The 115,343-nt window shown below is 67.4% G+C and carries 100 protein-coding genes, 1 tRNA gene, 1 pseudogene and 3 riboswitches (1 of these 105 running past the window's edge); of the genes and pseudogenes, 77 read left to right on the top strand and 25 right to left on the bottom strand.

Annotated features, from left to right (window positions below; all coding sequences use genetic code 11):
• Window positions 1–53, top strand: a riboswitch (cobalamin riboswitch) (it extends 19 nt beyond the left edge of the window).
• A gap of 76 nt (window positions 54–129) precedes the next feature.
• From EV192_RS50560 to EV192_RS50540, 5 genes are read left to right on the top strand one after another with little or no spacing between them, the layout of a single operon-like run.
• Entirely contained in the window at window positions 130–2,052 is a 1,923-nt protein-coding gene (locus EV192_RS50560) for a putative cobaltochelatase (RefSeq protein WP_132125972.1), read from the top strand.
• Window positions 2,053–2,062: 10 nt separating this feature from the next.
• Window positions 2,063–2,677, top strand: coding sequence for a cob(I)yrinic acid a,c-diamide adenosyltransferase (gene cobO, locus EV192_RS50555; protein WP_132125971.1), 615 nt, complete (start codon window positions 2,063–2,065; stop codon window positions 2,675–2,677).
• On the top strand, window positions 2,671–4,098 hold the full coding sequence (locus EV192_RS50550) for a cobyrinic acid a,c-diamide synthase CobB (RefSeq protein ID WP_132125970.1): 1,428 nt from the start codon (window positions 2,671–2,673) through the stop codon (window positions 4,096–4,098). The genes cobO and EV192_RS50550 overlap by 7 nt, the downstream gene beginning before the upstream one ends.
• Window positions 4,099–4,108: 10 nt before the next feature.
• Window positions 4,109–5,257, top strand: coding sequence for a bifunctional cobalt-precorrin-7 (C(5))-methyltransferase/cobalt-precorrin-6B (C(15))-methyltransferase (locus tag EV192_RS50545; protein WP_424923453.1), 1,149 nt, complete (start codon window positions 4,109–4,111; stop codon window positions 5,255–5,257).
• Complete coding sequence (locus EV192_RS50540) at window positions 5,254–6,288, top strand: cobalamin biosynthesis protein (RefSeq protein ID WP_165961019.1); 1,035 nt, start codon at window positions 5,254–5,256, stop codon at window positions 6,286–6,288. The genes EV192_RS50545 and EV192_RS50540 overlap by 4 nt, the downstream gene beginning before the upstream one ends.
• On the opposite strand, the gene prcB is transcribed toward EV192_RS50540, so the two are convergent.
• The 4 genes from prcB to EV192_RS50520 all read right to left on the bottom strand — a co-directional run bounded on the left by prcB (window position 6,244) and on the right by EV192_RS50520 (window position 10,295).
• Window positions 6,244–7,032, bottom strand: coding sequence for a proteasome subunit beta (gene prcB, locus EV192_RS50535; protein WP_132125967.1), 789 nt, complete (start codon window positions 7,030–7,032; stop codon window positions 6,244–6,246). The genes EV192_RS50540 and prcB overlap by 45 nt on opposite strands.
• 247 nt (window positions 7,033–7,279) lie before the next feature.
• Window positions 7,280–8,098, bottom strand: a complete 819-nt coding sequence (locus EV192_RS50530) for an enoyl-CoA hydratase family protein (protein ID WP_132125966.1) — start codon at window positions 8,096–8,098, stop codon at window positions 7,280–7,282.
• The gene (locus EV192_RS50525) at window positions 8,095–9,570 is read right to left on the bottom strand and encodes a benzoate-CoA ligase family protein (RefSeq protein WP_132126022.1); all 1,476 of its coding nucleotides are present in this window, start codon (window positions 9,568–9,570) and stop codon (window positions 8,095–8,097) included. The genes EV192_RS50530 and EV192_RS50525 overlap by 4 nt, the downstream gene beginning before the upstream one ends.
• Window positions 9,570–10,295 carry a creatininase family protein gene (locus EV192_RS50520; RefSeq protein WP_132125965.1) on the bottom strand — a complete coding sequence of 242 codons (726 nt, stop codon included), beginning with the start codon at window positions 10,293–10,295 and terminating at the stop codon, window positions 9,570–9,572. The genes EV192_RS50525 and EV192_RS50520 overlap by 1 nt, the downstream gene beginning before the upstream one ends.
• A gap of 50 nt (window positions 10,296–10,345) precedes the next feature.
• Here EV192_RS50520 and EV192_RS50515 point away from each other — a divergent pair, with 50 nt between their 5' ends.
• The 5 genes from EV192_RS50515 to EV192_RS50495 all read left to right on the top strand — a co-directional run bounded on the left by EV192_RS50515 (window position 10,346) and on the right by EV192_RS50495 (window position 15,625).
• Window positions 10,346–11,143 (top strand): PaaX family transcriptional regulator, encoded by a 798-nt coding sequence (locus tag EV192_RS50515; protein ID WP_243727599.1) that lies wholly within the window; start codon window positions 10,346–10,348, stop codon window positions 11,141–11,143.
• Window positions 11,140–11,925, top strand: a complete 786-nt coding sequence (locus tag EV192_RS50510; protein WP_243727598.1) for a tryptophan 2,3-dioxygenase — start codon at window positions 11,140–11,142, stop codon at window positions 11,923–11,925. Before EV192_RS50515 ends, EV192_RS50510 begins: the two co-directional genes overlap by 4 nt.
• Window positions 11,922–13,082, top strand: coding sequence for a PLP-dependent aminotransferase family protein (locus EV192_RS50505; RefSeq protein WP_132125964.1), 1,161 nt, complete (start codon window positions 11,922–11,924; stop codon window positions 13,080–13,082). Before EV192_RS50510 ends, EV192_RS50505 begins: the two co-directional genes overlap by 4 nt.
• A gap of 116 nt (window positions 13,083–13,198) precedes the next feature.
• Entirely contained in the window at window positions 13,199–14,377 is a 1,179-nt protein-coding gene (locus EV192_RS50500) for a DUF6801 domain-containing protein (protein WP_341771004.1), read from the top strand.
• Between the two features lie 249 nt (window positions 14,378–14,626).
• Complete coding sequence (locus EV192_RS50495; RefSeq protein ID WP_132125962.1) at window positions 14,627–15,625, top strand: hypothetical protein; 999 nt, start codon at window positions 14,627–14,629, stop codon at window positions 15,623–15,625.
• A gap of 50 nt (window positions 15,626–15,675) precedes the next feature.
• Here the strand turns inward: EV192_RS50495 and EV192_RS50490 are convergent, their stop codons facing one another.
• Window positions 15,676–16,944 (bottom strand): PucR-like N-terminal domain-containing protein, encoded by a 1,269-nt coding sequence (locus EV192_RS50490; protein ID WP_341771003.1) that lies wholly within the window; start codon window positions 16,942–16,944, stop codon window positions 15,676–15,678.
• Window positions 16,945–17,407: 463 nt separating this feature from the next.
• Between EV192_RS50490 and EV192_RS50485 the strand changes: the two genes are divergently transcribed.
• The 16 genes from EV192_RS50485 to EV192_RS50410 all read left to right on the top strand — a co-directional run bounded on the left by EV192_RS50485 (window position 17,408) and on the right by EV192_RS50410 (window position 34,487).
• Complete coding sequence (locus tag EV192_RS50485) at window positions 17,408–18,580, top strand: DUF6801 domain-containing protein (RefSeq protein ID WP_341771002.1); 1,173 nt, start codon at window positions 17,408–17,410, stop codon at window positions 18,578–18,580.
• A 101-nt stretch (window positions 18,581–18,681) separates the two neighbouring features.
• A complete protein-coding gene (locus tag EV192_RS50480; protein WP_132125960.1) occupies window positions 18,682–19,872 on the top strand; it encodes a DUF6801 domain-containing protein in 1,191 nt (396 codons plus the stop codon).
• Window positions 19,873–19,898: 26 nt separating this feature from the next.
• Window positions 19,899–21,071: a DUF6801 domain-containing protein gene (locus tag EV192_RS50475; RefSeq protein WP_132125959.1), complete on the top strand. Its 1,173-nt coding sequence runs from the start codon at window positions 19,899–19,901 to the stop codon at window positions 21,069–21,071.
• A gap of 29 nt (window positions 21,072–21,100) precedes the next feature.
• A complete protein-coding gene (locus tag EV192_RS50470) occupies window positions 21,101–22,258 on the top strand; it encodes a DUF6801 domain-containing protein (RefSeq protein ID WP_132125958.1) in 1,158 nt (385 codons plus the stop codon).
• 50 nt (window positions 22,259–22,308) lie between these two features.
• The gene (locus EV192_RS50465; RefSeq protein WP_132125957.1) at window positions 22,309–23,835 is read left to right on the top strand and encodes a DUF6801 domain-containing protein; all 1,527 of its coding nucleotides are present in this window, start codon (window positions 22,309–22,311) and stop codon (window positions 23,833–23,835) included.
• Complete coding sequence (locus tag EV192_RS50460) at window positions 23,832–24,971, top strand: DUF6801 domain-containing protein (protein ID WP_132125956.1); 1,140 nt, start codon at window positions 23,832–23,834, stop codon at window positions 24,969–24,971. Before EV192_RS50465 ends, EV192_RS50460 begins: the two co-directional genes overlap by 4 nt.
• A 73-nt stretch (window positions 24,972–25,044) precedes the next feature.
• The gene (locus EV192_RS50455; protein WP_132126018.1) at window positions 25,045–25,803 is read left to right on the top strand and encodes an MlaE family ABC transporter permease; all 759 of its coding nucleotides are present in this window, start codon (window positions 25,045–25,047) and stop codon (window positions 25,801–25,803) included.
• Window positions 25,804–25,806: 3 nt separating this feature from the next.
• Complete coding sequence (locus tag EV192_RS50450) at window positions 25,807–26,619, top strand: MlaE family ABC transporter permease (protein WP_132125955.1); 813 nt, start codon at window positions 25,807–25,809, stop codon at window positions 26,617–26,619.
• Entirely contained in the window at window positions 26,616–27,878 is a 1,263-nt protein-coding gene (locus EV192_RS50445; protein ID WP_132125954.1) for an MCE family protein, read from the top strand. The genes EV192_RS50450 and EV192_RS50445 overlap by 4 nt, the downstream gene beginning before the upstream one ends.
• On the top strand, window positions 27,875–28,900 hold the full coding sequence (locus EV192_RS50440) for an MCE family protein (protein ID WP_132125953.1): 1,026 nt from the start codon (window positions 27,875–27,877) through the stop codon (window positions 28,898–28,900). Before EV192_RS50445 ends, EV192_RS50440 begins: the two co-directional genes overlap by 4 nt.
• Window positions 28,897–29,958, top strand: a complete 1,062-nt coding sequence (locus EV192_RS50435; protein ID WP_132125952.1) for an MCE family protein — start codon at window positions 28,897–28,899, stop codon at window positions 29,956–29,958. Before EV192_RS50440 ends, EV192_RS50435 begins: the two co-directional genes overlap by 4 nt.
• On the top strand, window positions 29,955–31,085 hold the full coding sequence (locus EV192_RS50430) for an MCE family protein (protein ID WP_132125951.1): 1,131 nt from the start codon (window positions 29,955–29,957) through the stop codon (window positions 31,083–31,085). Before EV192_RS50435 ends, EV192_RS50430 begins: the two co-directional genes overlap by 4 nt.
• Window positions 31,082–32,134, top strand: a complete 1,053-nt coding sequence (locus tag EV192_RS50425; protein WP_132125950.1) for an MCE family protein — start codon at window positions 31,082–31,084, stop codon at window positions 32,132–32,134. Before EV192_RS50430 ends, EV192_RS50425 begins: the two co-directional genes overlap by 4 nt.
• Window positions 32,135–32,137: 3 nt before the next feature.
• On the top strand, window positions 32,138–33,337 hold the full coding sequence (locus tag EV192_RS50420) for an MCE family protein (RefSeq protein WP_243727597.1): 1,200 nt from the start codon (window positions 32,138–32,140) through the stop codon (window positions 33,335–33,337).
• Window positions 33,334–33,828, top strand: coding sequence for a hypothetical protein (locus tag EV192_RS50415; protein WP_132125949.1), 495 nt, complete (start codon window positions 33,334–33,336; stop codon window positions 33,826–33,828). Before EV192_RS50420 ends, EV192_RS50415 begins: the two co-directional genes overlap by 4 nt.
• Entirely contained in the window at window positions 33,825–34,487 is a 663-nt protein-coding gene (locus EV192_RS50410; protein WP_132125948.1) for a hypothetical protein, read from the top strand. Before EV192_RS50415 ends, EV192_RS50410 begins: the two co-directional genes overlap by 4 nt.
• A 58-nt stretch (window positions 34,488–34,545) precedes the next feature.
• Here the strand turns inward: EV192_RS50410 and EV192_RS50405 are convergent, their stop codons facing one another.
• On the bottom strand, window positions 34,546–35,139 hold the full coding sequence (locus EV192_RS50405) for a hypothetical protein (RefSeq protein ID WP_132125947.1): 594 nt from the start codon (window positions 35,137–35,139) through the stop codon (window positions 34,546–34,548).
• 246 nt (window positions 35,140–35,385) lie between these two features.
• Entirely contained in the window at window positions 35,386–35,664 is a 279-nt protein-coding gene (locus EV192_RS50400) for a hypothetical protein (protein WP_207926925.1), read from the bottom strand.
• Window positions 35,665–35,707: 43 nt separating this feature from the next.
• On the opposite strand from EV192_RS50400, the gene EV192_RS50395 reads away from it, so the two are divergent.
• Window positions 35,708–36,898, top strand: coding sequence for an ROK family transcriptional regulator (locus tag EV192_RS50395; protein ID WP_243727596.1), 1,191 nt, complete (start codon window positions 35,708–35,710; stop codon window positions 36,896–36,898).
• Here EV192_RS50395 and EV192_RS50390 read toward each other — a convergent pair whose 3' ends face one another.
• Entirely contained in the window at window positions 36,899–37,384 is a 486-nt protein-coding gene (locus EV192_RS50390) for an SRPBCC domain-containing protein (RefSeq protein ID WP_132125946.1), read from the bottom strand.
• Window positions 37,385–37,467: 83 nt separating this feature from the next.
• Window positions 37,468–37,968: a YbaK/EbsC family protein gene (locus tag EV192_RS50385; RefSeq protein ID WP_207926923.1), complete on the bottom strand. Its 501-nt coding sequence runs from the start codon at window positions 37,966–37,968 to the stop codon at window positions 37,468–37,470.
• 183 nt (window positions 37,969–38,151) lie between these two features.
• Here EV192_RS50385 and EV192_RS50380 point away from each other — a divergent pair, with 183 nt between their 5' ends.
• From EV192_RS50380 to EV192_RS50320, 13 genes are all read left to right on the top strand, one after another.
• Window positions 38,152–39,387, top strand: coding sequence for an ROK family transcriptional regulator (locus EV192_RS50380; protein WP_243727595.1), 1,236 nt, complete (start codon window positions 38,152–38,154; stop codon window positions 39,385–39,387).
• 14 nt (window positions 39,388–39,401) lie between these two features.
• On the top strand, window positions 39,402–40,889 hold the full coding sequence (locus EV192_RS50375) for a sugar ABC transporter ATP-binding protein (RefSeq protein WP_165961022.1): 1,488 nt from the start codon (window positions 39,402–39,404) through the stop codon (window positions 40,887–40,889).
• Window positions 40,886–41,899, top strand: a complete 1,014-nt coding sequence (locus EV192_RS50370; RefSeq protein WP_132125943.1) for an ABC transporter permease — start codon at window positions 40,886–40,888, stop codon at window positions 41,897–41,899. Before EV192_RS50375 ends, EV192_RS50370 begins: the two co-directional genes overlap by 4 nt.
• A 20-nt stretch (window positions 41,900–41,919) precedes the next feature.
• Window positions 41,920–42,987: a substrate-binding domain-containing protein gene (locus tag EV192_RS50365; protein WP_132125942.1), complete on the top strand. Its 1,068-nt coding sequence runs from the start codon at window positions 41,920–41,922 to the stop codon at window positions 42,985–42,987.
• Window positions 42,988–43,036: 49 nt separating this feature from the next.
• Window positions 43,037–44,194 carry a Gfo/Idh/MocA family protein gene (locus EV192_RS50360; RefSeq protein WP_132125941.1) on the top strand — a complete coding sequence of 386 codons (1,158 nt, stop codon included), beginning with the start codon at window positions 43,037–43,039 and terminating at the stop codon, window positions 44,192–44,194.
• A gap of 207 nt (window positions 44,195–44,401) precedes the next feature.
• Window positions 44,402–45,565, top strand: coding sequence for an inositol-3-phosphate synthase (locus EV192_RS50355; protein ID WP_132125940.1), 1,164 nt, complete (start codon window positions 44,402–44,404; stop codon window positions 45,563–45,565).
• Window positions 45,562–46,401 (top strand): SCO3242 family prenyltransferase, encoded by an 840-nt coding sequence (locus tag EV192_RS50350; RefSeq protein ID WP_132125939.1) that lies wholly within the window; start codon window positions 45,562–45,564, stop codon window positions 46,399–46,401. The genes EV192_RS50355 and EV192_RS50350 overlap by 4 nt, the downstream gene beginning before the upstream one ends.
• On the top strand, window positions 46,398–47,819 hold the full coding sequence (locus tag EV192_RS50345; protein ID WP_132125938.1) for an EboA domain-containing protein: 1,422 nt from the start codon (window positions 46,398–46,400) through the stop codon (window positions 47,817–47,819). Before EV192_RS50350 ends, EV192_RS50345 begins: the two co-directional genes overlap by 4 nt.
• Window positions 47,819–48,682 (top strand): TatD family hydrolase, encoded by an 864-nt coding sequence (locus tag EV192_RS50340; RefSeq protein ID WP_132125937.1) that lies wholly within the window; start codon window positions 47,819–47,821, stop codon window positions 48,680–48,682. Before EV192_RS50345 ends, EV192_RS50340 begins: the two co-directional genes overlap by 1 nt.
• Window positions 48,679–49,743, top strand: a complete 1,065-nt coding sequence (gene eboE / locus EV192_RS50335; protein ID WP_132125936.1) for a metabolite traffic protein EboE — start codon at window positions 48,679–48,681, stop codon at window positions 49,741–49,743. Before EV192_RS50340 ends, eboE begins: the two co-directional genes overlap by 4 nt.
• A complete protein-coding gene (locus EV192_RS50330) occupies window positions 49,740–51,128 on the top strand; it encodes an alkaline phosphatase family protein (RefSeq protein ID WP_132125935.1) in 1,389 nt (462 codons plus the stop codon). Before eboE ends, EV192_RS50330 begins: the two co-directional genes overlap by 4 nt.
• 6 nt (window positions 51,129–51,134) lie before the next feature.
• On the top strand, window positions 51,135–52,142 hold the full coding sequence (locus tag EV192_RS50325; RefSeq protein WP_132125934.1) for a sugar phosphate isomerase/epimerase family protein: 1,008 nt from the start codon (window positions 51,135–51,137) through the stop codon (window positions 52,140–52,142).
• Window positions 52,143–52,154: 12 nt separating this feature from the next.
• The gene (locus tag EV192_RS50320; RefSeq protein WP_132125933.1) at window positions 52,155–52,994 is read left to right on the top strand and encodes a sugar phosphate isomerase/epimerase family protein; all 840 of its coding nucleotides are present in this window, start codon (window positions 52,155–52,157) and stop codon (window positions 52,992–52,994) included.
• Between the two features lie 95 nt (window positions 52,995–53,089).
• On the opposite strand, the gene EV192_RS50315 is transcribed toward EV192_RS50320, so the two are convergent.
• Window positions 53,090–53,863 carry a MerR family transcriptional regulator gene (locus tag EV192_RS50315; RefSeq protein ID WP_132125932.1) on the bottom strand — a complete coding sequence of 258 codons (774 nt, stop codon included), beginning with the start codon at window positions 53,861–53,863 and terminating at the stop codon, window positions 53,090–53,092.
• Between the two features lie 123 nt (window positions 53,864–53,986).
• Between EV192_RS50315 and EV192_RS50310 the strand changes: the two genes are divergently transcribed.
• The 5 genes from EV192_RS50310 (at window position 53,987) to EV192_RS50290 (ending at window position 60,220) form a co-directional block, all read left to right on the top strand.
• Window positions 53,987–54,916, top strand: coding sequence for a hypothetical protein (locus tag EV192_RS50310; RefSeq protein ID WP_207926921.1), 930 nt, complete (start codon window positions 53,987–53,989; stop codon window positions 54,914–54,916).
• Window positions 54,917–54,943: 27 nt separating this feature from the next.
• Entirely contained in the window at window positions 54,944–55,174 is a 231-nt protein-coding gene (locus EV192_RS50305; protein ID WP_132125930.1) for a hypothetical protein, read from the top strand.
• Window positions 55,175–55,187: 13 nt separating this feature from the next.
• Window positions 55,188–55,928: an SDR family oxidoreductase gene (locus EV192_RS50300; RefSeq protein WP_132125929.1), complete on the top strand. Its 741-nt coding sequence runs from the start codon at window positions 55,188–55,190 to the stop codon at window positions 55,926–55,928.
• A 63-nt stretch (window positions 55,929–55,991) separates the two neighbouring features.
• Window positions 55,992–56,324: a YciI family protein gene (locus tag EV192_RS50295; protein ID WP_132125928.1), complete on the top strand. Its 333-nt coding sequence runs from the start codon at window positions 55,992–55,994 to the stop codon at window positions 56,322–56,324.
• Window positions 56,325–56,452: 128 nt separating this feature from the next.
• Window positions 56,453–60,220 carry a patatin-like protein gene (locus EV192_RS50290; RefSeq protein ID WP_165961018.1) on the top strand — a complete coding sequence of 1,256 codons (3,768 nt, stop codon included), beginning with the start codon at window positions 56,453–56,455 and terminating at the stop codon, window positions 60,218–60,220.
• Here the strand turns inward: EV192_RS50290 and EV192_RS50285 are convergent.
• The 3 genes from EV192_RS50285 to EV192_RS54455 are packed head-to-tail and all read right to left on the bottom strand — an operon-like array spanning window position 60,198 to window position 61,729.
• Window positions 60,198–61,109, bottom strand: coding sequence for a ferric iron reductase (locus EV192_RS50285; protein ID WP_132125926.1), 912 nt, complete (start codon window positions 61,107–61,109; stop codon window positions 60,198–60,200). The genes EV192_RS50290 and EV192_RS50285 overlap by 23 nt on opposite strands.
• Before the next feature lie 49 nt (window positions 61,110–61,158).
• A complete protein-coding gene (locus tag EV192_RS50280) occupies window positions 61,159–61,521 on the bottom strand; it encodes a hypothetical protein (protein WP_132125925.1) in 363 nt (120 codons plus the stop codon).
• Between the two features lie 31 nt (window positions 61,522–61,552).
• Window positions 61,553–61,729 (bottom strand): hypothetical protein, encoded by a 177-nt coding sequence (locus EV192_RS54455; protein WP_165961017.1) that lies wholly within the window; start codon window positions 61,727–61,729, stop codon window positions 61,553–61,555.
• A 367-nt stretch (window positions 61,730–62,096) separates the two neighbouring features.
• Between EV192_RS54455 and EV192_RS50275 the strand changes: the two genes are divergently transcribed.
• The 3 genes from EV192_RS50275 to EV192_RS50265 all read left to right on the top strand — a co-directional run bounded on the left by EV192_RS50275 (window position 62,097) and on the right by EV192_RS50265 (window position 65,390).
• Window positions 62,097–62,921 (top strand): crotonase/enoyl-CoA hydratase family protein, encoded by an 825-nt coding sequence (locus EV192_RS50275; protein ID WP_132125924.1) that lies wholly within the window; start codon window positions 62,097–62,099, stop codon window positions 62,919–62,921.
• Window positions 62,922–62,958: 37 nt separating this feature from the next.
• Window positions 62,959–64,638 (top strand): AMP-binding protein, encoded by a 1,680-nt coding sequence (locus EV192_RS50270; RefSeq protein WP_132125923.1) that lies wholly within the window; start codon window positions 62,959–62,961, stop codon window positions 64,636–64,638.
• A gap of 131 nt (window positions 64,639–64,769) precedes the next feature.
• A complete protein-coding gene (locus tag EV192_RS50265) occupies window positions 64,770–65,390 on the top strand; it encodes a hypothetical protein (protein ID WP_132125922.1) in 621 nt (206 codons plus the stop codon).
• A 47-nt stretch (window positions 65,391–65,437) separates the two neighbouring features.
• Here the strand turns inward: EV192_RS50265 and EV192_RS50260 are convergent, their stop codons facing one another.
• Window positions 65,438–66,379 carry a GlxA family transcriptional regulator gene (locus EV192_RS50260; protein ID WP_132125921.1) on the bottom strand — a complete coding sequence of 314 codons (942 nt, stop codon included), beginning with the start codon at window positions 66,377–66,379 and terminating at the stop codon, window positions 65,438–65,440.
• 85 nt (window positions 66,380–66,464) lie between these two features.
• Between EV192_RS50260 and EV192_RS50255 the strand changes: the two genes are divergently transcribed.
• The 13 genes from EV192_RS50255 (at window position 66,465) to EV192_RS50195 (ending at window position 77,778) form a co-directional block, all read left to right on the top strand.
• A complete protein-coding gene (locus EV192_RS50255; RefSeq protein WP_132125920.1) occupies window positions 66,465–67,046 on the top strand; it encodes a DJ-1/PfpI family protein in 582 nt (193 codons plus the stop codon).
• Window positions 67,043–67,459: a hypothetical protein gene (locus EV192_RS50250; RefSeq protein ID WP_132125919.1), complete on the top strand. Its 417-nt coding sequence runs from the start codon at window positions 67,043–67,045 to the stop codon at window positions 67,457–67,459. The genes EV192_RS50255 and EV192_RS50250 overlap by 4 nt, the downstream gene beginning before the upstream one ends.
• A complete protein-coding gene (locus EV192_RS50245; RefSeq protein WP_207926919.1) occupies window positions 67,456–68,256 on the top strand; it encodes an alpha/beta fold hydrolase in 801 nt (266 codons plus the stop codon). The genes EV192_RS50250 and EV192_RS50245 overlap by 4 nt, the downstream gene beginning before the upstream one ends.
• Before the next feature lie 71 nt (window positions 68,257–68,327).
• Complete coding sequence (locus EV192_RS50240) at window positions 68,328–70,136, top strand: MFS transporter (RefSeq protein ID WP_132125918.1); 1,809 nt, start codon at window positions 68,328–68,330, stop codon at window positions 70,134–70,136.
• Window positions 70,137–70,312: 176 nt separating this feature from the next.
• Complete coding sequence (locus tag EV192_RS50235; protein ID WP_132125917.1) at window positions 70,313–70,528, top strand: hypothetical protein; 216 nt, start codon at window positions 70,313–70,315, stop codon at window positions 70,526–70,528.
• A gap of 55 nt (window positions 70,529–70,583) precedes the next feature.
• Complete coding sequence (clsA, locus tag EV192_RS50230) at window positions 70,584–71,156, top strand: cardiolipin synthase ClsA (RefSeq protein ID WP_132125916.1); 573 nt, start codon at window positions 70,584–70,586, stop codon at window positions 71,154–71,156.
• A gap of 49 nt (window positions 71,157–71,205) precedes the next feature.
• Window positions 71,206–71,589, top strand: coding sequence for a glycine cleavage system protein GcvH (gene gcvH / locus EV192_RS50225; protein ID WP_132125915.1), 384 nt, complete (start codon window positions 71,206–71,208; stop codon window positions 71,587–71,589).
• A 110-nt stretch (window positions 71,590–71,699) separates the two neighbouring features.
• Entirely contained in the window at window positions 71,700–72,146 is a 447-nt protein-coding gene (gene garA, locus EV192_RS50220; protein ID WP_132125914.1) for a glycogen accumulation regulator GarA, read from the top strand.
• A 6-nt stretch (window positions 72,147–72,152) separates the two neighbouring features.
• The gene (gene ftsR / locus EV192_RS50215; protein ID WP_481730876.1) at window positions 72,153–72,869 is read left to right on the top strand and encodes a transcriptional regulator FtsR; all 717 of its coding nucleotides are present in this window, start codon (window positions 72,153–72,155) and stop codon (window positions 72,867–72,869) included.
• A gap of 153 nt (window positions 72,870–73,022) precedes the next feature.
• A complete protein-coding gene (locus tag EV192_RS50210) occupies window positions 73,023–73,496 on the top strand; it encodes a bifunctional nuclease family protein (RefSeq protein WP_132125913.1) in 474 nt (157 codons plus the stop codon).
• Window positions 73,497–73,710: 214 nt separating this feature from the next.
• Entirely contained in the window at window positions 73,711–74,286 is a 576-nt protein-coding gene (locus tag EV192_RS50205; RefSeq protein ID WP_132125912.1) for a MerR family transcriptional regulator, read from the top strand.
• 55 nt (window positions 74,287–74,341) lie between these two features.
• Window positions 74,342–74,429: riboswitch (glycine riboswitch) on the top strand.
• Window positions 74,430–74,534: riboswitch (glycine riboswitch) on the top strand.
• Complete coding sequence (gcvP, locus tag EV192_RS50200) at window positions 74,517–77,444, top strand: aminomethyl-transferring glycine dehydrogenase (RefSeq protein ID WP_132125911.1); 2,928 nt, start codon at window positions 74,517–74,519, stop codon at window positions 77,442–77,444. (Overlaps the previous riboswitch by 18 nt.)
• 16 nt (window positions 77,445–77,460) lie before the next feature.
• Window positions 77,461–77,778 (top strand): PASTA domain-containing protein, encoded by a 318-nt coding sequence (locus EV192_RS50195; protein ID WP_207926917.1) that lies wholly within the window; start codon window positions 77,461–77,463, stop codon window positions 77,776–77,778.
• Here EV192_RS50195 and EV192_RS50190 read toward each other — a convergent pair.
• Window positions 77,775–78,440 carry an aldo/keto reductase gene (locus tag EV192_RS50190; protein WP_132125910.1) on the bottom strand — a complete coding sequence of 222 codons (666 nt, stop codon included), beginning with the start codon at window positions 78,438–78,440 and terminating at the stop codon, window positions 77,775–77,777. The two genes, EV192_RS50195 and EV192_RS50190, sit on opposite strands and share 4 nt — an antisense overlap.
• A 310-nt stretch (window positions 78,441–78,750) precedes the next feature.
• Here EV192_RS50190 and EV192_RS50185 point away from each other — a divergent pair, with 310 nt between their 5' ends.
• Entirely contained in the window at window positions 78,751–79,920 is a 1,170-nt protein-coding gene (locus tag EV192_RS50185; protein WP_243727592.1) for a serine hydrolase domain-containing protein, read from the top strand.
• A gap of 34 nt (window positions 79,921–79,954) precedes the next feature.
• On the opposite strand, the gene EV192_RS50180 is transcribed toward EV192_RS50185, so the two are convergent.
• Window positions 79,955–80,026, bottom strand: a tRNA-Gln gene (locus EV192_RS50180).
• Between the two features lie 197 nt (window positions 80,027–80,223).
• Between EV192_RS50180 and EV192_RS50175 the strand changes: the two genes are divergently transcribed.
• Window positions 80,224–80,865: a DUF2637 domain-containing protein gene (locus EV192_RS50175; protein ID WP_243727591.1), complete on the top strand. Its 642-nt coding sequence runs from the start codon at window positions 80,224–80,226 to the stop codon at window positions 80,863–80,865.
• Entirely contained in the window at window positions 80,862–81,536 is a 675-nt protein-coding gene (locus tag EV192_RS50170) for a hypothetical protein (protein WP_132125909.1), read from the top strand. Before EV192_RS50175 ends, EV192_RS50170 begins: the two co-directional genes overlap by 4 nt.
• 174 nt (window positions 81,537–81,710) lie before the next feature.
• Here EV192_RS50170 and EV192_RS50165 read toward each other — a convergent pair whose 3' ends face one another.
• Complete coding sequence (locus tag EV192_RS50165) at window positions 81,711–82,217, bottom strand: hypothetical protein (protein ID WP_132125908.1); 507 nt, start codon at window positions 82,215–82,217, stop codon at window positions 81,711–81,713.
• A gap of 562 nt (window positions 82,218–82,779) precedes the next feature.
• Here EV192_RS50165 and EV192_RS50160 point away from each other — a divergent pair.
• Window positions 82,780–85,866 carry an NACHT domain-containing protein gene (locus EV192_RS50160; protein ID WP_132125907.1) on the top strand — a complete coding sequence of 1,029 codons (3,087 nt, stop codon included), beginning with the start codon at window positions 82,780–82,782 and terminating at the stop codon, window positions 85,864–85,866.
• An 82-nt stretch (window positions 85,867–85,948) separates the two neighbouring features.
• On the opposite strand, the gene EV192_RS50155 is transcribed toward EV192_RS50160, so the two are convergent.
• On the bottom strand, window positions 85,949–86,548 hold the full coding sequence (locus tag EV192_RS50155; protein ID WP_132125906.1) for a YdcF family protein: 600 nt from the start codon (window positions 86,546–86,548) through the stop codon (window positions 85,949–85,951).
• Window positions 86,545–88,002, bottom strand: coding sequence for a helix-turn-helix transcriptional regulator (locus EV192_RS50150; RefSeq protein WP_165961016.1), 1,458 nt, complete (start codon window positions 88,000–88,002; stop codon window positions 86,545–86,547). The genes EV192_RS50155 and EV192_RS50150 overlap by 4 nt, the downstream gene beginning before the upstream one ends.
• A gap of 135 nt (window positions 88,003–88,137) precedes the next feature.
• Here EV192_RS50150 and EV192_RS50145 point away from each other — a divergent pair, with 135 nt between their 5' ends.
• From EV192_RS50145 to EV192_RS50100, 10 genes are all read left to right on the top strand, one after another.
• On the top strand, window positions 88,138–89,349 hold the full coding sequence (locus tag EV192_RS50145; RefSeq protein ID WP_243727590.1) for a radical SAM protein: 1,212 nt from the start codon (window positions 88,138–88,140) through the stop codon (window positions 89,347–89,349).
• Window positions 89,346–89,945, top strand: coding sequence for a 3'-5' exonuclease (locus tag EV192_RS50140; RefSeq protein ID WP_165961015.1), 600 nt, complete (start codon window positions 89,346–89,348; stop codon window positions 89,943–89,945). The genes EV192_RS50145 and EV192_RS50140 overlap by 4 nt, the downstream gene beginning before the upstream one ends.
• A 20-nt stretch (window positions 89,946–89,965) precedes the next feature.
• Complete coding sequence (locus EV192_RS50135; protein ID WP_132125903.1) at window positions 89,966–90,574, top strand: AAA family ATPase; 609 nt, start codon at window positions 89,966–89,968, stop codon at window positions 90,572–90,574.
• 238 nt (window positions 90,575–90,812) lie between these two features.
• Window positions 90,813–91,340, top strand: a complete 528-nt coding sequence (locus tag EV192_RS50130) for an ATP-binding protein (protein ID WP_132125902.1) — start codon at window positions 90,813–90,815, stop codon at window positions 91,338–91,340.
• Window positions 91,341–91,398: 58 nt separating this feature from the next.
• A complete protein-coding gene (locus tag EV192_RS50125) occupies window positions 91,399–92,286 on the top strand; it encodes an aldo/keto reductase (RefSeq protein WP_132125901.1) in 888 nt (295 codons plus the stop codon).
• 192 nt (window positions 92,287–92,478) lie between these two features.
• Window positions 92,479–93,726 carry a methyltransferase, FxLD system gene (gene fxlM / locus EV192_RS50120; protein ID WP_132125900.1) on the top strand — a complete coding sequence of 416 codons (1,248 nt, stop codon included), beginning with the start codon at window positions 92,479–92,481 and terminating at the stop codon, window positions 93,724–93,726.
• Between the two features lie 60 nt (window positions 93,727–93,786).
• Entirely contained in the window at window positions 93,787–93,954 is a 168-nt protein-coding gene (locus EV192_RS50115; RefSeq protein WP_132125899.1) for an FxLD family lanthipeptide, read from the top strand.
• A 94-nt stretch (window positions 93,955–94,048) separates the two neighbouring features.
• Window positions 94,049–97,024, top strand: coding sequence for a lantibiotic dehydratase (locus EV192_RS50110; RefSeq protein WP_207926915.1), 2,976 nt, complete (start codon window positions 94,049–94,051; stop codon window positions 97,022–97,024).
• Window positions 97,021–98,256, top strand: coding sequence for a lanthionine synthetase C family protein (locus EV192_RS50105; protein ID WP_132125898.1), 1,236 nt, complete (start codon window positions 97,021–97,023; stop codon window positions 98,254–98,256). The genes EV192_RS50110 and EV192_RS50105 overlap by 4 nt, the downstream gene beginning before the upstream one ends.
• Window positions 98,257–98,277: 21 nt before the next feature.
• Window positions 98,278–99,096, top strand: coding sequence for a thiopeptide-type bacteriocin biosynthesis protein (locus EV192_RS50100; RefSeq protein WP_132125897.1), 819 nt, complete (start codon window positions 98,278–98,280; stop codon window positions 99,094–99,096).
• 91 nt (window positions 99,097–99,187) lie between these two features.
• Here the strand turns inward: EV192_RS50100 and EV192_RS50095 are convergent, their stop codons facing one another.
• The 6 genes from EV192_RS50095 to EV192_RS50070 all read right to left on the bottom strand — a co-directional run bounded on the left by EV192_RS50095 (window position 99,188) and on the right by EV192_RS50070 (window position 109,003).
• Window positions 99,188–99,685 (bottom strand): DUF6933 domain-containing protein, encoded by a 498-nt coding sequence (locus EV192_RS50095; RefSeq protein ID WP_132125896.1) that lies wholly within the window; start codon window positions 99,683–99,685, stop codon window positions 99,188–99,190.
• A gap of 135 nt (window positions 99,686–99,820) precedes the next feature.
• On the bottom strand, window positions 99,821–100,549 hold the full coding sequence (locus tag EV192_RS50090) for a M48 family metallopeptidase (RefSeq protein ID WP_132125895.1): 729 nt from the start codon (window positions 100,547–100,549) through the stop codon (window positions 99,821–99,823).
• Window positions 100,536–103,628, bottom strand: coding sequence for a type I restriction endonuclease subunit R (locus tag EV192_RS50085; RefSeq protein WP_132125894.1), 3,093 nt, complete (start codon window positions 103,626–103,628; stop codon window positions 100,536–100,538). Before EV192_RS50085 ends, EV192_RS50090 begins: the two co-directional genes overlap by 14 nt.
• Window positions 103,625–104,827 (bottom strand): restriction endonuclease subunit S, encoded by a 1,203-nt coding sequence (locus tag EV192_RS50080; protein WP_165961014.1) that lies wholly within the window; start codon window positions 104,825–104,827, stop codon window positions 103,625–103,627. The genes EV192_RS50085 and EV192_RS50080 overlap by 4 nt, the downstream gene beginning before the upstream one ends.
• Window positions 104,828–104,856: 29 nt before the next feature.
• Window positions 104,857–107,289, bottom strand: coding sequence for a type I restriction-modification system subunit M (locus EV192_RS50075; protein ID WP_132125892.1), 2,433 nt, complete (start codon window positions 107,287–107,289; stop codon window positions 104,857–104,859).
• 868 nt (window positions 107,290–108,157) lie between these two features.
• Window positions 108,158–109,003 (bottom strand): hypothetical protein, encoded by an 846-nt coding sequence (locus tag EV192_RS50070; protein ID WP_132125891.1) that lies wholly within the window; start codon window positions 109,001–109,003, stop codon window positions 108,158–108,160.
• Window positions 109,004–109,310: 307 nt separating this feature from the next.
• Here EV192_RS50070 and mobF point away from each other — a divergent pair.
• Together mobF and EV192_RS50060 are read left to right on the top strand one after the other, a co-directional pair.
• Window positions 109,311–111,719: pseudogene (mobF, locus tag EV192_RS57615) on the top strand (MobF family relaxase); the annotation flags it as partial.
• Window positions 111,720–114,300: 2,581 nt separating this feature from the next.
• Entirely contained in the window at window positions 114,301–115,275 is a 975-nt protein-coding gene (locus EV192_RS50060) for a recombinase family protein (RefSeq protein ID WP_243727589.1), read from the top strand.
• Window positions 115,276–115,343 lie beyond the last annotated feature (68 nt).

Genomic DNA, 115,343 nt, shown 5'->3' with positions numbered 1-115,343 from the left:
CGGTGCGGTCCCGCCACTGTGACCGGCCCTTCGGGGCCGGGAGCCAGATACTCCGCTCCTCGCTCGGGTGCGCTGCCGTGTGCCCGCCCTTCGACTTCGGGCGCGGACACCCGAGGAAGGACCTGGCCCGTGGGGTTCCCCTTCTCCGCCGTCGTCGGGCACGACGACCTCCGGATGGCTCTGCTGTTGAACGCCGTTCACCCCGGTATCGGGGGCGTGCTGGTCAGAGGGGAGAAGGGCACCGCCAAGTCGACCATCGTGCGCGCACTGGCCGCTCTGCTGCCGTCGGTCGACGTCGTCCCCGGGTGCCGGTTCGCGTGTGACCCGGGCAACCCCGATCCCGCCTGCCCCGACGCCCCGCACGAAGGCGCCGACCGGCGCGCGGCGCGGCTGGTGGAGCTGCCGGTGGGGGCCACCGAGGACCGGCTGGTCGGGTCGCTCGACCTGGAACGGGCGCTGACCGAGGGGGTCCGGGCGTACCAGCCGGGGCTGCTGGCCGCCGCGCACCGGGGCGTGCTGTACGTCGACGAGGTGAACCTGCTGCACGACCACCTGGTCGACCTGCTGCTGGACGCGGCGGCGATGGGCCGGGCGCACGTCGAGCGCGAAGGTGTCTCGGTGTCGCACGCCGCGAGCTTCCTGTTGGTGGGGACGATGAACCCGGAGGAGGGGGAGCTGCGGCCGCAGCTGCTCGACCGGTTCGGGCTGACCGTGCACGTGCTTTCCTCCCGGGACGTGGCCGTCCGGACCGAGGTGATCCGGCGGCGGCTGGCGTTCGAGGCCGACCCGGTCGGGTTCGCCGCGCGGTGGGAGTCGGCGGACGCCGAACTGGCCGCACGGATCGTGGCGGCGCGGGCCCAGCTGCCGTCTGTGGCGTTGCCCGACACCGAGCTGCGGCGGATCGCCTCGGTGTGTGCGGCCTTCGAGGTGGACGGGATGCGCGCGGACCTCGTGGTCGCGCGTACGGCCATCGCGCATGCCGCGTGGCGTGGCGCTGACGCGGTCGAAGAGGCCGACGTCGAGATGGCCGTGCGGTTGGCGTTGCCGCATCGACGCAGGCGGGACCCGTTCGACGAGCCCGGGATGGACGAGCAGCAGCTGCAGGACGCCATGCGGGACGCGGCGAACGAGGCCGAATCCGAACCCGAGCCGGACCCCGACCCGGACGGCGGCGGGCAGCTGCCGTCCGACGCGCCATCGCAGGTCCAGGGCGACGGCGGCGGTGACCGGCCACCCGTACCGCCCGCGCCGGCCTTCCGGGCCCGGCTGCTCCAGGTGCCCGGCGTGGGCTCCGGCGCGCCAGGCAAACGTTCGCGGGCCGAAGCCAGCAACGGGTTCACGGTTCGTCCGTCTACTGTGGAGGGCAACGGGCTGCATCTGGTGGGGACGTTGTCGGCGGCCGCTCCGCATCAGGAGGCCAGGGGACGCGTCGGAGCCGGGTTGCTGCTTCGGGCGGGCGACCTTCGGTTGGCTGTGCGCGAGGGCAAAGAGAGCAACCTCGTGCTGTTCTGTGTGGACGCGTCCGGGTCGATGGCGGCGCGCAAACGTATGTCCGCGGTGACGGGCGCGGTGCTTTCGCTGCTGCGGGACGCGTACCAGCGGCGGGACAAGGTCGGTGTGGTCACGTTCCGCGGGACTCACGCCGAGGTGACATTGCCGCCGACGTCCTCTGTGGACGCCGCCGCCGCGCGGTTGAAACGTTTGCGCACGGGTGGGCGCACGCCACTGGCCGACGGGTTGTTGCGGACTCGTAGACTGCTTGCCGCGGAACGGATTCGGGACCCTCGTCGCCGGCCGTTGCTGGTGGTGTTGACGGACGGACGGGCCACTCAGGGTGCTGGCGGGAGCGATCCCTTCGACGACGCCATGCGTGCCGCCGGAATGCTCGCCGCCGACGGGGTCGCCACGGTGGTCGTGGACTGTGAGCAGGGGCCGGTCCGGCTCGGACTGGTCCCGAAGCTGGCCGCCGCACTCGGCGGCACGTGCCTGCGGCTCGCCGAACTGTCCGCCGACCAGGTCACCGGAGTCGTCCGCGCCGCCCGCGCCGCCTGAGGAGAGTCAAGTGCCCCAAGGAAAACCGGCCGTCACCCCGGAGGACGGCCTGACCACCCGGCAACGCCGGACCCGGCCGCTGCTGATGCTGCACACCGGCGAGATGAAGGGGAAATCCACCGCCGCGTTCGGATTGGCCCTGCGGGCGTGGAACCAAGGCTGGCCGATCGGCGTTTTCCAGTTCGTCAAGTCCGCGAAGTGGAAAGTAGGTGAGGAGAACGCCTTCCGCGCCCTTGACCGGCTGCACCAGGACACAGGGGAGGGTGCGCCGGTGGAGTGGCACAAGATGGGCGAAGGCTGGTCCTGGTCCCGCAAGCAGGGCACAACTGAAGATCATGCCGCCGCCGCGCTGGAGGGCTGGCGCGAGATAGCCCGCCGGCTGGCCGCCGAGCAGCACCGGCTGTACGTGCTGGACGAGTTCACGTACCCGCTGCACTGGGGCTGGATCGACGTGGCCGAGGTGGTGTCCACCCTGGCCGACCGGCCCGGCAACCAGCATGTCGTGATCACCGGCCGGAACGCGCCGCAGGCGTTGGTGGACGCGGCCGACCTGGTCGTCACCATGACCAAGGTGAAGCACCCGATGGACGCCGGCCAGAAGGGCCAGCGGGGCATCGAATGGTGATCCCCCGGGTCGTCATCGCCGCCCCGGCGTCCGGCACAGGCAAGACCACGGTGGCCACCGGGCTGATGGCCGCGTTGAGACGGCGTGGCACGAAAGTGGCGCCGTTCAAAGTCGGGCCGGACTACATCGACCCGGGCTACCACACGCTGGCCGCCGGCCGGCCGGGCCGCAACCTGGACCCGGTCCTGGTCGGCGAGTCACTGGTGGCGCCGCTGTTCGCACACGGCGCGCTGGGCACGGACATCGCGGTCATCGAGGGCGTGATGGGGATGTTCGACGGCCGGCACCCCACCGCGGACTTCGGCTCGACCGCGCACCTGGCCAAGCTGCTGCGCGCCCCGGTGCTGCTCGTCGTGGACGCGTGGGGGCAGGCCCGGAGCATGGCCGCGCTCGTGCACGGCTTCCGCGCGTTCGACCCGGACGTGACGTTGGCCGGCGTGATCGCCAACCGGGTCGGGTCGACGTACCACGCGGAGATCCTGGCCGGCGCGTGTGCCGAGGTGGGGCTGCCGCTGCTGGGCGCGTTGCGCCGGGAGGACGCGATGGCGGTGCCGTCCCGGCACCTCGGCCTGGTCACGGCGGCCGAGCACGGCCCGGAGGCGGTCCGGGTGATCGACATCATGGCCCGGCTCGTGGCCGGCGGCGTCGACCTGGACGCGGTGGTCAAGGTGGCCGCCACGGCGGCGCCGCTGGACACCGAGCCGTGGCGCCCCGAGGTCGCTGCCGGCGAAGGACGGCCGACGATCGAGGTGGGCGGGTCAAGTACGGCTGTCGCGCTGGAGGGCGGCAGGTCAGGCACGGCCGTCGCGGTGGATCGTGGCGGGTCACGTCCGGTCGTCGCGGTCGCTGGTGGGGCCGCTTTCACGTTCGGTTACGCCGAGCATGTCGAGATCCTGCGCGCGGCCGGCGCCGACGTGGCTGTCTTCGACCCGTTGCGGGATCCTGAGCTGCCCGCGGGCACGCGTGGGGTTGTGTTGCCCGGCGGGTTTCCCGAGCAACACGCGGAGGCACTGTCCGCGAACAGTTCGCTGCGGCAGGCGCTCAAGGCGTTCGACGGGCCCGTGCACGCCGAGTGCGGCGGGCTGTTGTTCCTGGTCAAGAGCCTGGACGGGCACCCGATGTGTGGGGTGCTCGACGCCACGGCCGAGATGACGCCCAGCCTGTCCCTGGGTTATCGGGACGCGGTCGCCCCCGGCACGTCGGTGCTGTGCGCTGAGGGCACGCGGTGGACCGGCCACGAGTTCCACCGGACGGTCGTGCGCCCGCCGCGCGCGGACCAGGCCGCGTGGGTGTGGCGTGACCGCGAGGGTGTTGTCGTCCGGGAGGGCTTTGTATGCGGTCGCATACACGCCTCCTACCTGCACACTCATCCCGCCGGCAACCCCGGGGCGATAGCCCGGTTCGTGCGCGCGTGCACATGAGTGGCAGGGTATGGCTGTGACCGTGACTGTGATCGGGGTCGACGGCAAGACCCTCCCACCTGGCGGTGCCGACACCGTGAATGCAGCGGACCTGGTCGTAGGAGCCCAACGGCACCTCGCTGACCACGCTCCCGACGGTGTGCGCACGCTCGATGTGGACGGTGTGGCAGCGGCAGACCTGCAGGCGGCGACGCGTGCCGTGGTGTTGGCGGACGGCGACCCCGGGTTCTTCGGGGTGGTTCGGACCTTGCGGGAGAAAGGTGTCCGGTTGACCGTCCTGCCCGCGGTGTCCGCGTTGCAGCGGCTGGTCGCGGCGATCGGGCGGCCGTCGGACGACGTCACGGTGGTGGACGGCACGGATCTCAAACGGGCGCTGAACGTGTGCCGGGCCCAGTCCGCCGTCGCGGTGCTCGGGGTCAACCCGGCCGAACTGGCGGTGGGGCTCGGCGGATGGCGCCGGTCGCTCGTGGTGCTGACCGACGACGGCGCGTCCACTATGGACACTGTGGCGGCGGCCGGCCGGAAGTGGCCCGAACCGACCCTGGTGCTGTGCCTGGCGGAGGCGGACGTGGTTCCGTCGAGCGGGTGGATCGCCGGTGCGCGACCACTGTCCGGCGGCTGGGCGTTCAGCGAGGACGACTTCTCGCATCGCGACGGCCTGGTGACGACCGCCGAGGTTCGGGCGCTCGCGTTGCCTCGGCTGGCACCCGGACCGGGCACCCTGGTGTGGGATGTCGGCGCTGGGTCGGGCGCGGTCGCGGTCGAGTGCGCGCGGCTGGGGTCGGCGGTGCTCGCGGTGGAACGGGATCCCATGCAGTGCTTGCGGATCATGGCCAACGCCAGTCAGTACAATGTGGACGTTCGGGTGGTGGAAGCCGAGTTGCTGGCCGCGATCAGCACCTTGCCGAAACCCGACGCGGTGTTCGTCGGTGGCGGCGGTGAAGCCGTCCTCAGGGCCTGTGTGTCGGTCGAAGCCTCGCGAATCGTGGTCGCCCTGCCGTCCATCGACCGGGTCGCCGCGACCCGGTCGGCGCTCGCGTCGGCGGGCTACACGGTGTCGGGCTGCCAGTTGTCGGCGGCGCGGCTGGCGGAACTGCCGGACGGCGGTACCCGGTTGGCGGCGGTGGATCCGGTGACCGTGGTGTGGGGCGAGCGGTGATCGGGCTGTTCGCGGCGACGGCCGCGGCCGAACGGGTCGCGGGCGAGGTCGCCGTCGGGCTGGGCACCGACGCCGTGGTGGTGGGCCGGCCACTGCGGCCCACGCTGGTCCGGATGTGGCCGGAGCTGGGCACCGCGGTGTTCTTCATGGGAGCGGGGGCGGCGATCCGGTTGGTCGCGCCCCTGATCGAAGGCCGGTACACCGACCCCGGTGTGGTGTGCGTGCACGACGGGTACGCGGTGGCCTTGACGGCCGCGGGGAACCCGGTCGCGTACCAGATCGCCGACGTGCTGCCGGACTGCGTCGCGGTGTCCACTTCGGACTTCATCGGAGCGTCCCCTGTGGACGAACTGGTGGAGGCCCTTGAGGCCGCGGTCGACGGCGACCTCACGGCGTGCGGAGCGGCCGTGGTCAGCGGCGACCCGGTGCGCCTGCTGAACCCGTTGGGCCTGCCCTTGCCCGACCTGCCCGGAAACCTCCAGCCGGACAACTACGAGACCGAGTGGACGGTCGTGATCGACGACAGGGTGCCCACTGTGCGCCCGCGCGGGAACGTGCTGCGACTCATCCCGCGAACACTGGTCGTCGGAGTCGGCGCCAGCCGCGGTGTGCCGGCGTCAGCGGTCACCGAAGCGTTGGGACTGCTGGAATCCGAGCACTCCCTGGATCCGCGTGCGGTCCGGTCGTTCGCCACCGTGGACGCGAAGGCCGGCGAGCAGGGCATCCAGTCGGCGTTGGAGGACTGGTCCTTCTGGCACAGCGAACGAGACGGCTGCGTACCCCCGCTCGCCCTTCGGACCGCGGCGGAACTGGCTGCCGTGGCGGTGCCGAACCCGTCGGTGACGGTGGCGGAAGAGGTCGGGACGCCGAGCGTCGCCGAGGCCGCCGCGCTGCTGACCGCCCGGGAACTGGGCGGCCGGGCCGAACTGGCCGCCCCGAAAACCAGCATCGGCAACGTGACCGTGGCCGCCGCCCGAATCCTGCCCTCAGCGGGACCGGTCGGCGATGACCGCTTCGGCGATCGCGCCTGATTCCTCGTTGGTGAACTGGCGGTAGCCGTCGGCGGTCACCGTGGCCAGCAGCGGGAAGAGGCGGCGGACCAGGTCCGGGCCGCCGGTGGCGCTGTCGTCGTCGGCCGCGTCGTACAGGGCTTCCACGCAGATCCGGGCGGCTCCGGCCTCGGTCAGGCCGGGACGCCAGAGCTTCTTCAACGCGCCTTTGGCGAAGTAGGAGCCCGAGCCGACCGATTCGTAGTCCTTGTCCTCGGTGACGTGGCCGGTGATGTCCGTGCTGAAGATCCGGCCGGTGTTCCGCCGCTGGTCCCAGCCGGCGAACAGCGGGATCACGGCCATGCCCTGCTCGGCCGCGGCCAGGTTGGCGCGGATCATGGCGCCGAGCCTGTTCACCTTGCCCTCGATGGACAGTTGAACACCTTCGATCCGGTCGTACTGCTCCAGTTCGACCTGGAACAGCTTCACCATCTCGACCGCCAGGCCGACGGTCCCGGCGAAGGCGATCCCGGAGTGGTCGTCCGCCGGGTAGACCTTGTCCAGGTCCCGCTGGGCGATCAGGTTGCCCGCGGTGGCCCGCCGGTCGCCGGCCAACAGCACGCCGTCCGCGTGCGCCACGGCGAGCACGGTCGTGCCGTGTGGGACGTTGTCCAGGGGGTGCTCGATACGCCTGTTCCAGGGCAGCAGCTCGGGGGCGTGCGCCTGCAGGTGGCTGAAGAACGAGGAGTTGGTCACGTCCATGGAGAATGTGGGCTCCGCAGTCATCCCTCGCTCTTTCCGCTCGCCGAAAGCACCGTCCACACCAGCTTAGTGGTCACGACCGGAAGTTCGTCGGGGGTCTCGACGGCCCAGCTTCCCGCTGGCCGCACCGGCCAAAGGCACTGGTACAACCCGGTACAAGCCCCTTCGTCCGGCACGGCTGTGCTGATCAACCTCGGCTGGAAACCTGGATCCGCCGAATACCCCCAACGAACCTCCGGTCGCAACCACTAGTGGGGCGGGATCGGCAGAGTCAGCGCCCGGTCCAGAGGGGGGCGCGGCCGGCCGCCCAGGCCGCGTAGAACTCGGCGTGGTCGTCGCTCTTCATCAGCAACGCCTGCGTGATCGCCTCCAGTTCGATGGCCGAGCCCAGGTCCATGTCCAGTTCCCGGGTGAGCAGGACCTTGGTCGTGGAGTACGCCAGCGCGGGGCCGTCGGCCAGGCGACGGGCCAGCGCGGCCGCCTCGCCTGCCAGGTCGTCCACGACCCGGGTGGCCAGGCCGATGCGTTCGGCGGTGGCCGAGTCCACCTTGTCGCCGAGGATCAGCAGCTCGGTGGCCCGGCCGAGGCCGACCAGCCGGGGCAGCAGGTACGCCGAGCCCATGTCCGCGCCGGCCAGCCCGACCTTGGTGAACAGGAACGCGAACGCCGCGTTCCGGGCGAGCAGCCGGAAGTCGCTGGCCAGGGCGATCACCGAGCCGGCGCCGGCGGCGATCCCGTTCACCGCGGCGATCACCGGCAGCGGGCACTCGCGGAGCGCCTTCACCACCGCGCCGGTCATCCGGGTGAACTCCAGCAGCTGCGCCGGGGCCATCTTGCGCAGCTCGCCGATGATCTCCTCGACGTCGCCGCCGGAGCAGAAGCCGCGGCCCTGCCCGCTGATGACCAGGACGCGGGCGTCGCCCCGGTGCGGCAGCTCGGCCAGCAGGTCCCGCAGGTCGGCGTACGAATCGAACGTCAACGCGTTGAGCTTCTCCGGCCGGTTCAGGGTCACGGTGGCGACGCCGTCGGCGACCTCGAAGTCGAAGTGGTCCCACTTCTCGGTGAACGCGGCCGATGCCCGGAAAGTCAAGGTGAGTCTCCTCGTAGCGCTCTGCGGTCCAGCTTGCCGGACGCGGTCTTCGGCAGCTCGGGGACGAACTGGACGTCCCGGGGATATTTGTGCGGTGACAGCCGCTTCTTGACGAAATCCTGCAGTTCCGCGGCTGTGACGTCGGAAGACACCACGAAAGCCCGCGGTTTGACGAGCCCGTTCTCCTGGTAGCCGACCACCGCGCACTCCGTCACGGCCGGATGCGCCATCAGGCAGTTCTCGATCTCCGCCGGCGCCACCCACACGCCGCCGACTTTCAGCAGGTCGTCGGCGCGGCCCTGGTAGTAGAAGAAGCCGTCCTGGTCACGGGTGACGAGGTCGCCCGACCGGACGGTGTGCGGCCGAGGGAACGTCGCCGCGGTCTTCTCCGGCGCCTGGAAGTACTCCAGCGCGACCGTCTCGCCCGTGATCTCCAGCCGGCCGACCTCGCCGTCGGGCACCGGCCGGCCGTCGAGGTCCACGACCTGCGCCCGGTATCCGGGGACGACCTGGCCGAGGCTGCCGCGCCGGGCGTCACCCGGCCGGTTCGACAGGTAGATGTGGTACGCCTCGGACGACCCGATGCCGTCGAGGACCTCCACCCCGAACGTGTCCATCCACCGCCGGTGCAGCTCGGCGGGCAGCGCCTCACCGGCCGACGTGCACAGGCGCAGCGAGCTCAGGTCCTGCCTGGCCGCGTCCGGGTGGGACACCATCGCGCCCATCATGGTGGGCACGTTCACCAGGATCGTCGGCCGGTGCTCGGCGATCAGCTCGAAGATCCGGTCCGCTGTGGTGCGTTCCGGGAACACGATCCCGGCGCCGCCGACCCCGAACGGGAACAACGCGGTCATGTCCCTGGCGTAGCCGAAGAACAGTTTGGGCACGGGCAGGACGACGTCGTCCGGCCGGATGTCCAGGACGCCGCGCGCGTACCAGTCGAAGCTCAGCAGCGGACTGCGGGCGGCCAGGACACACGCCTTGGGCGCGCCGGTGCTGCCGGTGGTGAACTTCCAGATGGCCACGTCGTCGCGGGAGGTCGGCGCCGCGGCGAGTGCGCTCGGCTGCCGGTCGGTGTCCAGGCCCACGATCAGGTTCGGCGCGCCGGCCTCGATGAGCTTGGCCGCGGTCGTCCGGTCGGCGAGCACCACCTTGGGCGACACGTACTCCACGAAGTACCGGTAGTCCTTGACCGGCAGGAACGTGTACACCTCGGCGGTCACCGCGCCGATCTTCTGCGCCGCGTACCAGGCGACCACGAAGTCCAGGCCGTCACTCATCGCGATGAGCACCCGGTCGCCTTGCCGCACACCGAGTTCCAGCAACGCGTTGCCCGCCTGGTTGACGCGGGTGGCCAGGTCGCCGTACGTCACCGGGCCGTCGCCGGTGATCAGCGCGGTCCGGCCGGGGTCATTGCGGTCGACGAAGTAGGACGCGATGTTGAAGCTCGCCGGGACGTCCTCGTACCGCATCACGCCATCAGCTCCAGCACCATGTCGGTCAAGGTGTCGAAGGTCCGCCGGCCTTCCTCGGCGGTCGCGGCCGCCGGCGAGCCACAGTACGCGTCGGGCATGCCCATGGCGACGAAGTCCGTGCGTCCGGCGGCCATCGCGGCCGGCATGTCCACGGTGACCGGCGCGAGTGCGGCCATCTGGTCCTGGTCGACCAGGTCCGGCCGGTCCGCCAGCACCAGTGACGTCTCGTACTGGCCGGCGTGGCACGACCCGGTCTGGAACTCCTCGGTCAACCGGGCCGCGTTCTTCCGCCGGACCAGGTCCAGGTAGCCGACGTTCACCGCGTTCGTCGCGCGTCGCAGCGTGGCCACGTGCTCAGGCTCGAAGTGGTTGTTCACCACGATGATGTCCACGAAACCCTGGTTGATCAACGAGGTGCACACGTCCGTGACGATCGCGTACAGCGTCTCCTCACTGACGTGCACAGCTCCGGGGAACGCCCCGGCATACCGCGTGACGCCGTAGGGGAGTGGCGGCAGGACCAACGCGCGCAGCGTCGGGTGGTCTTTCAGTCGTTGGGCGACGCGCTCGCAGACACCCGCGGAGATGAGCGGGTCGGTGCCGAGGGGCGCGTGTGGTCCGTGCGGCTCGATCGCGCCGACGGGAAGCAGCAGCACCGGTCGGCGTGGTCCGGCCAGCAGCGCCGCCACCTGCGGTGACGTCAGCTCGGCGAAGTAGAGCACCTATGAAACATTACGGTTGACCCCGGTGATGAGTCAACTATGCTCCGGGCATGCCCGAGGCGCCGCAGGACCTGGTGATGACGCTGCTTGGCGCGCACCTACGGCCCCGCGACCGGCAGGTGTGGTCCGGCGGCCTGGTCGACCTGCTGGCCGAGTTCGGGTTCTCGGCCGGCGCCGCCCGCGTCGCGCTCACCCGGCTGGTCCGGCGCGAGCTGCTCGCCCGGGTCAAGGACGGCCGGCTGGTGCACTACACGGTCACGTCCCGCAGCGCGGCCGTGTTCGAGGAAGGCGACCGGCGGATCTTCACGCTCGGCACCACCGCGGTCGATACTCCACAGTGGACGGTTCTGTGGCACGCCATCCCGGAGGACCAGAAGGTGGCGCGCACCCGGCTCGTCCGCCGGCTGCGGTTTCTCGGGTTCGGCCCAGTGCAGGACGGCACGTGGATCGCCCCGCACGACCGGGAACACGAGGTCACGGCCCTGCTCGCGGAACACGGCGTCCAAGAGCACGCCGGCCTGCTGCTCGGCCACCCGGCGGCGTCGCTGGACTTCACCGCGTTCGTCGGCCGGGTCTGGGACCTGGACCAGCTGAGCGGCCGGTATGAGGCGTTCGTCGACGAGTTCGGCGGCCACGACCCGGCCACCGTGACCGACCGGCAGGCACTCGTGCTGCGCACCCGCCTCACCCACACGTTCCGGCAGTTCCCGTTCCTGGACCCGGAACTGCCCGCCGGGCTGGTCCCGCCACCTGTTCACCGCGCGGACGCCGTGCGGTTGTTCCATGATCTCTACACCGCGCTGGCCCCAGCGGCGATGCGCCGTTTCAACGAGGTGATGCAGCCGTGACCGACAACGCAGCCCTGACGTACAGCAAGTACCTGGCGCTGGACGACGTGCTCGACGCCCAGCATCCACGGTCCACCGAGCATGACGAGATGCTGTTCATCGTCATCCACCAGGTGTACGAGCTGTGGTTCAAGCAGTTGCTGCACGAGTTCGCCCGGCTGCAACGGATGCTCACCAACGGTGAGACCGCGCACGCCCTGCACACCCTGAAGCGGTCGCTGACCATCCTCAAGGTGGTGGTGGCCCAGATCGACGTGCTGGAGACGATGACCCCGCGTCAGTTCACCAGCTTCCGGGAACGCCTCGACGCGTCCAGCGGCTTCCAGTCGGCGCAGTTCCGTGAGGTCGAAGCCGTGCTGGGCCGGCGCGACGCGCGGGTGGTCAAGCACTATCCCGAAGGGCCGCACCGGGACCGGATCGGCGCGGCGATGTCCCGTCCGTCCATTTTCGACTCGTTCCTGGGCTATCTCGCCGCGCATGACTACGCCGTGCCGCACGACCGGCTGCATCGGGACCTGTCGCTGCCGTTGGAGCCTTCGCCCGAGCTGCAGAAGGTCCTGCTGAAGGTGTACCGGGACGACGCCGGTGCCGCGCAGATCTGCGAGCGCCTGGTCGACCTGGACGAGGGTCTGCAGGAGTGGCGGTACCGGCATGTGAAGATGGTCGAGCGGACCATTGGGGACAAGACCGGGACCGGCGGCTCGGCCGGCGCGAAGTACCTGCGGTCCACATTGTTCACGCCGATCTTCCCGGACCTCTGGGCGGTCAGGAGCGAGCTGTGAGCGACCAGTCCGCGCGGCTCGCGCCGCACTACGCCAAGTTCAAGGTCACCGAACGGCTGCTGCTGTCCGGGCACTCCCATCAGGCGTGGCCGGATGTCGCCCTGGCCGGCCAGATCGAGGCGTTCGAGGACGCGGCCAGGGACGTGGACGCCAAGTGGAACCGGGCGTTCGCCAAAGCCGACCGGGTCCGCGACGGCTTCCGCCTCTTCCTGGACGAGCCCGGCGCCGAACTGGCGCTCGGCGGGAACACCCACGAACTGGTCCTGCGCTTCCTGTCCAGTGTGGACCTTCCCCGGCGGCCGCGCCTGGTCACCTCGGACGGTGAGTTCCACACCCTGCGCCGCCAACTCGCCCGTCTCGACGAAGAAGGCGTCGAAGTGGTCCGGGTACCCGCCCTGCCCGCGGACACCCTGGCCGAACGGCTGGCCGCCGAGATCGACGACCAAACGTGCGCGGTCCTGGTCTCGGCAGTGCTGTTCGAGACCTCGCGGATCGTCCCCGGCCTCGACCATCTCGCCCAAGTATGCGCCGAGCGCGAGGTTGAGCTGCTGGTGGACGCCTACCACGCGCTCGGCGTCGCCCCGTTCTCCACAAAGGACATCCCGAACAGCTGGGTGGTCGGCGGCGGCTACAAGTATCTCCAACTGGGCGAAGGAAACTGCTTCCTGCGCGTCCCACCGCACGCGGACAGGTTCCGCCCGGTGATCACGGGCTGGTACGCGGAGTTCACCGACCTGGCCGCCGACCACAAACCAGGAACAGTGGGTTACGGCCACGGCGCGGTCCGATACGCCGGCGCGACCTATGACCCGACAAGCCACTACCGCGCCGCACGGGTCTTCGACTTCTTCGTCGAACAAGGCCTCACCCCGGCCGTTCTCCGAGGCATCTCGTTGCGCCAGAACGCTTTGCTCGCGGACGCGGTCGACGCGGCCGGCATATCCGGGATCGTTCGCGATCAGGCGCCACGCGAGGAGTTCGGCGGCTTCCTGTCGCTGCGAACGCCGGACGCTGGACGGTTGCAGGCATTCCTGGCCCAGCGCGGAGTCCTGACCGACAGTCGGGGCGAGTTCCTGCGCCTCGGTCCCGCGCCGTACCTGTCCGACAGCCAGCTGGCGGCCGCGGTGGGCCACCTGGCGGCAGCCGCCACTGGGTGAGCGGATCACCTCGGGTGTTCGGGGGAATCCGCCGATCGGTGGAGTCGAACATCGCTACGCGTCAGTAACCTGCCCTTTGTTCGTTCTGGGGCAATAGACGCGCGGAAAGGCGATGCATGATGCCTTGGACTTCGTGGAAAAACAGATCCCATGTGTTTTCGGGCGCGGTTCCTCTGGCGGTCGCGCTGATGGTCGGCGTATCTGGCGGACCGGCCGCCGGTGTGCCAACCAACGTGTCCGTGAGCAAGACGCTGAACTATACGTGTACGGTTCCGAATTTGCCCGGTCAATCTTTGCGCGGGACGTTCGGGATAACGTTCCCCGATTCAGTGAAGGCCGGCGAGAAGATCCGCTACACCGGTTTCTCGATCGGGCTTGAACTGAGTGCGAGCGTGACGGACGTGTTCCGCCAGCACAGCGCGGTGTCGGTGGACGGCGGCGGGAAGCTGGACTACGACCTCACGCTCAACACCGCGGGGATGACGGTCACCTCGCCGGGGTCGCCGATCCCCCAAGCCGACCTGCCGGCCACCGGTCCGGTGACCGTGGCCCTGGCCACCGAGTTGCCCGCGTTGACCGCCCGGCAGGCCGGCAGCCTGGCGCTGGGCGTCGGGTCCGGCCTCGACCTGGCGCTGACGCCGAGACTGGCCGACGGCACGCCGACCGACCTCGGCACGGTGCCGGTGTCGTGCGCACTCGCGACGGGCCAGGACCCGTCGCTGGCCACCACCCAGATCACCGCCGCCGCGGCCGCCAAAGGTGCCGGGGTGAACATCGGGGTGACCAAATCGCTGATCTACAAATGCACGGTTCCCCTTGTCGGTCCGCAGAACATCACCAAGACGGTCAACATCACCTTCCCGGACACCGCCGGGGTACGGGAGAAATTCCGGCCGACGAACTTCACTCTGGATGTGACGGTGAATTCCAATCTCGTGGCGGCGTTCCGTTCCTTCCAGGCGAAGACAATGGAGGGTTTCGGTGTGGCTGACATAGATGTGGTGATGAACGGTCTGGGTCTGACTGTCAGCGGACCCAGCGTCACAATTCCCAAGGTGCCTGTGCCGCAGCAGCCCGGTTCGGTGATGCGATTCACGATGACGGCCGACATGCCGGCGCTCGCTTTGTGGCAGCCCGGATCGGTGTCCATCGCCGCGGGCCGTGAACTCAACGAGCGGCTCACCTTCCGTAAGGAGGACGGCTCGCTGACCGCGCTCGGCCAGAACGTGCTGGTGCCCTGCACCCAGAATCCGGGCCAGGACAACCTGCTCGCGACCATCCCGATCACGAACTGACCCGCACACAGGCGTACGGGATCCGCGATCATCCTGGTACCAAAGGAGATGGAGCGATGAAGCTAGTGGCTCGTCTACCAAGGTTCGCCGGGTTTCTCGACGGCCCAGCTTCCCGCTGACCGCACGGCCGAACCGGGCGAGTACGCCCGGTACGAGCCCGGTCCGGCCGCACGCCCAGCGGAAACCTGGATCCGCCGAATAAACCCAGCAACCTTGGTAGACGAGCCACTAGGCGTACGACTGGCAGCCGTGATCGGCGGCGCGCTGCTCGCCGCCGGGGTCCCGGCGACGGCCGCCGCCGGGCCCACGATCGTCGACCTGGGGATGCTGCCCGGTGACACGGACAGTTCCGCCGTCGCGATCAACGACGGCGGTGTCATCGTGGGTTCGTCCACCAACGGCACCCGCAGGCGAGCCGTCAGGTGGAGTACCGGCGGGACCATCACGGATCTGGGCGTCCCCGCTGGGGACACGTCCAGTTCTGCCAGTGGAGTCAATGCCGGTGGGGTGGTTGTCGGCTATTCCTCGCGGCCGGCCGCTCCGCCGTATCCGCCTTACGTCCTGGTGTACCAACCGGTGCGCTGGGCTCCCGATGGCACGATGACTGTGCTGCCCTTGTTGCCCGGGACTACGACGGGGATGGCCAGGGGAATCAACGACGCGGGTGTTGTGGTCGGCAACTCCGGGAGTTTCCCGGTGCGGTGGGAAATCGACGGCACGATCACCAAGCTGCCGTTGTCCGGCAGTGGTTCCGCCCAGGGGGACCACATCAACAACCACGATGTCGTCGCGGGGTGGGCCGCGATTTCCTCGCCCAGCAACCAGCATGCGGCCCGCTGGGCGAACGGCGGTTTCACCGACCTCGGCACGTTGTCCGGCGACTCCAACAGCTGGACCGAAGGGATCAACGACGCCGGGGTGGTGGTCGGGTTCTCGTACCCGACCGACGCCGAACGCGCGGTGCGGTGGACCGTCGGCGGTGTCATCCAGCAGCTTCCGTCGCTCGCGGGCGGTGGGTCGGGCCGGGCCAACGGGATCAACGACAGCGGCGCGATCGTCGGGTACGACGGCCCGTACCTGGGGTCGTACCGGCACGCGGTGCGGTGGAACACCGACGGCACCATCACCGACCTCGGCACCTTGTCGGGCAGTGTCGACAGCCGCGCGCAGGGCGTCAACGCCGGCGGGGAAATCGTCGGTGTGTCGTTTGTGTCCGGAAAGTCGCACGCGGTTCGCTGGCCACACTGACAATTCCTGAACCGGGTGAGTGGTCGGCCAAGCCGGCCACTCACCACCATTTACTCCGCGTTGTCCAGGAAATGCATCGCGCGCAGTGAGATCTCCATGTGGAAACGGTCATCCGGGTCATTCAGGCGGTCACCGAACAAAGCTTCCAACTGATGCAGACGATAGCGAACCGTCTGCGGGTGGACCTTCAACCGGCCCGCTATCTCCGGTGCGCTACCGCTCGTTTCCAGCCACGCGAGCAGTGTCTCGCCGAGCCGAGCGCGCTGTTTGACGGTCAGGTCGGCGAACGGGCTGAGGGTCCGCTCGGCCAGTTCCCGCGCCAAGAATTCGTCAGTGAGCAGCCACAGTGTGGCGAGATGCTCATTGGTCCAGACAATTGGAGTGTCGTCGACCAGGCCACGCCGCACGAGGGTGAGTGTTTGCCTGGCCAACCGCAGAGATGTCCGCGCTTCGGTGAGCCGAACCCGCGGGCCCACCGCGACCCGCCAGCCGGGCAGCTGTTCATGCAGGGTGCGCATGTGTTGGCTGGACGCGTCGAGCACCAGGCACGGTTCGGCGGCCTCAAGGTCCTCCAGCACGCCGTCGTCGAACGTCGGCATCTCGTACTCGGAGTTGCGGTGCTCCAGGGCGACCGCGACCACGTACTCCGGCACCGGCCACGAGGCGGTGATCGCCAGGTCGGCCAGGGTCTGCGGGGACGCGGGCGGCTCGGCCAGGATCATCTCCAGCAGCCGGCGGCGCCGCCGTTCCAGTGCGCCGGCCGCCCTGGCCTGCGCGGCCGCGTATCCCTCCAGCGACAGCACCGAGATCTCGTCGATGTAGTCGAACACCGCTTCGGCGAGCTGACAGATCGTGACCACGGGCAGGTTCACCGCCTGGCCGAACTCGGCGATCCTGCGCCACGCCACGCGAGCACCGATCCGGTACGCGCTCTGCAGCGTGTCCACGCTGCGGCCCTGCGCGACTTCGAGCCGGCCGAGGTGCCGGAACACCTTCGCGCGGTCCTCGCGCGGGGCGGTCGGGTCGGCGAGCCGGTCGATGAACTGGGTCACCGCCTGCTCGACACCGCCGGTCACGACCTGGCCGAACGGACCGTCGAGCAGCCGCGCGTATTCCGGGATCGACCTGCGGATCTCGTGCACCACGGCGACCGCGACCTCGGCCGCGCGCGGCCGGAACAGGCTGGCCAGCTCACGCGGCAGGGTCGACCAGATCCTGGTCGACGACACGTGCTTGCGCGGCGGCGGGAGTAACCCGTCGAGTCGCGTCCCGGTGTGCACGGCAGTGCTCGGCGTGCGGCGGGTCCCCGGCTCGGTCACGGCCTCTTCCTTTTGAGCGGCAACAGAAACCTGTCTTATCGTCGTTGATATCGCCCAAGAGTTATAACGTTCGAACTATATTTTGACGGAACCTTTGCTGTCAACGGCTCACCGGACGCCGTCACGGTTGGGCAACGCCATTCGGAGTAGTGCGGTTGCGCCTGTCACCAGCGTGACAACTTCGCCCCGGGCTTCTGTGCCGGCCGGACAATATTGGGCTGAACGGGTTACGTTCGGATACTCCACGCTTGTTCAGCGCGCACCACCGTAACAACATCGAGATCGTTCTTCCGCAGGTCTGTGCTAAGTTTCGCACAGCTGGCCCGGACATTTAGCAAGGTCTTGTTACCCCTGTCTCACCGAAGTAACCTACTCGCTGGTAGGTCCGCCTAGTGAATCATTGCTGGGGCTACATCAGCCACGTTCTTACCGCCCTGTCCGGTGGGAGCCTAGGAGGTAGGTAATGAAGATAGGCCAACTAAGACTTTCTGGGAGACGTATTGCCACTCTAGCCGTAGCGGCCGCGATGGCCGGCGGTTTCATTGTCGGTGGAGCGGTGACGGCCTCGGCCAGCCCCGTTTCCAAAGTCTTCACTTATAAGTGCACATTCCCGTTGGTCGGCGCGCAGGATGTCACGGCGACGGTCGCCGTGGACCTTCCTGACACGGGTACTCCGGGCACGCGGCTCGCGCTCGGCGACCTCTCCATCACCGCCACCCTGAGCGCGAACATCGTCAGCGCGCTGCGCGCGTTCGGGACGGCCACCACCTCCGGTACGGCGACGGCTGACGTGGACGCCAGCCAGAACTCCACCAACATCACCCTGGGCCTGCCCGGCTTCAAGATCGCCCCGCAGACCGTGCCGCCGTCGGGCACCATGCCGGTGGCCATCTCCGGCCCGACGCCGAGCATGATCGTGTACACCGCCGGCAACGTCGTGATCAAGGCCGGCACCCAGTTCAACGCCAAAGTGGACACCCGCAAGGCGGACGGCACCCCGACCAGCCTGGGTATCCTCAACGTCCCGTGCAACGTGAAGGCCACCACGCCGGCGCAGGACCTGACGTTGAAGACGATCGTGGTGACCGGTGCCAACGCGACCCCACCGAGCCTCGGCACCCAGGTGCCTGGCGGGACCGTGAGCAAGTCGCTGACGTACACCTGCGTCTTCCCAACGACCGGCGCGGTCAGCGTCACCGGTACGGCCACGGGCACCATCCCGGCGTCCGGCGCGCACGGCACCCGGATCCAACCCACCCTGTCGGTGAGCGCGGCCCTTCCCAGTAACGTCGTTGACGTGTTGCGGAACAACAACGCCGCGACCGTGTCCGGCTCCGGCCGGGCGGACGTCTTCGCCACCTACGGCGGGACGAACCTCACCCTGGGCGTTCCCGGTCCGGTTCCGTCGGTGGCCGTCCCGGCTACCGGTGGCCTGTCCGCGACCCTCTCGCCCGCGGTGCCGAGCTTCTCCGTTCCGGCCGCTGGTGCCATCCAGCTCGCCGCCGGTCCTGAGCTGAACGGCACGTTCACCCCGTTGCTGGCGAACGGCAACCCGACCGCTCTTGGCACCTTCAACGTGCCCTGCACGTTGAACCCCGGCCAGGACCCGGCCATCGGGACCATCACCATCACCTGATCCCACCGAGTAAACGGGCCGGTGTGGCCGTCTCCCACAGGGATGGCCACACCGGCCTCAAGAAATTCCGCCAGCGAGAAGACATCGACGAGGGTGCGGCAATGACGCCAGATCTTCTGAAACGCTCCGGCCGACGGGCCGCCACCCTGGTGGCCGCGATCGGCGTGGTCGCCGGCGCGTTGGTCAGCGGTGCGGTGGCGGACAGTGCGCCGGCCGGTCCATCGGCGCCGGCCGGCACCACGACCAAGGACTTCACCTCGGTATGTACGTTCCCGGGGGTCGGGCAGCAGGAGGTCGCCACCACGATCTCGGTCGGCGTCCCCGACTCGGCGACCACCGGTTCCCGTAACGCCATCGACCTTTCCATCACCGCGACCCTGCCCGCGAACGTCGTCGACGCCCTTCGCACGGCCCAGGTGGACAACTTCGCCGGCACGGGAACGGCCGACGTCGACGTCACCCACAACGGCACCACCATGACTCTCGGCGTGCCAGGGCTGGCCGTCGACGGACAGAGCCTGCCGCCGTCGGGCTCCATGCCGCTGGCCGTGTTCGGCCCGATGCCGAGCCTCACCGTGTACACCCCGGGTGACGTGGTGCTCAGGGCCGGCCAGAAGTTCACGGCCACTGTGGACAGTCGTAGGGCCGACGGTTCGCCGTCCCCGCTGGGTGTGTTCGACGTGCCGTGCGCGGTGAAGGTCACCACGCCGCCGCAGGACCTCACGGTGACGTTCACCGTCACCGGCAACAGCGCGCCCCAACCAGGCCTGGGTAACCAGCGGCCTGGTGGGTCGTTGAACAAGACGTTGAAGTACAACTGTGTGTTCCCGCAGACAGGCGCGTTGGACGTGACAGCGACACTGACCGGTTCCGTTCCGTCGTCGGGTGCGCACGGCACCAGGCTGCGACCCAGCCTGACGGTGTCCTTGGCCATTCCGACCGCGTTCACCAATGTCCTGCGGTCGAACGGCGCGGCGACGATGTCCGGCGGCGGACGGATGGACGTGTTCGAGGTCAACCACGGCGAGGGAACGACCTTGGGGGTTCCCGGTCTGGTCGCGTCGGCGACGGTTCCAGCGTCCGGACCGGTGACCGTGAAGCTGTCGCCCGCGACACCGAGCTTGTCGGTGCCGACGGCCGGTTCGGTCGCCCTGGCGGCCGGGCCCGAACTGTCCGGCACGTTCATTCCGTTGCAGGCGGACGGCACCCCGACCGCGTTGGGCGCGTTCGAGGTGCCCTGCACGCTCAAGGCCGGCCAGAACCCGGCGCTGGGCACGATCTTCATCACATGACACCGAGCAGGGCAACGAGGTACCCGATGAAGCGAAATGTACTGAGACGGTTGGGCAGACGGGTCGCGTCGATGGTCGCCGTGACCGGGTTGGCCGCCGGTGTCATGGTCGGCGCGGGCGGGCCCGCGTCGGCCGGTGTCGTCACCACGACGATCGTCTATCGCTGCACCTGGCCGTCGGTCGGCGCGCAGGACATGTCCGCGACGGTCTCCCTGGACGTCCCCGGCTCAGGTGCGGTCGGGACGCGCATGTTGATCGGCGTGCAGATCGCCGGGCTGCTGAACCAGAACGTCTCCAACTTCCTCCGCGCGGTCCAGGCGGCTTCCCTGTCCGGCACCGCAACGATCGACCTCGGTATCAGTCACAACAGTTCCGCCTTCACCCTGGGCGTGCCGGGGCAGACAATCGCCCAGACGCCCGTGAACCCGACCGGCATGGTGCCGGTGAACATCACCGCCAGCCCGTTCCTGGGCCTGATCGCGTACACCCCAGGCGATGTGGTGGTCAAGACCGGCCAGCAGATCACCCTGAGGATGGACACCCGCAAGGCGGACGGCACGCCGACCGCGCTGGGTGCGTTCAACGTCCCGTGCACGGTGAAGGTCACAACGCCGCCACAGCAAGGGATCACGGTCCCCATTCCGCTCTCCGGCACCGCCGTCACTCCGCCGAGTCTCGGCACCCAGGTGCCGGGCGGGACCGTGAACAAGACGCTGACGTACAACTGCGCGTTCCCGGGCAGCACCGCGGCGAACTACACGGGAACGGTGACCGGGAGCATCCCGGCGTCGGGCGCGCACGGCGCGAGGTTGCTACCCAACGTTGCCCTTACGGTGCCCGCTCCGGCCACTTTCACCAACGTGTTGCAGGCGAACGCGGCGGCGTCGTTGTCCGGCAAGAGCACGATGGACATCCTCGCGGCCAACGCCGGGGAAGTCTTCACCCTCGGCATTCCCGGCCCGGTTCCGTCCGCTTCGGTCCCGGCGTCCGGAACGATGACCGTGCCGCTGTTCCCCGCGACGCCGAATGTCCTGGTGCAGTCCGCGGGTTCGTTCGCACTGGCCCTCGGTTCCCAGGTGAAGGACACGATGACGCCGTTGAAGGCGGACGGTTCGCCCACCTCGCTGGGCAGCTTCGACGTGACCTGCACGCTCAACACCGGTCAGGACCCGGCGCTGGGCACGATCACCATCACCTGACCACTGACCAGAAAGGACTGGAGTAGCTGATGACCTCAGGTCGTTCGAGACCTGTCTGGAGACGTCTCGCCGCCGGCGTGCTGGCCGTCTGCGCGTTGGTGGGCGGGGCGGTCCCGGCGTCGGCCGGTGTGGTCACCAGATCGTTCACCTACCGGTGCGCTTGGCCGTTTGTGGGGGCACAGGACGTCCAGATGACGTATTCCGTGGACATCCCTGGCTCGGGCGCTCCCGGTTCACGCATAGCTGTCGGCGACCTCCACATCACCGGGATTCTCGCCGCGAACGTCGTGAGCTTCCTGCGCGCGTCCCAGATCGCGTCCGTATCGGGTCCGGTTGTGGCCGATCTGGACATCGCCCACAACGGAACGACTCGCACCCTGGGCGTTCCCGGGCTGGCCCTCGCCAAGCGGACCATACCGTTGTCGGGCCCGTCGACGCTGGACATCTCCGGCCCGGTACCGAGTCTCGTGGTATATAGCCCGGGTGACGTGCTGGTCAGGACCGGCCAGTTCATCATCAAGATGGACACCCGCAAGGCCGACGGCACGCCCACGGCCCTGGGCGTGGTCAATGTGCCGTGTAGCCCGAAAGCCACTACGCCGCCACAGGACCTGACCTTGGCGACCCTGCCGGTGAACGGTCCCGGCACCAGCCCTCCCGGCCTCGGTAACCAAGTGCCGGGTGGGTCGTTCAGCAAGGCGTTGACGTACCACTGCGTGCTTCCGCAGACCGGCTCGCTGGGTGTCAGCGCGACACTCGCGGGCACGGTACCGTCGTCCGGCGCGACCGGGACCAGGCTGCAACCCAACCTGACCGCTTCCATGGCCGTCCCTTCTCAGTTCGCTGACGTGCTGCGGAACAACAGCGCGGCGAGTGTGTCCGGTAACGGCCGGACGGACATTGTCTCCGCCTACAACGGAGAAACCTTGACCTTGGGCGTTCCCGGCCCGGTCCCAGCGGTCGCGGTACCCGTGTCCGGGCCGTTGACTGTGGCCCTTTCGCCCGCGGTGCCGAGTTTTTCAGTTCCGGCCGCCGGGTCCATCGCACTGGCGGCTGGTCCCGAAATCAGCGGCACGTTCACCCCGTTGAAGGCGGACGGTTCGCCGACCGCGCTGGGCACGTTCGACGTACCTTGCACACTCGACGCCGGGCAGGATCCGGCGTTGGGCACGATCACCATCACCTGACCACTGGAGCAGTTGTGAGACTTCGTGTTCGACCCCGGGTGCGGACCGGTATGCGAGCAACGGCCGTGTTCGCCGCGGCGGCCGGCATAGTCTCCACAGCGTTCGCCCCGGCCAGTTCGGCTGATCCGACGACCGCCGCGGGCGGGTCGGAACCGCCGAAGCCGGTCACGGTCAGCCTGAAGAACGACTGCGAGTTCCCGGTCGGCGGCAAGCAGGTCATCGTCACCGACTTCACCACCACACTGCCGAAGACCGCGACCGTTGGCGAAGTGGTCGACATCGGTCCGGTCACGGTCAAGTTCGTGATTCCCGAGGCGATGGTGAAGGCGTTGCGGGAGAACGGGACGGCGTCGATCAACGGGCTCGTGTACGTGGGGCTCAGCGCCGACGACAAGCCGACGATCCAGGCGACGGTGGCCCTTTCCAGGACACCCTTGCCGGACACCGGCGACCTGACGATCGAGCAGCCCGCCACCATCACCGCCAACGCGAAGGCCGCCAAGGCGGGCGACACGACCTACAGCGTCCTGCCCCTGTCGACTCTGCTCACGCCGCTCAACGCGACCGGCGAGCCGGTCACCAAGGACATGGCCAAGGTGACCTGCGAGATCGAGGACGGGCAGGACGCGAAACTCGGTGTGGTCACGGTGGTTCCGGCTGGTACGGAAGCACCGCCCGGAGTGTCCAGGCGGACCACCACGTCCTCGGCTGACCTGTCGGCCACGAACCAAGGCGGGAAGCCGGGCACGACCAGGAAGACGACCCCACACAACGGCAAGGCGCGGAGCCTGGACGACGACCCCTGCGCCGTGATACCGCCTGAAATACCCCCGGTCTGGGCGTACTACAAGCTGACCGGGAAGGTGCGGCTCGCCAAGGTCCAGGGCGTCGCCGAGTTCGGGCCCGGGTACATCAACGCCCGGATCACGGGCTGGAACGACGGCTCCGGCGGGTTGTGCAGCCGTCTGGACAACCTCCTGGTGTGGCCGCAGGCCGCGGCCAACTTCGTCACGTACAACTTCCTCCCGACCGGTTCGGCGATCACCATCAGCCAGGATGAGCTCGCCAGGGGCAATATCATCATCGACGACCAAGGCAATCCGATTCTCCACGCGACGGCGACCACCAGGATGACGCTGAACCTGGCGACCGTGAACGGAATCGTGCGGATGGTACCGGGTCCGGACGGCAAGAACCGTCCTCTCGCGTCCGGGACGATCCTGAACGTCGGCCCGAACTGTCAGGCGACGGTCACCCTCACCCTGGTGTCCGAACCGGACAAGTGGCAATCGTCGCCGCAGGATGGGGGCGACGCCGGTGACGTTGACGCCGACTTCACACTGCCCGAGTTCACCGGCTGCGGGGTGACTGAAGACCTCGATCCACTGCTGACCGGGCTGCTCAGTGGGCCCGGAAACCACATCTCGTTGCATTTCGGTTCGCAGAACTTCTGCTTCGACGTGGTGGACTACCCCGGCGAGGGCCCGTGCGCCGCGGATCTCGACCATCCGCCGGTGAAGAACAACGCAGTGGCGCAGAAGCAGAAGCAGCAACGGAAGGCGGTCCCGGGGAGATGACCAGCCGAATCCTGGCCGCCGCTGTCGCCGTGACGCTCGCGATCGGCGCGTTGGTGGTCGGCGCGGCCGCGGCATTGGCCAGCACTGTCAACAAGACGGTCAGCTACCAGTGCGACTTCCCGGTGCTCGGAAGCTGGGAAGTGCCTGTGGCGTACACACTTGACATCCCCGATTCGGCCGCCGCCGGTGCCCGGATCGTCAACGGTGACCTGTCCATGGTCGCGTTGTTGGACAAGCAGCTGGTGTCCGCCCTGACCCTGGTCCAGGTGGCCGCCGTCAACGGCACGGCCACAGTGGATATCACCGCCGGGCACGGCGGTGCGGTCGCCACCTTCGGCATGCCCGGATTCGTGATTCCCCAGCAGACCCTGCCCATGAACGAGATGCTGCTGCAGATCTACGGCTCGGTGCCGAGCATGGTCGTGTACCACCAGGGAGGCGTGCCGATCACGACCGGCCAGGAGATCGTCCTCAGGCTGGAGACGCGACAGGCCAACGGCGAGCTTTCCCCGCTCGGCGTGATCGACGTTCCGTGCATGGCGTTGGCGATGCAAGATCGGACGTTGAAGGTCGTGTCGGTCGCGGGAAACCTCGCGAATCAGCCGGGACTGGGTAACCAGTTCCCGGGTGGGTCGTTGAGCAAGCCGTTGACTTACAGCTGTGTGTTCCCGCAGATCGGCGCGACGGATGTGGCTACGACATGGACAGGCAGTGTTCCGGCGTCCGGTGCGCACGGCACCCGAGTGCAGCCGACTTTGACCGTGACCGCGACTGTCCCACCCGCGTTCGCCACCGTGTTGCGCAACAACAACGCGGCGAAGGTGTCCGGGACCGGGCGGGTGGACGTGTTCTCCACCTACGACTGGGACGGAATGACGTTGGGTGTGCCGAGCAAGGTCCCATCGGTCCCGGTTCCCCCGGCCGGGACGGCGATGACCATGACGTTCCCCCTGGCCATGCCGAGCTTCTCGATTCCGGTCGCCGGGTCGATCGCGTCGGCCGCGGGGCCGGGGTTCAGCGGCACGCTGACCCCGTTGAAGGCCAACGACACGGGGACGGCGCTCGGCGCTTTCACCGTGCCGTGCACGCTCAAGCCGGGGCAGAACCCGGCGTTGGGCACGATCACGATCACCTGACCCATATCCATGGCGGTCAGGTGCGGAAGGCGGTGACGCGGAAGTGACCACACCCAGCGTCGGCTCGCGGGGGATGAACGCCCTGCGCGAGGTCGGGCGACTGTGTTCGCTCGGCCTGGACGTGTTCCGGCTGACGTTCCGCTGGCCGTTCCAGTTCCGGGAGTTCGTCCAGCAGTGCTGGTTCATCGTGTCGGTCACGATCCTGCCGGCCGCGTTGGTCGCCATCCCGTTCGGTGGCGTGATCGCATTGCAGCTCGGGTCGTTGACCAGGCAGATCGGCGCCCAGTCGTTCACCGGCTCGGCGAGCGTGCTCGCGGTGATCCAACAGGCGAGCCCGATCATCACCGCGTTGCTCATCGCCGGGGCCGGTGGGTCGGCGATGTGCGCGGACCTCGGGTCGCGCAAGATCCGCGAGGAGATCGACGCCATGGAGGTCCTCGCGGTGTCGCCGATCCATCGGCTGGTGGTGCCGAGGGTATACGCGGCGATCGTGGTCTGCGTGCTGCTCAACGGTTTGGTGAGCGTCGTCGGGGTGCTGGGCGGTTACTTCTTCAACGTGATCCTGCAGGGCGGCACGCCAGGCGCCTACCTGGCGACGTTCTCCGCGTTGGCGCAGCTGCCGGACCTGTGGATCAGCGAGATCAAGGCGATCCTGTTCGGGTTCGTGGCCGGGGTGGTCGCAGCGTACCGGGGGCTGAACCCCAAGGGCGGCCCGAAAGGCGTCGGGGACGCGGTCAACCAGGCCGTGGTGATCACGTTCCTGCTGCTGTTCTTCCTGAACTTCGTGATCACCACCATCTACCTGCAGGTCGTCCCGCGGAAGGGGTTGTAGGAGATGGCTTTCGAACGGCAGCTCGACAGCTTCGGCCGGATGGGCGACCAGCTTTCGTTCTACGTCCGGGCTTTGCTGTGGATCCCGCGCGCGTTCCGCCGTTACCTCAGGGAGATCGTCCGGCTGCTGTCCGAGGTGAGCTTCGGTACCGGCGCGCTGGCGGTGATCGGCGGGACGATCGGCGTGATGGTCGGCATGTCGGTGTTCACCGGCACGGTCGTCGGCCTGCAGGGGTTCTCCGCGTTGAACCAGGTCGGCACGTCCGCGTTCGCCGGCTTCCTGTCCGCGTACTTCAACACCCGGGAGATCGCGCCGCTGGTCGCCGGCCTCGCGTTGTCGGCCACGGTCGGCGCCGGGTTCACCGCGCAGCTCGGCGCGATGCGGATCTCTGAGGAGATCGACGCGCTCGAGGTGATGGGCGTGCCCAGCCTGCCGTTCCTGGTGACGTGCCGGGTGATCGCCGGGTTCATCGCGATCATCCCGCTGTACGTGATCGGCCTGCTCACCTCGTACCTGGCCGCGCGGACCATCACGGTCGAGTTCTACCAGCAGTCACCGGGTACGTACGACCACTACTTCTCGTTGTTCCTGCCGCCTGAGGACGTCCTGTGGTCGTTCCTCAAGGTCATCGTGTTCAGCGTGGCCGTCATCCTGGCGCACTGCTACTACGGGTACCGCGCGGCCGGCGGGCCGGCCGGGGTCGGGATGGCTGTCGGCCGGGCGGTTCGATGGTCCATTGTGACCATCAGCATCCTGGACTTCTTCCTCAGCCTGGCGATCTGGGGAACCACCACGACGGTGAGGATCGCGGGATGAGCAGTGAGGAGCGTTACCACACCACCGGGATGCGGTTGCTCGGTCTGGTCTACGTCGTCGTGGTGGCGGTGTTCCTCGGGCTCACGGTGGCGATCTACGCGGGCGCGTTCTCCAACGACCCCGAGGTGACACTGCGCTCGGACCACATCGGCAACCAGATGCAGCCGGACGCGGACGTGAAGCTGCGGGGCATTACGGTCGGCTCGGTCCGCTCGATCGTCAGTGACGGCGGCAACGCCAAGCTTGTCCTGGCGATGAACCCGGACACGCTGGACCGCATCCCGAAGAACGTCTCGGCCAGCCTGCTGCCCAAGACGCTGTTCGGCGAACGGTACGTGAACCTGATCATGCCCGAGCACCCCAGCGGGAAGCTCGGCGGCGGCGACGAGATCAGGCAGGACCGCTCCGCCTCGACCGTCGAGATGGAACGGGTCCTCAACGACCTGCTGCCGCTGCTGCGGGCGGTCCAGCCGGAGAAGCTCGCGGAGATGCTCAACTCACTGGCCACCGCGCTGCAGGGCCGGGGGAAGCCGTTGGGGGACACGCTGACCCAGATCGGCCAGTATGTCGGCGACCTGAACCCGCAGCTTCCGCAGATCAAAGAGGACATCAGCCGGTTCGCCTCGGTCGCCGACACGTACGGCCGGGCGGCGCCCGACTTCATCCAGGCGCTCAACGACTTCACCGTCACCAGCAAGACCATTGTGGACCAACGGAACGCGTTGCTCACCTTGTACAAGGCGGTGTCCTCGGCAAGCACTGACCTGGCGACCTTCCTGCGGGGCAACGAGAAAACGATCATCTCGTTGTCCGACACCAGCAAGGGGACCCTGCAGCTGCTGGCCAAGTACGCGCCGGAGTACGCGTGTCTGCTGAACGCGGTCGCCGGCTTCAAGGAACGGGTGGACAGGGCGTTCGGCCGGGACGGTCCCGGGCTGAGCGTGGACCTCCAGGTGGTTCATGCCAGGGACAAGTACGTTCCCGGCAAGGACAACCCGAAGTACACCTACACGCAGGGCCCACGGTGCTTCGGCTTCGACGCGCCCGCGTTCACCCCGGTCAACATCGCCGGCACCGCCACTTCGGGCGGCGCAGCCACTTCGGTCGCCCCGGGCCCGCTGGCGAACTCCCCGGCGGAGCGGGAGATGATCGCCACCATGCTGGCGCCGGCGCTGAACGTGGCGCCGTCGGACGTTCCCGCGTGGAGCAGCCTGCTGGTCGGCCCGCTCTACCGTGGCAAGGAGGTGACGGTCAAATGAAAGGACTCGTCGCCCCGCTCATCAAGTTGGGCGTCTTCGCGGTCGTGACGATCACGTCGACAGGGCTGCTGGGGTTGACGATCGCCAACACCGATCTGCGGGCGTCGGAGCGGTTCTCCGCCCGGTTCGAGGACGTGACCTCGCTGTCGGTCGGTGACGACGTGCGGATCGCCGGTGTCCGGGTCGGCCAGGTCGAGACGGTCGCGTTGGTCGACCAGCGGGTCGCGCGGGTCGAGTTCAGTATCGACGCGCGACGCAAGCTGCCGACCTCGGTGACCGCGACCATCAAGTACCGCAACATGATCGGCCAGCGGTACATCTCACTGGAACGCGGCATCGGGGCGTTGGACCAGTACCTGTCGCCGGGGTCGGAGATCCAGTTGAACCACACCAAGCCGGCGCTCGACCTGACGGTCCTGTTCAACGGCTTCAAACCGCTGTTCCAGGCGCTCAACCCGGACGACGTGAACAAGCTGTCCCAGGAGATCGTCAACGTTCTGCAGGGCGAGGGCGGCACGGTGGACAGCCTGCTGGCGCACACCGCGTCGCTCACGTCCGCGCTGGCCGACAAGGACCAGGTGATCGGCGAGCTGATCACCAACCTGAACTCGGTGCTGGACACCGTGAACGGGCACAGCGACCAGCTGTCCGGCCTGATCACGTCCCTGCAGCAGTTCGTGTCCGGGTTCGCCAAGGACCGCAAGCCGATCGGTGACGCGATCAGCTCGCTGAACGAGCTCGCCGGCGCCACCGCGGGTCTGATCGAGGACAGCCGCCAACCGCTCAAGGACAGCATCGCCGCGCTCGGCCAGGTGTCGAAGAACCTCACCGGGAACGGCCAGGACAAGGTCGTGGACACCGCGCTGCGCAACCTGCCGGGCAAGATGGCGGCGATCGGCCGGACGGTCAGCTACGGCTCGTGGCTCAACACCTTCCTGTGCTCGGCCGAGGCGAAGCCGATCCCCGGACTGCCCATGCCGATCGTCGGGATTCCGCTGACCCAGCCGAGGTGCCAGCCATGAAGTCCTTCCAGGAACGCAACCAGGCGGTGATCGGCGGCGTGAGCCTGGTGCTGCTGACCCTCATCGGGCTGACCGCGTTCTACTCCGACGACCTGCCGATTGTCGGCGGCGGCACCACGTACACCGCGGACTTCACCGAAGCGGCCGGGCTGCTGTCCGGCACCGAGGTGCGGGCCGCCGGTGTGAAGATCGGCACGGTCCGCGCGGTGGACCTGGACGGCGACCACGTGCGGGTCCGGTTCCGGGTGCGGGACGCGTGGGTCGGCGACCAGAGCACGGTGTCGATCCGGATCAAGACCCTGCTCGGGTCGAAGTACCTGGCGGTCGACCCGCTCGGCGCCAAGGACCAGGACCCGGGCGCCACCATCCCGATCACCCGGACCAGTTCGCCGTACGACATCAACCAGGTCTTCGACCAGCTGGCCAACACGGTCTCCCAGATCGACACGACCAAGCTCGCGGACGCGCTCGGCACGCTGGCCGACACGTTCGCCGACTCGCCGAAGAACGTCCGGTCCGCGTTGGAGGGCCTGTCCGCGCTGTCCAAGACGATCTCGTCGCGGGACCAGGAACTGGCCCATCTGCTGTCGAACACGCAGCAGATCAGCCGCACGTTCGCCGACCGCAACGACCAGGTGCAGCAGCTGCTCGACGACGGCGGACGGCTGCTGGCCGAGATCCGGCAGCGCCGGGACGCGATCGCGTCGCTGCTCAAGGGCACGCGTGACCTCGCCGCCCAGCTCACCGGCCTGGTGAGCGACAACTCCGAGCAGCTGCGGCCCGCGTTGGAGCAACTGGACAAGGTGAACACGATCCTGCAGAACAACCAGGACAACCTGAACCGGAGCCTGGCGATGGCCGGGCCGTACTACCGGCTGGTCGCGAACGCGGGCGGAAACGGCCGGTGGCTGGACATGTACACGTGCGGCCTGGTCCAGCAGTACCCGTGGGACCCCGAGACGGGCAAGGACCCCAACCACAACGGCCCCGACGACCCGAAGATACCGCCGCCGAACACCGGCATCTGTAAACCACCGCCACCAGGGGGTGCGAAATGACCCGGGGGCTGCGGGCGATCACGTTCGTCATCGTGATCGCGCTCGTGCTCACCGCCGTGACGTTCTGGGTGTTCCTGCCCAAGAACGGCAAGCGCATCACGGCGTACTTCACCACCGCGACGGGCTTGTATGTCGGTTCGACCGTCCGGGTGCTCGGTATCCCGGTCGGCACCGTCGACGAGGTCACCCCGGCCGGCAAGCTGGTGATGGCGAAGCTCACGGTGGACACGAAACAGCCGGTCCCGGCGAACGCGTCGGCCGTCGTGGTCGCGCCGAGCCTGGTGTCCGACCGGTTCGTGCAGCTGGCGCCGGTGTACACCGGCGGGCCCGAGATGGCCGACGACGCGGTGATCCCGGTGGAGCGCACGGTCACCCCGGTCGAGCTGGACGACCTGTACAAGAGCCTGAACCAGCTGTCGTCCGCGCTCGGCCCGGACGGTGCCAACTCCAAGGGCGCGCTGTCGCGGCTGCTGGACGTGGCCGCGGCCAACGTCAAGGGCAACGGCGCCCTGATCGGCGACACGATCAAGCAGTTCGCCGAGGCGTCCCGGACGTTGGCCGCGTCCAAGGACCAGCTGTACGGCACGATCCAGGGGTTGCAGCAGTTCACGACCATGCTCGCCCGCAACGACAAGGGAGTCGTGGACTTCACCAACCAGCTCAGGGACGTGTCCTCGTTCCTGGCCGCGGAACGTGGTGACCTCGCCGGCGCGTTGTCCGAGCTGGCCGACGCACTGGCGAAGGTCAAGGGCTTCGTCCAGGACAACCGCGCCGCCCTGAAGTCCAATGTGGACAAGCTGACCGGGATCACGAAGGTCCTGGTCGACCAGCGCGCGTCGCTGGCCGAGGCACTCGACGCGGCACCGGACGCGGCGGTCAACCTGACCAACGCGATCAACCCGCAGACCGGCGCCCTGGAGAACCGGATCGACCTCGACTACTACCTGGCCGGCCCCGGCAAGAGCATCGACGCCGGCTCGATGGTCGCGTGCAACACCGCGCCGCACACCGGCCCGGTCACGTCGCTGCAGCCGGACTGTCAGGAACTCAAGCCCGGCAAGGACTCGGGCGCTCCGCCGTTGCTGCTCCCGCCGATGGGACAGCAGTACTCGGGTGGTGGGAAATGATCAGGCGCTGCCTGCTGCTCGTCGCTGTCATGCTGACCGCGTCCGCCTGCGGCGCGGGCGGGTTCAACGGGGTGTACAACCTGCCACTGCCGGGCGGCGCCGACCTCGGAGACCACCCGTACAAGGTGCGGGTGGACTTCCAGGACGTGCTGGACCTGGTGCCGCAGGCCGGGGTCAAGGTCAACGACGTGCCGGTCGGCCGGGTGGACCAGATCGACGTCGGCGGCGACGGGTGGACGGCCGAAGTGGTGCTGCTGGTGAACGGCGACGTGCGGCTGCCGGCCAACGCCAACGCAGCCGTGCGCCAGTCCAGCCTGCTCGGCGAGAAGTTCGTCGAGCTGAGCGCGCCGAGCAACCCCGCGCCGGACAGGCTGGTGGATGACGCGGTGATCCCGGCCGAACGGACCAGCCGCAACGCCGAGATCGAGGAGGTCTTCGGCGCGTTGTCCCTGCTGCTCAACGGCGGCGGGGTCGGCCAGTTCCAGCAGATCGCCCGCGAGGTCAACAACGCGTTGTCCGGCAACGAGACCGGCCTGCGGTCGCTGCTGTCCAACATGGACACGTTCGTCGGTGAACTGGACAAGCACCGCGACGAGATCACCCGGGCGTTGACCAGCCTGAACAAGCTGTCCGCGACCGTCGCGGCGCAACGCGACAAGATCGGCGGCGTGCTGCAGAACCTCGGGCCGGGCATCGACGTCCTGACCCAGCAACGCGGCGACCTGGTCAGCATGCTGAGGTCGCTGGACGACCTGTCCGCGGTCGCGGTGCGGACGGTCAAGAACTCCAAGGACGACATCGTGGCCGACCTGAAGGCACTCGCGCCGACCCTGCAGGGCCTGGCGGCGGCGGGCGAGAAGCTGCCGCAGTCGTTCGAACTGCTGCTCACGTACCCGTTCACGGACAAGGCCGCCCAAGGCATCAGGGGCGACTATCTGAACGTGTTCGTCCACGTGAAGCCACCGACGGACCCGGCCACCGGTCTGGACGCGCCGGCGGTGCCGTTGAAACCCATGGACCCACCCGTCATGACTCAGAGGGGACGTTGAGGGATGCTGAGCAGACGGATCAAGATCCAGGTCGTCATCTTCGTGGTGTTGGCCCTGGTCGGCGTGACGTACGTCGGTGCCAGCTACGCCGGGCTGGACCAGTTGGTGTTCGGCGGCCGGGGGATCGTGGTCAAGGCCCAGATGAGCGAGTCGGGCGGGCTGTTCACCAACTCCGAGGTGACCTACCGGGGCGTGCGGGTCGGCCGGGTCGGCCCGATGCGGCTGACCGACGACGGAATCGAGGTGGAGCTGCGGTTCGACCCGTCCGCGCCGCGGGTCCCGGCCGATCTGGACGCCGCGGTCACCAACCGGTCGGCGGTCGGTGAGCAGTACCTGGACCTGAAGCCGCGCCGGGACGGTGGCCCGTACCTGGCCGACGGCTCGGTCATCCCGAAGTCGGCCATCACCCTGCCGCTGCCGGTGCAGACCGTGTTGGCCAATTTGGACAGTCTGGTGGCGTCGGTGCCGCTGGACTCGTTGCGGACCGTCGTGTACGAGATGGACGACGCGTTCCGGGGCCGTGGCCAGGACCTGCAGACGTTGCTGGACAACCAGGCCGACTTCGTGAAGAGCGCCCGGGTCTACCTGCCGCAGACCCAGCAGCTGATCACCGACAGCGGGACCGTGCTGGGCACGCAGCTCAACGAGAGTTCCGCGATCACGTCGTTCAGCCAGGACGCGCACCTGCTGGCCGAGCAGCTGCGCAACTCCGACAAGGACCTGCGCAAGCTCATCGCGAACACGTCGCAGGCGTCCGACCAGATCAGCGCGCTGATCAACGAGTCCGGCACCGGCGTCGGCGTGATCCTCGCCAACCTGCTGACCCCGGCGCAGGTGTTCGCCACCCGCGGGTCGGCGTTCGAGCAACTGCTGGGCACGTACCCGGAGGCGGTGGCCCGGGGTTACCGGGTGATCGACAAGAACGGCTCGGTGAACGCCGTGATGACCGACAACTTCAACGACCCGCCGCCGTGCCGGAAGGGCTACGAGTCGACCCCGAACCGGACGGGCGGCGAGACTGGCCCCGCGCCGTTCAACACCAACGCCTACTGTGCGTTGCCGTACGGCAACGAGAGTTCCGTGCGCGGCGCGCAGAACGCGCCGAAGGGCGGCCCGGTGCCCAACCCGCCGGCGCCGTTGGCGCTGACGCAGGTCCCGACCGGTCCGGCGTCGCTGAACCAGGTTCTCGGAGGTGCCCGGTGATCCAGAAGGTGGTCGCGATCGTCCTGGTGGCCGCGGCGGCTGTGTTCGCGGTCTGGGCCGGCCTGCGGTGGTCGAACGCGGCGGGCGAGGCCGGCGCGTACGCCGACACCCGCCAGGAAGTCCTCGACGTGGGCCAGCAGGGCATCGCCAATCTGACCACATTGGACTACAAGCACGTGGACGAGGGCCTGGACAGGTGGCTGGCGTCGTCGACCGGCACCCTGCGCGACAGCCTCGCGCAGGGTCGTGACGACAGCCGGAAACAGTTGACGGACGGCAAGGCGTCCACGGTCGGCAAGGTCACGGACGCGGCCGTGACCGAACTGGACTCGAACACGGCGCAGGTGATCGCGGCCGTGGAGATCACGGTGACCCCGGAAGGCGGGCAGGCAGAGGTGCGGCGCAACAGGATCGAGGCAGGACTCACCCACACCGACTCCGGGTGGAAACTCAGTTCCATGCGGACGGTCCCGGTCGGTGACCAGTCATGACTCTCAAGCGTCCGCCTACCCGCCGTCCTCGCGTCGCCGGCCACCGCCGTCTCGCGGACGCCCAGGTCGTCGGCGAGAAGCCCGAGGTCGACGACGACGAGACCGTCGACGAGGTCTCGTCGGAGCCGGTCACTGTCGACCCGCCCGACGAGGATGACGTTCTGGCCGAGGAACCCAAGCCCCGGTCGGCGCTGCCGTTGGCCCTGGTCGCGGTCGCCGCCGTGCTGGCCGGGGTGGGTGTGTTCTTCCTGGTGAAGGCGGACAACGTGGACAAGGGCGGTGACACGCGGGCCTTGACCGAGGTGAACGGGCAGATCAAAGAGGACCTGCAGAAGGTGCTCTCGTTCAGCTACGACAAGCTCGACGAGACCACGAAGGCGGCGCGGGACGTGCTGGCCGGTTCCGCGGTCGACGAGTACGACAAGCTCGTTCGGACGGTCCGCGAGCAGGCGCCAGTGCAGAAGCTCGTGCTCGCGACCCGCGTGACGAGTGTCGGCGCCAAGTCCGTCGACGCCGACCACGCCGAACTTCTCGTGTTCCTCGACCAGGTCGCCACTCGCGTCGACACCGGCAAGAACAGTGGCAGCGCCGCCGCGCTCACGGTGCGGGCAGAACGCCAGAACGGACAGTGGAAGATCACCGAACTGATCCCGAGATAGCGAAATCCCCGCGAGTGTTTTTACACTGTAAAAAACACTCACGGGGATCTCACTGCCCCTATTCGAAGATGAACTTCAGGGTCAGGGTTATTTTGTTGTCCGGCCCCGGGATGAGGCCGTTCAGAATCGGGGTGGCGAGGTTGCAGTTCGAGAAGTTCGGAATGGTGAACGTGGCGAGCAGGTCGCCGCCCACGAGCGCGTTGAAATCGGGTGCCGATACCAGGTCGATCGTCGCCGGCACGCTCGTCTTGCAGTTGTTGCCGACCAGGAGCGGGATGAACCCGATCGCGTCGACGTTCGACAGCTGGATGTTGACCTTCGCGTGTGCCTCGATGGCGCCGTCGGTGATCTTGCCCGGGATCGGCCCGGCCTGCTGGAAGCTGACGGTCGCGCTGGTCGGGAAGATACCGAAGATGGTGAAGTGGCCGCGGACCGGCGGCAACGCCATGGTCGCGGTGAAAACACCGGTCGCGTCGATGTTGGCCGACAGCTTGCCCGGCCCAAGCGGGAGGCTGGCGTTGAGCTTCTTGATGGTGGACGTGCCCTTGGTGACGTCATAGTTGAAAATGGCGCCGTCGTCGGCAGACGCGGTGCCGGTACCGACGATGACACCGGCAAGGGTGACCGCACTGACTAGTATGGCTCTCAGCATTCTATTCTCCTTGGGAAACGCACTCCTTGCCTCCGAACTCTTACCTACTCGCGAGTACACTACCGCTGGGAGGTAGGGTGAACAAGGGCCGTTCGGCGCTGAGAAAAATTGTCATTCAGGTGACTGTCGGCCCATGGGGAATTGGTGTTCGAATGCCGGTGGACTAACTCGGCGCCGGGTCGTCGCGCAGTCGGCTGTACAGGTACCCGTCGCGCCACCGACCGGCCCGGAACTCGGCCGCCCGGATCACGCCCTCCCGCTGGAATCCGGCCTTGACCAGGGACTTCTGTTCGGCGATGTGCTCCGGGCGACTCCGCCGTGAAGCCGTTTCGCCCACCCGACGTGCCCGGTGGCCGTGTCGTCGACGCCGACGATCAGCCGCCCGCCGTCCGGCCCGAGGTAGCCGTCCCGCGCGAACCGGCGCGCCGGCTCCTGGAACCCACCCCAGTCCAGGCCGGGCTCGACCGCGAACCGCCGGAACAGCACCAGGTCGCCCTCGGTCACCGGGCGCGGTCGAACTTCCACTCTCGCTCCTCGTCCTGGTGTGGTTGTGAGGTTCAATGTATTGGTGACCGTGCAAGCGATTCCCCGGGTGGAGACCAGGCAGCAGTCCCAGCTGCTCGCCCTCCTGCGTGACGAAGGTCCGCTGGCCAAAGTCGAACTGGGGGAACGCCTCGAACTGCCGCGGGCCCGGCTCGCGACCGAGCTGGACCGGCTGTTCGAGTGGCGGCTGGTCGAGTCCGGCGGCCCGGCCGCCAGCCGTGGCGGCCGCCGCTCCACGCTCGTGAAACTCGGCGACGACCTGCGGTTTCTCGCCGCGGACATCGGGGCGACGTCGATCGGTGTGGCGGTCACGGACGCCCGGTGCGAGGTGATGTCGCACGTCGTGGAGGACTACGACATCCGCAAAGGACCGGTGCTCGTCCTGGAACGGCTGACCCAGCTGGCCGCGAAGGTCCGCAGCGAGGTCACCGGGCGGCTGGTCGGCGCCGGCGTGGGCCTGCCGGGTCCGGTGAGCTTCCGCGACGGCATGCCGGTGGCGCCGCCGATCATGCCCGGCTGGGACCGGTTCCCGGTCCGTGACCGGCTCGCCAGCCAATGGGGCTGCGCGGTCACGGTCGACAACGACGTGAACGTGATGGCGTTGGGGGAGCGGCACGCCGGCGTGGCGCGGTCGTTGGACGACCTGATCTTCGTGAAGGTCGGGACCGGCATCGGCTGCGGCATCGTCCTCGCCGGCCGCGTCTACCGGGGAGTCGCGGGAACGGCCGGCGACATCGGGCACATCAAGCTGGACGACTACGGCCCGGCCTGCGCGTGCGGCGAGGTCGGCTGCCTGGAGGCGTACTTCGGCGGCGCCGCCCTGGCTCGCGACGCGCTCACCCTGGCCCGCAGCGGACGGTCCACCTATCTCGCGGACTTGTTGGCACAGAAGGGAGAACTGTCCGCGATGGACGTGGCCGCGGCGGCCTCGGCCGGCGACTTCGCGGCGGCGAACCTGGTCCGCGAAGGCGGCCGGCGACTGGGCCACGTGGTCGCCTCACTGGTCAGCTTCCTGAACCCCGGCATGGTCGTGATCGGCGGCGGGGTCTCCCGGCTGGGCCACCAACTGCTCGCCGAGGTGCGCAGCGCCGTCTACCGCCGAAGCCTGCCCCTGGCCACCGGCAACCTGCCGATCGTGCTGTCCGAACTCGGCGAGATGGCCGGCGTGATCGGCGCCGCCTGGTCAGCCACCGACCAGGCCTTCGCCGCCGCCTGACTACTTGTCCCGCAGTTCCGCGGGGAACACGTCCGGGACGACGTTCAGGACAAGGTCGTGCTCCAGCAACGCCTTGAGCGCGCAGATCATGTACGTGTACCCACCGGTGGAGTCGGCGACGGCCCGGACGAGTTCGTCGCCCGTGCCGGTGAACCCGGTCTCGGTGATCTGGAAGTACGTGGTGGTGCCGTCGTGCAGGGGGATGAACCGGAACTCCACGGTCGTCGGGTTGTCCGGGGCATAGTTGCCCCAGGTGAACCTGACCAGGCTGTCCTTCTCCACGTCCAGCACGGTGACCTGGGCGGACGCGCCGTAGACCTCCCACTCCCAGACCAGTTTGGCTCCCGGCGTCATCTCGCCGCTGCTCTTGGAGTACCAGACCTTGGTGGTGAACTCCGGATCGACCATGGCCCGGAACACCTCGGCCGGCGGCCGGCGGATCAGCAGTCCCATCTTGACCGACGGGACCTCAGTGAGTTCGAGCATGTCTCGTCTCCTCTCGATATGCACCCTTTTAGCTGCCTTTTGGGTCACGATAGGCAGCCCGTCGGCTGCGTGTCAAATGGCGTTCAGGCAGGGGTGGGGTTGTCGGCGAGCGCGATGATCGGTGCCACGCGGGGGGACGCCACGCGGATGTAGTCCTTGGTGACCAGGGCCATCGAGCGGTCGAGACGGGCCGCGTTGAAGAACAGTTCGGGGAACTCCAGGAGGGTGGGGTCGGCGATCAGTTCGAGGTCCGGGTGGTAGGCGAACGGCAGGACGGTGCCCACCACGGTGCCGGCCAGCTCCTCGGCCTTCTCGCTGGACGCGAAGGCTGTGTACGTGCCGCCGAGGAGGGTCTTGATGGCCGTCAGGTCCAGGCGGGCGTCGCCGGGGATCACCGCGAGCACGTACCTGGTCGTCTTCTTGCCGATCTTGACCATCACCACCAGGCACTTGGCCGCGTGCGCCACGGTGTTCCCGCGTAAGGCGCTGACCAGGTCGGTTCGGCCTTCGGGGGCGTGGTCGATCAGGCGGTAGGTCGCGCCGGCGGTGTCGAGGTCGGTGATCAGTCGGTTGTAGGCATCCACTTGTCCAGGATGCCAGCCGTGACTTACCGTCGATCAGAACGTACTTTTGCGGATACAGAGCGAAAGAGGTTCGGATTTTTTGGTACTTTTGGCGGATTGCGTCATAAGTACCGCCGAATCCAAGGTTATCTGTGAGCTAGGGCACCTTAGTTCGGCTAGTTTCCCAACGAAGTGGAGCAGGGAGTGCCGGAGCAGCCGACCGATCGCGCCGCGCTGCGCAGGGCCAACCTCGCCTGGGTCATCGGGGTCCTGCGGGAGCAGGGCGGGCTGTCCCGTGCCCAGCTCGCGGTGCTGTCCGGGCTGAGCAAGGCGACGGTGTCCACCCTGGTCACCGAGTTGACCGCGCGACGGCTGGTCAGGGCGGGCGGGATCGCTGCGGGCGGGCAGGGGCGGCCAGGGCAGATCGTCGAACTGGATCCCGACGGGGTGCGGGGGATCGGCGTCGAGGTCGGGATCGACCACATCGCGGTCACCAGCGTGGACACCGCCGGGCAGGTGGTGTCCGACCGGCGGGTCGCCTTCGACGTGCTGTCCGCCGGGGTGGACCAGACCGTGTACCAGCTCGCCGAGGTCACCCACCGCGAGCTGGAACTGGTCGACGACGCGTACCCGGCGGGCATCACCGTGTCGGTGCCCGGGCTGGTGGACACCGCGCGGGGCGTGGTGCGGCTCGCGCCCAGGCTGCGGTGGCGTGAGGTGCCGCTCGCCGACAGCCTGGCCGGGCAGCTCGGGTTCCCGCTGGAGCGGCTGCTGGTCGACAACGACGCCAACCTGAGCGCCATGGCCGAGTACCAGATCGGCGGCATGCGGGGCACGACCGACCTGGTGTACGTCACCGGCGACTTCGGCATCGGCGCCGGTGTCATCGCCGGTGGGCGGCTGGTGCGCGGGGCGATCGGGTACGCCGGCGAGGTCGGCCACATGTCGATGGACCCGATGGGCCCACAGTGTTCCTGCGGCCGGCGCGGCTGCTGGGAGACCCAGGTGGGGTTGGGCGCGCTGTTCCACGCCCTGGCCGCGCCGGGTGACCTCGTGTCGGACCCGAACCGGCCGATCGAGGAGCGGATGGCCATGATCCGGGCCCGCGCCGAACGAGGCGACCAGCGGACTTTGGGCGCGCTGCACCAGATCGGCTCGGCGCTCGGCGTCGGTGTGTCCATTGTGGTCAACGTGCTCAGCCCGGCCGTGGTGGTGCTCGGCGGGTACTTCGCCGCCCTGCCGGACTGGCTGATCGAACCCGCCCGGATCGAGGTGGCCGCCCGCGCGGTGGTCGCCGAGGCCGCGACCGTCCGGGTCGTCGGCTCCGACCTGGGCTTCGCGGCCGCCCGGACCGGCGGCGCGCTGGCCGCGCTGAACCGCGTCTACGAGGACCCCACTGAAGCTCCTGAACGAACCGAGATGACGGAGGCGCCGGCTTGACCGACCTACTGACGATGACCGGGATCGTCAAGACGTTCCCGGGCGTGCGCGCGCTCGACGGGGTGGACCTCGCGGTGCGGGCCGGCGAGGTGCACTGCCTGCTCGGGCAGAACGGCGCGGGAAAGTCCACGCTGATCAAGGTGCTCGCCGGCGCCCACCAGCCGGACCAGGGCAAGATCGTCTGGCAGGGCCGGCCGGCCACGCTCAGCTCGCCGGTGGCCGCGCTGCGGATGGGCGTCGCCACCATGTACCAGGAACTCGACCTGATCCCCGGGCTGTCCGTGGCCGACAACGTCTTCCTCGGCCACGAGCGCGCCAGGTTCGGGTTCACCCGCGACCGCAGGGCCCGCCAGCAGGCCCAGGCGCTGCTGACCCGGCTCGGCCACGGCGAGATCCCGGCCGACCGGGAGGTCGGCCGGCTGTCCGCGGCCGGCCAGCAGCTGGTGTCCATGGCCAGGGCGCTCGCGCACGACGCCCGGCTGATCGTGATGGACGAGCCGACCGCGGCACTCGCGGCCGACGAGGTGGACAACCTGTTCCGCGTCATCGAGGAGCTGACCGCGGACGGCGTCGCCGTCGTCTACATCTCCCACCGGCTGGAGGAGATCCGGCGGATCGGCCACCGCGTCACCGTCCTCAAGGACGGCCGGACGGTCGCCACCGGACTCGACGCCCGGACCACGCCAACAGGCGACCTGGTCGCGCTGATGTCCGGCAAACGGGTCGAGACCGTCTACCCGGTCCGTGAAGAGTCCACTGTGGATGCTTCCAAAGCGGTGCTGCGGGTGGCGAAGCTCGGCCGCCGCGACGAGTTCGCGGACGTCAACTTCACCGTGCACGCCGGCGAGATCCTGGGCATCGCCGGCCTGGTCGGCGCCGGCCGCAGCGAGATCCTGGAGACGATCTTCGGCGCCCGCAAGGCCGACGAGGGCAAGGTCTACGTCAACGGCAAGCCGCTCCGGCCCGGCAACGTGAAGGCCGCGGTCGAAGCCGGCGTCGGCCTCGCCCCCGAGGAACGCAAAAGCCAGGCGCTGCTGATGGACATGACCGTCGCGGAGAACGTCACCCTGGCCAGTCTCGGCCGGTACGCCAGCTTCGGCTTCACCGAACGCGGCCGGGAACTCAGCGACTCCCGCGCCAAACTCGAAGACCTGGACCTGCGGCCGGCCGACCCGCGCCGGGGCATCCGCACGCTGTCCGGCGGCAACCAGCAGAAAGCCGTGGTGGCGCGGTGGCTGGTGCACGGCTGCCGCGTGCTGCTGCTGGACGAACCGACCCGCGGGGTGGACGTGGGCGCGCGGGCCGAGCTGTACCGGCTGATCCGGGAACTGGCCGCGGACGGCGTGGCGCTGGTGCTGGTCTCCAGCGAGATGCCCGAGGTGCTCGGTCTGGCCGACCGGGTGCTGGTGCTGCGGGACGGACGGGTGATCCACGAGGCCCCCGCCGAGCAGCTCACCGAGGCCGACGTGTTGGACATGGTGATGGAGGGAAGTGCGGCGTGACCCAGCTCGACCCTGCTGCCAAGCAGGAAACCGAAGTACCGAAGGCGCCGCCGGCGCGGGCGCGGCGCGGCTTCCCGGTCGACCTCCGCCTGGCGGGCCTGTTCGGCGTGCTGGCGCTCATCATCGTGATCGGCTACATCACCAGCCCGAACAACTTCCTGACCGAGAGCAACATCGACACGGTGCTGCGGCTGGCGGCGCCGTCCGGGGTGGTCGCGGTCGGCATGACGTTCGTGATCATCAGCGGCGGCATCGACCTGTCGGTCGGGTCGGTGATCGGCCTGGCCAGCGTGTGGCTGACCACCCTGGCGACCCAGTCCTACGGCCCGTTCGTCATGGTCGTCTGTGGACTCGGCGTCGGCCTCGCCGCCGGCCTGGTCAACGGGATCCTGGTCGCGTACGGCCGGATGGTGCCGTTCATCGCCACGCTGGCCATGTACATCGCGGCGAGCGGCCTGGCCGAGCGGATCAGCAAGCGGCAGACCCAGGTGGTCCGCGACCAGGACTTCCTCGCGTTCTTCCAGGGCAGCTTCCTCGGCATCGCCACGCTGATCTGGATCTTCGTGCTGGTGGTCGTGATCGGGTGGGTCGTGCTCAACCGGACCACGTTCGGCCGCCGCACGTTCGCGGTCGGCGGCAACGCCGAAGCCACCCGGCTGGCGGGCATCAACGTCAAACGCCACACCGCACTCGTGTACGGCACCGCGGGCCTGTGCGCCGGCCTCGCCGCGGTCATGCTGGCCGCGCGGACCACCGCGGGCGCGTCCACCCACGGCCAGTTCTACGAACTGGACGCGATCGCGGCCGTGGTGATCGGCGGCACGCTGCTCACCGGCGGCCGCGGCACGATGATCGGCACGGTCATCGGCGTGCTGATCTTCACGCTGCTCAACAACATCTTCATCCTCAACAACCTGGAGACCGACATCCAGAAGATCGCCAAGGGCGTGATCATCGTCATCGCCGTCCTGCTGCAGTTCCGCGCCAACCGGGCACGTTCCACCACTTAGAAACCCCCAGGAGATCAAAGATGACCGACCTGCCGAACCTCGCCCGTCGTGGTTTCCTGCTCGGCGGCGCCGCTGCGGGCGCGGGCGTGTTACTCAGCGCGTGCACGTCCAACGAACAACCGCAGGCGCAGACCAACAACAACAACAACGTCGCCAGCGCCCAGGGCGACAACGCCAAGCCCGGCAAGATGGTGACGATCGGGTTCTCCGCGCCCGCCGCCGACCACGGCTGGATCGCCGCGATCACCAAGAACGCCAAGGCACAGGCGGACAAGCTCAAGGCCGACGTCACGTTCAAGCCCACCGAGGGCACCAACGACGTGAGCCAGCAGATCGCCCAGGTGGAGACGCTGATCAACGGCAAGGTCGACGTCCTGGTGATCCTTCCGTTCGACGGCAAGGCACTCACCTCGGTCGGCCAGAAGGCGATGGACGCCGGCATCCCGGTGGTGAACCTGGACCGGGTCTTCGAGACCGCGCTGGCGTACCGGACGTGGATCGGCGGCGACAACTACCGGATGGGCGTCAACGCCGGCAGCTACATCGCCTCGGAGATGAAGAAGAAGAACATCGCCAGCCCGGTGATCGGCGAGGTCGCCGGGATCGACTCGCTGCCGCTGACCCAGGACCGCAGCCGCGGCTTCAAGGACGCGTTGGCCAAGGCCGGGTTCAAGGTCGGGCCGCGGGTGTCGGCCGAGTTCACCGTGGAGAGCGGCGAGAAGCAGACCGCGAACCTGTTGCAGGCGGCCAACAAGCTCGACGCGTTGTGGAACCACGACGACGACCAGGGGATCGGCGTGCTGGCCGCGATCAAGTCGGCCAACCGCAGCGAGTTCATCATGGTCGGCGGCGCCGGCTCGAAGAACATGATGGACCTGATCAAAGCCGACAGCAGCGTGATCAAGGCGACCGTGCTCTACAGCCCGTCCATGTCGTCGTCGGCGATCGCGCTGGCCCGGCTGCTCGGCCAGGCCAAGGGCGTCGGCGACCTCGCCGAGCACGAGATCCCCGCGTCCGTCACCACGTACTCCGCCGTGGTCACCAAGGAGAACGTCGCCAGCTACGCGGACGTCGGCTTCGACTCGTAGGCGCCGCCGGGGGTGAGGACAGCAGTTGTTGACCAATGAAAGGTGATCGATGAGCAACGCAGGCGACGGGACGATCGGCGTCGGCATGGTGGGCCACGCCTTCATGGGGCGGGTCCACACGCACGCGTGGCGCACAGTGCACCATTTCTTCGACGTGCCGCTGACGCCGCGGCTGGCCGTGCTCGGCGGCCGGGACCTCGGTCGGACCAAGGCCGCCGCGGCCAAGCTGGGGTGGGACGCGGTGGAGACGGACTGGCGTGCGCTCATCGCCAGGGACGACGTGCAGATCGTGGACATCTGCACACCGGGGGACTCGCACAAGGAGATCGCGTTGGCCGCGTTGGCGGCGGGCAAACACGTGCTGTGCGAGAAGCCGCTCGCGAACACGGTCGCCGAGGCGGAGGAGATGGCGGCGGCGGCGGAAAGCGCGTCCGCCAACGGCCAACGCTCGATGGTCGCGTTCAACTACCGGCGGGTGCCCGCGCTGGTCCTCGCACGGCAACTGGTCGCGGAGGGCAGGCTCGGCAAGATCCGGCACGTTCGCGCGCAGTACCTGCAGGACTGGCTGTCGGACGCGAACGCGCCGATGACATGGCGGCTGCGCAAAGAGTCGGCCGGGTCCGGCGCGCTGGGCGACATCGGCGCGCACATCGTCGACGCCACCCAGTTCCTGCTCGGCGAGTTGCTGACCGGGGTGTCCGCGGTGACCGACACGTTCGTCCACAAGCGACCGATCGAGGGTGACCCGGACGGCCGGCTCGACGACGTGACCGTGGACGACGCCGCGCTGTTCCTCGGCCGGTTCCCCTCCGGCGCGCTCGCGGTCTACGAGGCCACGCGGTTCGCGTTGGGGCGTAAGAACTCCATGCGGGTTGAGGTGAACGGCGAGCTGGGCAGCCTGGCGTTCGACTTCGAGTCCATGAACGAGCTGTCGTTCTACGACGGGACCGACGAGGAGCAGACCGCCGGGTTCCGCCGGATCCTGGTCACCGAGCCGACCCATCCGTACGTGGGCGCCTGGTGGCCGCCGGGGCACCTGATCGGCTACGAGCACACCTTCACGCACGAGGTGTACGACTTCCTGACCGACATCCACAACGGCACCGACCCGGTGCCCGGCTTCACCGACGGCCTGCGGGTGCAGAAGGTGCTGGCGGCGGTGGCGGCCAGCGCGGGTGATCACTCCGCGTGGGTGTCCGTCACGTGAGTTCACACTTGTGAATTTCCGTCGGAGAGGACAAGAAGGTGGTCAAGCTGTTGCGGAAGCTCGTTCGGGTCACGAATGATCCACATCGGGTCGTTGTCCGGTTCGCCCAGGTCAGGGGTGTGCCGGTAGCCGGCCCGAAGAGCTGAGCCACGGGTGGGCGCCGAAGGACGCGGCGGCGCCCGCCCGTTTCGCGGGATTGGGGAAGAGATGCGGCAACAAACCGGATTGTGGCTCATGGGAGCCCGCGGTTCGGTCGCCACCACGGCGATCACCGGACTGCTCGCGCTGCGCGCCGGGCTGGTGCGCCCGGTCGGATGCGTGACCGAACGGCTCGACATCGATCACTCCGTGCTGCCGGCATGGGACGACATCGCGGTGGGCGGGCACGACATCGTGTCCACCCCGCTGGACAAACGGGCCGAGCATCTCGCCGCGGCCGGCCTCATCCCGCATTCGGTGGTCAGCGCGGTCGCCGACGGGCTGCGTGCGGTGGACGCCGAACTGCGCTGCGGCTATCACCCAGTCACCCACACCGGCCCGCAGGCCGCCGCCGTGGCGCGGCTGACCAGGGACATCGAGGACTTCCGGACCCGAAACGACCTGGCCAGGGTGGTCGTGGTGAACGTCACGTCGACCGAGCCGCCGGTGCCGGCCCTGCCCGAACACGACGACCTGGACCTGCTGGCGGCAGCCCTGGAGGATCCACAAAGGACAGTCCTGCCGGCCAGTTCGGTCGGGGCGCTGGCCGCCCTGACAGCGGGGGCGTCGTACGTCGACTTCACGCCGTCGCCCGGCATCAAGATCCCCGCGCTGGCCGAACTCGCCCACCGCAACCGCTTACCCTACGCGGGCGCCGACGGCAAGACCGGCGAGACGCTCGTCCGCACCGTCCTGGCGCCGATGTTCACCGCGCGTGCCCTGAACGTCCGGTCCTGGGCCGGCACCAACCTGCTCGGCGGCGGGGACGGCGCCAACCTCGCCGACCCGGCACAGGCCAGGGGCAAGCTGGAATCCAAGGCACGCGGCCTCGCCCGGCTGCTCGGCGACGACGTGACCGCCCCGCTGCACATCGACAACGTGGCCACTCTCGGCGAACGGAAGATCGCCTGGGACCACGTGTCGTTCGAAGGCTTCCTCGGCGCCCAGATGAGCCTGCAGTTCACCTGGGACGGCTACGACTCGGCACTGGCCGCACCCCTGGTGCTCGACCTGGCCCGACTGGTGTCCGCGGCGCACGCCGACGGCCAGACCGGTCCGTTGGCGGCCCTGGCGTTCTTCTTCAAGGACCCGCTCGGCACCGACGAACACCGGTTCGCCGAGCAGACCCGGATGCTCGCCGACTGGGCGGCCCGCCTGGGGGCCACCGAATGAAGGCACTGGTGGAACTCGTCCGCGCGCCAGCCGCGTTGACCGTTCTCGGTGACACCGTTGCCGGGGCCGCCGCGGCCGGAAACCCGTTACGCGGCCGACGGCTGGCCCTACCACTGGCGTCAGTGTCCTTGTACTGGGCCGGGATGGCGCTCAACGACTGGGCCGACCGGCGGGTGGACAGCGTGGAACGGCCCGAACGACCCATCCCGTCCGGCCGGATAAGTCCTTCGCAAGCACTTGCCGTGGCCGGTACATTGACGGTCGCGGGGCTCGGTCTCGCCGCGTACGGTGATGCTCTACGTGTTGCTCTCCCTCTGGCTGGTGCGGTGTGGGCGTACGACTTGGCCTTGAAGTCCACTGTGGCCGGCCCGGCGGCGATGGCACTGTGTCGTGGTCTCGATGTGATGCTCGGTGCGAGCGGTGCGCGCACAGCGGTCCCATCAGCGCTGGTGATGGCCGGGCACACGTTCGGACTCACCGTCTTGTCCCGTGGCGAGGTACATGGCGCGACGAACGCGACCGCGAAGGCGGCGCTCGCCGGAACGGCCGTTGCGACGTTTGCGGCGGTCACGGGCAGAGCCAGGTCGTGGCGGCATCGTCTTGGCGCGCTGGCCTTCGGCGCTATGTACGCCGCGAATGTCGGTGCGGCGCAACTAGCCGCGAGCCGTGACCCGTCCGCGCCGGTCGTCCGCAAGGCGACCATGGCCGGCATCCACGGGATGGTCCCGTTACAGGCCGCGCTCGCGGCCAGGCGCGGGTCCCTGCTCGGCGCCGGCCTGATCGCGGGTGCCGCCCCGGCCGTGAAACGCCTGGCCAGGCTGGTGAGCCCGACATGACGTTCCACCTGGGCTACGGCACGAACGGCTTCGCCAACCACCGTCTCACCGACGCACTGAGCGTGCTCGCCGACCTGGGATACACCGCGGTGGCGCTCACTCTCGATCACCACCACCTGGATCCGTTCGCCGATGATCTGTCCACACAGGTCGACCACGTCCGCCGCCAACTGGCCCGGCTGGGGTTACGGTGCGTGGTCGAAACCGGGGCCCGGTACCTGCTTGACCCGTACCGTAAGCATTTTCCGACCCTGGTGTCCGAGGACGTCGACGTCCGGGTCGACTTCCTGCGGCGGGCCGTGCGGGTCGCGGCCGATCTCGGCGCGGACTGCGTGTCGTTCTGGTCCGGCATCACACCGTCCGATGTGGACTCGGCAACGGCTCGGCAGCGGATGCTCGCCGGTGTCGGCGAGGTGCTCGCGGAGGCCGACCGGCGTGGTGTGATGCTCGGCCTCGAACCGGAGCCGGGCATGTACGTCCAGCATCTGGCCCAGGCTCTCGACCTGCGCGCCGACCTGGGCGACCCGGACCGGCTCGGCATCACGCTCGACGTCGGGCACTGCGTCGCGGTGGAGCCGGTGGACGCCGCCGAGTGCGTCCGCCGGGCCGCTGGCCTGCTGGTGAACGTCCAGCTGGACGACATGCGGCCCGGGGTGCACGAACACCTGGAGTTCGGCGCGGGGGACCTGGACCTCGAAGCGACCCTGGCGGCGTTGGCCGAGGTCGGCTACACCGGCGTCGCCGCGGTCGAACTGCCCCGGCACAGCCATGCCGCACCCGATGTGGCGCGCCGGGCCCTGGCGGCATTGCGGGCGGCGATGCCCCTGCAGGTCGACCACCCCTGGCTGGTCGACGCCGAACGCAAGGTCCGGGCCGACCCGAAGGCGGTCGAAACGCTGTTCCCGGCAGTGGGCCGCAACGTCGGCCGCGACCCGTTGCGGCCGGAGGCCGATCCGAAAGGCCTGGTCCACGGCACAGTGGACGACCTGGCTCGGGCCAGGTTGCTGGCCGTGCTGGCCGAGGTCCTGCCACCGGACGCGTTCCCGGACGCGGTGGCCGATCTGTACCGATACGGCGACGACGCCGAGCGCAGAGGTGTCCTGCGTGGACTGTCCGTGCTGCCGGACAAGGCGACCACGGCCGGTGTGGGCATCATCGAGGACGCGTTGCGGACCAACGACATCCGGTTGGTCGCCGCCGCGCTGGGACCGTTCGCGGCCAGGCATCTCGATCAGCATGCCTGGCGGCACGGCGTGCTGAAGTGCCTGTTCGTCGGGGTGCCGTTGGGGGCGGTGGCGGACCTGGACCGCCGCACGGACGCGGAGTTGCTGCGGATGGTGAGCGACTACGCCGACGAACGCCGAGCCGCGGGGCGTGACGTCCCCGCGGACGCTCTACGAATGCTGGAGACCGGCTGATGCGTATCTTCGACCCCCACATCCACATGACCTCCCGGACCACCGACGACTACGAGACGATGTTCGAGGTCGGCGTCCGCGCCCTGGTCGAGCCCGCCTTCTGGCTCGGCCAGCCACGCACGACCGTCGGCTCGTTCACCGACTACTTCGACGCGCTGATCGGCTGGGAACGGTTCCGCGCGGCCCAGTTCGGCATCCGCCACCACTGCACGATCGCGCTGAACCCCAAGGAAGCCAACGATCCCCGATGCGCGGTCGTGTTGGACGTGCTGCCGCGGTACCTCGCCAAGGACGGTGTGGTCGCGGTCGGTGAGGTCGGCTACGACTCGATGACCCCGGCCGAGGACGACGCGTTCGCCCGGCAGATGGAGCTGGCCATCGAGCACGACCTGCCCGTGCTGGTGCACACCCCGCACCGGGACAAGCTCGCCGGCACCCACCGGACCCTCGCCGTGGTGGAGGAGTCGGGTATCGCGCCGGAACGGGTCGTGGTGGACCACCTCAACGAGATGACGGTCGAACTGGTCAAGGAGTCCGGCTGCTGGATGGGGTTCTCGATCTACCCGGACACCAAGATGGACGAGCTGCGGATGGTCACCATCCTCCAGGAGTACGGCACCGACCAGGTCCTGGTGAACTCCGCCGCGGACTGGGGCCGGTCGGACCCGTTGAAGACGTACCGGACCGGCCAGCAGATGCTCGAGGCCGGCTTCACCGAGGACGAGGTGGACAAGGTCCTCTGGCGCAACCCGGTCGACTTCTACGGCCAGAGCGGCCGGCTGGCACTCGACGAGCTGCCCGGGTTCGCGTCCTCAGCCGACACGTTCGCCGGGAACTCCGTGCTGCGGGGCGGCCGGCAGTGAACCGGTTGTGCTACTGCACGAACGTTCACCCGGCCGAGGACCTGCCGGGCATCCTGGACCAGCTCGACAGCTACGCGGTCGGCGTCCGGGAGGCCCTCGGCGTGGACCGGCTCGGTCTCGGGCTGTGGCTCGCGGCCGAAGCCGCCGCCGGTCTCGCCGCGGACAGCTCCGCACGGACGAAGTTACGGTCCGAACTGGACGCTCGTGGCCTGGATGTGCTGACACTGAACGCGTTTCCGTACGGCGGATTTCACGCGGAGGTGGTGAAGCTCGCCGTGTACGAACCACGCTGGACCGACCGACGGCGACTCAAGTACACAATGGACTGTGCGACTGTGCTCACGGACCTGCTGCCCGACGACGCGCCGTACGGGAGCATCTCCACGCTCCCGCTCGGCTGGCGTTCCCCGTGGACCGACGCTGACGACACGGCGTGCCTGGACAGCCTGGCCGAGCTGACCCGGTCGTTGCGGGGAACGCCGATCCGGCTGGCGGTCGAGCCCGAACCCGGCTGTGTCCTGGACACCGTGGCCGACGCGGTCGCCTGGCTGGCGGCCCGCGTCGACCCCGAGTACGTCGGGATCTGCCTGGACACGTGCCACCTGGCGGTGTCCTTCGCCGATCCCGTTGGCACGGTCGAGGCGATCCGCGACGCCGGTCTGCAGGTCTTCAAGGTCCAGGCGTCCTCCGCGTTGCATGTGGACGACCCCGCGACGGCCCGTGATGCCCTCGCCGAGTTCGCCGAGCCGCGATATCTGCACCAGGTCCGGGAACTCAGGCCGGACGGGTCCGTGCTCAAGGCCGACGACCTGCCTGAGGCACTGGACCGGCTGCCCGGGGAGGGGCCGTGGCGGGTGCACTTCCATGTACCCCTGCACGCCGCCCCGGACAAGCCGCTGGAGTCGACGAACCACGTGATCACCGAAGTCCTGCGCGCGGTCGAGCCGGACCGGACTGTCGAAGTCGAGACCTACACCTGGAACGTCCTTCCCCACCGACAGCAGAACCTGGTCGACGGGATCGCGGCCGAGATGGCCTGGGCAGCTGGGGAGATTCAATGAAACCGTTGGTATTGTTGGACATTGTCGGGATGACACCGCGCCTGCTCGCGCACATGCCGAACGTGGCCAAGATCGGCTGGCAGGCCGAGTTGGGAACTGTGCTGCCCGCGGTCACGTGCAGCGCGCAGTCCACGTTCCTCACTGGGCAGATGCCCTCGCAGCACGGAATCGTCGGCAACGGTTGGTACTTCCGTGATGTCGGCGAGATTCACCTGTGGCGGCAGCACAACAAGCTCGTCCTCGGCGACAAGCTCTGGGAGTCCGCCCGCGCGCGGCACCCGGGCTACAAGGCCGCGAACGTGTGCTGGTGGTACGCGATGGGCGCGACCACGGACCTGACCGTCACCCCGCGCCCTATCTACTACGCCGATGGCCGTAAGGCCCCGGACTGCTACACCCGTCCGGTCCGGCTGCACGACGAGCTGACCGAGGCGCTCGGCGACTTCCCGTTGTTCCAGTACTGGGGCCCGACCGCGTCGATCGCCTCGTCGAAGTGGATCGTCGGCGCGTCCCGCAAGATCCTCGCCGAGCACCGGCCCGACCTGCTGATGGTCTATATCCCGCACCTGGACTACGACCTGCAACGGTTCGGCCCGTCCGCGCCGGAAGCGGCCGCGGCCGCCCGAGCGATCGACGCGGAGATCGCGCCGCTGCTCAAGGACGCCGAGGCGGCGGGCGCGACAGTGGTGGCGTTGAGCGAGTACGGCATCACCGAGGCCCGTCGAGCGGTCGACATCAACCGCGCCCTGCGGGCCGACGGCCTGCTCGAAGTGTACACACAGGACGGTATGGAGTACCTGGATCCGTGGGCGTCCAGGGCGTTCGCCGTCGCGGACCATCAGGTCGCGCACATCTACGTGGCGGACAGCGACGACCTGCCGCGAGCGAAGGACATCGTCAGCGGGCTGTCCGGTGTGGACATGGTGCTCGACCGGATGGACCAGGCGCGTTACCAGCTCGACCACCCACGCGCCGGCGAGTTGGTCGCGGTGGCCGAGCCGGATGCCTGGTTCACGTACTACTACTGGCTCAACGACGAGCGGGCGCCGGACTTCGCCAGGGGAGTGGAGATCCACCGCAAGCCCGGCTACGACCCGGCCGAGTTGTTCTTCAACCCGAAGGACCCGCTGGTGAAGGCCAAGGCGGGGCTGAACCTGGTGAAGAAGATGGCCGGCCTTCGGTACACCATGAACGTCGTCCCGCTCGACCCGAGCCCGGTCCGCGGCTCGCACGGCCGGCTGCCGGACTCGGCGCAGGACGGTCCGGTGCTGCTGTGCTCCGACTCGCGCGAACCGGGCAAGGACAAGCTCGCTGCCACCGACGTGCACGATCTCCTGCTTGGCCTGCAAGGCATTTCTCCGCTGGTGCGGACAGTGAAAGGATAGAGTGGGATGAGCCGACCGATCACGCTGTTCACCGGGCAGTGGGCGGACCTGCCGTTCGAGGAGGTGTGCCGGCTCGCCGCCGGATGGGGCTACGACGGACTGGAGATCGCCTGCAGTGGCGACCACTTCGAAGTCGACCGCGCACTGTCCGAACCGGACTATGTGGCCGGCCGGCACAAGATCCTGGCCCAGCACGGCCTGAAGACCTGGGCGATCTCCAACCACCTGGTGGGTCAGGCGATCTGCGACGACCCGATCGACGAGCGGCACCAGAACATCGTGCCCGCCCGGATCTGGGGCGACGGCGACCCCGAAGGCGTCCGCCAACGTGCGGCGAAGGAACTCTCGGACACCGCGCGGGCCGCGGCGAAGCTCGGGGTGGACACGGTCATCGGCTTCACCGGCTCGAAGATCTGGAAGTACGTGGCGATGTTCCCGCCGGTGTCCCAGGCCGTGGTCGACGACGGCTACCAGGACTTCGCCGACCGCTGGGGGCCGATCCTGGACGTGTTCGACGCCGAAGGCGTCCGGTTCGCCCACGAGGTGCACCCGTCGGAGATCGCCTACGACTACTGGACGACGAAGAAGACCCTGGCCGCCGTGGACAACCGGCCGGCGTTCGGGCTGAACTGGGACCCGTCCCACTTCATCTGGCAGGACCTGGACCCGCTCGGGTTCATCCTGGACTTCGCCGACCGGATCTACCACGTGGACTGCAAGGACACCAAGAAGCGCTTCGACGGCCGCAACGGCCGGCTCGGCTCGCACCTGGCCTGGGCCGACCCGCGGCGCGGCTGGGACTTCGTGTCGACCGGCCACGGGGACGTGCCGTGGGAGGAGTGTTTCCGCGCGTTGAACGCGATCAAGTACACCGGGCCGATCTCGGTGGAATGGGAGGACGCCGGCATGGACCGGCTGCGCGGCGCCGAGGAGGCCGTGAAGTTCGTACGGGGGCTTGTGTTCGATCCGCCGGCCGCGGCCTTTGACGCGGCGTTCAGCACGAAGAAGTCCTGAAGGGATCAAGCCATGGGAATGTCGAGACGGGCGATGCTCGCCGGTGCCGCCGCGCTGGGCGCGGCGGCCACCCTGCCCAACGTCGCCGCCGCGGACACGGGTGGCCGGGGCCGCCTGCGCGTCCCGCCGGACGCGATCAGCATCCAGCTGTACTCACTGCGGTCGCTGCTGGAGAAGGACGTGCCGGGGACCCTGTCGGCCCTGGCGGACATCGGGTACCGCCGGGTCGAACTGGCCGGAACGTACGGCTACCAGGCGGCCGAGTTCAAGTCCATTTTGGATAGAAACCACATCACCGCGTCCTCGACGCACGTGGGCATCGACGGCGCGAACCTCGACCAGGTGATCGCGGACGCCAAAGTCCTTGGCAACACAAGGATCGTGCACCCGTACTCGAACTTCGGCACGGTCGCCGGATGGCAGTCGTTCGCCACCCGGCTGGAGAAGGCGGGCGCCGCGGTCCGCCAGGCCGGCCTGCACCTCGGCTACCACAACCACGACCAGGAGTTCCGCCCGGTCCAGGGCAGACTGCCGTACGACATCCTCACCCGCGGCACCACCGAGCTGAACGTGCACCTGGAGATAGATCTTTTCTGGGCGGTCAACGGCGGCGCCGACCCGGTCTGGCTGGTGTACCAGAACTTCGGCCGGGTCCTGCAGTTCCACGTGAAGGACCGCAAGCCGGACGGCACCATGACCGACCCGGGCACCGGCGCGATCGACTTCGCGAACATCTTCCGCCGCACCTGGCACGAAGGCGTCCAGGAGTTCATCGTCGAACACGACCAGCCCACGGATCCGCTACACACCGCCAAAGTCGGCTACGACTACCTGTTCGGCCTGCGGTTCTGACGACCCACGGTCGGGACCCTGGGAAGGGTCCCGACCGGGTCACCCGACACTGCGCCGCATGATGACTCACATCCTCCGCGCACTCATCCGGTTCCTCACTTCACATCGCGCGTCATAGGGGATCGTTCCACCCGTTCGCGGACGAGTTCGTTGAGCCGGAGCCACGCCGGGGAGTAGTCGTTCACATAGGCCCCGAGCAGGGCCTGCTCGTCGTCGGACAGCACTTTCTGCATCGTCCAGTCCGCGGTGTCCACACCAGCGGCCTCGACCTCCCGCAGGAAGCGGTCGGCCATCGTGTCGGCCAGGTCGGCCAGCCGGGGGTCGGTGGGATCCCAGTCGTGGGCCTGGTCGTAGGTGCGGTAGAACTGCCGGAAGCCGGTGTCGGCCAACTGCGCGCGCTTCTGCGCGATCCACTCCAGAGCCTTGTCGGGATAGTTGGCCGCCAACATGATCCAGCCGTCGCGTTCCACCAGCACACCACGCTCACTGACGCCGAGGGCGCGCAACTCCTCGATGTACTCCGCGATCTCGGCCGGCAGGAACAGGTGCTCGCCGGCGACGAGGCCGGCGACCCGGCGCCGGCGCTGTCGCAGTTCCTCGATCTGTCGCGCCAGTGCCTGGTCGATCTCGTCGACCGCCTGGGCGAACCGCTCGGGGTCAGCGGCCATCAACTCCTGGATCCGGGTCAGTGGCACGCCGGCCTCAGCCATCGTCTTGATGCGGATCAGGTGCACGACCGCCTGTGCGTCATAGCGCCGGTATCCGGAGGCGTCGCGTTCGGGCTCGGGGAGCAGGCCGGTCTGGTGATAGTGGCGCACCGCGCGCACTGTCACCCCGACGTACTCCGCGAGCCGCTTGATGGTGAGCAACGAGACCTCCTGGACGCACATTGTGGCCGGTTCCCGGCGAACTGGGCGCGGCGGCTTGACCTTGACCCTGCGTCAGCCTTCGACCATGGCTCCATCGCTGTGACCACGAAGGAGACGATGGCCGTGTTCAGCCCCTGGAAGCAGTGGCACCGCCCGCTGATGACGAACGTGACTCTGATGATCGGGCTCGCCCTGGTCGCCGGCATCGGCTTGCTCGTCGACCACCGCACGCTCCTCGACGAGTCGGTGTGGGTCAAGCCGTTGAAGTTCGGTTTCGCGTTCGCCGTCTACTCCGGCACGCTCGCCTGGCTGTTGACCAAGCTGCACAAGGCCGCACGCTTCGGCTGGTGGCTGGGCACCGCGTTCGCTGTGGCCGCCACCGTCGAGGTCGCCGGCATCACCGTGCAGGCCGCGCGCGGCACGTTCAGCCACTTCAACTCCAACCTGTCCGACCCGATCAACCAAGCGACCACCCAGGCGTTCACCTACGGTGTGGCCGCGTTGTTCCTTGTCCAACTGGCCATCGCCGGGCTCGTGCTGTTCCAACGGACTGGTGACCGGGCCGTGGTGACGGCGGTCCGGGCGGGCATCGCGCTGGCCACGGGCGGCATGCTCGTGCCCGTCTACTGGATGGTCACCGAGGTCCACCCCCGCATGGTCACCGACGCCAACGGCCAGCAGGTCCAGATGTACCAGGGACACGGCATCGGCGACCCCGACGGGCACGGCATGCCCATCACCCACTGGAGCATGACCGGCGGCGACTTCCGGGTACCACACTTCGTCGGCCTGCACGGCATCACCGTGCTGCTGTTGGTGACCGCGCTCGTCGGCAGGGCGACATGGCTGCGCACTGAGAAGGTCCGCGGCCGGCTCGTCCGCGTCGCCGCCCTCGGCTACACCGGGCTGTTCGCGGTGGTCGCCTGGCAGGCCGGCCGCGGCCAATCCCTGGCCCACCCCGACGCCAAGACCCTCATCGCCTTGGCCGCGGTCGTCCTGTGCACCGCCGCCGCGGCCACAGCGGTGACCGCCAACGCCCGACGACACGACTAGGCTCGACCAGGTAGGTAGGGAGGCGGGATGACGGACGAAGAGCTCGTCATCGAGTTCGCGCTCACCCGCCTGGACCACCCGGACCTCGATCTGGAGGAGGTCGCCGGGCTGGTCGTCAGGCGGATGGGCGAGGACGGCATGCTGGAGTTCGCCTCCCGGAACCTGGCCACCCGTGACGAGTTGCGCGGCGCGGTGTTCCCCACCGCCGTCGAGCACGTGTTGCGGGTGATGTTGACCCTGCGCGGCCCCATCGACTGACAAGGTGGAAGCCATGAAGCTCACTGTCATCGGCGGTACCGGACGGATCGGCTCGCAGGTGGTTCGGAAGCTGACCGCCGCCGGCCACGAGGCTGTGCCAGCGGCCCCGTCCACCGGCGTCGACCTGCTCACCGGAAACGGCCTGGACCAGGCGCTGGACGGCGCCGACGCGGTGGTCAACCTGGCGAACTCGCCGACCTTCGACGAGGCGTCCCTGGACTTCTTCCGCACCTCGATGGACAACCTGTTGGCCGCGGGCGACCGCGCCGGTGTCCGGCACCAGGTGGTCCTGTCGATCGTCGGCGTGGACCTGGTGCCCCAGTTGGATTACTACCGGGCCAAGACCCTGCAGGAGGACCTGCTCCGCCAAGGGCCGACGCCGTACTCCGTCGTGCGTGTCACCCAGTTCTTCGAGTTCATGGCAGCGGTCCTGTCGTGGACGTCCGACGACACCACCGTGCGCCTTCCTGCCACCCGCGTGCAGCCGATGGCCGCCGCGGACGTCGTCGACGCGGTCGTCGAGGTCGCCACCGGCGCCCCGCTGCAGGGGATCCGGAACTTCGCCGGCCCGGAGGTCTTCGCCCTCGACGAACTCGGCCGGATCACCCTGGCGGCCCACCATGACAACCGGACTGTCGTCACCGACGACACCGCCGGCATGTTCGCCGCCGTCACCGGTGACGTGCTCATCGCCGGCCCGGACGCACACCTGGCACCCACGCGGTACGAGGACTGGGTGCGAACGGCCCGATGAGTTCGCGGCGCCTCGTTGGTCAGTACCGGCGAACAGCCAGTACGGACCGAAGGAGGACCTGCGATGCCGAAATTCGTGACCATCGGGTACGGCGACCAGGAAGGCTACGACCGGACCGACCCGGCGGTGCGGGACGAGGCGCATGCGCATGACGCCCGGATGAGCGCGGCGGGAGCGGTGATGGGGATCGCTGATCCGCCTGTGCGGGTGCGCAACCCCGACAGTGCCGGCAGGTCCGTGGAAAGTGGCGCGTTCATGTCGTCGGCGCTCCCGGTCGCCGGGTTCGGGATCTTCGAGGCCGAGTCGCTGGCGGAGGCCATCCAGCTGGTGTCGAGGACGCCGTGTGCGGTCGCGCACGGCGTGGTCGAGGTCTGGCCGCTGCGGGATGCCCCTTAGGGCGACCGAGTTGCTCCGATTCAGCGAACCGGGATCACGGATGGGTGGCGAAGAGTAACCCTCTAGTGCGTTTGGCCGATCATTGGGCGTCGAGAACGGGGTAGAGACGCAGGGTGGGGATGGTCGCCGTGGCCGATGATCTGACTCAGGAAGAGGTCCGGTTCGCCGTCGTCCTCAACGGCGGCGTCAGCCTGGCGGTGTGGATGGGCGGGGTGGTCCTCGAACTGGACCGGCTCACTCGCCGCACCGGCGCGTACGAGCACCTGTTGGGCCTGGTGGGGGCGTCCGCGCGGGCGGACGTGATCAGCGGGACGTCGGCCGGCGGCATCAACGGGGCCGCGTTGGCGTTGGCGCAGGTCAACCCGAGGGCGGACCTGAGCAACCTGCGTGAGCTGTGGGCCGAGCAGGGCCGGATGGACCTGCTGCTGCGCACCCCGTTCAAGGGCGCGCCGGTGTCGCTGCTGAAAGGCGACGAGTTCTTCCTGCCGAGGCTCGAAGACGCCATGCGCCGGCTGACCGCGCGGTACGAACCCAGCGAGGCGGCGGACCGGCCGATCGACCTGCGCGTGACCACGACCCTGCTGCAGGGCCGGACCAAGACCACGACCGACGCGTTGGGGCAGCGCCTCACGCAGCGGATCCACCAGGGCATCTTCCAGTTCACCCGGCAGGGGCGGGACGACTTCCGGACCGAGGACGGCGGCCTGCCGCCGGACCTGACCCGCCAGCTCGCGCTGGCCGCCCGGTCGTCCGCGTCGTTCCCGGTCGCGTTCGAGCCGTCGTTCGTCGGGGTCGGCGAGGACTCCACGATCCGGCACATCGCGTCCTGGTGGGAGGACGGCGTCGACCACTCCCAGTTCGCGGTCGACGGCGGGGTCCTGGTGAACACGCCCACCAAGGAGGCCCTCGACGCCATCGACAAGATGCCCGCCGAGGGGCCGACGCGGCGGGTGATGCTCCTGGTGTTCCCGCACGCCACCGCGTCCGCCGACCCGCCGGCGCAGACCAGCGCGGCCCAGCCGAGCGTGCTCGACACGGTCCGGTCGATCATGCGGGCCCAGTCCAGCCAGAGCAACCGGACGTTCGTCGACGAGATCGAGAAGTACAACCGGGGTGCGGCCGCCCGGCGCGGCGGCCGCAACGCCCTGCTGAAAAGCCTTCGAGGTGGCGAGCCGTTGCCGCGGCGGCTGTACGAGCTCGTTGAGACGCTTTACCCGCACTACACCGACATCCGGCTCCGGCGCGCCGCCCGCAAGCTGGCCGAACGCCAGGTCGTCGCCCGCGCCAAGCTGCACCAGGACGACAACGGGGCGGCGTGGTCGTTCGAACGGATCCGGGACGCGGTCGAACTCGCCCACCAGGACTGGCTCGACAAGAACGGCTCACTGCCGTACGCGCCCAAGGACTGCCCGCCGAACGGGGTGGACCAGCTGGCCGCGCCAGGCAGCGAGGGGTGGCCGTGGGACCTCTCCACCGGTGAACGGCTGGCCGCGTCCGTTTTGGACATGCTCAAGCGCGTGGTGTGGGTGATGCCCAACGACGCCGCGCTGCACCAGGTCTACGAGGCCAGGCGCAAGGTGCATTCGGCACGGGCCCGGTTGCGGACGCTCCGCGAGGCGATGCACGCCGAGTGGGAAGCCGACATGATGGTCTCCCCGGACACACACTGCTGGTCCGACCGCCTCGCCCGGTACGACCGGGAAATGAAGGGAACAGAGGGAAACCTGGTCCGCGGGTACATCTTGGACATCGCGCGGGCGTTCGACACCGGCGCCGCCGCACTGTCCACAGCGGACCGGTCGATGCTGCTGCGGGACCCCAGCCTGGAAGCCTGGCAGGAGTTGGCCAGCCAGGCCGATGACGACCCGGACGCGACGCTGCCGCAGCCGTTCCGGTCGCTGTCGCGGCTGCTGGCGCTCGAAGTGGCGACCACGTGCCTGGCCGACGACTCCGAGTCCCCCGAGGAACAGCAGGTCGAGCTGGCGCAGATCAGCCTGCAGACCGAGAACGCCTTCGCCCGCTACAGCGTCGACCCGGACGACAAGGCCGGCGGCTACTCGCTGTCCCGGTTCTCCGGGTTCCTCAAGCGGTCCTGGCGGGCCAACGACTGGACCTGGGGCCGGATGGACGCGGCCAGCATGCTCTGCCGGGTCCTGCTCGACCCGGCCCGGGTCCGCCGCTCCGCCGACCTGGCCGGCCTGCTGCCGGCCGGCACCCTCACCGAGGAGGAGCGCGCCGAGGCGGCCAGGACGCTGGCCAGCAAGGTGGTCGGCGAACTGGTCACCAAGCTGTTCGGCGACACACCCACCGACAAGGACATCGTGGCCTGCCGGGACAACGCGATCGACGAGCTCACGTTCGCGTACGCCGCCGAACCCGGCTCGGCGCTGCCCGCGACCTGCCCGTACCTGGCCGAACTGGTCGCGTGGTCCTTGCACATCCAGGTCGTCCTTCAGGAGCTGCCGGAGGTTCGCCGGGCGGTCCTGGCCGACGGCGTGGACGGTGCCAGCACCCGGTCCAACAGTGCACGCTTCGTCAAGCAGTACGCGTCCCTTGTGGACCAGATCGAGCATCTCCCGGCCGGGCAGGAGCTGTCCGCGCACACCGTCGACATAGGACTGAAGGCGCTGCAGGCGTTCGACCGGGCCGGGATCGGCCGGGAGCCGCTCGGCGAGGAGGCCGCCAGCGACCAGATGATCCGGACCGCCGCGAGCGCGGCGGCCACCGCGATCACCGTGGTGGACAGCGACAAGCTGGGGGTGAAGGCCGCCCGGCCGGTGACCCGGTCGTTGCGTGGGCTGGTGCTGTTGCCGTACTGGACGATCCTCGGCCTGACCCGGGGCGGCCAGCTGGCCCGGTTCCTGGGCCAGTTCGGGCTGGCGGCCGGTGGGCTGCTGCTGGTTCTCGCGGTGCTGGGGGCGTTGCCCGACTGGGCGGAGACGCCGGGAGCCGCGGTCGGCGCCGGCGCTGTGCTGGCGGCGTTCGGGTACAGCGCGTTGCGGACCGGGAGCATGCTCCACGGGCTCGTACTGTTGTCACCCGGCGTGACCATGGTGACGTACGGGGCCACCGAGGCGACGAAAGCCACCGGGCGAGGCATGGCCGGACTGGTGGGGATTGTGCTGTTTGTGGCCGCATTGCTGCTGATCGGCAGCCTGCCCGGGGCGACGCTGACCCCGATGGGCGGGCTCGCGAAGCTGAAGCGGAACTTCGTGCCGTGGGTGAAGGCGAAGCACTGGCTCGGGCCGCTGGCCGGGCTCGCCATCATCGCCGCGTGCGTGGGGATCGTGCTGTCCGGAGTGCTCGCGTTCCTCAACCACAACCAGGCGCTGGTGGTCGGTGTGGCGGCGGGGATCGTCGTGGCCTCCGGTGTGTTCAGCTACTTCAGCGGCCGGACCCTGCGGACCTGGCAGCAGGAGCCCGGCAAGGACACGTGGACCGACCCGCCCACGCAGGACCCGGCCGCGTCGGCGGCGACCTGGGCGGTCGTGTACGGCGGCTGTTACGTGGCCGCCGCGATCGGCCTGTCGTTCGTGGCGCCGGAAACGCCGTTCTCGGGCGCCTGGTGGTCGGTCGCGCCTTGGTGGGCGAAGGCCGCGATGGCCACCGCGATCGCGTTCGCCGCCGTACTGCTGCTGGTCGTCCCGTGGTACGTGCCGTGGCGCGCCCGTGCCGAGGTTCGCCACAAGCTGATCAACGAGGCCGGCCCGGCCGTCTACAAGAAAGACGATCGCGCGTCCCTGGCCACGGTCGAGGCCAAGCTGTGCCAGCGCCTCACCACCCAGGGCATGGTGAACCGGCACCTGGCCAGGTGCCCGGCGAGCGGCGGCGCGTTCGCCCTGACCCCGGCCGGCCGGCGGGTCGCCAAGGCGATCAGGGCGAAGACGTCGGCCTGAGCCCGGTCTCGATGGCCGCGTCCGCCGGCTCACGCGGGTGGACCATGCCGAAGCCCCGCCGTTCGCGGACCAGCGCGGCCCGGTCCGGCAACGGCAGCAGCGGACAGTTCGAACACAGCCGGCCCGCGCGGTCGCTGTGCAGGTACGCCAGGCAGCACAGGTGCCGGGTCTGGATGCCCTGCTTGGGCTCCTTGTCGTCGAACGCGAACCACTCGACCAGGCCACGCATGGGGTTGCCGGCCAGCCCCGGCAGGGTTCGCGCGTCCAGCAGCGCGTGACACTCGGTGACCACCGGCCTGGCCAGCGCCGGCGGCAGGTACTCGATGGCGGCGTCCATCACCACGCCGACCCACTCGGCCGCGTTCGTCCACAGCAGACGGTCGGGGACGTTCACCAGCGACACGGCGGCCGCGAACATCGGCGCCAGGTTGCGCGCGTACAGGCTGGTCCAGACGTGCTCACGCAACTGCTCGACGGTGGCCACGGCCGGCCCGGTCACCGGGAAACGGGTCGGCCGGTCGGAACACCGGAGCACGTGCCGGGCCCGGTAGCCGCGCCGCAGGGCGATCCGGGACGGCAAGTGGTCGCGGAACACCACGGAGACGCGGCCGGGGGACAGGTCGACGCCGACGCCGTTGGCCAGCCCGACCAGCGCGACACAGGTCAGCGCCGCGCAGTACTGCCGGGACATCCGGGAGACGCCGATCCGCGGATCAGCGTCTTGCGAGGTGGGTTGGGCACGGGCGATCGCCTCGCAGAGGAACCCGCTGTCCAGGAACCGTTCGCCGGGAACCGGCTCCGGCGCCAGGTCGGGATCGGGCAGGTACCGGCCGCGCGTCATCGGCCCCATGGCGTCCAGTTGACGGGCGAGCTGCCATCGCCAAGTCATAGCCGACTACAGTATACCCGTCCCGTTACCATCAGCAATGTCGTCGTTACTACAAGCAAATCTTCCGCAGATTGTCCTGGTTGCGGTACAGATCGCCGGCCCAGCCGGCGAAGTTCCGCAGGTCCTCGGCGCGGCGCTTGCTGGTTGCGACGTACTCGTCCGCCAGGGTCGTCAACGCGCCCTTGACGTCCTTGTCGTCGGCGGACTTGGCCAGGCTTTTGAGCCGGTTGGCCTTGTCCACGGCCTCCTTGCGGACCTTCTCCGGGTCGGTGTCCGGGACGAGGGTGGCCAGGCCGAGCGCGTCGGCACAGACGGACGCCTTGTCCCCCAGGGCTTTCGCCTGGTCACAGGCGCTCAGCAAGCCGAGCGAGGTGGCGACCGCGGCGAGCGTCACAATCAGACGTCTTGGCATATAAGGGATTCTAGCGGTCTCGGCTCGGTTCTCAGTCGGCCCGGTGTCGGTTCGAGGGCGAGGCGGCGGACTGGGCGGGCTGGGCGGCCGACGCGGGCGGGGAGCCGGCCGGCGGTTCCTCGCGTTCCCGCTGCTCCTCCATCCGGCTGGCGAACTCGCGCAGCAGCTCGTCGAAGATCGGCGTCGACATCGGGCGCGGTTGTGCCATCGGTTCCCGCCCTCCTCTCCCGGACATGGTTGGTCAGTGAACGGTCTCACGCGGTGATCAGACACGACTGGGCGATCCGGGCGAACGGGAAACAAGTACTGAAAGTGGCGATTTCCGAGATCCTCGGGGAAACCGTATACCCACGGATGGGGGACAAAGGTCGTGTCTCGAGGTCCCCGTTCGATGAGAGTCGGGATCGGGGCGGTTCCTGGCGTCGCCGCCGGGGCGCCGCGAATACTGGTTGTCTTTGGGTGTGCCGGCGGTGGCGTCAGGGACCGCATCCGGCCCGGCTATCGCGGACGGGGACCTCGAGACACGGCCTGGGTGCGGTTGACGGGGTTACCCGTCGGTAGGCAATGATGGGGGCATGGCTGATGACCTCGTCTCGCTGCAGGTGAAACAGTCCGGGCCGGTCGCCGAGGTGACCCTGCTCGGGCCGGGCAAGGGCAACAGTATGGGCCCGGATTTCTGGCGCGAGCTGCCGCTGGTCTTCCGCGAGCTGGACACCGACCCGGCGGTCCGCGCGATCGTGCTCACCGGCAGTGGCCGGAACTTCTCGTACGGCCTGGACCTGCCGGCGATGATGGGCGGCTGGGCCGAGCTGATCGGCGGCGAGGCCCTGGCCGGCCCGCGCAGCCGGTTCCTCGACGAGATCCGCCGGTTGCAGGCGTCGGTGACGGCCGTGGCCGAGTGCCGCAAGCCGGTGATCGCGGCCGTGTCCGGCTGGTGCATCGGCGGCGGTGTCGACCTGATCGCCGCCGCGGACGTCCGACTGGCCTCGGCGGACGCCAAGTTCAGCGTCCGCGAGGTCAAGGTGGCGATCGTCGCCGACATCGGCAGCCTGCAGCGGCTCAGCGGGATCATCGGCGAGGGCCACCTGCGTGAGCTGGCGTTCACCGGGAAGGACATCGACGCGGCGCGGGCCGAGAAGATCGGCCTGGTCAACGACGTCCACCCGGACCAGGAAGCCGTGCTCGCGGCCGCGCGCTCGCTCGCCGAGGACATCGCGAAGAACCCTCCGCTCGTGGTGCAGGGCGTCAAGGACGTGCTCGACCACGACCGCGCGCCACGCGTGGCCGACGGCCTGCGGTACGTGTCGACGTGGAACGCGGCGTTCCTGCCGAGCAAGGACCTGGCCGAGGCCGTGCAGGCGTTCCTCGCCCGTCGCGATCCGGACTTCACCGGGGAATAATCTTGGCGCAGCCGTAGCCTGGACGAGGAGTGCCGCCGTGACGTCGTTCCGTGAAGCTCGCGAATTCCTGTTGGCCCACAGGGAGGACTACGAAACGGCGTACGCGGACTTCCACTGGCCCGACCCGGCCGAGTTCAACTGGGCGCTGGACTGGTTCGACACCCTGCCGGCCGAGCAGGTCGGGCTGTGGATCGTCGAGGAGGACGGCACCGAGCGGAAGTGGACGTTCGGCGAGCTGTCCGCGCGGTCGGACCTGGTGGCGAACTGGCTGCGCTCGCTCGGTGTGGCGCGCGGCGACCGGATCGTGCTGATGCTCGGCAACCAGGGCGAGCTGTGGGAGGTGATCCTCGCCGCGATGAAGCTCGGCGCGGTGATCATCCCGGCGTCCACCCTGCTCGGCCCGGACGACCTGCGCGACCGGGTGGACCGCGGCGACGTGAGGCATGTGGTCGCCCGCTCGGCGGACGCCGCGAAGTTCGCCGAGGTGCCTGGCGCGTACACCAGGATCGCGGTGGGGGAGCGGGTGGATGGCTGGCTGTCCTATGCGGACGCGACCGGCCCGGCCGAGTTCACCCCGGACGGCCCGACCGCGGCCGGCGACACCCTTTTGCTGTACTTCACGTCCGGCACCACGGCCAAGCCCAAACTGGTCCGGCACACGCACGTCTCGTACCCGGTCGGCCATCTGTCCACGATGTACTGGATCGGCCTCCAACCGGGTGACGTGCACCTGAACATCTCATCGCCGGGCTGGGCGAAACACGCCTGGAGCAACGTTTTCGCGCCATGGAACGCGGGCGCGTGTGTGTTCATCTACAACTACACCCGCTTCGACGCCAACGCGCTGATGTCGCAAATGGACCGTTGCGGCGTGACGTCGTTCTGTGCGCCGCCGACGGTCTGGCGGATGCTCATCCAGGCCGACCTGACCCAGCTCCGACAACCACCGACCAAAGTGGTCGGCGCGGGCGAGCCGCTCAACCCCGAGGTGATCGAGCAGGTCCGCAAGGCGTGGTCGGTGACGATCCGGGACGGCTTCGGCCAGACCGAGACCAGCGTCCAGGTCGCCAACACGCCGGGCCAGCCGGTGAAACCCGGCTCGATGGGCCGCGCGCTGCCCGGCTTCACCGTGGCACTGGTCGACCCGGTCACCGGCGAACCCGGCGACGAGGGCGAGATCTGCCTGTCCCTGTCGCCCCGCCCGGTCGGCCTGATGACCGGCTACGCGGACTCGGCGGACCGGACCGCCGAGGCGATGCGTGCCGGCTACTACCACACGGGCGACGTCGGTTCCCGGGACGCGGACGGCTACATCACCTACGTCGGCCGCGCGGACGACGTGTTCAAGGCGTCGGACTACCGGATCTCCCCGTTCGAGCTGGAAAGTGTCCTGATCGAACACCCCGCGGTGGCCGAGGCGGCGGTCGTCCCGTCGCCCGACCCGATCCGGCTCGCCGTCCCCAAGGCGTACGTGGTCCTGGCCGCCGGAGTCGACCCGAACGCCGACACCGCCCGCGACATTCTCCGCTACGCCCGCGAACACCTGGCGCCCTACAAGCGGATCCGGCGCCTGGAGTTCACCGAGCTGCCGAAGACGATCTCCGGGAAGATCCGCCGGGTGGAGCTCCGTGGCCGCGAAACAGACGTCCATGCCGACCCGGACGCCCGTGTCCCCGGCGAGTACCGCGACGAGGACTTCCCCGACCTGCGTGCCTGACCCGCAGCGGAGGGAATTTCACGGGACTGTGCCCATTCCGGTGAAGTTCCCAGAAATCTGGGATGGCCCGCGTCGGCTCCACCCCGCACGATGAGATCTGGCGTTCCCAGATCGAATCCGAGAGGGGTTTCATGGCTGTTCGCAGACGGTTGCTCGGCGGCTTGGTCTCCGCCGCGTTAGCCCTGGCCGGTGTCGGAATGACCGCGACTCCCGCCAGCGCCGCAACGCCTGTCGCCAAGGCGTCATTGCATTCCCACCACGCCAACAACGAGAACAAGACCATCGACACCACAGTGGTGGTCTACGACGACGGCAACGTCTACGGCACCTCGACGGTCGAGTCGGGGGTCTGGCTCACCGGCGTCCGGCTGTGCGCCAAGGCATTGCTGGTCAACCGGGACGGTATGGTCATCGGGCAGGTCGGCGGTGACTGCTGGGGTGTCAACGGCACCGCGCTCGGTTACTCCAAGCGCACCGAGAACTGGGCCGGACAGGTTCCGGTGGACATCGCCCGGCAGACCTTCGCCGTGTCGATCGTGCACTGGAACAACGGCATCGACTGGAGCCAGGTCGTCAACTTCGTGACCCAGATCTGGACGATCTACAAGTCCTTCAGTTCCAGCGGGGCGGACGCGTCGGCCAACGACATCCAGTTGCCGAACTACCAGTTGCTCAGCTACGGCCAAGACAGCGGTGGTGGTGGCGGTGGTGGCGGCCACGGGCCGCTTCACCCACACCCCAACGATCCCTGATCGACTCCCGACCGGACGGCCGGGGTGGCCGACGCCGCCCCGGCTTCTCATGCTCCTTGGAACGCCAGGCGGTAGGCGCGCGGGCTGGTGCCCACGACGCGTTTGAACCGTTCACGGAAGGCCGTGGGGGAGCCGAATCCCACCTGGCCGGCGATGTGGTCCACCGCGTCCACCGTGGCCTCCAGGAGGTGTTGGGCCTGGCGGATTCTGGTGCGGTGCAACCATTGCAGCGGTGTCGTGCCGGTCTGTTCGCGGAAACGACGGTTCAGCGTGCGGGTGCTCATGCCCGCGTACGCCGCCATGTCTTCCAGGGTGAGGTTTTTCGCCGTGTTGCTGTCCAGCCATAGCAACAGCGGTTCGAGGGTCGTGCCCTGGGGCGTGGGTGGCACGTTGTGCGCGATGTACTGGGCTTGGCCGCCTTCACGCTCCAACGGCATCACGCACACCCGCGCGGCGTGGGCGGCGACCGCGGAGCCGTGGTCCCGCCGGACCAGGTGCAGGCACAGGTCGATGCCCGCGGTGGCGCCGGCGGACGTGAGGAACTGGCCGTTGTCCACGTACAGCACGTCCGGGTCGACGTCGATCTCCGGATACCGGGCGGCGAGGTCGGCCGCGGCCAGCCAATGGGTGGTGGCGCGCATCCCGTCGAGCAGGCCGGTGGCGGCCAGGACGAAGGCGCCGACACAGATCGTGACGATCCGCGTGCCCCGGGCGGCCGCGTCCCGCAGGGTGTCCAGGATCTCGGGCGGGACCGGGACGAGCGGGTCCGCGCAGCCGGGCAGGACGATCGTGTCCGCGTCGGCCAAGGCATCCAGCCCGAACGGCGGCTGGATGACGAAGCTCTCGGTCTTCACGGTGGCCTCGCCGCAGACGCGAACGTCGTAGGCCGGTTGTCCGTCGGCCAGCCGGATCCGCCGGAACAGGTCGACCGGCGTGGTCAGGTCGAACGGGAGGACGTTGTCCATGGCGAGGACGGCGACCGTGTGCATGCCCTGAGCCTACTGGCGAGAATCCGTTGGAAGCTGGCATTCTTGCCAGTTCCGGCGGTCACGCTCGGTGGCTAGGTTCGGCCGCATGTTCGCTCAGGTTGTGTTGTTCGACGGGTTCGACCCGTTGGACGTGATCGCGCCCTACGAGGTGCTGGTCGCCGGCGGGATGGCCGTGTCGTTGGTGTCGGCGGAGGGGGATCGGACGGTTCCCAGCGGCTTGGACCACGTGGCGTTGACCGCCACGGCGGACCCCCAGCGTGCGGACCTGGTCATCGTCCCAGGCGCCGCCGGTCCGCTGCCGGAGATCCCGGCCATTCTCGGCCGCGCCGCCATCGGCTTGGCGCCCCTGCTGAAGGTGGCCATGGACCGGCCGGAGACGACCGTGGCCACGGTGTGCGGCGGCTCGTTGCTGCTCGCGATGGCGGGCCTGATCGCCGGCCGGTCCGCCACCACCCACCATCTCGGCATGGAAGCGTTGTCCGCCAACGGAGTCCAGGCGGTCGACGCGCGGATCGTGGACGACGGCGACCTGATCACCGCCGGTGGCGTCACGTCCGGCCTGGACCTCGGGCTGTATCTGCTGGAGCGGTTCGTGAGCCCGCGCGTGGCGCACGACACCGGCAAGTTCTTCGAACACGAGCGGCGCGGCACGGTGTGGGCGGCATGACCAAGTTTCTGCTGATCATCCACATCGTGGCGGCCATCCTCGCGGTCGGCCCGGTCGCCATCGCGGCGAGCATGTTCCCCGCCGCCGCCCGCGCCGGATCCGACTCCGTCAAAGTGCTGTACCGCATCTGCCGCGTGTACACGTACATCGCGATCGCGGTCCCGTTCTTCGGCCTCGCGACCGCTGGCAGCATGCGCGTCTTCGGGAGCGCCTGGGTGCAGGTGTCGATCGGGCTGACGGCGGTCGCCGCGCTCGTGTTGGCGCTGGTCGTGCTGCCCGGCCAACGCAAAGTCCTTGCCGGACAAGGCGGACCGACCATGACGCTGGCCATGTCGACCGGTGTGTTCAATGTGTTGTGGGTTGTCGTGACCGTATTGATGGTGATCCGGCCCGGGTCGACAATCGGCGGGTGACACGCGAAACGATCGCCACGGCGGCCGACGGGACCGAGGTCCGGGCGTACGACGAAGGCCAGGGACCGGTCATCCTCCTCGTCCATCCCGGTCTCGACGACGGCACCCGCACCGAGAAGCTGGCGGCGCTGCTGTCCGACCGGTATCGCGTGCTGCGCCTGCAACGCCGCCAGTACCGGTTCGCTGAGCCCTGCACGATGGCCGACGAGGTCCAGGACGTGCTCGCGCTTGCCGCCGAGGCGGGCGGACCCGTCTTGGTCTACGGCCATTCCTCGGGCGCCGTGGTCACGCTGGAGGCCCTGGTCGCCCGGCCGGAGGCGTTCGCCGGCGCGGTGCTGTACGAGCCGCCTACCGTGGTCGACCGGCCGTTCCCGCCGGAGTCGGTGGCGAAGGCCAAGGCGGCGATCGCCCGCGGCCGGCCCGGCCGGGCCATCCGGATCTTCGTCCGGGACGTGGTGGGGTTGCCCGCGTGGCAGGGGCTCCTGGTCGGTCTCGCGGTCGGGTTGTCGCCGCGGTTCCGCCGGCTCGCCCCGCGCCAGCTGCACGATCTCGACGCGATCATCGCCCTCGGGGTGCGGCTCGACGAGTACGCGAAGATCACCGTCCGCACCGTGCTGCTGGGCGGCGACAAGAGCCCGACGCACCTCCTGGACCGGCTCGACGCCCTGCGGAACGTCATCGACCAGGCCGAACGCGTCCAGTTGCCGGGGCGGGACCACGGTGCCGACGTGGCCGCGCCGGCGGAGGTCGCCCAGGTCATCGCCACTCTCGCGGACCGGGTGTTCACCTCGGCGTGACAAAATGCATAGTTGTCGAAAGCAACTATCGGGACTAGCCTTCTCGACGTACCGGATCGAGGAGGTTTGTGGTGGCCAGGAAGGGTGCGGGGCACAAGACGCTCGCCGAGCTGGGGCCGCACTACAAGTGGATCGCCCTGTCGAACACGACCCTGGGCCTGTTGATCGCCACGATCAACTCGTCCATCGTGCTGATCGCGTTACCGGACATCTTCAGGGGCATCGGGGTGAACCCGCTGGACGCGGGCAACACCAGCTACCTGCTCTGGATGATGATGGGCTTCCTGGTGGTCACCGCCGTGCTCGTGGTGACGTTCGGGCGGCTGGGCGACATGTACGGCCGCGCCCGGATGTACAACCTCGGCTTCCTGATCTTCACCGTGTCGTCCGTCTTCCTGGCGGCGACCTGGATGAGCGGGGACGCGGCCGCGTGGTGGCTGATCGGCTGGCGCGTGGTGCAGGGCATCGGCGGCGCGTTCCTGATGGCCAACTCCAGCGCGATCCTCACCGACGCCTTCCCGGCCAACCAGCGCGGCCTGGCGCTGGGCATCAACGGGGTCGCCGCGATCGCCGGCTCGTTCCTCGGCCTGATGATCGGCGGTGTGCTCGCGCCGGTGAACTGGCACTGGGTGTTCCTGGTGTCCGTGCCGTTCGGCGTGGTCGGCACGGTCTGGGCGTACCTCAAGCTGCACGACACCGGGATCACCCAGCGGGCCCGGATGGACTGGGGCGGCAACATCACGTTCGCGGTCGGCCTGATCGCCGTGCTCGTCGCGATCACGTACGGCATCCAGCCCTACGACGGGCACCCGATGGGGTGGGGCAACCCGTGGGTGCTGGCCGCGCTCGTCGGCGGTGTGCTGGTGCTGGCGTGGTTCGTGCTGATCGAGCGGCGGTCCGAGAACCCGCTGTTCACCCTGGCGCTGTTCCGGATCAAGGCGTTCACGTGGGGCAACGTGGCCAACCTGATGGCGTCCCTCGGCCGGGGCGGGCTGCAGTTCATCCTGATCATGTGGCTGCAGGGCATCTGGCTGCCGCAACACGGCTACTCCTTCGAGGAGACGCCGTTGTGGGCCGGCATCTACATGCTCCCGATGACCGTCGGCTTCCTGCTCGCGGCGCCCGTGTCCGGCGTGCTGTCCGACCGGATCGGCGCGCGCGGCCTGGCCACCGGCGGCATGGTCGTCACGGCGGTGACCTTCTTCGCGCTGACGATCCTGCCGGTGAACTTCAACTACGTCCTGTTCGCGGTCCTGCTCGTGGTGAACGGCATCGGCATGGGCATGTTCTCGTCGCCGAACCGGTCGGCCGTGATGAGCAGCCTGCCGGACAACGCGCGCGGCGTCGGCGCAGGCATGACGGCCACGTTCCAGAACGCCGCGATGGTGCTGTCCATCGGCATCTTCTTTAGCCTGATCATCGCGGGGCTGTCGTCGAGTCTGCCCAGCGCCATGAGCACGGGCCTGGCCGCGCACGGCGTGCCCCAGGCCAACGCCGACCAGGTGGCCCAGCTCCCGGCCGTGGCCGTGCTGTTCGCCGCGTTCCTCGGCTACAACCCGATCCAGCAGCTGCTCGGCCCGGTGGTCGGCCAGCTGCCGCCGGACCAGGCGGGCTACCTGACCGGCCGGAGCTTCTTCCCGAGCCTGATCACCGGCCCGTTCGCGGACGGGCTGCACGTGGCGTTCTGGTTCGCCATCGCGGCCTGTGTCGTCGCCGCGGTCGCCAGCTGGCTCGGCGGGAACGGGAAGCCGGCGGGTGAACCGCTCGGCGCAGAACTCGCCGCGACCGCCGGCGAGTCCGGCACCATACCCGCTGACCTGGTCACAGTCAGTCGAACCGACAACGGCGTGACCGCTGGGCGACGCCCCGGTGACGGCTGACGCGCCGTCCCCGATCGTTCCGGATAAATGATCTTTTGCCGGTCGGCGCCCGCTACGCGCCGATCGGCGCCATACACTGCCCAATTGGGAATGGCAATGACGAGTTTCGGGCATGATCGGTCCCGCGGCTAACGGAGCGGCTCCGCCGGCCGACACCCCAGGTGGAGGTGGGGGACATGAACGAGGCAGATCCCGAGACAAGCAATAGCAATATCGCCCAGCTGCCCACGATCCCGTGCAGCGTCGTGTGGAGCAAAGGGCACGCGTACGTGCTTGAGATGGGCCTTGGCCGGTCCCGTTGGGTGGGCTGCGACGACCGCGGCCGCCCGCAGGCGTTCACCCACGCGGAGCTCGAGAGCCGCGGCTGGACCCGGACCCGCCGCGCCAGCTGACCGCCGCGGACGTGGCCTGGGGAGCCGCGTGACCAGCGCCGGTTAGCATGACCATGTGCTCGAAGGCGATCGACTCTGGACCGTTCCCAACGCCTTGAGCGTTCTCCGGCTGGCCGGTGTGCCGCTGTTCCTCTGGCTGCTGCTGGGTCCTCAGGAGGACGGCTGGGCGATCGTGGTGTTCGCGGTCAGCGGGATCACCGACTGGCTGGACGGCAAGGTCGCCCGCTGGCTCAACCAGACCAGCCGGCTGGGCGCGATGCTCGACCCGCTCGCCGACCGGCTCTACACCCTGGCGGCCATGGTCGCGTTCGTCGTCCGCGACATCGTGCCGCTGTGGGTCGTGCTGGTGCTGGTCGTCCGGGATCTCGCCGTGCTGGTCTGCCTGCCGTTGCTGCGTAGGAACGGCTACGGCCCGCCCGACGTGCTCTACCTCGGCAAGGGCGCCACGTTCGTCCTGCTCTACGCGTTCCCGTTCCTGCTGTTCGCCCAACTGGACTCGACGGCGGCCGATATCGCCCGTCCGATCGCCTACGCGTTCACCGTCTGGGGTGTCGCGCTGTACGTCTGGTCCGGGGCGATCTACGTCTTGCAGGCGGTCACCGCGATCCGGCGAGCCCGGCCACTCTAAGCTGCCAGCCAACACACGGCTGTCGGTATGCGCAGAAGGAGACGGGGACGTGACGCCGGAAGACCTGAAGTACACGGATGACCACGAGTGGATCGAGACCAGGGCGGGCGGCACGGTCCGGATCGGCATCACCGACTTCGCCCAGCAGCAGCTCGGTGACGTGGTGTTCGTGCAGCTGCCCGAGGTCGGCGCGACGGTGGCCGCGAAGGACGCGGTCGGCGAGGTCGAGTCCACCAAGAGCGTGTCGGAGATCTACGCCCCGGTGGGTGGCGAGGTCACCGCGGTCAACGAGGCCCTCGCGGACACCCCGGAGCTGATCAACTCCGACAGTTACGGCGAGGGCTGGATGTTCGAGCTCAAGATCGACGACGAAAGCGCTCTCGGTGACCTGCTCGACGCGGCGGCCTACGGCGAGCTCACCGGTCAGGCATGAGAAGGATCTTCGCCTGGTTTCGCCGAAAGCGGGGACCAGCCGCTTCGTCGTACGACGAGCACGGTACGTTTGGCGGAACAAGCGAGTACAGCAGCAGGAGGAGAGCTCAGGTGAGCACGAACGACGGACCCGGCGTTCCGCCGGAGCAGTCTCCGGAGCGGACCTCCGTGTTCCGGGCCGACTTCCTCGCCGACGTGGGCGGCGAGCCGCCGGCCCCGCCGGAGCCGCAGGTCGCCGGGATCGACGCGCTGCCGGCCGGTTCCGCGCTGCTCGTGGTGAAGCGTGGCCCCAACGCGGGGTCCCGCTTCCTGCTGGACCGGGACACCACGAGCGCGGGCAGGCACCCGGACAGCGACATCTTCCTCGACGACGTCACGGTGTCCCGTCGGCACGCGGAGTTCCGCCGGGAAGGCGGCGACTTCGTGGTGATCGATGTCGGCAGCCTGAACGGCACGTATGTCAACCGGGAGCCGGTCGACCAGGCCGTGCTGGCCGGCGGCGACGAGGTGCAGATCGGCAAGTTCCGCCTGGTGTTCCTGACCGGCAACCAGGGATAGCGTCGGGTGTCAGCGGCCGGCCGGCCACTGCGCGACGGGATGAGCATCGGTGCGGTGCTGGGTGAGCTGCGTGCCGAGTTTCCCGACGTGACCATCTCCAAGATCAGGTTTCTGGAGGCGGAGGGTCTGGTCCAGCCGGGCCGGACCGCGTCCGGTTACCGGCAGTTCACCGGCGCTGACGTCGAGCGGCTGAGATATGTGCTGCGCGCCCAGCGTGACCAGTATCTGCCACTGAAGGTCATCAAGGAGCACTTGGCCGCGGCGGACCGGGAAACCGGCCCCCGCGGCCCGCTCGTCGCCAGCCCGCTCGTCGCCGGCCTGCCGGACGCGGCCGACTTCGAGCCCCGGGCGGAGCGGCGGCTGACCCGGGAGACGCTGCTCGCCACGGCCGGGATCGACTCGGGCACCCTGGCGGAGCTGGAACAGTTCGGGCTGATCAGGCCGGGTCCGGCGGGCTTCTACGACACCACCGACCTCGACCTCGCGCGGGTGGTGCGGGCGATGGCCGAGTACGGCATCGAACCCCGGCACCTCAGGGCTTTCCGGGCCGCCGCCGACCGTGAGGTCGGTCTGCTGGAACAGATCGTGACCCCCATGTATCGACAACGTGACCTCAAGGCGCGCGGCCGGGTGGACGAGGTGTTACGCGAACTCGCCGCGCTTTCGGTTGCGCTGCACACACTTCTGGTCAAGGCCGGGCTGCGCGGGGTAAACACATCGTGAAGAGCGCGGCACTTGGTACATCGTGATCGATCTGGATACTTGGGAAGTCAGGCGTCAGGCCCGGATGGCGGGTAGCGTCGAAGGTGACGATGCGCGATCCTCAAGTCGAGCGGGGGTCGTCGCGGTTGAGCATGCCGAGGGAGGCGATGGCCGATGAGCGAGATGCGCGTCGTTGGCGTGCGGGTCGAACTACCCGCTAACCAGCCGATCTTGTTGCTACGCGAAACCGAAGGCGAACGGTACCTGCCGATCTGGATCGGCTCGGTGGAGGCTACGGCGATCGCGTTGGAACAGCAGGGCGTACGGCCGGCCCGGCCGCTCACGCACGACCTGCTCAAGGACGTGATCGCGGCGCTGGGCCGGGAGTTGGAGCAGGTCCGGATCACCGACCTGCGGGAAGGCACGTTCTTCGCCGAACTGGTCTTCGACGGGGACATCCGGGTGTCCGCCCGGCCGAGTGACTCGGTCGCGCTCGCCCTGCGGATCGGCGTGCCGATCCACGCCGAGGACGCCGTGCTGGCCGAGGCCGGCCTGATCATCCCGGACGAGCAGGAGGACGAGGTGGAGAAGTTCCGCGAGTTCCTCGACTCGGTCTCCCCGGAGGATTTTAGGGGCGCGGACACCTGAGCACACACCACTGGTGTCCGCGTTAGCCCCAGAGTGGTGTGTACCACGTCACCCGCTCTCCGCGCGTCGCGTTGACCGGGTCGCCCGGCCGTCCTACCTTCAGACATGAGCGAACTTACGACGGTGTGACCTGCGGGTGGTCGCCCCGGCGGACGCTCATGACCGGCGGATTCCACTCCTGGGGGTGGAGCGCCGGGGACGATGGGAGGACGGCGTGATCGAGCAACGGCCCGACAGTCCGCTCGCCGGTGTGGCGGCAGGTGAACAGGGTGAGCTGTTCCCGGACGCCTCGCTGCCGGACGAGCTGGTCGGCTACCGGGGGCCGGCCGCGTGCCAGATCGCGGGGATAACTTACCGCCAGCTCGACTACTGGGCCCGCACCGGGTTGGTCGCACCGTCGATCCGGACCGCTCAGGGATCAGGCAGCCAGCGGCTGTACTCGTTCAAGGACCTGCTGGTGTTGAAGGTGGTCAAGCGGCTCTTGGACACTGGGGTGTCGCTGCAGAACATAAGGGTCGCGGTGGAACACCTCCGCAGGCGCGGTGTCCGCGACCTCGCCAAGATCACCTTGTTCAGTGACGGGACGACGGTCTACGAGTGTTCGTCGCCCGAGGAACTCGTGGATCTGTTGCAGGGCGGGCAAGGCGTGTTCGGGATCGCGGTCAGCGGCGCCATGCGGGAGATCAGTGGATCGATCCACGAGTTCCCGGCGGAGCGCGCCGACGGGGGCGAGTTGGTCCAGCACGAGGACGAGTTGTCGGCCCGGCGCCGGACCCGCAGCGTGAGTTGACCCCCCGGTTACGGGAACTGGGAACGGGCAGGCGGTATCCTTTCCTGGCAGTCGCTGATCTCGCTCGGGAGAGTCCGGCAAACCGGCGCCGAAGGAGCAATTCCTCCCCGGAACCTCTCAGGCAAAAGGACCGTGCGAGGGAGACGCCTCTGGAAAGCGGGCTGAGGTCTGGCCCCGCCGACGGTGAAAGCTCGCGTTCGCGCGGGTGAAACTCTCAGGCGCCTTCGGGCATGGACAGAGGGGGAGGGCGCCGACGCACGCCCGCATCCCGCCCGGAGGCCGAATTGACGCAAGCCCGGATTTCCCTCGCCGCGCTGGAGCACGGTACCCCGTTCGCCGACCGGCACATCGGTCCCCGGCCGGACGACCTTGCTCGGATTCTGGACACCGTCGGCGTCTCCTCGCTGGACGACCTGGCTGCGCGCGCGGTCCCGGCGTCGATCCGCGAGAACGACCCGGCGATGAACCTGCGACCGGCCGCCACCGAGGCGGAGGCCCTCGCCGAGCTGCGGGCGCTTGCCGCGCGTAACCGTCCGGTCACGCAGATGATCGGTCTGGGCTACTACGGCACGGTGACCCCGCCGGTGATCCTGCGGAACGTCCTGGAGAGCCCAGCCTGGTATACGGCGTACACACCGTATCAGCCCGAGATCTCCCAGGGCCGCCTCGAAGCGCTGCTGAACTTCCAGACCATGGTGGCCGACCTGGCCGGCGTGCCGGTGGCGAACGCCTCCATGCTCGACGAGGCGACCGCCGCCGCCGAGGCGATGACCCTGGTCCGCCGGGGCGGCAAGTCGAAGTCGTCCCGGTTCCTGGTGGACGCGGACACGTTCCCGCAGACCGTCGCGGTGATCGAGACCCGGGCCGAGCCGCTCGGTATCGAGATCGTCGTCGCGGACGTGTCCACGGGCCTGCCCGACGGCGACTTCTTCGGCGTCCTGCTGTCGTACCCGGGCGCGAGCGGTGCCGTTCGCGACCAGGCCGGCCTGATCGCCGACGCGCACGAGCGCGGTATCCAGGTGGTCGTAGCGGCGGACCTGTTGTCGCTGACCCTGCTGCGGTCGCCGGGCGAGATCGGCGCCGATGTCGTGGTCGGCACCACCCAGCGGTTCGGCGTGCCGATGGGCTTCGGCGGCCCGCACGCCGGATACATGGCCGTACGCAAGGGTTTGGAGCGTCAGCTGCCGGGCCGGCTCGTGGGTGTGAGCACCGACGCGGACGGCGCCATCGCGTACCGGTTGGCCTTGCAGACACGTGAGCAGCACATCCGCCGCGAGAAGGCGACGAGCAACATCTGCACCGCGCAGGTCCTGCTCGCGGTCGTCGCCTCGATGTACGCGGTGTACCACGGCCCGGCGGGCCTGAAGGCGATCGCGTCGCGTGCCCACCGGATGACGACCGTGCTGGCGGCCGGGCTGCGGGCCGCCGGGGTCGACGTCGTGCACGCACAGTTCTTCGACACGCTCCGGGTCCGGGTGCCCGGACGGGCGTCGGAGGTCGTGCGGGCCGCGCGCGAGCTGGACGTGAACCTGTGGCAGGTCGACGGCGACCACGTGTCGATCTCGTGTGACGAGATGACCACGCGGGCGCACCTTTCGTTGGTGTGGCAGGCATTCGGCGTCACCGCGGCAGCGGACGACCTGGACGAGTCCACTTCGGACGTCATCGACGATGGTCTGCTGCGCACGTCGGACTACCTGACCCACCCGGTGTTCCACACCCACCGGTCGGAGACCGCGCTGCTGCGGTACCTGCGGGCGTTGTCGGACAAGGACGTCGCGCTGGACCGCAGCATGATCCCGCTCGGCTCGTGCACGATGAAGCTGAACGCCACCGCCGAGATGGAGCCGATCACCTGGCCGGAGTTCTCGGCGCTGCACCCGTTCGCGCCCGCCGACGACGCCGCCGGCCTGCTGGAGATCGTGTCCGACCTGGAGGACTGGCTGGCGCAGATCACCGGCTACCACGCGATCTCGTTGCAGCCCAACGCGGGCAGCCAGGGCGAGTTCGCCGGCCTGCTGGCGATCCGGGCGTACCACCGCGACCGTGGTGAAGGCGCCCGGGACGTCGTGCTGATCCCGGCGAGCGCGCACGGCACCAACGCGGCGAGCGCGGTCATGGCGGGCATGCGTGTGAGCGTGGTCCGTTGTGACGACAACGGGAACATCGACATGGACCACCTGCGTGAGTCTGTCCGGGAGCACCGGGACGACCTGGCCGCGATCATGATCACGTACCCGTCGACCCACGGCGTGTACGAGGACACCGTGCGCGAGGTCTGCGCGCTGGTGCACGACGCGGGCGGTCAGGTCTATGTGGACGGTGCGAACCTGAACGCCCTCATCGGGCTGGCGCAGTACGGCAAGTTCGGTTCGGACGTGTCGCATCTGAACCTGCACAAGACGTTCTGCATCCCGCACGGTGGCGGCGGCCCGGGTGTCGGCCCGATCGGCGTGCGCGAGCACCTGGCGCCGTTCCTGCCGAACCACCCGCTGCAGCCGTTGGCCGGCCCGAAGAGCGGTGTCGGCCCGATCAGCGCGGCGCCGTGGGGCAGCGCGTCGATCCTGCCGATCTCGTGGGCGTACGTCCGGATGATGGGCGCTGACGGCCTGCGCAAGGCCACCCTGACCGCGGTCGCCGCGGCCAACTACGTGGCTCGTCGGCTGAACGACTACTACCCGGTGCTGTACACGGGTGCGGGCGGTTTCGTGGCCCACGAGTGCATCCTGGACCTGCGCCAGATCACCAAGGACACCGGGGTGACCGTGGACGACGTGGCCAAGCGCCTCGCCGACTACGGCCTGCACGCGCCGACGATGTCGTTCCCGGTGGCCGGCACCCTGATGGTGGAGCCCACCGAGAGCGAGGACCTGGCCGAGCTGGACCGCTTCTGCGACGCGATGATCGCGATCAAGGCGGAGATCGCCAGGGTCGCGGCCGGTGACTGGCCAGCGGACGACAACCCGCTGCACAACGCCCCGCACACCGCGGCGTCGCTGGCGGGGGAGTGGAACCACCCGTACACCCGGATGGAGGCCGCCTACCCGGCGGGGACGGCGACGGCGAAGGTGTGGCCGCCGGTCCGCCGGATCGACGGCGCCAAGGGCGACCGCAACCTGGTCTGCTCCTGCCCGCCGCTGGACGCGTACACCGGTTGAGCGGACACTCGGTGGTATGGAACGCCATGCCGACCGAGTGGTCGTCCCGGACGTCGTGGGCTTGCCGGTCGTCGTCGGCCGGCAAGTCTGCACGGACGCCGGGCTGGCCCTGGCCCAGCCAGACCCCGACGGGCCACCGCTGGGCGCCTTGACCTGGCCAGGCACCTACGTGATCACGGCACAGGACCCGCCCCCGGGCACCACGTTGTACCGCTGGGACAGCGTCCGGGTGCGGTTCCGTCCGGTCGGCGGCGACGCGGGTGTGCGTGAACCCCGCCGTCCGTCGCCCGAACCCAGAACGCTTGCCGCGGAAGCGGATCCGTTGGCGCCCTAGGCCATTTCGGACAGTGCGAGCACGTCGTCCTCGGCGAGCTCGAAGTCGAAGATGTCGATGTACTCGCGCGGCGCCGTCGGCTCGACCGAGATCACGTGCTTGAGTTCGACGTGCCACCGCAGGATGATCTGCGCCGGCGTCTTGCCGTACTTCTGGGCCATGAAGCCGATCTCGTCGTTCCCGACCAGGTCACCGAGTGGCCGGTACGCCTGCGTGGTGATGCCGTGCTCGCTGTGGTAGGCGCGCAGAATCGGCTGGACGTGCCCGGGATTCAGCTCGACCCGGTTCACCGCCGGCACCGTGCTGGTCTCCTCGCTGAGCCGGCGCAGGTGCGGGATGAGACAGTCGCAGACCCCGATGGCCCGCGCGCGGCCGTCGGCGGCGACCTTCTCCAGCCCCTTCCACGCCTGCACGAAGTCGTCCACCGGCGCGGCGAGCAGGCACAGGTCCACATAGTCCATACGCAGCCGGGCGAGGCTTTCCTCGAAGGCGCGCGGCGACTCGGCCATCCGGGTCGTCACGAACAGCTCGTGCCTCGGCACGCCTGACCGAACAAGCGCTTGGCCAACGTCCGGGTCGGCGACCTCGAAGCCGCGATACCCGGCAGCCAGGGCCTCGGCCACTGTGGTGGTCGACACCGCTGCCAACCCGACCTGCGGCATGTGCGCACCATTGCTGAGCTGAACGGTCGGGACTTCGCCGGTCAAAGAACTGCCTCCGCTGGTCGCCTGGACAACGCCCGCATGGTACGCACCGCCCCGCGATGTCCCACAGGGCGGTTACTGGTCGGTCGACGGCCGGCTCGTGGGGCGCCGGCGCCGGCCTTCCATGAAAACGTGCTGTTTCGTGACGGATCTCCAGAAAACCCGCTGGCAGCAAGGAATCTATTTCGTGCTGCGTAAACGACAGCTTGACAGTTGTGGTCAACTCGCGGCACGATGGCCTGGTTCTTACGACTTCTGGGGAGGATTCGTGAACCTGAGACGCCTTGTCTCGATGATCGCCGCTGTGTCCGTCGTCGGGTTCGGGGCCGCCGGCCCCGCCGCGGCGAGTGTCGACCCGCGCCAGGCCGCGATGGACGTGGCTGTCGCCGCGGGCAACCCGGGGATGTTGGCAGTGGCGAGCGACTGGCGTGGCACCAGCGGTGTCGGCGACGTCCGCACCGGCGCGAAGCCGAATCCGTCCGGGCGGTTCCGGATCGGCAGCGTGTCCAAGACGTTCGTGGCCACGCTCGTGTTGCAGCAGGTCGCGGCCGGCCGGATCGGGCTGGACGAACCGATCGGCAAGTACCTGCCCGGCCTGCTGCCGTATCCGGAGCCGATCACCGTCCGGCAACTCCTGCAGCACCGCAGCGGACTCCCGCGTGACCTCGCCCCGCAGTACACATGGACGTCGGTCGAGGAGCTCGACACCGAACGGTTCGTGCACTTCGACGAAACGGAGGCCATCCACGACAGCACGATCCAGCCACTGCTGTTCCCACCGGGCACCAGCTTCTCGTACTCCAACACCGGCTACAACGTGCTCGCCCGGCTGGTCGAGAAGGTCACCGGCAAACGCTTCGAACGCCTCCTGGCCGAAGACATCACCGGTCCGTCGCACCTGTGGGACACCTCCCTGCCACGGGACTTCCCGCTCCTGCTGAACCCGGCGGCACACGGCTACGAGCAGGCCTACCCGGCACCACACGGCCTGACCGACGTCACCGCGTACAACCTGAGCCGCTACTTCGGCGCCGGCGACATGATCTCCTCCGCGCCCGACCTGAACCGGTTCTTCCACGCCCTGCTCGGCGGCCGACTGCTGCCACCGAACCTGCTGGCCCAGATGAAGGCCACCATCCCGGCCGTCGGTCCGGACGGCAAATACCAGGGCTACGACTACGGTCTCGGCCTGATGCGCATCCCACTGAACGCGATCTGTGGGCAGGACGTCGCCGCATGGGGCCACGGCGGCGACATCCCCGGCTACAACACCTGGAGCATGAACACCGAGGACGGCGCCCGCCAGATCACCACTATGGCCAACCAGGACCTCACCCCGCCGATCCAGGCGATCGGCAGGCGAACCCTGGTGTTCATCAACGAGTTCTGCACCCCGATGATCCCCCAGGCGTCAGAGGCCCTTGTCGCACCGATGTAGGCACCCGGACCGGCCCCGCCCAGCGCGGGGCCGGCTCCCGGTCCAGGGTTCGAACCTGGGTTGACGGAGTCAAAGTCCGCAGTGCTGCCAGTTACACCAACCGGGACTGGTGGCGCGTACCCCTACCGCGATTCGTACAACATCTGCACGGAGCCAAAGCCGCCGTGAGCTGCTGGTTTCCACCACAGTCGAGATCCCGCGCCGCCGCCGTGGCCAGGGCGGTGATGCCGGGTGACCGAGGTTACCGAGCGGCGTGGAAAGGCGCCTCTGGATATTTGGGTACGGCGTGGGTGTGCGTTGATCGTGGCGGGTGTCGCCGCGTACGCGTCCTATGAGCATCAGCGCGAGTACGCCTTGATCGGCGGTTCCGACCCGACGAGTGCTTCGCTGTGGCCGTTGTCGGTAGACGGTTTGCTATTGCTGGCAACGGTTGGGGTACTCAAGGCCGGCCAACGGACCAGCCGCCGGGGGCGGGTTGCGGTCTGGTTGTCGTTCTGGCTGGGGATCGCCATGTCGCTCGCGGCCAACATCGCCGCCGCCCCGACACTGGCATGGCAGCCGGTCCTGGTCGCGGGTTGGCCTCCGGTGGCCCTGCTCTTGGCCGTCGAGTTGCTGGCCCATGGTCCTCGCTCTCGGCAGCACACCGAGACTGATCAGGCCGCTCCGGTGGTCGAGCAAGGCGGCGAGACCAACACCGAGAGCGGTGAGATTGGCCAGGTGATCGCTCTCGCGAAGGTCTCGCCGACTACGGAGCCAACTGCTCAAGAGATCATGTGGGCACACTTCGAGCGCGAGCAGGCCCATGGGCGCACGCCGACCGGCGCCGAGTTGGACCGGGTAGCAGGCACGAACAACTACGGCCGAACCGTGCTGCGCCAATGGCGCAGCGAAGGGCGAATCCCGCCTGCTGCCCAAGACCGCCAGGTACGAGGGGGCACGGCATGACTGGCCAGCTTCCCGCTGTGCCACCCGGCCCGGCCGACCTCACCCACCCGCGCCGAGCCCTGGCCCGGCTGGCGCTGTCTTCTGCTTATCGGGAGGCGGCCGACTTTGCCGCTGGTGGAGTCCCGACTGTCAGCGACGACTACGGCGTCCCGTACGAATACGTCGACCACGCCGCCCGACTTTTGGCCATGGCTCAGGACGTGTTGGCACGTTCGGTGGTCTATGCCCGCGAGCGTGGCGGCCGGTGGGTCGACATCGCGGATGCCCTGGACACGACCATCGAGCAGGCCCGCGACCAGTACGCCGCCGTGGTGGATCAGTGGGAGGACGCGCTGGACAGGCCGTGGGAACGGCCCGGCCGATTCCTGGCCAGCCGGTTGCCTGGAGGCACTACCGAACCAGTGGAGACCGCCGCCGAGCTGGACGACTGGTGCCAGGGTCACATGGAGAAGAACAGCGGCACCCGGCACAACGCCCGCCACGACGGCATCGAAGACCGCATGGTCTCCGCGAACCTGCCCAGCCACACCCCGGTCACCGAGATCAACAGCCTCACCCGCACGGCCGCATACCTCGCCAGGCGCGGCTGCCATGCAACAGAAGCCGAACTGGAAGCCTATGAGGCCCGCAGGAAGGCGATGCTGAACAAGCTCGGTCAGCTGCCAACATAGGCTCAAACTGCGCAACATGTCGGGTCGCTCCGCTTGCTGATAAGGCAACCGGAGCGACCCGACAATCTGCTTCAGGGCGGTTACTTGATGATCAACGGCTCTTCTGTAGTCAGCACGATGTGCGCTGGCCAATCAGCCACGTGACGCCGGTCGTCCACGAAGTTCAAGTCCTTATTACGCGGCACCGTTCTCCGAGTTCCATCGCTTGATGTCGCGGACCTCGTCGGCGGCCCGCTTCAGGTGAGCGGCCGTCGCGAGTGCTTCAGCTGGTGACATCACGACATCGTATGGCGCTTCGCCGTTACAGTCGTTCTCCAAGGCGCGCAGATGCACGACCGGCTCATCGTCGTCGGCGCTTTGCCCAAAGCCGACCTGGATCGTCAGGCCCCACTCGATGTGAACGGTCCGAACCTCCGCCCGGTGATAACCGTCCCAATGCCACACGCGGCCGTTCGTGATCAATGGCCGAACCAAGCACCAACCCGGCGAGCAGGTCTCTGGATGCTCGGGCTCGCGCCGCCTCCGTTCATCGATCGCGGTGACCTTCTCGTGGGTGAGCGGGTTGCCGTGACGATCGACCCTGATCGGCAAAGCTGCGGTCTGCACATCGGGTTCGATACACGCAATACGCGGCACCGCCTCCAACCTCTTCGAAGCGCCCATGCTCTTGGTTGCGGTCATAGTTCCATCCTCCGTGTGGTCACGCCTGCTCGCGGGTCATCCAGTTGCCGAGCAGTGGGGTAGGTGGTCCTTTATGAGACGGTCGATCTTGGCGGTCATCACGCGGATCGGGACACCACTTGCTCAGCTCCACTTACCATGGCAATGTCGGCGACGCCTTCCGGCGTGCACTGGAACTCTTGAGACTCCGCCGCGCTGGGTTCGGAACCCGTACTACACGTTGGCAGCGCGCAGGTGGTCTGGCTGAATTCCTCGTGATTGTCGAGCATGCCAACTGGCGCGGACAACCGGTGAGTTGTCCAGGTTCTTACTCGGCGGACCGGATGCCGCTGACGTGCAGGACTGGACACAAGGGGCTGTGAGGCCACCAAGACCGGTGCCCGCGATGGTGATCGGTGATTGATGTTCACCCGGGTGTTCCTCATTGAATTGTCGCGCATCGGAAGCAAGTGCAAGGCACGTCGATCTTGCCTGCAGTGACGTAGCGGTAGGCCCCCGCCAACGTTGCCCCGATTGGCTGAAGCTGGCTCTCTGATCGCTCGGCAAGTGCAAGGATCTCTCGATGGCCAACACCTTCAGCTACGCGGACGCCGTGAAGCTTCTGGGCGCTAAGGAGCACAAGCTTGTCACCGCTTTGGATAAGATCGTGGGAGGGGCTCTACTTGGTGGCGCCACCTTCGGCATTACTGAGTTGCTCAGTTGGTTTGATGCCAAAGTCGATCTTGTCTCCCTGAGTCACCGGCTGTTGGTCAAAGCAGGAGAGGTGCGACAAGGCATAAGTCGACATGACCGCACGGAACGTCTACAGGCTGCCCACGCAGTTATTGTGGTGGTAGCGTTTTTTGACGTTCTGAAGGAGCTGAAACTCCCTGTCAAGCTTAAAGAGATTGGTTTGGATGACAGAGAGGCTCAGCTTAGACTCATGGACTTGACAAGTCTGTACGACGGAACATGGTTGCTGCCTTCGCCGAACCGGCCATATGACGAAAACTTGACTGCTGTGACGGACCAATACAGTCAAGCCGGTACTGCATTTCTCCAGCTCTTTGACGACCTGGCGGTATGGGACAGGTTGAGCGAAGCCGATCGAGCTCAAGTGACTCACCTGCTCGGCAACATCGCTCCGCGGGCTGTACGCCGCTATGAGGAGTTGATAGGCCAGCTCGCGGGCGAGTATCCCGAACTACGTTTCTGGCTACAGATGCAGCAAAACGCGTCCGTAAGGGCCGGTTTGGCTCGGGTGGAAACTGCTCTAGCGGATGTGCTGACAGGTGGGAAGCCTGATCCGCGCCGCTCCGAGCTTTCGAACCGTTATCGTGCGATGCTGAGTGGCCCCGTCATCGACCTAGACGAGGTGCCGGCAGGTATTGTGCTGCCAACGACAGAGAAAATATACATCGACCCGAGCTATCAGGTCTCCGCAATGTCTTCCACCGCGCGACCTGCGGAGCTTTCTTGGTGGGAAAAGGTTCTTGTGCGGTCTGATCTCCACCGGTATCTTGTCGGCTATATAACTTCACCCAAGGCGACAGTTCAACCGCTCATTGTCCTTGGCGATCCGGGTTCTGGGAAGTCACTGCTGACTAAAGTGCTCGCAGCGCGATTGCCTGCCAATGACTTTGTTGCTGTACGGGTCGAACTGCGTACTGTGCCTACCGAGGCTGATCTTGTCCAGCAGGTCGAGTATGGGCTGCGTGCCGCCCTCCATGAAGAACTCAGTTTCGCGCAACTGTCTCGCTCGGCAGGCGACGCACTACCTGTAGTTTTGCTAGATGGATTTGATGAGCTGTTGCAGGCCACAGGTGTTAGTCAAACCAACTATCTATACAACATTCAACGGTTTCAACGTGAACGAGCCGAACTGGGCCGTCCTGTCGTTGTGGTGGTGACCAGCCGGATCAGTGTCTCCAGTGGGATGCAGATCCCGCAGGACGCCGACGTACTGCGTCTGGTTCCGTTCACTGACGAGCAGGTTGGCCGGTGGCTGGAGGTTTGGAACAAATCAAATGCTGAATATTTTCGGAAAAATATGTTGGATCCACTGGAACCCAAGCTGGCGCTTGTTCATCGTGACCTAGCTGTTCAACCGCTGTTGTTGCTGATGCTTGCTCTCTACGATGCTGCAGACAATTCTTTGCTGCGCGATCACGAAAGCCTTGGTCGGGTAGGATTGTATGAGCGTTTGTTGGCCAGATTCGCTCATCGTGAGGTACGTAAGGACGACAGGGATGGCCTATCGCTGGATCTGGAGAGCAACGTCGAGATAGAGTTTGAGCGGCTATCAGTAGTGGCGCTTGCAATGTTCCATCGCGGCTCTCAATGGGTCAGTCAGAAAGATATCGACGACGATCTGGCCAGTCTGCTGGAAGTGCAACAACCGCATAGAGGAAGTGGAATGCGTACGCCCCTGACTCCAGGTGCTGCCGTTCTAGGTCGGTTCTTCTTTGTACAGTGCGCGACGGCGCAGCGTGACTCTCAGCCTTTGCATACATATGAGTTCCTGCATTCAACCTTCGGCGAGTACCTGGTTGCGCGCTTTATTTGGTGCCTCCTAATTGAGCTACTGCCCGCCGATCCACCTCGGACTCGGCGTAGGTTGAATACCTATATACATGACGATGATCTCTACGCAGTGCTGTCGCTCACGCCGTTGACAGCCAGTCGATCTGTACTCGACTTTCTAGCTGAGATGGCGATGTCGGACGTGAACCGAAACGTGCTTATTGACGTTGTGACTAGACTGTTTGAAGTTGCGTTCGAACATCGTGCCCGATCTAAGGAAGGCTATCGCCCGGTCCATCGCCCGGCGCCGTCAAAGTATGCGATCTACAGTCTCAATCTAGTTTTGCTGTCGGCGGTCCTTGATAGCGCCGTAGAAACGCGAAGTCTTGGCATTCACGATTGGCCGAGACTCACAGCTTTCTGGAAATCGCAACTGTCCACCGGGGAATGGGCCACCTTGATACAATCGTTGCGAGCGCTGTGGTTGGATGCATCAAACGTTGTGGTGTCGATTGGCGACTCGTGGCCTCCGTTCGTTGAACTAAAGCGTCTCGATCAAAGTTTGTCCTTGCAGGACGCTGCGCGCGAATTAAATTTCACGGTCGACCCCGCTGGCAATTTGTTCAGATATGCATTTGAGGCGCTACCGGACGAACGGTTCAATGTGCACTATGCGCGTGCACTGGTGGACCTCACCGCGTCGCCTATGGATTCCGACACACGCCATCAAAACTATCTGCGGTGGGCCGACGAATTTCCAGACTTGGTGTTGGACCGTCTTCGGCGTGATACGTGGGTCAGCGTCGACACACTACAGTTGTTGGCGGCCAAAACACTTGGAGGGAGTGGTGCGTTCCTGGCGCAACTATGCGAACGAATTGGTCGCGGCCTCGCCGACGGTGAGCTATTGGAAGTCTTCGCTGCAGCGTGGAAAGGGATGGCCACTAGCCCACGCCACGAAATTCCTGTCCTCGACGCGTGGCTGCGGCTCCACGAGAAGGGGTATGAGTTTCCTGCGGACCGAGCGTATCCCGATCTCGCGGAAGTGCTACATTTTGTAAATCTTGGGGCAATAGGAGCGGTTCAACCTGGGCTCATACGGCGTGCTCGTATCGCGGCACAGGAACTCGGTATCATTGACGATTGACGTTATTTCATTTTTGGGTCGCTCAAACTGTCGGCCATGTGGCAAACGCATCGAGATTGGACTGTAGTACAGTTAGTCACTGTCAGCGCCATGCGCCTTTAATGCGATTCAATTCTTTGAAACTGCCGTCGGCGACGCGGTGTGATACCTCCTGCCATTCGCGTGTAACTCGGCGGTTGCCGTCTGGATGTTCGTTCCAGTTTGCGCGTGTGATTGGGATGCCGGAGTAGACTGGTTCAAAGGTGATGGCGTAGATAGCTTCCAGTTCGGGTAGTAGCGTTCGCAGATAGTGGATAGCTCGGCGATGGTACCATTTGCAGACTGCGGTGATCGCAAGTCTCGAATCTAAAGCCTCTCGAAGATGGGGTACGGCGAATTCTACGTTTTGCTGCGTATTTGCCGACTGATCCTCGCATCGGATAGCGGCGTCGCTGACGCCTCTCTCGATGAGTAGGCGGCGAAATTCTCGGCCTTCGACAATGCCATTGTGTCGGTTGACGCCTCCGGTCGCGATGATGAGCGGCGCAAGTCCTTTGTGGTAACGGTCAGCGACAATGTCCACGGGAATGACTTGGTTGGTGCCGAAGATGAAGTGCGCCGTTGCTCCAGGCGGAGGAGCCGTCACGTCCGCGTAGTCCGTGATAGTGGCTACCTGCTCGGGAGTGTAGATGTCCTCTGTCATTCCTTTTCCTTGGGCGCTAAGTGTGAGCAGTGATGGCGCAATTCGCTTGATGCGCGATCAGTCATATCTAGATAGAGGTCGTGGTAGCCGACAACTTCTGCCGCATCCTTGTGACCGCGGATCAAAGCCTGGTCGAGCTTGCCCGCAAGCACCAATGTGGGCCAGACCAATCCGCTGCTGTCGAGAGCTGTCCGCCCGGCCACGGCCGCTTCGTCGATATGACCCAGGCCCGCTTCCGCGAGTCCGAGAATCAGGAGGGTGCGGGCGTAGCTTGAGGACTGCCTGTTGCGATTGTGCGTGCTAGTCGGATATGCGGCGTTAATAACACTTCTCGTCGCCGACGCGGCCTCCTGGAATCGATTCAAGAGAAGGAGCGATGTCGCTGTATACGGCGGATCTTCCGCAAGTGCGATGGAGAACGCGCCGGTTGTTGCAACGTTGGTTGGGAGGTCCGCTATCGCATTGGTTGCGCGACGCTTCGCGTGCGTCATTCCTTCAGTGTCTCCGAGCATTGCGCGAGCCCGCATTTCATGCGCGGCAAGCTTGGCGCGTGCGACCGTGCCCATTGGAGCGACCGCTTGGCCTTGAACCACAAGCTCGACCGAGCGGCTCGTCCGACCTTGGTAGTAAGCCATCGTTGCTCTGGTCAAGGCGGCCCAACCAGCGATATCGCGACTGCCCGATTCGTCGCCGCGTCGCTCTGCGTCCACACACCAAACAAGTGCCGACTCATGATCTCCCATGTAGCTTGTGGCGACAGCAAGTAGATTGGACAGCCGCCCTGCCGCGAAAGTGAGGTCTGATCGTTGCGGTGCCGATGTTCCTGGTCGGTCGAGTAGGCCACCTGCATACGATCTAACGTTGAGCAGGTCACCATACGTCTCGGCCAGCGGCGCGACGGACAGCTTCTCCGAATAGTGAGATATGAGTTCGTTCAGGCAGTCGATGGCGACGCCGAGAGTGTCCGCGTGGCCTGACGTTACTATTTCGAGCGCTTGCAGAACACGTGTTTGCGAAGATAGCGCAGTGCCGAAAGCGGCAGCTCCACCAACGGCTAGGAAGCTGCGCCGATTCACAGGATTTCTCTCAACACGCGCGCTATTGCCTGAACTCATTGTCGTTGCCGACCCTGCATCGACGGTCGGCGAAGCGACAGGTCCGGTAGGACGTTCCATCGCTGTCATGTCCTGGCGCAGGGCTGCCTGTTCAACCTTTGCGTTCTGCCGCAGTGCGATCAGTGCGCCGTTCGCGGCGAGAGCCTTGTCGAGCGCTTTGATCAGCTCCTGGGATGGGACGTTCTTTCCGGCGCGCTCAGCCATCGAGACGTACTGGCGGGTGTACCCGATCATCCCCGCGAGTTCAGGCTGACTGAGGTCAGCGGCCTTGCGTAGGCGTTTGATCTCCTGGGCGAGCTGTGCCGCAGCTGAGTCGGCGGTCGCTCCGTCTGCTGTCACCGGCGACTCCACGCGCGTGGGGCAAATGGGGGGCAAATGCTACGGGTAGCTGGTTTGCCTCATTACGCGATCTTAGCTGGTCCTGGTTCTGTGAGGTCAGTTCGTTACTGCCAGCCCAATGACCAGGAGGCGCCCGTGACCACGACTGCGGACAGGCAGGCGGCATCCCCGGAAGGTGCGGCATTGGCGATCCGCCGACAGGTGCCGTTGGTGACCGAAGCTGAACGGGCCTCGATGCGGCCCGAGTTGATGGACGTGATCGAGAACCGCAAGTCCGGGTTGAGCGCGAACTGGATCGTGGGGTGCCCGCTGGACTGCGGGTACTGCGTGCGCCACCTGTTCGACAACTTCGGCATGAAGGTGCCCCGAGCGATCATGCGGGAGGCCGAGGCGGCCGACCTGCTGACCGGACATCCCTACTTCCAGCCGCACGTCACGCCGATCCAACTGCTCAACCGGGCGACGGACCCCATGTTGCCCGTGGTGAAGCCCCACACCTTCGAGATGCTGCGGCTGCTGGATGAACGCGAGCTGACCAACCACGTGCTGGTGATCTCCCGCTGGCGAGTCGAGCCGGAGGACTGCGCGGTGCTGAACTCGTTCCGCAACATCAAGATCACGCTCTTGATCACGTACTCAGGGATCGAGCACGAACAGGTGGAGCCGGTCGACTCCACCATCGCCGCGACCTCGTTGCGAACAGCGTTCGAGCTGGCTGAGCGGTACCGGACGATCTTGTACTGGCGCCCGATCGTGCCGGGCCTCAACGACGGCGACGAGCACCTGAGTCGCGCGCTCGACCTCAGCCGATACGCGCACGCCACCGTGTTCACCGGCCTGTTCTACAAGGATCAGATTCGGGCCTACTACCGGGACCACGGGCTTCCAGAGCCCTACGAGGAAGGGGCACGCCGCAAGGTCTTCCCCGAGTCGCTGGAGCAGCGCATCCTTGGCGTCGCTCGGTCGCGCTCCGCTGGTGGATCACCGCTGTTTCGCAAGACTTCCTGCGCTGTCACCTACGCGCACGGCGACGCGGACTACAACGGTCACTATGGCATCCGCGAGCTGTGCGACATCTGCCCGGCCGCTCAGGTGCAGCGCTGCGCGAAGGCGTGGACTCCGCCGCCGGCACGGGAGGCCGCCGCGATGGCCGAGGCGTTGGACGGCAAGCTGGTCACGATCAACGACCGTGCCGTGGTGGTTGAGGGACTGGATGAGCAGCGTCGGTACGTCATGCAGCACAGCCTGGGCTTTCAGGTGCACGACGTGACCAAGCCGCACCACCTGCACCGCCACGGGCGGGCCGAGATCGGTTGGCCTGCGATGACGAAGGAGACGACTCCGTGACCGCTTTCCTGCCTGCCGCTTTGAAGGGCCAACAGCTCGTCGTGGTCGATGTGGAGGGCAACGGCCAGCAGCCGCCCGAGATCATCGAGATCGCTCTGCTGCCCGTGGATGGTGAGGTGCAGGGGGAGCACCTGCGGTCGTGGATGATCCGTCCCGAACGGCAGATCAACGCGATGGTGACGCGCAAGGTTCACGGCATCAGCAACGAGGACGTGGCACACTGCCCGCCGTGGTCGGTGGTCGCGACTGAGGTTGAGCCGCTGCTGACCGGCCGCACGCTGGTCGCGCACAACGCCTCGGTAGAGCTGAACGTCCTCACCACCCACCTCCCGGCCTGGAAACCGCCGATGGTGCTCGACACGCTGCGACTCGCCAAGCACGTCATGCCCACCCTCAGCGGCGGGTACGGGCTCGACAACGTCGCGCGAGCGATCGAACTGGACACCAGCGGTATCGAGGAGCAGCGCTACCACTGCGCCAGCTACGACACCTGGTGTGCCTGGAAACTCCTCCTCACCTTGATCGAACTCGGCACGCTCGACTGGGACCGGTTGGTCAACGTTGCCGCCCTTCCCGGATTCGTTCCCCTCAGTTAGCCAGAAGGAGGGTTGTGGTGATGGACGAAGTCGAAAAGCCCGTGATCATTGGAGTTCTCGGCACCCACTCCACCGGGAAGTCCACCTTCCTCGCTCGCCTCGCTCACGATCTGCGGCGCCAGCACATCCAGGTCGCAACCGTGGCCGACCTCGGCGAGCAGGCTCAACGCACCGGCCTGCCGATCCTGCGCAACCACACCTGGGCCTCGACACTGTGGTTCCTCACGCGGGGGATCAGCTACGAACTGGAAGCATGGCTTCATGGCGACGTCGTGCTCGTTGACCGGCCCGCGCCTGACGCCCTCGGGTACTACCGTGCCGCTCTGGAGTATCGCGGCGAGCGGCCCGAATCCAACATCCTGGCCTACCTGGAATCCCTCGTTCGCGGCCACAGCGTCCACTATGACTTGTTGTTTCGCACGACGCTGGACCCTTCAATCCCGTTAGGCGGCAACAAGGAACGCGACGAGGACAGTGAGTTCCGCGTGCTCGCGGATCACTGCGTCGGCCACGTTCTCGATGACCTCAGCCTGGCCCATGAGCTGCTGCCAGCGGACGGACACGACCGGGCTCTTCTCCGGGCGAACGACTTCGTCAACACGTCGCTAGCGGGCCAAGCGGCGGTGTAGTCGCAGACAAGTCGGCGGCGGGGTCAAGCGGTCCCCGACCCCTGATCCCGCCGTCTTCCAACCACCCTGCCGAAGGCGTTTGCAATGGCAATCTCCGCGCCGGGTGCTCGCTGTCATCTGGACGGCTCGCACCGACGAGCCCTGAGCAGGGCGGAAAGGAGCGTTGTTCATGACCGTGACGGCCGCGCACTTCCGTACAGAGCGCGTAACCACAACGGCTATCCCGGCCCTGCGTGTCATGACTAGCGCGCCGCGGCCGAGGGCGATCTCCGACCTGACCTTGGTGGCCACGTCCACGGCCGTGAGCGTCGGACTCTTGTTCGTCCGGTACACCCTGACGGAGTGGGACCGCCCCGAGTTGGCGAGCAACGGTGAAGCTCTGCTCTCGGAGCTGGTCAGCCAGGCCGTGCAGCTCATCGGCGTGCCCGATCCGTCGACGCGCTGGCGGGACCTGGACGACCTAGCCCTCATCCAGCTGCGGCTGGTGCTGTTCGATCACGCGATCGTCATCGAGGTTGCCGACCGGCACCGTGAACCGCCCAACCCATCGGACGCCTTCCGCTCGCTCAGCAAGCAGTGGAACTTCTACCCCACGGAGGCGGGGCGGGTGGTGTGGTGCGAGCTGGAGCTACCGCAGTACCAGCTGACCGAACACGGCCTGCCGAAGCGGAGGCCATCCCCCAGGCCGATCACACAACGTCCACCGACGCTACCGGGTGATCGGGACGTTCTACAACGCGTACGCGAGTGGCTCGAAGAGCTGTAGCACCTCAGCGCTCGCCCCACTCCATCCACTTTGTCCAAAGATGATAAGGCGTTTATCGATGACCGCTGATGAAAAGAACTCGGCTCCGACCATCCTCCCGATCGGCGAACCCCCCGCCCGCCGTATCGCGTTCGGCTCCATGCAGCTCACCGGCCCCGGGCATTGGGCCGCACCGGCTAACCCGGAACGGGCCATGCAGGTACTCCGGGATGCTGTCGACGCGGGCGTGACGCACATCGACACCGCCGATGCCTACGGCCCGTTCACCGCAGAGAAGTACATTCGCAAGGCGTTGCATCCGTACCAGGACGGCTTGGTCATCGCGACCAAGGGCGGCCTTACTCGCCAAGGTCCCGGCAAGTGGGCTCCGTGTGGGCGGCCGGAGTACCTTCGCCAGTGCGTCGAGATGAGCCTACGACGGCTCCAGGTCGAGCGGATCGACCTGTATTACCTCCACCGTATTGACCCGGCCGTGTCGATGGAGGATCAGCTTGCCGTGCTCTCCGACATGCAGGCCGAGGGGAAGATTCATCACATTGGTCTGTCCAAGGTGGACGTAAGTCAAGTCCGCAGGGCCAGCGAGCTGATTGCGGTTGCTGCCGTGCAGAACAAGTACAACATCACGAACCGGGTGTTCGAAGAGGTTCTTCGTCTTTGTGAACTCGCCGGTATCGCCTTCGTACCGTACGCGCCGCTGGCGTCTGGCCGGCTCGCACAGCCTCACGGTGTGCTTGACGAGCTGGCTACCAACTACAACGCGACACCTGCCCAGCTCGCACTGGCGTGGCTGTTGCACCGGTCTCCGGTGATGATGCCGATCCCCGGAACCAGTTGCAGCACGCACCTCCACGAGAACCTGGTGGCCGCTCAGATCGACCTGACGCGCGAGGACGTGGTGGCGATAGGTCTGGCCATCGATCGCAACCCCGCCGCCAGCGTCATGTGACCCCGGCTCCAAAACCGTTCGCCAATCCTGTTGGCGTGCCCGAAAATAGTCGCCCCATGAATCTCTGAAGCCGGCAGAGACAACAGACTTCATCCCAGCCGCCGTCGTTCGAGCGGTGATACACCAGGCGTCCTGGCCGGCGAACCGGCGCGTGCCCATGCAGGCGAGAACACCTACTGAGAAAGTGACCGAGTGAACACACTACGAGACGACGACACCGCCACTGGGCAGGATGCCGCTGCGCTTCGCGGGGCGATGGTCGGACAGTTGCGCACCCACGGCGAACTGCGCACCGACACCGTCACCCGGGCGTTCGCCACGGTCCCGCGCGAGGCGTTCGCGCCCGGTGCGCCCCTGGAGCAGGTCTACAACCGCGACGACGTCGTCATCACCAAGCGGGACGAGAACGGGCTCGCTGTCAGCTCGGTGTCCGCGCCGCGGATCCAGGCGATCATGCTGGAGCAGGCCGACATCCGGCCTGGGATGCGGGTGCTGGAGATCGGCTCTGGCGGCTACAACGCCGCGCTGATCGCGGAACTGGTCGGTCCGGAGGGCGAGGTCACCACCGTCGACATCGACCCGTTCGTGGTCGACCGAGCCACGCAGTACCTGGCCGAGGCCGGATATCCGCAGGTCCGGGTACTGCTGGTGGACGCCGAGGGTGGCGTCCCCGAACACGCGCCATTCGACCGGATCATCGTCACGGCCGGAGCCTGGGACATTCCGCCCGCCTGGACCGAACAGCTCGCCGAGGACGGCGTGCTCGTCGTCCCGCTGCGGCTGCGTGGGCTCACCAGGTCCATCGCCCTTGTCCGCGAGCGGGGACACCTGGTCAGCTGCGGATACGAGCTGTGCGGGTTCGTCCCGATCCAGGGCGCCGGGGCCAACGCCGAGCGTCTGGTACTGCTGCAAAGCGAGGACATTGCGCTGCGGGTTGACGGCGACCAGATCGTGGACGCTGACGGCCTGCGCAACGCGCTGACCTTGCCACGGGTTGCCCGCCAGTCGGGCGTCGAGGTGGGCGGGTTCGAGCCATTCGACGACCTGGACCTGTTCCTGGCCACCGCGTTGGACGCCTTCGGGCTGCTCGTGGCGAAGCCCGCCGCGATCGAGGCTGGCCTGGTGGAACGTTCCACCCGCATGGGCGCCAAGACAGCTCTGGAAGGTGGCAGCTTCGCCTATCGGGCTTCGCAGGCGACGTCGGAGGACCGCACGTCGTTCGAGTTCGTGGTCTACGGCCACGGCCCGGACGCCGATCGAATCGCGAATGAGTACGTCGAGCTGATCCGGGAATGGGATCGCCTGCACCGGCACGGTCCTGGCGCGCGGATCGAGGTCTTCCCGACCGCGACACCGCACGCGGAGATTCCCGACGGTCGCCTGATCGAGAAAAGGCATACGCGCGTCCTGATCTCCTGGCCACACCTGACGTCGTCCTGACAAGGCGCGGCCAGGTCGTCCTATCCGGAGATTCACCGAGCCTGCAAAGGAGAATCGCAAATGACGATCCAGTTGGACACATCGACCCCGGCCGCTGCGCCGGATACCGAGTTCGACCTCGACATCAGCATCGTCGCGTCCGGGCCTGTAGTTCCCGACCTGATGCGCAACACCGACGACAACTGCGGCCAGACCTGCCAGAGCGCCTGCTCCAACAGCACCTGCTGACGCCGCGTGCACTGACGGGGGGGTGACGGCTTGGCGGCGGGGGATCGACGCACCTCGCCGCCAGGCCGTCCTTCATGCGAAGGGGGTTGTTGAGGTGTTCACCGTCATCGACGCGGTCATGCTCCGGCTCGCGATCCAGCCGTCCAATGTGGATGACTGGCCGGACCTGACCGGCGGGCACGTGCCGCAGTGGCGCGACTGGCTGACCCGAACCTGGGCGGACGAGGCGTTCGCGCACGCGGTCGAAGCCGCCAGTCCAGACCTGGCCCGCCGGGTGATCGCAGTGCGCGCTGGGTACGAGCAGCGGTCCCGCCAGGTGCGCGGCGCGGTCTTATCGGTGCTGCGGTACCGGCTGCGGGCATCGAGCCGGGCAACGCCGTTCGGTCTGTTCGCCGGGGTGACGCCCGCCGCGTTCGGCCCTGCCACCACGGTCCGCATCGGCCATGACCACCGCGCGACCACCCGCGTTGACGCCGTGTGGCTCGCCCGGGTGGTAACCGAGCTGGAGCACTGCGCTGAGTTGGCTGCGCGGCTGTCGGTCATGGTAAACAACGTGGCGACGGTGCGCGACGGCCGGTTAGTCATCGGCCTGTGCCAGGACCCCACCCCGGCGGCGGCCCGCACCGACCCGGCCGAGGTGTCGATCCGCTACACAGCCGCCATCGAGCAGACCGTCCAGTCAGCGCGGACTCCGATCCGCCTGCGGGAACTCGCCGACCGGCTCGCCGAAGCGTTCCCCGGCACCACCAGGGCGATGATCATGGCAATGCTGGGCCAGCTGGTAGAGCAGCGTGTACTGATCAGCAGCCTGCGCCCGCCGATGACCGTCACCGACCCGCTCGCGCACGTCCTCACCGCCTTGGCCAACGCCCGTGCCTCGGACGTCCCGGCCGCTACCAGCCCGCTCATCCAGCTGCGCGAACGCGTCAGTGCAGGCCCGGTTGATCTGCGCGTGGACGCCGATGTCATCCTGCCCCGATCGGTCGCCACCGAGGTCGCACGAGCAGCGGGCGTGCTGGCGCGGCTGACGCCGCACCCGTTCGGCAAGCCGATCTGGCTGGACTACCACGCCCGTTTCCTGGAGCGCTACGGCATCGGCGCAGCCGTGCCGCTACTGGAACTAGTGAACCCAGACATCGGCTTCGGCTTCCCCGCCGGATACCGCGGCTCCCTGCTGGAGCGCCCCGTTCCCACAGTGTCCAAACGCGACGCCGCCCTACTGGGGCTGGCCCAGACCGCAGCCCTGAACCGCCGCGTCGAAGTCGCCCTCGACGACGCGGCGATCACACAGCTGCAGGCGGACAATCTCGTTCAGGCGCAGTGGCCACCGCATACCGAACTCGCTGTGCGAGTCCACGCGCCCAGCCGAACCGCGCTCGACCGGGGCGAGTACGAACTCGTGGTGGCTAGCGTGTTCCGCGCCGCCGGGACAACCACCGGCCGCTTTCTCGACCTACTCGACGCCGCCGAACAGGACCGCATGGACCGTGCGTACGCCGGGCTGCCCGCCGTCAACGACGGTGCGTTGCGTGTGCAGGTGTCCTGCCCGCCGCTCTACACCGAGACCGAGAACGTCGCCCGCAGCCGGCAGGTCCTGCCCGACCTGCTGTCCATCGGCGAGCACCGCCCCGACTCCGACGCCGTGCTGACGCCGGAGGATCTGCTGGTCGTCGGCGACGCGCACCGGTTCTACCTGTGGTCCCGCTCCCGAGCACGGCCGGTTGAGCCGGAAGTGTTCAGCGCAGTGGAGTTCACCAACTTCGCGCACCCGCTGCTGCGGTTCGTCTGCGAGCTGGCAGGCGCGCGGACCGCCACATGCGGGCCGTTCTCATGGGGCACCGCCGGGCAGCTGCCGTTCCTGCCTCGCCTCACCTACCGCCGCACTGTCCTCTCGCCCGCCCGCTGGGCCCTGGCAGGCACCGACCTGCCCGCAAAAGACGCGTCCTGGTCAGAGTGGACGGCTGCCGTGTCTGGGTGGCGAGAGCGGATGATGGTGCCTGCCGCGGTCTACCTCGGCGGCAACGACCAGCGCATCCGCCTGAACCTCGACGAGCCCGCGCACCTGCCCCTGCTCCGCGCCCAGCTCGACCGGCACGGACACGCCACCGTGCACGAAGCCCCCGCCACCGACGCGTTCGGCTGGCTCGACGGACACGCCCACGAGATTATCGTCCCGCTCGCCACCACCCAGGCACGGACCTGGCCACGTATCCCAGCACGCACCGCCGCGACCACCGCCCAGGACGCGCACCTGCCCGGCGCCGGCGAGTGGCTGTTCTGCAAGCTCTACGGCCACCCCGACCGGCACACCGCCCTGCTCACCACCCATCTGCCTGAACTACTGTCCACAATGGATGATCCGGCGCAGTGGTGGTTCCTGCCCTACCGCGACCCCGACAACCACCTGCGGCTGCGCATCCGGCTCACCGACCCCGAGTGCTTCGGCCCGGTCGCGGCCCGTCTCGGCGCATGGGTCGCGGATCTGCGGCGACTCGGGCTAATCGCCACGATGCAGCTGGACACCTACCGCCCGGAAACCGGCCGCTTCGGTTACGGACCTGCGATGACCGCCGCCGAAGCAGCGTTCACCGCCGACTCTGCCGCCGCACTCGCCCAACGCGCGCACCTGACCGGCCGAGATGCCGCGGATGGCCAGGCGCTGACCGCGGCGAGCCTGTTCGACCTCGCCGCCGCGTTCACCGGCGACCACAAGACGGGCGCCGCCTGGCTGATCGAGCACATCGCCACCGACCCAGTCCCCGCGCCCGAACGCGCCGTCTACGACCAGGCCCTGCACCTGGCCGACCCTCGCAACGACGCGGCCACGGTGCGGGAACTGCCCGGCGGCGAGCATATCGCAGCCGCCTGGGATCTACGGCGGAGCGCGCTGGCCAGCTACCGCGACACGCTCACCCTGTCCGGGCCAGCGCCGGACACGGTCCTGGCGTCGCTGCTGCACCTGCACTGCATCCGCACGTCCGGGATCGCGCCGGACGTCGAGCGGATCTGCCACCGCCTTGCCCGCGCTGCCGCCCTGAGCCAGACCACTCGCCCGAAAGTCCGCTCATGAGCTACCCCAACCCATCGCTGGCCGATCTGGCCGAGGACATCGCTGCCGGTCTCACCGATCCCACCTCCGTGCTCGACACCCACACCAGCGCCCACACTCCGCGACCGCAGTCGCTGGCCGGTGGCAGCGCTGGAGTCGCCCTCCTCCACACCGAACGCGCCTTCACCCAGCCTGACCAGTGGTCCACCGCTCACACCTGGCTGTCGGCCGTCGCCAGCGGCGACCTGGAAGGCAGCCCCGGCGCGTCCTTGTTCTTCGGCGTACCCGCTCTTGCGTTCGTCACCCGCGCAGCGGCCGAAGGCACCGGCCACTACCAGTGCGCCCTGGCTCAGCTCGACACCGCCAGCCAGGACCTGACCCGTGTGCGGCTCGCTGCTGCGCACGCCCGGATCGACCGCGGCGAGCGCCCGGCTCTGGCTGAGTTCGATCTGATCCGCGGCCTCACCGGCCTCGGCGCCTATCACCTGCTGCACTCACCCGAACACGAGGTGACCGCCGCAGTGCTGACCTACCTCGTCCGGCTAACCGAACCCCTGCCCGGCGGGGACGGGCTGCCCGGGTGGTGGACCGACCATGGCCCCACCGGGCAGCCACCGGCCGATTATCTCGGCGGGCATGGCAACTTCGGCATGGCGCACGGGATCGCCGGCCCCTTGGCGCTGCTCGCCCTGGCAATGCAACGCGACGTCATCGTCAACGGCCACCACCAGGCTATCGCCCGCATCTGCACATGGCTGGACGCCTGGCAACACGACCACCCCGCTGGCCCCTGGTGGCCCCGCACAATCACCCTGGACGAAACTCGCGCCGGACACTGCGACCAACCCGAGCCGTTGCAGCCGTCCTGGTGCTACGGCACACCCGGCATCGCCCGCGCCCAGCAACTCGCCGCCATCGTCACCGGCGACACCGCCCGCCAACGCACCGCCGAGACGACGCTGCTCGGCTGCCTGACCGATCCAGGCCAGCTCGCCCGGATCGTCGACCCCAGCCTCTGCCATGGTGCCGCCGGCCTCCTGCACACCGCTTGGCGGGCAGCCGCTGACGCCGCGACCGACGAGCTGAGCGCCTGCCTGCCGCACCTGGCCGCCCTGCTTGTTGAACGGCTTCGGACCGCGCCGCGCAGCATCGGACTGCTCGAAGGCAGCACCGGCGCGGCGCTCGCCCTGCATGCCGCTGCCACCGGCACCGTCCCACAGTCCAGTTGGGACACCTGCCTGCTGCTGGCCTGACCCCGTTTCCGAAGGAGCAGCATGGACACCAGTTCGCAGCGCCCAGCGTGGCAGCAGGTCGCCGTCGAGTTCGCCGACTACGCCATCGCCGAACAGACCGCAGCCGTTCACCTATTGCCGATCATGAACCGCGCTGAAGCAGATGGCCTCGTCGCGTCGTGGTGGTTCATCCGCAAAGCGCCTTGGTGGCGGCTGCGCTACCTGCCGCCATACCAGGCCGCCGAGGCCGCCGCTCGGCACGCTCTCCACGCGGCGCTGGACAACATGCGCGACACCGGCCGTATCGCTGGGTGGATCGAGACGATCTACGAGCCCGAGGTCCACGCCTTCGGCGGCACCGACGCCATGACGATCGCGCACCAACTGTTCCACCTCGACAGCCGACACATCCTCGCTTACGTCGGCAGCGGCCGTGATCAGGTGCGGGAGCTGACGGTCTTGCTCTGCAGTGTCCTGATGCGGGCCGCCAGGCAAGACTGGTACGAGCAAGGCGGCATCTGGGCCCGCATCGCCGAGAACCGACCGCTCTCACCTGCAACTCCGCCTGACCAACCGCGAGCCCTGGAGTCCAGTCTGCGGCGGCTCATGACCGTCGACGCAGGTCCCAGCAGCCCGCTGGTCGGGCCCGATGGCACGCTCGCGAAAGTCGCCACGTGGTCGGCCGCATTCCACTCAGCCGGCACAGCACTCGGCGAACTCGCCAGCCGCGGAACGCTCCGCCGCGGCCTGCGATCCGTGCTGGCTCACCACGTGATCTTCCACTGGAACCGGTTCGGGCTGTCCTACGACACCCAAAGCATCCTCGCTCGTGCAGCCCAGGAGGTGGTTTTTGGTCAGTGACACGAGTTCTCAACGTCATGTTCAGCCACATCTGTTGGCGTACTGGGGCTCTGTGCCCAGTGGCGTACAGATGGACCTGTATGGTCGGGCGTCAGGTCGCGATCGCGTGCAAGGTCGCGGCTAGCTCACGGTCCGGGCTGACGTTTCTGTCGTACAGCGGCCCGCAGGGTGTCGTGGCCAGTCGGACCGCGAGCCCGGTAAGGTCCATGGAGGGATCGGCGTTATGGTGGATCTCGGCGAGGCGGGCGAACTCGATCATGACACCCACGACGCTGCGGTTCGTGGTCGCGCCCAACTGACAGGCCTGCATGTGCTGCCGTTCTTGGTTGATGATGGCGGCGGGCGCGTGGTGGGCGGTCAGTACGGTGGTGACCTGCTCGGCGATCCTGCTGGTCAGGGTCGAGGCGGGTGCCAACGGCACCAGCACCGGCAGCAGCGTCGACTCGTTGACCAGCAGCGCGACCCGCGGACGCCAGAACAGGACCGTGGCGTACCACGGACCCAGCAGCGTCGTGCCCCGGTCGTCGTCGCGCGCGGTCGATGGACCCGTCAGGCGTAAGAGTTTCTTGGTGGCACGCACAATCAGCACTTGACCATCCTGCTCCGACCCAGACCGCGGCACGCCACCACGTCGGCCATTGAGGGTTACGCCGGTCACGGAGCCGGGACCACCGGATGACGTCACCACCGACGTGCACGTTCACTCGCACCTGACTGTGCGCATTCAGTGCACAGCCCATTCTTCGTCAGCTAGAGGCGCGTTATTGAGCCGTTCGCGTCGGCTGCGCCAATCAGGCAGGAACTTGTCCATGAGCCTGATGAAACGCTCCCCGTGATGGCGTTCGAGAAGGTGCACCATTTCATGCACCACGATGTATTCTAGGCAGTCGGGATGCTTCTTTGTGAGTTCCAGATTGAACCAGATGTGCCCTGTCTCGCGGTTGCATGAGCCCCATTTGGTCTTCATCCGCCGGATGGTCCATTTGGGCACAGCGCGCCCGATGACGGGCTCCCATTCGGCGATGAGTGCGGGGATCCGGCGACGAAGTTGCTCGCGCTGCCACCGTTGCAGGATCGTGAGGCGGTCTTCGCAGCTGGTGCCAGACGGCACATAGAGCAGCAATCGTTCGCCATCCAACTCTACGTGCGCTCGTCCTGGACGCTGGTTCACTTTCAGGCGGCGCCGGGTCCCCCATACATAGTGTGACTCGCCGGTCTCCATCTCCCGTTCGGATTGGCGTTCAGCATTGCGAAGTTGCTCGCGCTGCCGTTTGATCCACGACAGCCGTTGGATCACCGCCAAACGGACATGTTCATCATCTAGCCGCCGCGGCGCGGCGACGCGCACTCGACCAAGCGGCGGGTATACACCGATATGGAGGTTCTTGATATCCTTGTAAATGACGTCGATGTCGATGCCACGAACAGTTAGGCAGGCGCTAGCGGTACTCATGGCGCGCCTTTATCAGTTCAAACAGTTCGTCGAGACGGTCGAAGTCGGCAGGTAGCGTCCGCGCGAGCGCGCGCTTGACCTTCTTCTCCTTGATCGGATTGCCCACCCATGAGTCGGGCTTGGTGTGCAAGACAGTCATATCGATCTCGATCGCAAGCTTGATGGATGGGTAGACGAGGTCAATCAGAGCCCGACGAGCACCGTTGTTGGCCCACTCCGGGTACACGGTATCTGATTCGCCTTTGCCGAGCTTAGTCGCGTGCTCCAGCAGTCTCTCAAGATACTCCTTGTAGTCCAGAGCCCCCTGGCGCCGCTCCTCAAGGATGGCGTCGAGCAGCTCTGACATCTTGTCGTAGTACTTGGGATTCATCGCGCGCTCGTCGATGATCACCTTGCGCATATTGTTGGTGATCGTCTCCGCTACCGCTTCGGGGTCCTTCTTGATACCTGTGGGAAGTTTGTCAAGCGCGGCAGTCCCCATCTCCACAATCAGTTGGATCAGTCCGGCATCTTGGAAGTCAGAGACAACCTCGGATGGCTTGGCGCTGATGTAGGTGTCAAGCAGGTGGCGCATGCCAGCCTCATACTGCTTGAAGTCGACGTCCTCGCCAGCGCCAAGCTTGACCTCGTCTCGCACGTTGGCGTAGTGGGCGATCTCGTCTTTGATCGCTGCGGCTTCGGCATCGCTGTAGCCAGCGGTGTTCATTTCGTTTGCGAGGTTGCTGTAGGCGCGCGTCACAGCCGCAACAGCCTTGTAGAGTTCGACCCGCTTGGGCTCGTTGGCCTTGAGCTGCTCGGCGTTGCCCTGCTCGCGAGCGCAGAAGTACTGCTGATACTGCAAGGTGTTCTTCGGCGGTTCGACTGACTCACACAGCGCCCGGATCTTCTCCAGGGCCTCATCAAGATCTTCGCGAGCCTTCTCGATCCGATCGGACAGCAGTCCCTCGATGTCCTTCTTCTCGTAGCCCTCCAAGGCACCGCCCGTGTAGTCGGTGATAGCGGACTCAAGAGAGTTGAACAGGTCCCGATAGTCGACGATGTAGCCGTAGTCCTTGTCCTCGCCGTCGAGGCGGTTGACTCGGCAGATGGCTTGAAACAGGCCGTGATCTTGCATCTTCTTGTCGATGTAGAGGTATGTCGCGCTCGGGGCGTCGAAGCCGGTCAGAAGCTTGTCGACGACGATAAGCAGTCGCATCCGGCCTGGATCGTTGACGAAGCGTTCCTTAATGTCCTTCTCGAACTGCTCGACCTTAGTCATCGCCTTATCAGCAGGCTCGTTGAAGTGATCAGCAAGCATCTGCTTGTAAATCTCGTACTGACGCAGTCGCTCGGTGGCGCCGTGGCCGGAGTCCTCCTTGGAGATATCGCCCGCCTGCGGTCTATAAGACGTCACGATGGCGCACTTGCCCTTGAACCCAGCCTGGGTGAACAGCTCGTAGAACTTGCACGCCTGGTAGATACTCGAACTGACGAGGATCGCATTGCCGCGGCCATCCGACAGGCGCGGCTTAATCTCCATGTCAAGGAGAATGTCGTCGACGATCTGCCGAGCGCGCGGCTCCGAGCTGACGACCTTCTGCATAGTGCCCCAGCGCTTTTTGAGCTCCGCGCGAGACAGGTCCGTCATGCCTCTGGTCTTGGCCGCGAACCACTTGTCGACCTTCTCGGGCGAGGTTAGCTCCTGGTCGATGTTGCGTGCCTCGTAACGCAGGTCCAGTACGACACCATCGGCCACCCCCTCGTCGAACTTGTAGGTATGGATGAAGCTGCCGAACTTCTCGATCGTGGTTGCTTTGTCCGCCTTGAGCAGCGGCGTGCCGGTGAAGCCGATGAACATCGCGCCCGGCATGAGCGCCTTCATGGCGTCGTGCATCTTGCCCGACTGGGTGCGGTGGGCTTCGTCGACGAAGACGAAGAGGTTGCCCTTGGCATGAAAGTCCTTGGGGACAGTTGCATTCAGCTCACGAATAAACTCGCTCTCGGCCTGATCGCGAGCAGCGTCCTCCTCCGAGCCGCGGAACTTGTGAACCAACGAACAGATCAACCACTCCTCGCTCGCGTTCAGCGTGGTGAGGAGGTCGGCACCGCCCTTGGTGCGGTAGATCGACTCGTTGACCCCACGGAAGACCTTCTCGATCTGCTCGTCCAACTCGGTACGATCGGTGATCAGCAAGACTCGTGGGTTTGTCCCAACCTGAGACTCGCGAATCCACTTGGCCAGCCACACCATGGTGAGAGACTTGCCGGAACCCTGGGTATGCCAGATGATGCCCCCCTCGCGCTTGGCGATCCGCTCTTGCGCCGCCTTGACACCGAAGTACTGGTTATGCCGGCATGTCTTCTTCTGTCCTGCGTCGAAGACCATGAAGTCGTGGATCAGTTCGAGTAAACGCCACTTGGAGCAGAGCTGAGTCAAAGAACGATCAAGCGGGTCGGCGATGTCGGCCAGCTCACGCCACGTCAGCCAGTACTTCTCCGGCGTGTCGATAACGCTGTAGCGCAGCCCTTCCACGTCGTTGCCGGCCATCACCAGCTGTACTGTCGTAAAGAACGGCCGGATAAACTCGGGTCGCTGGTTCCCGTAGCTTTGCCTGATACCTTCGGATACAGCGACCTTCGAGCGCTTGAGTTCGATCGTCCCGAGGGCAATGCCGTTGACATACAGGACGATATCGGGGCGCTTGGTGTGCTGGCCCAGCACGGTCACTTCCTCCGCCAGGGCGAAGTGATTCGCCTCTGGTCGTGCCCAGTCAATGAGCCATACTGTCTCCGTCTGCTCACCTACGCCAGGCTTGACCTTTACGCCATAGCGCAGCAGGCCATAGACGTCACGGTTCGCCTCGTACAGGTCGCGGCCTCCGCCGAGCGAAGCGTCGCTCTTCAGCTTGTCGACTGCCTTGTTGACCAGGTTGTCGCTGTAGCCGCGGGCGCGGAGGTTCTGCGCGAGCAGTTCGACCTCAACGTTGGTGTTTCCCTCGCGATACTCCCAATTACCGAGATATTCATAACCTAACGAGTTCTGGAATAGCGCGACGACGCGATCTTGAGCCTTGCGCTCGGGTTGCCCGACGTTACTCATGCCGCGCTCTGCTTGACTGGAAGACGGATACGGCCAGTCAGAAGCTGCTGCATCATGCCCTGCTTGATCGACAGGGCCTTCTTGAGTCGTTCCCTAAGAGCAGAAATCTCAGCTTCGCTGTCCTCCAGGACCGAACTGATCGCACACTGTTCGCCCAATGATGGGAGTCGCACGACAACACGACCCAATGATCTTCCATTAGTCAATGCGCGAGTCGTGTAAGAGGCTGCAGAAGTGACCTGACTGCGGACACTGTCGATTTGGAAAAGATAGGCAATGAATCGGGATTCGCAAACGGCAGAGTGCGGACGCCCTCTTAGGATAAAACCGCTGAAGGTTGCATCCGGTATATCCTCAATGAGGACGGCTGCCGTCCCAACTTCGTCAACAGTTTCAGAGGTGCGCGTGAAGAAGAGGTCACCACGCTTGGCGGAAAAGCGTCTAATCTCATCCCGAGTAAGAGTGACCCGTCCCTCCATATCGGCAGCAGCGATGAATGGTCCGTTCATCACGTCCATGAAGTTCACGATTGGCGTGCCTGATCCGAAGAACTGGCTCGCCTTGTTGAGGCCATTTTTGAATTCCAAGAAGTTGCCGACGCGGGACTCCACCCAAGGCTCAGTGAACCCGGGAAGCCTGGCTCTGCCAGCGAGAAGCTGCTGCATCACCCCCTGCTTGATGGCCTGCTTCTTTGTGATTGTCCGTTCCTGCTGCGCTATCAGATCGTCAGCATCGCTTAGTAGGGCTGCGATTGCACGCTGCTCACAGATAGGAGGGACCGCGATTGGGATCCGTCGAACGAGCTCCCCGCTCAGGTTCTCCTGGCTTCCTGCGTTACTCATCGAACGGATCTCATCGTACCGCGATGCCAGGTAGTACAGAAGATATCGACCGTCAAGTCGACTGCCGACCTCGATGGCCGCGCACGCCTGGTTCATGGCGGCAGGGATGCGCAGCAGCGCGGCCTTGCCCCGAGTCTTTCCCTGTCCGTACATCGCTAGGAGAAGCGTTCCCGGGGGTGCAATCCTTGCGGCAGATGCCTTGAGTCCAGCCTCTGTGATTGTTTCACGGGCCGAAGCAATGAATCCGGCATCAATCTCAGCAGTTGTCACCCACGGAATACCGCCGCCCCAGTATGTGGGTACACCTCGGGACGGGGTACCGCCAGAGTAGACGCGCGCCAGCTCACCGAGCGGCACGACAGGCCAGCTAATCGAAAGCCTCCCGTTCACGAGATTCCCATTTCTGCAAGGTGCATGGCGACTTTGGTTTTGAGCTTCTCCAGCTCGGTATCAAGCCTCTCGACCGTCTCGGCGTAGCGTTCGCCAAGCTGTCGGATCCGTGAGACGAGAGTAAGCGTGAGAGCGTTGACTTCGCCGGTAATGCGGTCACGGATGGTGGCTGCCCACTTGTCGTCGAGTACAAGTTGCTTGATCTCTGGCAGGCTGAGATCGCCGTATTTTCGGAGGGTCGCCATGTCGAGTGCGGCCTGGACCTCCTTGGCGGCCTTCTTGGTGACGGCTTCGTCGTTGTGCAGCTTGATTAGGTGTTGGAGAGCCCTGATCTCTTCCGGGTCAGCTCCTTCGTGCCGCGCCACCTTGAGCCGCGTCAAAGCGAGAGTCTTAGAGATCTTGCCGTCCTCCATAGCCTCTACGAGCATGCCGTCTTCGACGGCATGCTCCTCAATGTATTCCTCGACGGCACGACCGGCGTCCTCGGCCGCCGCGTTCAGGGTGTCGACCTCTGCCTGCTCGTCCGCAAAGTAGCGTGCGACGACGAGCGCCGGTGGGATGAGGTCCATCTTGTACTTGGTGGCGCTACGCCCCGAACCAACGATGAGGTCCGGCGTCTCGGAGAGCTTGCGCTCCTTGTCCTCGATGGTTTTGCGAGGCTTCGCCGCGTCGAGCCACCCCTCGTTCATGGTGAGGAAGACATCATCGTGCATGACGCTGTGCCAGTACGTCATGAGTTGTTCGTAAACGTCGTACTCGTCGAGCAGAGGGGTGTCCTTGAACCGGGCCAATAGGTCGTCGCTGATCCTGGTGATCAGATCCTTGGGGGCAGTATCCGCGTTCAGGGCCTGCAGCATCGGCCGGTGCGCGGCGAACCAGTCATCCACCCGGGCGCGTACGTCGGTGGCGAACTTCTGGAACTCGTCGGAATCCAGGACAGTCTGCTGCACCTCGGTCACGCCGATCGTAAGGTCACTGTAGCCGGGACGATTTGGCTTGAAGAGCATGGCACGAAGGCTCGGGAACGCCTCCCAGTAACCGCTGAGAGCGTCCAGGTCCCGGTCCGGGATCCCGCCGTCCATGTGAGCGTGAAGGTCCTGGATGTCCTCCGGCTCGGAGGAATCGACGTAGCGCGGGATGTTGAGGCTGTAGTCGTTCTTCGGATCGGCGATCTCGTGAAGCGGCACCATGCGCGAGTAGCGCTCGATCTGGATCTGCCTGTTGAAGACGTCGACGATCTTGTGGATGTCCTGGCTGCGGAGGCGGTTCTTGTTGCCGTCCTTGATGAAGCCCCTGGAGGCGTCGATCATGAAGACACCGGTGCGTGCCTGGGCGTTCTCCTTGTCGAGGATGATGACACACGCCGGGATGCCGGTGCCGTAGAAGAGGTTGGCTGGCAGGCCGATGATGCCTTTGATGTAGCCACGGCGCAGCAACTCCCTGCGGATGCTCGCCTCGGCGTTGCCACGGAAGAGGACTCCATGCGGCAGGATGACGGCGGCCTTGCCGTTGCTCTTGAGGGACTTGAGAATGTGTAGCAGGAAGGCGTAGTCGCCGTTTTTCTCGGGCGGGCGGCCGAACTCGAATCGACCGTATTCGTTCTCCAAGCCATTGCTCCATGACTTGATTGAGAACGGCGGATTAGCTACAGCGAAGTCGAATGTCCGCAGCTGCGTTCCCGTAATCAACTGCGGGCTCGTGATCGTGTCACCCTTACGGATGTCCGCGTCCTCATTGCCGTGGAGGATCATGTTCATCCTGGCTAGCGCCCAGGTGGCGTTGTCTTTCTCCTGGCCGTAGATGGTGATGCCACGCGGTGCCTCGTCGGCAACCTTGAGGAGCAAAGAGCCCGATCCGCACGTGGGGTCGTAGACCGTGTGGTCCTGCCGGGTACCCGGTCCGATGCCGACAACCTTGGCGAGTACACGCGAGACCTCGGCCGGGGTATAGAACTGGCCCTTCGACTTGCCCGACTCCGTGGCGAAGTGCCGCATCAGGTACTCGTAGGCGTCGCCGAGTAGGTCGTCGCCCTCCGCGCGACTTCCCCGGAAATCCAAGTCAGCGAAGATCGTCACCAGCTTGGAGAGCCGGTCCTGCATCTCCTTGCCCTTGCCGAGCTTCTCCTCGTCGTTGAAGTCGGCCAGGTCGATGACTTTCTCCAGCCCGTTGGCCTCGGCGAGCTTGCCGATGATCTTATTGATCTTGTCACCGATCTCCTTGTCACCCTTGAGTGCGGTCACGTCATCGAAGGAGCCGCCCGCAGGGACGTCGATCAAGGAGTTGCGATCGGACTTGGCCTTGTCTGTCACGTACTTCACGAACAGCAGCGTCAGGATGTAGTCCTTGTACTGGCTGGCATCCATGCCGCCGCGCAGCTCGTCACAGCTGCGCCACAGCGAGCTGTACAGGTCCGACTTCTTCAGAGCCATTACCACGCCACCCCCTCACGGACCGTGAGAACCGAACCCAACCGCGAACCCGCGGTGAGGTGCGCGTGTGACCTGTCCATACTTCGGTGCCCATCCTTCATGCGTCAGCGAGTAGCATCTTTGTCACGCAGGGTAACGCTCGACTTGAATGCCCCAACGATAGCGCCGGTCATGGACAGATCGGCCTTGCCATGCCGACGGCGAGCCATTCAGAAGCAGGCCACCGACAGGGCACTGTCACTCTGAGTGAGAACGCTGCGGTAGTACCGGCGGCGAGCCAACGGTTCCTGGTGGTCGCCGATCGCGCGCAGTTGGTGCCACACCACGAGCGACGCCTGTACCTGCGCCTGGGGTTCTTGGGCGGCCCTACTGTGGCCCAGCTTCGCGCGGTCTCGGCCTTGTCGTCGGAGGTCTCCCAATGTTCCCACCATGTCATCTCGTCCAGACCAGGTGGGGCGGGTGTTGGGAACGGCCACGGCGCCAGGCTCGGATACCCCGCTGAAACCGTGTGCCAGTGGGAACCCGATCCGGCTGACCTTGGTGTCGCCGCCACGGCGGCGGACCCGTGTCACGGTTCGCGGTTGTCGATCTTGACGACAAAGGCGTGGACGTTGCCGGCTCGCCGCAGCTGAAACAGTGGAAGGTGTCGAAGGCGGGTCGTACCCGAAACGCGGTGGAGCCGCAGAACGGGCATAGACCGCGCAGGTCATGGTCGCCCAGAGGACGCAGCTCGGTGTGGCGGCGACGACGTCGGTAAATGGTGCCAGGGTCTGGTCGCTGCGGGCCAGGCACGGTCGAGTCGGGCACCGTCGCACGTTATCGCTCGGCACCGACGGTCGCCGTGGAGTGCGTCGCGGTTCCGGCATGTTCAGGTCAGTACGGATTCGGGGAGGTGCAGCAGTAGGCGCTCATTGCCGCCGATGTCGATACCCTCGTCCACCACAGTGTCCGCGTCGCCGGGGCGTCCCGGTTGGAGTTCACGCCAGGGTTGATCGAGCAACTCGCCGAGCGACCACTCGCGCTTCTCGTCGTTGTCGAGCACCAGAACCCGGTTGGGTCGGTTGTTCTCGCCAGCGAGTGTGCGCCACCGGACACCGTCGTCCGGTCCGCATCGAGTCACGACCTTCCAAAATCGAGTCCACGCCATCGGCCGGTTGGTCAGCGTCCGGCCGAACAGGCTGGCCCAGGCCGGCACCTTGCCGACCATGTGGGAGCCGTTCAGGGTGAACAGCCTCGCCCTTCTTCGGTGCGGCATATTCCAGGTGGGCGGCAGCGCGGCGGCCAGGGATCGCGCCGACATCACGTAGAGCCAGTCGCCAAACCATGGCGGCCCCACGCGCCGTCGCCACCATTCTGGCGGTGCTGCCGCCGTTCCTGTCGGAGCGGTCGGGGCTGTGCCGGACCGGGATGTCAGCGGCCCGGTCCAGTGCGGGGTCGGGAACACATAGTAGGCCGGCAACGGCGGCCCAACCGGTGGGGTGAGATACCGGGCCAGTTGAAACGTGTCGATGTCCAGCACGTGATCGGCGCCGTTCGCCTCGGTCGTCTTCAACTCCAGCGCGAGCGTCTTGCCTGGCCCGGACGCAGCCAGCCGAGGTAGTTCAGTCAGGACGTCCTCACCCGATGCGGGCCACCACAACGCGCCGTTGGGAAACCGGTTTGACAGATAGATGCTTGTCCAGTGCTCCAGTGTCTTCTCAGGGATGGAACGCATACGACCCCCAGCCACGGTTCGAGGTTGCCGGTCCAGACGATGTTGCCGGCCTTGTGGCGTGAGCGCGACACCGCGACCGACTTGAACCAGCCCAGTAGACAGCATCGCATTCCATAAAACACACTAGGTTCGAATCCCCCGATTCGAACCTAAGACAAAGAAAACCCATCAGGTTTACAGCAAGAAAGTCTCAGAATTCTCACCACAATCAAAGGCGCACCGGTAAGGTATCCCTAGCGGGATACCCGTTGTTGATCTTCGTCGGGGGACGGGGAACGGAGCGTTCCGCGCGTTCGGGGGACGCGCCATGGCGTATGTGACGCCGATTTATGGGGGATCTGCCGCACAGATCGACTACCGGCTGGGTCGGACTCAGCACAAGTGCGAGTCGGATGTCCAGTTCGACTATCACGCGGATGGTCGGGAACGGCCGCTGCGGTGGATCGGCGAGGGCTTGGCCGAGTTCGATCTGGCTGAGCTGACGGCCGGTGCGGAGTTGACCACCGAGCAGCATGACTTGGCCCGCGCGTTGATGGCCGGTCGGCATCCGGGTACCGGCGAGCAGTTGGTGACGCCGAAGCTGGCGGTGCCGCCGGACGCGAAGGTGTCGTTAGGGCCGCTGGTGGCCGCTGTACAGGCGGTCGCGGTCGAGCGCGGCGTGGCGGACCCGGCCGAGCTGTTCGTAATTCCCAAGCAGCGCTCGGCGTGGAACACGGCAGTGCGGGCGGTGGCGCGGCGCGGAGATGCCGCCCTGCTGCGGGTGGATCACGCGCTCGGCCTGGCCGAAGCGGCCGAGGTGGAGGCCGAGCGGGTGTGGCCGGAGGTGGACCTGATCCAGGTCTACAGCAATCTGTTCGAGCCCAAGGTGGTTCTCGGCGAGGACGGCACGCCCGTGCTGGACGCGGCTGGTTCGCCGACGGTGGAGTTGGTGCCGCGTCGGGTGCCGGTGGGGATCGTGGGGTTCGACATCGGGATCACGCTGCCGAAGTCGGCGAGCCTGTTGCTGGCGTTCCTGCCGGACGAGTTGATCGATCGGGTGGAGGCCGGGTACACGGAGGCGATCGAGCGCACCTTCGGCTGGGTAGAAGAACGCACCTCCTACGTGCGACGCGGCAAGCACGGCGACGGCCACACCGCCCGCCGCGAGCAGACCTCCGGGTTCTCGGGGTGGGTGATGACCCATCGCGCCGCCCGCCCGGTCGGCGACGCGCAGGTGGGGGATCCGCACTGGCACGTGCACATCACCATCGGCAACCTGGCCAAGGCCGCGGACGGCACCTGGCTGACCGTCGCGGCCGGGGGCCGGGATTTGATGCGGCACGCCCCGGCGATCGACAGGGTGACTCAGGCGCAGGTGCGGTCGTTCCTGCACAGCGAGTTCGGCATCACATTCACTCGCTCGGCCCGGACCGGAGTGTGGGAGGTCGAGCAGATCCCGGACGCGGCGATCGTGTACTTCTCCAAACGCGGCCAACAGGTCTCCGCGGTGCTGGAGCGGCTGGGCTACAGCACCACGGACGTGTCTGCCGCTCAGGCCCGGCTGCTGACCCGGGCTTCCCGGTCGGCGAAGTCGGAGACCACGGCCGCGAGCGACGCGACGTTGCGCGGGCTGTGGCGCACCGACGCCATCCAGGGCGGCCTGGACCCGGACGCGCTGATGGACCAGGTGCTGGCCGCCTACCGCACCGGCACCACGACGGCGCCGGCTGAGTTGAACGCCACGATCGAGGCGCGGTTCGGTATCGGCTTGGACGAGATCATGGCGACGTTGACCGACCCTGAACATGGGTTGACCGCGCACGCTCGCCGCTTCTCCCATCTGGACTCTATCGCCGCCGTGGCCGACGCTCTGCCGTACGGTGCGGCGATCGAAGATGTGGAGCGGTTGGCCGACATGGCGTTGGCGCACCCCGCGTTCGTGGCGCTGCCGACTGCTGGCGTCGAGCACGTGGAGGCCGGGCCGGGAGCCCGAACCCAGCTCGCCGGGGCGCACCAGATGACCGGCGGTCAGCTCTACACCACCCAGGACGTGACCGCCGCCGAGCACACCATCCTGGCCGCCACCGCGGCCGCGGCGGACCCGGCCGCAGTCGATGCGCCCGACCGTGTGCGGGTGCCGTCCGCCACTGTGGACTTGGCCGTGTCCGTTGTCGAGGCAGCGCAAGGCTTTCCCTTGTCGGGCGAGCAACGTTCGGTGCTGTACCGGGTGGTCAGCAACGGGCGCGCGGTGGAGGCCGTCGAGGGACCGCCCGGAACCGGGAAGACCACGCTGATGCGGGCTGCCCGTGTCGCGTGGGAAGCCGCTGGCTACCGGGTGGCCGGGGCGGCTACCGCGGCGGTGGCTGCGCAGAACTTGGCCGCGGAGTCGGGGATCGCGTCGCGGACGGTGGCGCAGTGGTTGTGGCGGATCGACCACCGGGACGGTTTGGCCGGTGTCGACGTGTTGGTGCTCGACGAGGCGAACCTCACGGGCGATCGGGATCGGGCCCGGCTGTACACCGCCGCTGCGCAGGCCGGTACGAAGATCGTGGAGGTCGGTGACCCGCGGCAGTTGCGTGGGGTCGGGGTCGGGTCGATGTTCGGCTACCTGCACTCACTGGTGGGTGGGCCGCGGTTGACGGAGAACCGGCGGCAGCGAAACGCCGACGAACGCGCCGCGCTCACTGCGTTTCGGGATGGCCGGCACGCCGAGGCGTTGCATACATGGGCGCGGTTGGGTGGGGTGGTGGCGAGCGAGACCGTCGATGACGCCGTCGCGGCGATGGTGTCGACCTGGCTGCGGCTGCGGGCCGGTGCCCCGGACCCGCACACCCACACCGCCGGACTGCTCATGCTGGCCGCGACCAATGAGCAGGTGGCCCGGATCAACGAGGCCACCCAAGCCGTCCGCCTGGCACAAGGAGAACTCGGCCCGGGTGCCACGTTCCGCCTGCCCGGTGGCCGAGACATCCGATTCCACGTAGGTGATTTGGTGTTGCTCCGGCGCAACGACCGCCACCAGCAGGCCGTCGAGGGGGACGCCGTGCTGAACGGGTATCGCGGCGTGGTCACCGCCGTCACCGCCACGGGGGTCGAGGTGGCGTGGCGTGACCCGGCCGCCGAACCCGGTGCGGAACTGTCCACGGCGGTGCTCTCGCCTGGCTACATCGCTGGCGGCGGGCTGGAGTTGGGGTACGCGTTGACCGCGCACAAGGCCGAAGGACTCACCGTGGGTGGGGAATGGGTGCGGCCGGACGGCACCCGTAATCACGGCAGCGTCCTGGTCTACGCGCCGGGCCTGGACAACCCCGGCCTGTACGTAAGCCTGTCCCGCGACAAAGGCCAGGTCATGCTGTTCGGCGCCCGCGCGGAGCTGGAGGGCGAACGGGAGGACCTGCTCTATGGGTCGCCTCGTAACCAGCAGGAGCTGACCGATCGGGTCATCGCCGCCTTGGCCGAACGCGCTGCCGCGACCGCCAGCACCGCGAACGATCGCCCGGTGCTGGTCGACCTCGGACAGGCCCCAGTTGATCCCGCTGGACTCGCGGACGATACCGATCCGATGGCTCAAGCCGCGCCACCGGCACCAACCCAGGCGCCCGTGGGTCATCTGCCAGCCACGCCGCAACCACAACGGCCGCCAGAGCCGGAACTGCAGCCAGCGTTGGCATCTGTAACGGTCACCGAAGAGCAGCGGCATCAGTGGCGCGAGCTGGTCGCGCGATCGGTCGCGGCGCGCCGTGCGGGCGACCTGGACGCCGCCCGCACGGCCGAGACAGAGCGGCAGGAACTGATCACGCAACTTGGCCCGGAGCGGGTTGCCGTGTTGCGCGCGGAATCCCACCAGAACGCCCTGCAGAGCCTGCAGCAGTACCGGGAGCAGCAGACCCACCAACACCAGGAGCGGCTGCGGCTGACCGCGCAGTGGCAAGCCCGGTCGCACAGTCGGCTCACCGATGCCGAACTGTCCCTTGCGATTCGGCGGGCCGACCGGCGGCACGCCGAGCACCTTGCCGCCGCCGAAGACGCTCGCCAGCAACTGGCCGAGCGAGAGCCGGCGGTAACTGCTGGCCACGGTCCTGGCATCACCCAGTTGGAGGCCGAGGTGCACCGTCTGCGGGTCAACGCTGAACGCCAGGGCACGCTCCAAGCGATTGAGCATCGCTGGTACGCCGCCCGGGACGCCGCTGGTGATGCGGCAGTACGAGCCTTCGACAAGGAACGCGATGCCGAACGCACCCGCTGGTGGCAGTCGGGCCGGCGGGAGCAGTTGCAGGCCGAGGCCGCAGCCGAGAAAGCCCTGGCCGAGCAAGCTCGGGCCGAGGCGGCCGAGCTGGCCCGCCACGCCGCGGAACTTCAGCAACAACTCGGCGGTCCCACGGCGTGGCGACAGGCCCGTGAGCGGGCCGAGCGCGCTGAAGCCAGCTATGGGCAGGACTGGCAACGCGCCCATCAGGCCGATCAGGACGAGCTGAACCAGCTGCGCGACCACATCACCAGCAGCGACACGGCCGCGGTAGACGCCGGCGTGCGGCGCGACGAACTCCTTGCCGAACAACAGCTTCGCGCCGTCATGCCTGAAGCCCAGGCCACCCTGGAACACCAGCTGCGAACCGGGGCGATCGAACACCAACGGCTCACCGCGCTGCAACGCCAGGTGCACCAGTCAATTCAGGCAGACTTCGACTACCAGCAACGCTCCGTCCAGACCCATGTGCACCGCGATGTCGACCGGGGCGGCCCAAGCTCCGGCCGCTGACGCGGTTCTCCGATGCGGTCGGTGATCGTGTGCGTACACATGCGACAGTGCCTCACGCGGTGCTACTGTCGATGGTCCAGCGTGCGAACCGTTCTGGGGATCCAGCCCCCTCGGGGATCGTGATCGGTCGGCCCACACTCGCTGGCGAAGGCGCATACGCCTTCGGACAGTGTCAGCAGGCCGACCACAGGACAGTCTTGGTCGGCCCTGGAATGATGCCCTGGGGGGACCATGGGATCCGACCTCGTGTCAGCGAATGACCCGGACAAGCACCGGGACAGCGACGACGCAACAGGTTTACCTGTTCCGTCGCCGCGCCCAGCACCTGACGACCACATGGAGAACCTGCCGAAAATCAGACCTGGCAGGCCGGAGTGGTCGTACGATCAACGCGACAGACGCGGAAACGATCGCCGCTACTGGGGGCTTGTCGACCGAGTTGGCGGAGCCGAAGGCGATCGATTACGTGGTGACCTTGCCGCCGTCGTTCGTGACTTGCTCGACTGGGCGGCGCGACAAGTCGAATCCGACATGGACTCCAGTAAGGATGGTGGAGCCGATGACCTCCCCTCGTGACTCGCCGACCAACCCACCCCCGCCCGCGCTCAGACGGAGCAGGACACCCGGCACACCGGCACCAGAGTCGGGTCCGTCTGGGCTGTCCGACTATGACGTGTCGCCGTTGGGGATGTCGGCCGCGTTGCTGCGTCGTGAAATCCGGGTAGCAGTACTTGCGCGATGCTCGACCGAGGACCAGCAGGACCCTCGGCAGTCGGTGATGCGACAGGTGGGCACCTGCCGCACCGCCCTGCCGGAGTCCTGGATGATCGTGGCGGTCTTCTACGACGTCGAGTCCGGTCGGATGGAACTGGACCAGCGCGGCCAAGGGGAGAACTACGAGCGGTTCGACATCCCCATCGCTCGCGACGGCGGCATCTCCGATCTGCTCGCCGAAGCCGCCCGTCCCGGACGCCGGTTCGATGCGGTGATCTGCGAGTCGATCTCCCGTGTCGCCCGCCGGACGTTCGAAGGGATCTCAGTCGAGCGAGCGTTGGAGCGTGCGGATGTGCCGTTGTTCGCTGCGAACGAACCGATCAGAGTCTCGGGTAGCCGGGCCCAGTGGGTGTTGCAGCGGCGTATCAACCAGTCTGTCGCCGAGTACGAAGTTCTCAACACTCTCGAACAGTCATGGGGTGGGTTGTGCACCCACGTGCGTGAGGGCTGGAACATCGGCAAACCGCCCTACGGGTACAAGGCAAAGACCTACCGGCACCCCAACCCGACGAAGGCCGCGAGAGGCCACACCAAGTCTCGTCTGGAACCGGACGGTGTGCGGGGCGAAACAGTCACGCAGATCGCGATGTGGCGCTACCATGACGAACTCGGCTACGACACCATCGCCGAACGACTCAACGCCGACCTCGTGAAGTATCCACCGCCGGAGCCGCCTGGAAAGCAGCGGGCACGCGGCGCATGGGTCAAGACCAGCGTCTGCGAGGTCCTGCGGTTCTCTGCACTACAGGGGACAGTGTGATGGCCCTCGTGTTGTCCCCTGCTCGTGGCTGGTGCCGCAGGGATTCCTCAGGTCATGCGTCAGCGAGC

The sequence above is a fragment of the Actinocrispum wychmicini genome, from assembly GCF_004345645.1.
GTDB classification, from domain to species: domain Bacteria; phylum Actinomycetota; class Actinomycetes; order Mycobacteriales; family Pseudonocardiaceae; genus Kibdelosporangium; species Kibdelosporangium wychmicini.
The sequence above is the reverse complement of the archived record's forward strand: the minus strand, read 5'-3'. Positions and strand labels throughout refer to the sequence as shown.

Excerpts from the sequence above, each read along its gene's own strand:
- EV192_RS50550 (WP_132125970.1), top strand. The coding sequence starts at position 2,671 with ATGGTGATCCCCCGGGTCGTCATCGCCGCCCCGGCGTCCGGCACAGGC.
- EV192_RS50545 (WP_424923453.1), top strand. The coding sequence starts at position 4,109 with ATGGCTGTGACCGTGACTGTGATCGGGGTCGACGGCAAGACCCTCCCA.
- prcB (WP_132125967.1), bottom strand. The coding sequence starts at position 7,032 with ATGACTGCGGAGCCCACATTCTCCATGGACGTGACCAACTCCTCGTTC.
- EV192_RS50525 (WP_132126022.1), bottom strand. The coding sequence starts at position 9,570 with ATGCGGTACGAGGACGTCCCGGCGAGCTTCAACATCGCGTCCTACTTC.
- EV192_RS50515 (WP_243727599.1), top strand. The coding sequence starts at position 10,346 with ATGCCCGAGGCGCCGCAGGACCTGGTGATGACGCTGCTTGGCGCGCAC.
- EV192_RS50500 (WP_341771004.1), top strand. The coding sequence starts at position 13,199 with ATGATGCCTTGGACTTCGTGGAAAAACAGATCCCATGTGTTTTCGGGC.
- EV192_RS50485 (WP_341771002.1), top strand. The coding sequence starts at position 17,408 with ATGAAGATAGGCCAACTAAGACTTTCTGGGAGACGTATTGCCACTCTA.
- EV192_RS50480 (WP_132125960.1), top strand. The coding sequence starts at position 18,682 with ATGACGCCAGATCTTCTGAAACGCTCCGGCCGACGGGCCGCCACCCTG.
- EV192_RS50475 (WP_132125959.1), top strand. The coding sequence starts at position 19,899 with ATGAAGCGAAATGTACTGAGACGGTTGGGCAGACGGGTCGCGTCGATG.
- EV192_RS50470 (WP_132125958.1), top strand. The coding sequence starts at position 21,101 with ATGACCTCAGGTCGTTCGAGACCTGTCTGGAGACGTCTCGCCGCCGGC.
- EV192_RS50465 (WP_132125957.1), top strand. The coding sequence starts at position 22,309 with ATGCGAGCAACGGCCGTGTTCGCCGCGGCGGCCGGCATAGTCTCCACA.
- EV192_RS50460 (WP_132125956.1), top strand. The coding sequence starts at position 23,832 with ATGACCAGCCGAATCCTGGCCGCCGCTGTCGCCGTGACGCTCGCGATC.
- EV192_RS50455 (WP_132126018.1), top strand. The coding sequence starts at position 25,045 with ATGAACGCCCTGCGCGAGGTCGGGCGACTGTGTTCGCTCGGCCTGGAC.
- EV192_RS50450 (WP_132125955.1), top strand. The coding sequence starts at position 25,807 with ATGGCTTTCGAACGGCAGCTCGACAGCTTCGGCCGGATGGGCGACCAG.
- EV192_RS50445 (WP_132125954.1), top strand. The coding sequence starts at position 26,616 with ATGAGCAGTGAGGAGCGTTACCACACCACCGGGATGCGGTTGCTCGGT.
- EV192_RS50440 (WP_132125953.1), top strand. The coding sequence starts at position 27,875 with ATGAAAGGACTCGTCGCCCCGCTCATCAAGTTGGGCGTCTTCGCGGTC.
- EV192_RS50435 (WP_132125952.1), top strand. The coding sequence starts at position 28,897 with ATGAAGTCCTTCCAGGAACGCAACCAGGCGGTGATCGGCGGCGTGAGC.
- EV192_RS50430 (WP_132125951.1), top strand. The coding sequence starts at position 29,955 with ATGACCCGGGGGCTGCGGGCGATCACGTTCGTCATCGTGATCGCGCTC.
- EV192_RS50425 (WP_132125950.1), top strand. The coding sequence starts at position 31,082 with ATGATCAGGCGCTGCCTGCTGCTCGTCGCTGTCATGCTGACCGCGTCC.
- EV192_RS50420 (WP_243727597.1), top strand. The coding sequence starts at position 32,138 with ATGCTGAGCAGACGGATCAAGATCCAGGTCGTCATCTTCGTGGTGTTG.
- EV192_RS50410 (WP_132125948.1), top strand. The coding sequence starts at position 33,825 with ATGACTCTCAAGCGTCCGCCTACCCGCCGTCCTCGCGTCGCCGGCCAC.
- EV192_RS50405 (WP_132125947.1), bottom strand. The coding sequence starts at position 35,139 with ATGCTGAGAGCCATACTAGTCAGTGCGGTCACCCTTGCCGGTGTCATC.
- EV192_RS50390 (WP_132125946.1), bottom strand. The coding sequence starts at position 37,384 with ATGCTCGAACTCACTGAGGTCCCGTCGGTCAAGATGGGACTGCTGATC.
- EV192_RS50375 (WP_165961022.1), top strand. The coding sequence starts at position 39,402 with ATGACCGGGATCGTCAAGACGTTCCCGGGCGTGCGCGCGCTCGACGGG.
- EV192_RS50365 (WP_132125942.1), top strand. The coding sequence starts at position 41,920 with ATGACCGACCTGCCGAACCTCGCCCGTCGTGGTTTCCTGCTCGGCGGC.
- EV192_RS50360 (WP_132125941.1), top strand. The coding sequence starts at position 43,037 with ATGAGCAACGCAGGCGACGGGACGATCGGCGTCGGCATGGTGGGCCAC.
- EV192_RS50355 (WP_132125940.1), top strand. The coding sequence starts at position 44,402 with ATGCGGCAACAAACCGGATTGTGGCTCATGGGAGCCCGCGGTTCGGTC.
- EV192_RS50350 (WP_132125939.1), top strand. The coding sequence starts at position 45,562 with ATGAAGGCACTGGTGGAACTCGTCCGCGCGCCAGCCGCGTTGACCGTT.
- EV192_RS50345 (WP_132125938.1), top strand. The coding sequence starts at position 46,398 with ATGACGTTCCACCTGGGCTACGGCACGAACGGCTTCGCCAACCACCGT.
- EV192_RS50340 (WP_132125937.1), top strand. The coding sequence starts at position 47,819 with ATGCGTATCTTCGACCCCCACATCCACATGACCTCCCGGACCACCGAC.
- EV192_RS50330 (WP_132125935.1), top strand. The coding sequence starts at position 49,740 with ATGAAACCGTTGGTATTGTTGGACATTGTCGGGATGACACCGCGCCTG.
- EV192_RS50325 (WP_132125934.1), top strand. The coding sequence starts at position 51,135 with ATGAGCCGACCGATCACGCTGTTCACCGGGCAGTGGGCGGACCTGCCG.
- EV192_RS50320 (WP_132125933.1), top strand. The coding sequence starts at position 52,155 with ATGGGAATGTCGAGACGGGCGATGCTCGCCGGTGCCGCCGCGCTGGGC.
- EV192_RS50305 (WP_132125930.1), top strand. The coding sequence starts at position 54,944 with ATGACGGACGAAGAGCTCGTCATCGAGTTCGCGCTCACCCGCCTGGAC.
- EV192_RS50300 (WP_132125929.1), top strand. The coding sequence starts at position 55,188 with ATGAAGCTCACTGTCATCGGCGGTACCGGACGGATCGGCTCGCAGGTG.
- EV192_RS50295 (WP_132125928.1), top strand. The coding sequence starts at position 55,992 with ATGCCGAAATTCGTGACCATCGGGTACGGCGACCAGGAAGGCTACGAC.
- EV192_RS50285 (WP_132125926.1), bottom strand. The coding sequence starts at position 61,109 with ATGACTTGGCGATGGCAGCTCGCCCGTCAACTGGACGCCATGGGGCCG.
- EV192_RS50280 (WP_132125925.1), bottom strand. The coding sequence starts at position 61,521 with ATGCCAAGACGTCTGATTGTGACGCTCGCCGCGGTCGCCACCTCGCTC.
- EV192_RS54455 (WP_165961017.1), bottom strand. The coding sequence starts at position 61,729 with ATGGCACAACCGCGCCCGATGTCGACGCCGATCTTCGACGAGCTGCTG.
- EV192_RS50275 (WP_132125924.1), top strand. The coding sequence starts at position 62,097 with ATGGCTGATGACCTCGTCTCGCTGCAGGTGAAACAGTCCGGGCCGGTC.
- EV192_RS50265 (WP_132125922.1), top strand. The coding sequence starts at position 64,770 with ATGGCTGTTCGCAGACGGTTGCTCGGCGGCTTGGTCTCCGCCGCGTTA.
- EV192_RS50260 (WP_132125921.1), bottom strand. The coding sequence starts at position 66,379 with ATGCACACGGTCGCCGTCCTCGCCATGGACAACGTCCTCCCGTTCGAC.
- EV192_RS50255 (WP_132125920.1), top strand. The coding sequence starts at position 66,465 with ATGTTCGCTCAGGTTGTGTTGTTCGACGGGTTCGACCCGTTGGACGTG.
- EV192_RS50250 (WP_132125919.1), top strand. The coding sequence starts at position 67,043 with ATGACCAAGTTTCTGCTGATCATCCACATCGTGGCGGCCATCCTCGCG.
- EV192_RS50235 (WP_132125917.1), top strand. The coding sequence starts at position 70,313 with ATGAACGAGGCAGATCCCGAGACAAGCAATAGCAATATCGCCCAGCTG.
- EV192_RS50210 (WP_132125913.1), top strand. The coding sequence starts at position 73,023 with ATGAGCGAGATGCGCGTCGTTGGCGTGCGGGTCGAACTACCCGCTAAC.
- gcvP (WP_132125911.1), top strand. The coding sequence starts at position 74,517 with ATGGACAGAGGGGGAGGGCGCCGACGCACGCCCGCATCCCGCCCGGAG.
- EV192_RS50195 (WP_207926917.1), top strand. The coding sequence starts at position 77,461 with ATGGAACGCCATGCCGACCGAGTGGTCGTCCCGGACGTCGTGGGCTTG.
- EV192_RS50190 (WP_132125910.1), bottom strand. The coding sequence starts at position 78,440 with ATGCCGCAGGTCGGGTTGGCAGCGGTGTCGACCACCACAGTGGCCGAG.
- EV192_RS50170 (WP_132125909.1), top strand. The coding sequence starts at position 80,862 with ATGACTGGCCAGCTTCCCGCTGTGCCACCCGGCCCGGCCGACCTCACC.
- EV192_RS50165 (WP_132125908.1), bottom strand. The coding sequence starts at position 82,217 with ATGACCGCAACCAAGAGCATGGGCGCTTCGAAGAGGTTGGAGGCGGTG.
- EV192_RS50160 (WP_132125907.1), top strand. The coding sequence starts at position 82,780 with ATGGCCAACACCTTCAGCTACGCGGACGCCGTGAAGCTTCTGGGCGCT.
- EV192_RS50155 (WP_132125906.1), bottom strand. The coding sequence starts at position 86,548 with ATGACAGAGGACATCTACACTCCCGAGCAGGTAGCCACTATCACGGAC.
- EV192_RS50135 (WP_132125903.1), top strand. The coding sequence starts at position 89,966 with ATGGACGAAGTCGAAAAGCCCGTGATCATTGGAGTTCTCGGCACCCAC.
- EV192_RS50130 (WP_132125902.1), top strand. The coding sequence starts at position 90,813 with ATGACTAGCGCGCCGCGGCCGAGGGCGATCTCCGACCTGACCTTGGTG.
- EV192_RS50125 (WP_132125901.1), top strand. The coding sequence starts at position 91,399 with ATGACCGCTGATGAAAAGAACTCGGCTCCGACCATCCTCCCGATCGGC.
- EV192_RS50115 (WP_132125899.1), top strand. The coding sequence starts at position 93,787 with ATGACGATCCAGTTGGACACATCGACCCCGGCCGCTGCGCCGGATACC.
- EV192_RS50105 (WP_132125898.1), top strand. The coding sequence starts at position 97,021 with ATGAGCTACCCCAACCCATCGCTGGCCGATCTGGCCGAGGACATCGCT.
- EV192_RS50100 (WP_132125897.1), top strand. The coding sequence starts at position 98,278 with ATGGACACCAGTTCGCAGCGCCCAGCGTGGCAGCAGGTCGCCGTCGAG.
- EV192_RS50090 (WP_132125895.1), bottom strand. The coding sequence starts at position 100,549 with ATGAGTACCGCTAGCGCCTGCCTAACTGTTCGTGGCATCGACATCGAC.
- EV192_RS50085 (WP_132125894.1), bottom strand. The coding sequence starts at position 103,628 with ATGAGTAACGTCGGGCAACCCGAGCGCAAGGCTCAAGATCGCGTCGTC.
- EV192_RS50075 (WP_132125892.1), bottom strand. The coding sequence starts at position 107,289 with ATGGCTCTGAAGAAGTCGGACCTGTACAGCTCGCTGTGGCGCAGCTGT.
- EV192_RS50070 (WP_132125891.1), bottom strand. The coding sequence starts at position 109,003 with ATGCGTTCCATCCCTGAGAAGACACTGGAGCACTGGACAAGCATCTAT.
- EV192_RS50060 (WP_243727589.1), top strand. The coding sequence starts at position 114,301 with ATGACCTCCCCTCGTGACTCGCCGACCAACCCACCCCCGCCCGCGCTC.